Source organism: Brevibacterium pityocampae (assembly GCF_039541555.1).
Classification (GTDB): domain Bacteria; phylum Actinomycetota; class Actinomycetes; order Actinomycetales; family Brevibacteriaceae; genus Brevibacterium; species Brevibacterium pityocampae.
In genome coordinates this window covers 1-115,343 of record NZ_BAABGL010000018.1, presented here as the reverse complement: position 1 = coordinate 115,343, position 115,343 = coordinate 1, and the positions used below count along the sequence as shown (strand labels likewise).

Here is a 115,343-nt window from a genome sequence, read left to right as displayed (position 1 = left end):
CCGGCCAGTCTACATGCCGCGGTGCCCGAGCCGGGCGGTTCGGCGCCGAGGGTGAGGGAAGACACAGCCGCGCCCGGGGCCGCTGCGCGGCCGCGCACCGGGACGCGGGTCCGAACCGGGCGCGCATTCGATACGCTGGATCCGCATGCGGACGACAGCCAGCCGTTCGCCCCCGAACCGAGGAGACATCTGTGGCATCGACATTGGATTCCGTCATCACCCTGGCCAAGCGGCGCGGCTTCGTGTTCCAGGCGGGTGAGATCTACGGCGGATCCCGTTCGGCCTGGGACTACGGGCCGCTGGGCGTCGAGCTCAAGGAGAACATCAAGGCCCTGTGGTGGCAGAACTTCGTGCGCGGTCGCGAGGACATGGTCGGGCTCGACTCCTCGATCATCCTGCCGCGCGCGGTGTGGGAGGCCTCCGGGCACGTCGAGACCTTCGTCGACCCGCTCGTCGAATCCCTCCACACCCACAAGCGCTACCGCGCCGACCACCTCATCGAGGCCTACGTCGCCAAGCACGGGCGCGAGCCGGAGAACGGGCTCGCCGACATCCGCGATCCGGAGACCGGGCAGGAGGGCGCGTGGACCGAGCCCCAGCAGTTCTCCGGCCTCATGAAGACCTACCTCGGCGCCGTCGACAACGAGGAGGGCCTCCACTACCTCCGCCCGGAGACCGCGCAGGGCATCTTCGTCAACTTCGCCAACGTCGTCACCGCCAACCGGAAGAAGCCCCCGTTCGGCATCGGCCAGATCGGCAAGGCGTTCCGCAACGAGATCACCCCCGGCAACTTCATCTTCCGCACCCGCGAGTTCGAGCAGATGGAGATCGAGTACTTCACCCACCCCGACGACGCGGAGAAGTACTACCACGAGTGGGTCGAGGCCTGCTGGGACTGGTTCGTCGACCTCGGCATCGACCCGGACAACATGCGCCGCTTCGACGTGCCCGACGGTGAGCGCGCCCACTACTCGGCGGCGACCGTCGACATCGAGTACAAGTTCGGGTTCCAGGGCAGCACCTGGGGCGAGCTCATGGGCATCGCCAACCGCACCGATTTCGACCTCGGGAACCACACCGAGCACTCCGGGCACAAGATGCAGTACTTCGACCAGGCGGCGAACACCCGCTACACGCCCTACGTCATCGAGCCGTCCTTCGGACTCACCCGCTCGATGATGGCGTTCCTCGTCGACGCCTACACCGAGGACGAGGCGCCCAACACCAAGGGCGGCGTCGACAAGCGGATCGTGCTCAAGCTCGACCCGCGGCTCGCCCCGGTCAAGGCCGCGGTGCTGCCGCTGAGCCGCAACGAGAAGCTCTCGCCCAAGGCCAAGGAGCTCGCCGCGGACCTGCGGAAGCGCTGGAACGTCGACTTCGACGACGCCGGGGCGATCGGCCGCCGCTACCGCCGCCAGGACGAGATCGGCACCCCGTTCTGCATCACCGTCGACTTCGACACGCTCGACGACGACGCGGTGACCATCCGGCGCCGCGACGACATGTCGCAGGAGCGGATCCCGCTCGACGAGGTCGTCGCGTACCTCGCGACCGACCTCGCCGGCTGACCTGCCGCGCATGCACCTCATCGCCGGGAGCCGGGCTCCGCGGGCGTCGAGGCGCGCCTGGACCGTCATGCTGGGACTCCTCGTCCCGCTGGCGGTCCTCGCCGTCTCCGGGCTCGTGCTCCTGTGGCCGGCCGCGGGCGAGGACGGCGGCTGGGATCCGACGGCGCTCGGGGAGGGGACGACGTACGTGTCCGGGACGGTGACGATGGTCGACCTCCGGGAGTGCCCGGATGCGGAGTCCTCCGGGTGTGCGGCGATCACCGTCGAGGTCGACGGCGCCGAGGGCTCGCTGTTCGTCCCGCCCGAGGCGATGCGCGCCGGCCTCGCACCGGGAGACCGGGTCAAGGCGATCGGGATGGACGCCGAGGCGGCCTCCGATCCCGCCGCCGAGGCGATCACCGGCGGGCCAGGCGAGGCCCCGCCCGGCGGGGCGGCCCCGGACCCGGGGGATCCGGGAGCGGCGGACTACGTGTTCGTCGACTTCGACCGGAACGTGTCCCTGACCGTGCTCGCCGCCGTCTACGCGCTGCTCGTCGTCCTCGTCGCGGGGCTGCGCGGGCTGCGTGCGCTCCTCGGGCTCGTGTTCGCCTTCGGCGTCATGCTCGTGTTCATGCTGCCGGCGCTGCTCGCCGGCTCCCCGGCGGTGCTCGTCGGGGTCGTAGCCGCCGCCGTGATCATGCTCGTCGTGCTCTACCTCGCCCACGGGTTCTCCGCGCGCACGACGACCGCGCTGCTCGGCACCCTCGCCGGCATCGCCGTGACCGGGGTGCTCGGCGCGCTGTGGACGCGCTGGGCCAAGCTCGCCGGGATCTACTCCGAGGAGACCTACCTGCTGTCGTGGTCGGCGGAGCTGTCGACGGGCGACCTCGTGGTGTGCGGCATCCTCATCGCCGGCCTCGGCGTCCTCAACGACGTGACGATCACCCAGGCGGCGGCGGTGTGGGAGCTCGCCCTCGCCCGCCCGCACGCCCGGGCCCGGGAGCTGTTCGCCTCGGCGATGCGGATCGGCCGGGACCACATCGCCTCGACCGTCTACACCATCGCCTTCGCGTTCGCCGGCGGCGGTCTCACCGTGCTGCTCCTCGTCGCATCGTCCTCCCGGTCCTTCCTCGAATCGCTCACCCTCGGCGACCTCGCGATCGAGGTGGTGAGCCTGCTCGTGTGCTCGATCGGACTCGTGCTCGCGATCCCCGCGACCACCGCCATCGCCGCACTCGTCGTCCGCTCGGGTGAGGGCGTGCGCCCGCGGGAGCGGGACCGCGGGGCGGCCGTTCCCGGCCGGAACGGCTAGAGCAGCGCAGCGAGGACGGCGAGCGGCACGGTCGCGGCGAGCACGCAGAGGACGGTGGCCCGCTGCACCCGGACGACGGCGCGCTCGAGCTCGGCCCGCTGCGCCGCCGGGTCGGTCCGGCATCCGTCTGCCGTGTCCTCCCCGCCGTCGGCCGGCGCCTCGTCCCCGGCCCCGACCTGCACCGCGAGCGCGACCCGGGGCGGGGTCGCGATGTTCGCGAACGCCGCGGCGGCGTTGCCGACCGCCACAAGTCCGAGCACCGAAGCGCCCGTCGACTCCGCCATCGAGGCCACCGTGCCTGCGAACATCGCGTTCGCCCCCGTGTTCGAACCGGCGACGATGCCGCCGAGCGCGAGCAGCAGCGGACCCGGCGCGTTGCCGAGCACCGCGAGCGCGGCCCCGATCGCCGCGCTCATCCCGGTCGCCGTCATGAGCCAGCCGAGCATCATGAACAGACCCGTCGCCACGCCCACCGGCACCCAGGCGCGCGCCGCCCGGGCCACCACCGCGGGCCCGTCGACGGGCCCCGGAGCGGCGGGCACCGCGACGAGGCACGCGGCGAGCAGCCACACCGGGGGAGACGCGAGGACGTCGAGCCAGACGGCGTCGAGGAGACCGGCGAGGGCCTCGGCGGCGAGCAGGCCGCAGGTGAGGACCAGGTAGGGCACCGCGGCGAGCACGGTGCGCCGGGTGCCGCGCAGCCGGGCACCGCGCAGGCGTGCGCTCAGCAGGAGCACCAGGATGACCGAGAGCGAACCGAGCACACCGGCCGGGGGCGTGCCGACGAGGATGTTCGCACCGAGCACACCCGCCCACAGGACCGCGCCGGCGGCGAATACGGGGACGGCCGCCCGGGGATCCCGGCGCGCCCCGCACAGCACCGCCACGGCGACCACCGCGACCGCGACCGGGAGCGCGTTGACCCACGCGGTGGCGACGCCGAGCTCGTCGAGCCCGAGCCCCGTGAGCGAGGCGGCCACCGCGGTGCCGGGTCCGAGCGCGCCCCAGGGGACCGCGGTGAGCCCGAGCAGCCCGAGCAGCGCTGCCGGTGCCGGACGGTGGCCCAGGCGCCGCAGGATCGGGATGCCGACGGTGATCCCGATCCCGAACCCGGTGACGGACTCCGCGAAGGGCACCACCCCGAACACGACGAGCGCGGTGCCGGCCGGGACGGAGGTCGAGGCGTCCTGCAGCCAGCGGGAGAGCAGCGCCATCGCGCCGGTCGCCTCGAGGAGCCGGGCGAGGATCATCCCGAAGAGGAGGATGAGCAGCACCTCGGCGAGGAGCGGCGCGTAGTCCGCACCGCTCGCGGCCAGCACTCCGGCCGGGGTGCGGAAGGCGAGGAGGGCGGCAGCTGCCGCGGTGACGAGGGCGGCTGCGGCCGCCCAGGTCGCGGGCCTGCCGAGCACGAGCACGAGGACGGTGACGAGGATCGGCGTCGCAGCGAGCAGTGCGATCATGGTCCTCCTCGTGTGCACGGCGGTGCGGGCGATCCCGCATCCCGGTGCCAGGCTACGCCGCGGCGTGACAGACTGGGACGGACGAGATCCACCGCGTGTCGCGCGGCCCCGCGGGACACGGCGATCGCCGACGAAGGAGCACGCCATGGCCCACGGAACCGAGCGCACCATCGCCCAGAGCACCGCTGCAGAGCGCACCCGGGAACTCCGCACCCGGGCCGACCTCCTCGGCCTCGAGTCGCTGTTCAGCGCCGAGGAGCTCGCATTCCGCGACGAGGTGCGCGGCTTCGTCGACGAGGCGATCCGCCCGCATGTCGCCGATTGGTTCGAGCGCGCGGAGTTCCCCCGCGAGCTCGTGCGCGAGATGGGGGAACGGGGTTACCTCGGCATCCACCTCGACTCGCCGGGCTGCCCGGGACGCAGCGCCGTCGAGTACGGGCTCGCCTCCCTCGAGTTCGAGTCCGCCGACGCCGGCATCCGCACCTTCGTGTCCGTGCAGGGTTCGCTCGCGATGGGCGCGATCCACCACTGGGGGTCCGAGGAGCAGAAGGCCGAGCACCTGCCGGCGATGGCGCGCGGCGAGGTCATCGGCTGCTTCGGGCTCACGGAGCCGAACGCCGGCTCCGATCCCTCCTCGATGGAGACCGTGGCCCGCCGCGATGGCGGCGACTGGGTCATCAGCGGGCGCAAGCGGTGGATCGGGCTCGCCTCGATCGCGCAGCTCGCGGTGATCTGGGCCCGGACCGAGGACGGGGTGCGCGGCTTCGTCGTCCCCACCGACACCCCCGGCTTCACGGCGACGGTGATCGAGCCGAAGTTCGCGATGCGCGCCTCGATCCAGTGCGAGATCGAGCTCGCCGAGGTGCGGGTGCCCGACTCCGCCCGGCTGCCGGGCGCGGAGGGCCTGTCCGGTCCGTTCACCTGCCTCAACGACGCCCGCTACGGGATCATGTGGGGTGTGCTCGGCGCGGCCCGCGACTCGTACGAGACCGCGTGCTCCTACGCCCTGGACCGCGAGCAGTTCGGCGCGCCGATCGCGTCCTTCCAGCTCACCCAGCGCAAGCTCGTCGACATGGCGCTCGACATCCAGCGCGGGCTGCTCGTCGCCGAGCGCACCGGGCGCCTCAAGGACGCAGGAGAGCTCGACCCGGTGCAGATCTCCGTGGGCAAGCTGGCGAACACCCGGGACGCGATCGCGATCTGCCGTGAGGCGCGCACGATCCTCGGCGGCAACGGGGTGTCGGCGGAGTACTCGCCGCAGCGCCACGCGAACAACCTCGAGGCCGTGCGCACCTACGAGGGCACCGACGAGGTCCACACGCTCATCCTCGGCGCCCACCTCACCGGGATCCCCGCCTTCAACCCGCCGCGGGAGGGGTGAGTCCGGGCTCGCACCGGCGTGCGCGTCCCCGGTGCCGGGAGCTGTGGACACCGCACCCCGGTTTGACTCGTGGTGGGACAATGGTGCGGTGACTGCTGCATCCCTCCTCCACGCCCCTGCGCCCACCGCGAAGGAAGCCGCCCGGCCCGCCCTGCGGATCGGGCCGATCGAGCTGTCCTCGCCCGTCGTGCTCGCGCCGATGGCCGGGATCACGAACACCGCCTTCCGGCGGCTGTGCCGCGAGTACGGGGCCGGTCTCTACGTCACCGAGATGGTCACCAGCCGCGCTCTCGTCGAGCGCAGCCCCAAGAGCATGCGGATCATCCACCACGAGCCCTACGAGACCCCGCGCTCCGTGCAGCTCTACGGCGTCGACCCGGTGACGATCGGGCAGGCGGTGCGGATGCTCGTCGAGGAGGACCGCGCCGACCACATCGACCTCAACTTCGGCTGCCCGGTCCCCAAGGTCACCCGCAAGGGCGGGGGCTCCGCGCTGCCGTGGAAGACCGACCTGTTCACCGCGATCGTCACCACCGCGGTGCGCGAAGCCTCCCGCGGGGGCATCCCGCTGACCATCAAGATGCGCAAGGGCATCGACGCCGACCACCTCACCTACCTCGAGGCCGGCCGGATCGCCCGCGACGCCGGGGTCGCCGCGATCACCCTGCACGGCCGCACCACCGCGGACCTCTACTCCGGGCAGGCGGACTGGGACGCGATCGCCCGCCTCAAGGACCACCTCGGCGACACCGTCCCGGTGCTCGGCAACGGCGACATCTTCGCCGCCGAGGACGCCCTGGAGATGATGCGCACCACCGGCTGCGACGGGGTCGTGATCGGCCGCGGCTGCCAGGGTCGCCCGTGGCTGTTCGGGGACCTCGCGCACGCCTTCGCCGGCAGCGAGGAGCGGATCCGCCCGGATCTCGGCGCGGTGGCTGATGCCGTCCACACCCACGGGGTGTACCTCGCGGAGTACTACGGCGATGAGTTCTACGGCGTCCGCGACCTCCGCAAGCACATCGCCTGGTACTTCAAGGGCTATCCGGTCGGCGGCGAGGCGCGCCGCGCGCTCGCCATGGTGTCCTCGCTCGCCGAGCTCCGCGAGCACCTCGACGGGCTCGACCGCAGCGCGCCCTACCCCGGCCGCGACGCCGAGGGCTCCCGCGGGCGCACCACCCGGCCCAAGCGGCCCCACCTGCCCGAGGGCTGGCTCGACTCCCGCGTCATGGAGGAATCCCGGCGCGCCGACCTCGCGCTCGCTGAGCTCGACGTCTCGGGGGGCTGAGGATGACGGGGATCCCGGGCGGCCTCGCCGAGTACTCCGCCCACGACCAGGAGCGCTGGGTGCCCGAGGCCGCGAAGAACCCGCGCCGCTCGGCCTTCCAGCGCGACCGCGCCCGCGTGCTCCACTCCTCGGGCCTGCGCCGGCTCGGGGCGAAGACGCAGGTCGTGTCCCCGGGCAGCGACGACTTCGTGCGCACCCGGCTCACCCACTCCCTCGAGGTCGCCCAGGTGGGTCGTGAGCTCGCCCGCTACCTCGGCTGCGACCCCGACATCGTCGACACCGCGTGCCTGAGCCACGACCTCGGCCACCCGCCGTTCGGGCACAACGGGGAGACCGTGCTCGACGAGCTGTGCCGGGACATCGGCGGCTTCGAGGGCAATGCGCAGACACTGCGGATCCTCACCCGGCTCGAGCCCAAGGTCCTCACGGAGGACGGCGCCTCGGCCGGGCTCAACCTCACCCGCGCGACCCTCGACGCGTGCACGAAGTACCCCTGGTCGCGCGACGAGGCGCCGGTGAAGCCCACCACCGGGGCGCCGCTGCGGAAGTTCGGCGCCTACGCCGACGACCTGCCGGTGTTCGCGTTCTTCCGCGATGGGCGCACCGACACGCGTCGCTGCATCGAGGCGCAGCTCATGGACCTCGCCGACGACATCTCCTACTCCGTGCACGACGTCGAGGACGCGGTGTTCGCCGGCCACCTCGACCTCTTCGCCTACCACCACGACCACGCGCTCGGCGGGCTCATCGACATCACCCGCTCCTGGTACCTGCCGGAGGCGCGCGACGAGCAGATCATCTCCGCCCTCGACCGGCTCCAGTCGGCGGCCTACTGGCCGCGCGAGCGCTACGACGGCTCCCGTCGCTCGCAGGCCGGGCTCAAGCACATGACGAGCCAGCTCATCGGCCGCTTCGCCGGGGCCGCGGAGGCCGCGACGCGCGAGGAGTTCGGCTGGGAGCCGCTCGGCCGCTACGACGGCGACCTCGTCGTGCCGGAGGCCACCCGCCACGAGATCGCCGTCCTCAAGGGGCTGGCGACCGTCACCGTCATGGTCGCCGAGGACCGCCTGCGCCTGCAGCGCATCCAGGCCCGGGTGCTCACCACGCTCGGCGAGTACTTCAGCGAACGGCCCGAGGCGATGGACACGATGTTCCTCCTCGACCACCGGGAGGCTGCGTCAGATGCCGAACGGCTGCGCGTCGTCGTCGACCAGGTCGCCTCGCTCACCGACCACTCCGCCTGGGCGGCCTACCACCGGATGCAGGCCGACGAAGCGAGCCTGCTCTAGTGGCCGGCCTGATCCGCCGCGAGGACATCGACGAGGTCCGGTCACGCGCCCGGATCGACGAGGTGGTGGGCGAGCACGTCACCCTCAAGAGCGCCGGCGTCGGCTCGAAGAAGGGCCTGTGCCCCTTCCACGACGAGCGCACCCCGTCCTTCCACGTCCGACCCCAGGTGGGGATGTACCACTGCTTCGGGTGCGGGGAGAGCGGGGACGTGTTCGCGTTCCTCCAGAAGATCGACGGGATGACCTTCGTCGAGGCCGTCGAGCGGCTCGCGGAGAAGACCGGGGTCGCACTCCAGTACGAGGAGGGCCGCGGGCCGGATCGGGAGGCCGCAGGCACCCGGCAGCGCCTCGTCGAGATGCACCAGGTCGCCGCGGACTTCTACCGCGAGCAGCTGCGCTCCCCGGCCGCGGAGATCGGGCGGACCTACCTCGCCGAGCGCGGCTTCGACGAGGACGCGCAGCAGACCTTCGGGGTCGGCTTCGCCCCGCAGTCCTGGGACGCGCTGCTCGGCCACCTGCGCGGCCGCGGCTACGTCACCGAGGACATCATCGCCTCCGGGCTCGTCAGCCAGGGCCGGCGCGGCATCTACGACCGGTTCCGCGGGCGCCTCGTGTGGCCGATCCGCGACGTCACCGGCCGCACCATCGGGTTCGGCGCCCGGCGCCTGTTCGACGACGACCAGGGGCCCAAGTACCTCAACACCCCGGAGACCGTGCTCTACCGGAAGAACCAGGTGCTCTACGGCCTCGACCTCGCCAAGCGCGCGATCGCCCGCACCAAGCGGATCGTCATCGTCGAGGGGTACACCGACGTCATGGCCGCCCACCTCGCCGGGGTCGAGCAGGCGGTCGCGACCTGCGGCACCGCGTTCGGCGCCGAGCACATCAAGATCGCCCGGCGGCTGCTCGGCGACGACCAGACGCACGGCGGCGAGGTCGTCTTCACCTTCGACGGGGACGAGGCCGGTCGCAAGGCCGCGCTCAAGGCCTTCGAGGAGGACCAGCGCTTCGTCGCCCAGACCTACGTCGCCGTCGAGCGCTCCGGCATGGACCCCTGCGACCTGCGGCAGGCCCACGGGGACGCCGCGGTGCGCGAGCTCATCGACTCGCGCCGCCCGCTCTTCGAGTTCGCGCTGACCTCGAGCGTCGACCGCTTCGATCTCAGCACCGTCGAGGGCCGGGTGGGGGCGGTGCGCGCCGCCGCACCGGTCATCGCCCAGATCCGGGACGCCGCGATGCGTCCCGGCTACGAACGGTTCGTCGCCGGACACATCGGCATCGATCCCGCCGAGGTGGCCCAGGCCGTGCGTGCCGCGCAGCGCCGCGGCGACGGACGTCGCAATCCCGCTGCCGGGCGCAATCCGGCGGCCGGGCGCGGCCCGGGCGGTCCCGGACCGGCGGGACCTGGCGGACGGGACCAGCGCGGACGGGACCAGCGCGGCGGACTGCCTGCACCCACCGAATCCCCGGCGGAGACCGCTGCGGCCGTCGACGCCTACGCCCAGGAGCTCGGCGGGGGACCGGTCGACGTCACCGGGCTGCGCGTCGAGCGCGGCGCGCTCCAGGTCGCCCTCCAGCAGCCGACCTTCGTCAACGCGACCCTGTTCGACGGGCTCAACGGCAAGGTGTTCACCGATCCCGCCCACCGCGGGGTCCATGACGCGATGCGCGCCGCCGGTGGCATCCGGGCCGGGCTCGCCGACCCGGAGAGCTGGCCGGAGAAGGTGCTCGAGGCCGCGCCGGAGCAGCTGCGCGGGCTCGTCGGGCGCCTCGCCGTCGAACCGCTCCCGGCCCAGGACGCCGCGGGGGTCGAGCGCTATGCGCGCGGGATCATCGCGCGTCTCTTCGACAAGGACATGGTGCGGATCGCCGACGAGCTCCACTCGCGGCTCCAGCGCGCCGATCCCGCCGACGCGGCGACGAGCGGCCGCCTGCTCGAGCAGCTGCAGATCCTCGAGCGGCAGCGCGCCCGCCTCCGCTCCCTCATGTGAGAGCGCAGGCGGGCGCGGGATCGCAATTCTCGGCGGAATGGCTCACAGATTCCTCCTGAAATTGCCGTTTCGGGTCAGCCGATGACGTGCTGCGGGGTCTCGCCCTCGGCGAGCGTGAGGACGTTCGCGAGCGCCTTGGTGAACACCCGCTTGACGGTGTCGCGCGTCTGCGCACCGGCGTGCGGGGTCGCGACGACGTTGGGCGCGTCGAGGAGCGGGTTGCCGGCGATGTCGGGCTCGCCGGAGAACACGTCGAAGCCGGCGCCGGCGATCGTGCCGGCCCGCAGCGCCTCGGCGAGCGCGGACTCGTCGACGATCCCCGGTCGGGACATGTTGAGCACGATCGCGGTGTCGCTCATGAGCGCGAGCTGCTCGGCCCCGATCATCCCGCGCGTGTCCGCGGTGAGCGGGACGTGGATCGAGAGCACGTCGGCACCGGCCAGGAGCTCGGCGAGCTCCGTGTACTCGATCCCGATCTCGCGCTCGACCTCCTCCGGCTGCCGGAACACGTCGTAGTAGGCGAGCGTCATGTCGAAGGCCTTCATCCGCCGGGCGAGCAGCTGCCCGATGTGGCCGAGCCCGATGATCGCGGCCTTCCGGCCGGCGAGCTCGTAGCTCTGGTCGAGCCATTCGTTGGGGGTCCACTCGCCGCGGCGGGTGTTCGCGTCGAGGCCCGGCAGGTGCCGGGCGCAGGCGAGCAGCGAGGCCATCGCGAGCTCGGCGACGGCGACGGAGTTGGCGCCCGGGAGGTTCGCGACGAGGACGTCCCGTTCGGCGGCGGCTGCGAAGTCGATGCCGTCGGTGCCTGCGCCCACGCGCTGGATGATGCGCAGCTTCGGGGCGCGGTCCATGAGCTCGGCGGAGATCGTGCCGGCGCCGTTGAGGATCGCCTCGGCCTCGGCGAGCTCGGTATCGGTGGGGGAGTCCCCGGCCGGGATCACGAGGGTGGCGCGCGGCTCCGCGGCGAACGCCTCGTCGAGGATGTCGAGGACCTGCCGGTCCTTCTCGCCGATCCAGATGACTGTGCTCACTGCGTCCTCCTGGGATGCTCCGCGGGTGCGGCCGCTCGATCGGCGACCCATCTCGATTATGCACTGCGCCACGCAGCCCGCGGACGCGGAGTTCCGCTGCGCCACAGGTGGTTCAGATCACTGCACGACGTGCAAAGATGCACTTGAAGAAAACTTGCACACGGTGCAAACTTGTCGGGTGACCATCTCTCATGACACCGCTGCGCCCACCGCGCCGGCGGAGGAATCGCTCCGCGACCGCAAGGCCCGCCTCACCCGGCGGGCCATCCACGTCGCCACCGTTAATCAGGTGCATGCGCACGGACTCGATCAGGCCACGATCGCTCAGATCGCGGCCGAGGCCGGGGTCTCGACGCGCACCTTCTTCAACTACTTCGCCTCGAAGGAGGACGCGATCGTCGGGATCGCCGACCGGCTGCTCGACGACGAGCAGATCGGCGACTTCCTCGTCGGGCCCGTCGACGGCGCGGGCCTCGCCTCCGAGGTCGCCCGGCTCCTCCACACCGCGTTCCTCCTCACCTTCAACGACGACGAGGTGGCGAGCGCGCGGCGGCGCATCTTCGCCCAGCATCCCGAGCTGCTCGGGCGCCAGTTCGAGAAGAACCGGCAGCTCGAATCGCAGGTCGCCGAGGTCGTCGCCACCCGCATCCGGCAGCACGACATCGAGTTCGACACCGCCGAGTCCCCGGAGGCGATCGCCGACATGATCGTCCTCGTGTGCAGCGCCCCGCTGCGCGCCGCGGCGCGCAGACTCGCCGAGCGCGACGACTCCGGCGCCGACACCGGCGATGACCCCGAACTCTTCGACCGCTCCGTCCAGCTGTTCCTCGACGTCATGAAGGGCCCGACCGCATGAAGCGCATCACCCGCGCCGGCCGCGCCGGCGCCGCACCCGGATCACCGACCGCATCCCGCCCCGCCGCGCAGCCCGCGGCCGGCGAGCAGATGTCGACCGCCGCGATCCTCCTGCTCTTCATCGGTCTCATGGTCGCGATGTTCATGTTCTCCCTCAACCAGACGATCCTCGCCACCGCGCTGCCGACGATCGTCGGCGAGCTCGACGGCGTCGACCTCATGCTCTGGGTGTCGACGGCGTTCATGCTCGCCTCCACCGTGATGATGCCGATCTACGGCAAGATCGGCGACCTGTTCGGCCGCAAGCCGCTCTTCATCTTCGCGATCATCATGTTCATGGTCGGCTCGCTGCTCGCGATGATCGCCCAGGACATGACCCTGCTCATCCTCGGCCGCGTGTTCCAGGGGATCGGCGGCGGCGGCATGATGATCCTCGCGCAGTCGATCATCGCCGCCGTGGTCCCTGCCCGCCAGCGCGGCAAGTACATGGGCTTCATGGGCTCGGTGTTCGCCGTGTCCTCCGTGGCCGGCCCGCTCATCGGCGGGTGGCTCACCGAGGGGCCCGGCTGGCGCTGGGCGTTCGCGATGAATTTCCCGCTCGGGATCTTCGCGATCATCTCCGCGCTCGTCTTCCTCCGCATCCCGCGCACCCACAACGCCGTCCGGCCCAAGGTCGACGGCGCAGGCATGGCGCTCGTCGCCCTCTTCACCTCCGCGATCATCCTCGCCTCCGCATGGGGCGGCCACCAGTACGACTGGATCTCCCCGGAGATCATCGGGCTCGTCGGGATCGCCCTCGTCGCCGCGGTCGTGTTCGTGTTCGTCGAGCGCCGGGTGAACGAACCGGTGATCCCGATGTGGCTGTTCAAGGACCGCAACTTCGTGCTCTGCACGGTCGCCGGTCTGACGATCGGCGTCGCGATGTTCGGGGTGCTGAGCTACATGCCCACCTATCTGCAGATGGTCCACGGGATCGACGCCACGGTCGCCGGTTTCATGATGGTGCCGATGATGGCGACGATGCTGGTGTTCGGCACCGCGATCGGGTTCGTCGTCGAGAAGACCGGGCGCTACAAGATCTACCCGATCCTCGGCTTCCTCTGCGTCTTCGCCTCCCTCGTCCTCATGTCCTTCATGAAGGCCGACACACCGGCCTACTGGTCGGTCGTCCACCTCGCGATGCTCGGGCTGGGCCTGGGACTGACCATGCAGCTCCTCGTACTCATCGTGCAGAACTCGTTCCCGGTCACCGTCGTCGGCACCGCCACGGCCTCGAACAACTTCTTCCGCCAGATCGGGGCGACCCTCGGCATGGCCGTCATCGGCTCGATGTTCACCGAACGCCTCATGACCCAGCTCGCCACCTCGCTGCCGAGCACGGGCGCGGGCTCGGGGACCACGGCCAACCGGCTCACCCCGGAGGCCGTCTCCGGGCTGCCGGGACCGGTCCACGAGCTCGTCGTCACCGCCTACAACGACGCCCTCATGCCGCTCTTCCTGTGGGTCAGCCCGCTCGTCCTCATCGGCTTCGTCGCGGTGCTGTTCATCCAGGAGCGGCCGCTGGCGACGAAGATCGAGCGCGGCGACGACCGCAGCGTGGTCCCGCTCACCGAGCAGACCGACGGCGCCGAACAGATCGACGGCACCGAGCAGACCGAGGCCGCGGACCCGGAGCGCGCTACCGTAGAGGGAGCCGACGACCCCCAGGAGGCCGACGATGACCGCGCTGACGATCCTCACCGCAGCCCACAGGCCGCGCCCGCCGGCGCTCGATCGCCTGAATGACACCGCCGAGGTGCGCTGGACCGAGGCGTCCGGCCTCGCCGAGGCGCTGCCGGGCGCCGATGTCCTCCTCATGTGGGACTTCTTCTCCCCGGCACTCGTCGACGCCTTCACCGCCGCCGACCGGCTGCAGTGGATCCACGCCGCCTCCGCCGGGGTCGACTCCCTGATGTTCCCTGCACTGCGGGAATCCGGGGTGCGGGTGACGAACGCGCGCGGCGTGTTCGATCGGCCGATCGCGGAGTTCGTGCTCGCGTTCATGCTCGGCTTCGCCAAGGACGTCCCCGGCTCGCTCGAGCTCCAGGCCGAGCGCACCTGGCAGTGGCGGGAGACGGAGAACCTCGCCGGCTCCCGCGCGCTCGTCGTGGGCACCGGCTCGATCGGCCGGGAGACCGCCCGGCTCCTCACCGCGCTCGGCGTCGAGGTGCGCGGAGCCGGCTCGCACGCCCGGTCCGGGGACCCGGACTTCGGCGACGTGCTCGACTCCGCGGAGCTCCCGCGGCTCGTGGGCGACATCGACTGGCTCATCGACATCGCCCCGCTCACCCCGGCGACCACCGGGCTCATCGACGCCGAGGTGCTCGCCGCCCTGCCGCCGCACGCCCGGCTCATCAACGTGGGCCGGGGTGCGACCGTGGTGACCGACGACCTCGTCGCCGCGCTGCACAGCGGGGAGATCGCCGGGGCCGGGATCGATGTCGTCGACACCGAGCCGCTGCCGCCTGAGCACCCGCTGTGGTCGTGCCCGAACCTCATGATCACCGCGCACATGAGCGGTGACACGCACGGCTGGACCGACCGGCTGGCCGAGCAGTTCATGGCGAACTGGGACCGCTGGCTCGCAGGGGAGCCGCTGCTGAGCCCCGTCGATGTCGAGAAGGGCTACGCAGCCGGCTGAGGAGTCACTCGACCCAGCCGAGCGAGCGCTGCACCGCCTGGTCCCAGCGTGCGAGAACACGGGTGCGCTCGTCCGCGGAGATCTGCGGCGTCCACGACTCGCGGTGCACGGCGAATGCCGCGACCTCCGCGGTGCCCGAGTGCACCCCGGCGCCGATCCCGGCGGCGAAGGCGGCCCCGAGCGCGGTGGACTCGACGAGCTCGGGGCGGACGACCTCGCAGTCGGCGACATCGGCTTGGAACTGCATGAGGGCGTCGTTGACGCTCATCCCGCCGTCGGCGGCGATCCGGCGGATCGCGAACCCGGAGTCCTCCCGCATCGCGGTGAGCACCTCGGCGGTCTGGAAGGCGGTGGACTCGAGCGCAGCCCGGGCGATGTGCGCCTTCGTGGAGAAACGGGTGAGGCCGACGAGCGTGCCGCGGGCATCGGAGCGCCAGCGCGGGGCGAACAGGCCGGAGAACGCCGGCACGAAGTACACGTCCCCGCAGTCCTCGACGCTCGCCGCGAGCTCCTCGACCTCCTGCGAGGTGCGGATGATGCCGAGGGAGTCGCGCAGCCACTGGACGAGCGAGCCGGCGACGGCGATCGACCCCTCGAGCGCGTACACGGGATCCTCACCGGCGATCTCGTAGGCGACGGTGCTCACGAGCCCGTGCTCGGAGCGTCGGATGTCCCCGCCGGTGTTCGTCAGCAGGAAGCAGCCGGTGCCGTAGGTGTTCTTCGTGTCGCCGGGGGAGAAGGCGCACTGCCCGAACGCGGCGGCCTGCTGGTCGCCGAGCACCCCGGTGATCGGCACCCCGCCGAGCAGCTGCCGGTCCGCGACCCGCCCGAACTCGCCCACCGAGGGCCGGATCTCCGGGAGCAGCGCCGCCGGGATCCCGGTGAGCTCGAGCATCCGGTCCGACCAGGTGCGGGTGCGCAGGTCCATGAGCATGGTGCGCGAGGCGTTCGTCGGGTCGGTGACGTGGATCCCGCCGTCGGTGCCCCCGGTGAGGTTCCAGATCAGCCAGGTGTCGACGGTGCCGAAGAGGAGCTCCCCGGCCTCGGCGCGCTCGCGGATCCCGGGGTCGGAGTCGAGCAGCCAGAGCAGCTTGATCGCGGAGAAGTACGTGTTCACCGGCAGCCCGGTGATCTGCTGGATCTCCTCGGCGTGCTCGGCGAGTGCGGCGACGTGCTCACCGCCGCGGGTGTCCTGCCAGACGAGCGCCCGGTGGACGGGGCGGCCGGTGCTCCGGTCCCACAGGATCGTCGTCTCGCGCTGGTTGGTGATGCCGAGCGCGGTGATATCGCCCTGCGTGAGCTGGGCGGACCCCATGACGCGGCCGATCACCTCACGGCTCGTGCGCCAGATCTCCGTGGCATCGTGCTCGACGTGCCCGGTGGCCGGGAAGTGCTGGGTGAACTCCTGGGTGTGAGACGCCGCCGTGCGGCCATCCTCGGAGAAGATGACCGCACGGGTGGACGTCGTGCCCTCGTCCAGCGCCAGGACGAAGCCCATGGCTCAGGCGCGCGCGGGGTAGGACGGGGTGTCGACCCCGGCCATGTCGGCGATGCAGCGGACGACCTGGCAGGAGTACCCGAACTCGTTGTCGTACCAGACGTAGACGACGACCCGGTCGCCGTCGACGATCGTCGCCAGCCCGTCGACCACACCGGCGCGCTTGGAGCCGACGAAGTCGCTCGACACGACCTCGGGGGAGGCCATGTAGTCGACCTGGTTGCGCAGCGGGGAGTGGAGCGAGGTCTCGCGCAGGAAGGTGTTGAGCTCCTCGACCGTGGTCTCGCGCGCGAGGTTGAGGTTGAGGATCGCCATCGACACGTTCGGGGTGGGGACGCGGATCGCGTTGCCCGACAGCTTCCCGGCGAGCTCCGGCAGCGCCTTCGCGACGGCCTTCGCCGCGCCGGTCTCGGTAAGCACCATGTTGAGGCCGGCGGCCCGGCCGCGACGCTCACCCTTGTGGAAGTTGTCGATGAGGTTCTGGTCGTTGGTGAAGGAGTGGACGGTCTCGACGTGGCCGTTGCGCACGCCGAACTCGTCGTTGAGCGCCTTGAGCACCGGGGTGATCGCGTTCGTCGTGCACGAGGCCGCGGACACGACGGTGTCCTCGGGCAGGATGTCGGCGTTGTTGACGCCGTAGACGATGTTCTTCACGTCGCCCTTGCCCGGTGCGGTGAGCAGCACCTTGGAGGCGCCCGGGCACGCGAGGTGCTTGCGGAGGCCGGCCTCGTCGCGCCACTTGCCGGTGTTGTCGACGATGATCGCGTCGGTGATGCCGTACTGCGTGTAGTCGACGGAGGAGGGGTCGTCGGAGTAGATCACCTGGATGAGCACGCCGTTGGCGAGGATGGTGTTCTTCTCCTGGTCGACGACGATGGTGCCGTCGAACTTGCCGTGCACCGAGTCGCGGCGGAGCAGGGAGGCGCGCTTGACGATGTCGTTGTCGCCGCCGCGGCGCACCACCACCGCGCGCATGCGCATCCCGGTGCCGCCGGCGCGGTCGATGAGGATCCGGGCGAGCAGGCGGCCGATCCGGCCGAAGCCGTAGAGCACGACGTCGCGGGGAGCGGGCTCGTCCTCGGCCGCCCCGCCGATCGCATCGCCGAGCTGCTCACGGAGGAACGCGGTGAGGTCGGTGTCGCCGGCCTCGCGGTGGGCGGCGGCGAGCCGGCCGAGGTCGATCCCGCAGGAGCCGAGGTTGAGGCTCTCGAGGCCCTCGACGATCGCGAGCGTCTGCTCGACGTCGAGGTCGGTGCCGTCGAAGTGGCGGGCGTAGCGGTGGGCCTTGATGATGCCGTTGACCGACTTGTTGAGCAGACTGCGGCCGTACACCGTGAGGAGCACATCGTTGTTGCGATAGAGGCGGCCCACGACGGGGATCATCCTCTCTGCGGCGTCCTGCTTGGTCGCCCACTCCTGCATCTTCGCAGTGGTCTGGTCAGTCACCTGTCGGTCCCTTCAACGTCGAACAGAGGATACGCATCGATTTTACCCGGTGTGTCCAGGAATGCGGACCGCGCGGTCCGCCCGGGCCCGCGGTGCGGTCGGGTGCGGCGAGCGGTCGCGCCGGAGCGGTTCAGCCGCCGATGCTCAGCGCCGGCACGAACTCGAGGAGCTGGGAGCCGGTGGCGACGGGTGCCGGCCGGTCGCCGCCGGAGTCGTGGGAGCGGGAGAAGGCCCGCGAGGCCTTCCAGCCCTCGTAGGCCTCCTCGTCGGCCCATTCGGTGAGCACGAACCACTGCTCGGAGCCGTCGGTGGGCTTGAGGAGCTGGAACCGGACGAACCCCTCGAGGTCCGGCAGCCGGCCGATCGCCGGCTCGAACCGGGCGACGATCTCGTCGCCGGTGTCCGCGGGGATGGTGAGGGCGTTGATCTTGATGACTGTCATGTCTTCCATCCTTTCATCTCAGGCGTAGCGCTCGGCGAGCCGGGCGGTGGACTCCCGGTAGCCGCCGCCGAACAGCACCGCATGGGCGGCGAGCCCGAACAGCTGGTGGAGGCCCAGGCGCTCGCGCCAATCGGCCCCGAGCTCCGCCGTACCGTAGGCGTCCTCCCAGGCGGCGAGGATGTCCTGCAGATGCGGGGCGCCGAACAGGGAGAGCATGGCGAGGTCGACGAGCGGGTGGCCGGCGATCGCGGCCGGGTCGATGAGCGTGCCGCCGGCCTCGGTGAAGAGGAGGTTGCCCGCCCACAGGTCGCCGTGGAGGCGGGCCGGCGGGGCATCGTCGTCGAACTGCCCGGCGGCGAGCCGGTCGATCACCGCACCGAGTGCGGGGATGCCGGGGTCCAGGAGGCGGGCGAGGGATGCGAGCCGCACGGCGCTCGCCTCGCCCATCGACTCCGAGCTCGCGGTGTCGATGGGCAGCGGCTCGGACAGCGGGCCGAAGAAGTACTGCTCGACACCCGGCGGCAGGGTGCCGTGCGGCGGGCACGGCGCACGGTGGAGGGCGGCGAGCCCGGCACCGAAGGTGCGGGCGGCCTGAGGGGTGGGCGGCACCTCGGTCAGCCGTTCGAGGTCGAGCGCGTGGGCGTGGACCGCGCGCACCTCGACGACGGGCACGGTCCGGGTCTCGGCGAGCCAGCGGAGTCCGGCGGCCTCGGTGGCGAAGAACCCGTCGGGGACGTGGGAGGCGGACTTGCGGTACGTCATCGGCGGGCCTTCCTCCGGCCCGGGACGAACGCGGACACCGTGGGGTCGCCGGGGATCCGGAACCGCCAGGGGAACACCGCGGGATCGGCGCCGTCCCCGCTCACCCCCACGCGCGGGCCGGTGACATGCTCCACCGGCGCCGGCGGGGTCGCGAAGGTCCATTCGCCGCCGAACAGGTCCGCGCCATCGGTCTCCGGACCCGCCCCGAAGGCCTGGGCGACGCAGCCGGGCCCGCGCGCCAGGTCGCGGTCGCGCAGCGGGGTGCGGCGCCGCACGGAGCGGCGGGCGCGCACGAGCTCATGGCCGGCGGTGACCTCGCCGGCGCGCAGCAGCAGACCGGTCGGGGCGCCGGCGGCCTCGCACACCATGTTGAGCGAGTGGTGCATGCCGTAGATGAAGTAGCAGTAGAGGTGGCCGGGCGGGCCGAACATCGTGGCGTTGCGGCGGGTCCGACCGCGGTAGGCGTGGGAGGCGGGGTCGATCCGGCCGTCGTACGCCTCGACCTCGGTGATCCTGATCGACACCGGCTCGACACCGGGCTGCCGGCGGGTGAGGACCCCGCCGAGCACCTCCGGCGCGACCTCGAGGACCGGCCGGTCGAAGAAGGCCCGGTCGATCACGCGTCCTCGTCGTCGCTGATCCGCTTGAAGCCGAGGATGGTGAGCGCGATGAGGCCGGCGCCCGCGCCGAGCGCGAGGATCGAAGCACCGAGCTCGGATTCCTGCTTCTCCTCGTACTTCCGGGGCGCGGGCGGGATCTCGCCGAAGATCGGCTGGTCGTCGGCGGTGCCCATCCAGGCGGCGACGACGAGGATGATGCGGGCGAACACGTTCATCGACAGCATGATCGCGATGACGGGCCCGAACAGCGCGGCGGTGGGCGAGCCGGAGAACAGGTCGATGAGCAGGGTGGCGAGGTTGAGGAGAACGGTGAGGGCGACGGCGCCCATGAGGGAGCCGAGCATGCGGGTGCGCTTGGGGATCGGGGTGACCGGGATCATCGTGAACATGAACATGAAGATCAGCCACGACATCGCGAGCGTGATGAGGATCGGGGTGATGGTGAGGACCGGGATGACCCAGCCGGGCAGGCCGAGCCAGTCGACGATCGTCGTCTGCAGGCCGGTGCCGATCACGGTGAGTCCGATGGTGATCGCGGCGCCGACGAGGATGCCGAGCAGGGTGACGATGTTGTTCACCGTGCGGACGATGAAGTTCTCCTGCGGCTTGGCACCCATCTCGCTGCGCAGCTGGGCGCGGATCGCGTCCTTGAGGTTGCCGATGAATCCCTGCGCGGTGTAGAACGCCGACAGCACACCGACGAGGCCGACGGCCTGCCAGTTGTCGAGGAAGTTCTGGAGCATCTCGACGAGGGCGTCCTGCCCGGGTGCGGCGTCCTCGAGGAAATCGGTGATCGTGCCCACCCATTCGGGGCGCACGACGTCGAGCACGAAGCCGAGGGCGGCGAACGCGAACATCAGCGTGGGGATGAGGGCGAGGACGAGGAAGTACGTGATCGCCGCGCCGAACTGGTTGCCGAGCCGCAGGTTGAAGCGCTCGACCGTCGCCATGAGGTGGCGCACGGCAGGCTTGCGCATGAAGCCGCCGCCCGCCTTCGCGGCCGACTGCGAATTCGTCAGGAGGCGTTCGCTGGATTCCATGTCCTCAATATTCCTTGCTCGTCACTCGACATTCGGCATGCGGGGCTGCGGATCCGACTGTACTGCACCCACGATCGTACCCGGGGAGCCCCGTCGCCCTGGGCGTGGCCTGGAGGGGGAGCTGTCACCGGGTCGTTAGGCTGTCGTGCATGACTGCAGACGTGACGACGATCGCGGCCGCCGGGTCCGGACAGGCGCTCACCGGCTTCACCGGCTGGGTGGTCTCGGTGATGGAGAGCCTCGGTGCCGTGGGCGTGGGCCTCATGGTGGCGCTCGAGAACATCTTCCCGCCGATCCCCAGCGAGCTCATCCTGCCGCTCGCCGGATTCACCGCCTCCCAGGGGTCGATGAACCTCGTCGCGGCGATCGTGTGGGCGACCATCGGCTCGCTCGTCGGCGCCATCGCGCTGTACTACATCGGCTACGTGTTCGGCCTCGACCGGCTGCGCCGCTGGGCCTCGAAGATCCCGCTCGTCGACATCGACGACATCGACAAGACCGTCGCGTGGTTCGAGCGCCACGGTCAGGCCGCGGTGTTCTTCGGTCGGATGGTGCCGATCTTCCGCTCCTTCATCTCCATCCCCGCCGGTGTGGAGAAGATGAACCTGTGGCTGTTCATGGCGCTGACCACCGCCGGCAGCGCGATCTGGAACACGATCTTCGTCGTCGCCGGCTACCTGCTCGGCGAGAACTGGCACGTGGTGGAGAACTACGCGGGGATCTTCCAGAAGATCGTCATCGCGGTCATCGTCATCGCCGTCGTGTGGTGGGTGACCCGCCGCATCCGCCGCAACCGGAGGGAGAAGCACCTCACCGAGCAGATCGAGGCCGAGGGCCCCGAGGCGCGCTGAGCGGGATCGGACCACGGTCAGCGAGGATCGGGGACGGACGATGAGCACGCAGAGCTTCACAGCGATCGCGGGGTACGCCGCCCTGCTGGTCTCAGCGGTGGGCTACCTCGTGTGCAGAATCGTGCTGATCGGGTATATGGAGTCCGGAGTCGGCGTCGTGGAGACGGTACCGATCGGAATCGCTCTGGGAGTCCTCGCCGTGGCGGCGGGAGCCGTGGGAGCGTGGTTGCTCGTCCCGGAACGGCGAGTGGCGCTCGTTCTCGGATTCGTGTTCCTCCTCGTCGCGGGGCCCACTCTGCTCGGTGCGATCGTGAACCTCACCGATTTCCTGTCAGCGACCGGATACAACGCCTTCGGTGCGCTCATCATCATCATGATCGGCAACAGCGTCCTGCCGTTCGGAGCGGTCCTCGCGCTGCTGATCGCAGTGTGGTCCGCAGTCCGGCAGCTGCGTGCGCGACGCGCCGCTCGCACCCCGCCACCACCGAGCTGACGGGAACGGTACGACACACGTGGGGCCCGGCACCGGGAGTGCAGGGCCCCACGGTGAGTACGAGACCAAGGTGATGAGCGCGCGGCTCAGGTCCAGGCGGCCGCGGTGTGCGCCGGGTCCACGGTGTCGTGGGGGAGCGGCGCCTCGGGCGGGGTGCCGGTCCCGAACGGCGAGCCGCCGAACCGCTCGTCGCGGCCGTGCGGGCTGAGCCAATCGGAGAGGTCCGGGCCGATCGGCACGATCTGCGTGGGATTGATGTCGGTGTGGACGATGTAGTAGTGCTCCTTGATCTGCTCGAAGTCCACGGTGTCGCCGAAGCCCGGCGTCTGGTAGAGGTCCCGGGCGTAGCCCCAGAGGTTCTCGAAGTCGCTGAGCCGGTTGCGGTTGCACTTGAAGTGGGAGTAGTAGACCGGATCGAAGCGCACGAGCGTGGTGAACAGGCGGATGTCGACCTCGGTGATCGCATCCCCCATGAGGAAGCGCCGGTCGGCGAGCCGGTCCTCGAGCGTGTCGAGGGCGGTGAACAGTCGGTCGAAGGCCTTCTCGTAGGCCTCCTGCGAACCGGCGAAGCCGCACCGGTACACCCCGTTGTTGACCTCGGTGAAGATGAGCTTGATGAGCGGGTCCATCTCCGCACGCAGCGCCTCCGGGTAGAGGTCCGGTGCGCCCTCCCGCTGGAAGCCGCGCCACTGCGCGGAGAAGTCGAGCGTGATCTGGTTGTAGTCGTTCGTCACGACCTTGCCGCTCGGCACATCGACGATCGCCGGCACGGTGATGCCGCGCGGGTAGTCGGGGAACCGGGCGAAGTACGCCTGCTGGAGGCGTTCGATGCCGAGCACCGGGTCGCGCCCGTCCGGGTCGAGGTCGAAGGTCCACGAGCGCTTGTCGTGGGTGGGGCCGGGCATGCCGATCGAGATCGCGTCCTCGAGGCCGAGGAGTCGGCGGGCGATCATCGTGCGGTTCGCCCACGGGCAGGCGCGCGCGGCGATGAGCCGGTAGCGGCCGGCCTCGACCGGCCACTCGGCCTGCGGATCGTCGAGGATCCGGTCGGTGATGTAGTTCGTGTCCCGGTTGAACTCCTGGCCCTTGGTGACGTAGCTGCCCTTGGTGTCGTGCTCCGCGTCCACGGTGCCCTCCTGTCGCTGACTGGGGTGTTGGTGACTCCGGTGCCGCCTCGAGGGTGTCCCGGGCAGCGGTGCGCCGGTCTGCGTTCATCCTGTCATATGCACCCGGGGCCGCGGATGTGAGACGATCCGGTGCGGTGGGCGCCGGGCTGGATGTGGCCGAGGTCGCTCGGCCTCCTCGACGTCGAGGCCGGGCTGCGCGCCGGGATCTGCGTGCTCATGCCGCTGCTCGCCCTGCTGCTCGCCGGCGTCCCGCACCTGTCGGCCTATGTCGCCTTCGCCGCCTTCACCTCCCTCTACGGCCGCTCGGAGGCCTACCGCTCCCGCTGGGTCACGGTGAGCACCGCCGGCGCGACGTTCCTCCTCATCATCGCCGCGGCGATGCTCGTCGCGCTGCTCGGCGGCCCGCCGGTCGCGACGGTGATCGGGCTCATCATCGTCTCCGGGCTCGGCGTCGTGCTGTCCTCCGTCATGGGCTGGGTGCCGTTCGGCTCGGTGTTCTTCGTCTTCGCCTTCGCGGTGATCTCCTCGATCCCGCTCACCGCGGGAGAGTTCTGGCCCAGGTTCGCGCTGTCGGCGGGCACGGTGATCTTCTGCGTGCTCGTCGCGCTCCTCGGGTGGCTGCCGCGCAGAGTCCGGGGCGGGCACCGGCGGCACCTCCAGCAGCTGCGGAAGGTCACCCGCACACCGGCCGCGCTGCGCGATCCCGTCGTGTGGCTCCACGCGGGTGAGACCGCGCTCGGGGTGGTCACCGCACTCCTGCTCGCCGCGGGCCTCGGGCTCAGCCACTCCTACTGGGCTGCGGTCGCGGTCGCGGCGTGCATGCCCCGCCCGCACGCACCCCGGCAGGTCACCCGGATCGCGCACCGGGTCCTCGGCACCGCCGTCGGGGTGGTCGTCACCGGTCTGATCCTGCTCGCGGAGCCCTCGATCGCGGCCACCATCGTCGTCGCCGCGGTGTGCCAGGTGCTCGCGGAGCTCTTCGTCGGCCAGGTGTACTGGTTCGCGCTGCTGTTCATCACGCCGCTCGCGCTGCTCGTCGGGCAGCTCTCCGTCCCCGCGCCGGTGTCGCTCATCCTCACCCACCGGGTGCTCGACACGACGATCGGCGGTGCCGTGGCCCTCGTGCTCGTCCTCGCCGGCACCGGTGCGGCGGTGACCTGGCAGGAGCACCGACGGCGCAACGCCGACGGGGCGGCCGCGCGGACCTGACTCCGGACGGCCGCCCCGTGCGGGCGCAGATGGCTCCCGGCGTCAGGCGCCGGTGGTGCCGGGTCGCGTGTCGGTGGAGTAGATCGATTCGATGACCTCGGTGAAGTCGCGGTCGATGAGGTGGCGCTTGACCGACTGCTTGGCCGACAGGTAGCCGTTCTGCTCCGACAGCTCGGTCGGCACGATCCGGAACTCCTTGATCCCCTCGGCCTTGGACACCGTCTGATTGGCCCGCTCGATCGCGCGGGACACCGCCTGCTGCACGCGCTCGTGCCCGGCGGCCTCCTCGAGCGACATCGCCGGCAGGCCCTTGTTCTCGAGCCACGCCGGGAGCATCTCCGGGTCGAGGAACACCAGTGCGGAGATGAACTTCCGGTTGTCGCCGATGACCACCGGCTGAGCGATGATCGGGTGGCGGCGGAGCTGGTCCTCGAGCGGCGCCGGGGCGACGTTCTTGCCGCTCGAGGTGACGATGAGCTCCTTCTTGCGGCCGGTGATCCGGAGGTAGCCGTCGGCGTCGAGCTCGCCGATGTCACCGGTGGCGAACCAGCCGTCGACGAACGACTCCGCGGTGGCCTTCTCGTTCTTCCAGTACTCGCGGAACACGCTCACGCCCTTGGCGAGGATCTCGTTGTCCGGGGCGATCGCGATCGCGCAGCCCGGCAGCGGCACGCCGACGGTGCCGATCTTCGAGTTCGCGGTGATGTTCACGGTGATCGGCGCGGTGGTCTCGGTGAGCCCGTAGCCCTCGAGCACGGTGAGCCCGATGCCGCGGAAGAAGTGGCCGAGGTGCTCGCCGAGCGGCCCGCCCCCGGACACCGCGTGGGTGGCCTCGCCGCCCATGACCGCGCGGAGCTTCGAGTACACGAGGCGGTCGAACAGTGCGTGCTGGACCCGGATGCCGAGCGGCACGGAGCCGGTGCCGAGGGCGCGGGAGTAGGCGACGGCGACGGATTCGGCGCGGCGGAAGATCTTGCCCCTGCCGCCGGCCTCGGCCTTGGCGAGCGCGGAGTTGAAGACCTTCTCGAACACGCGCGGCACGCCGAGGATGAAGTTCGGCTTGAACGAGGCGAGCGAGTCGGTGAGCTTGGTGAGGTCCGCGCTGTGGGCGAGCACACCGCCGGTGCTGATGGTGAGCACCTGGATGAAGCGGGCGAACACGTGGGCGAGCGGGATGAAGAGCAGGCAGCGCGCACCGGGGCGGGCGACCTCGGGCAGCTGGTGGGCCGAGGCCTGCACGGTCTGCACGAAGTTGGCGTGGGTGAGGACGCAGCCCTTCGACTTGCCGGTGGTGCCCGAGGTGTAGATCAGAGTCGCGACGTCCTCGGAGGTGACGGAGGCGCGGCGCTCCTCGAGCTGCTGCTCGGACACCGAATCCCCGGCGGCGCGGAGCTCGGCGAGGCCGGCGCCGTCGTACACCCAGATCGTCGCCTCGCGGCCCTCGGTGGCCCGCACGATCCGCTGCGCGTGCTCCTGGGACTGGACGAAGCCGCAGGTGACCTCCGCGTCCTCGATCATCCACATGAGCTGGTCGTTCGACGAGGTCTCGTAGAACGGCACGGTGACGCCGCCGGCGTACCAGATCGCGTAGTCCGCCAACGTCCACTCGTAGGCGGTCTGCCCGAACAGGCCCACCCGCTGGCCGCGCTCCACGCCCTTGGCGATGAGCCCGCGCGCCACGGACCTGACGTCGTCGAGGAACTCCTGCGCGGTGACCTCGGTCCAGCCGTCGCCGGCGGGCTTGGCGAGGAGCGGCGCCTGCGGGTCGACGGCGACCCGGGCGAGCAGGGTGTCGGTGGTCGACGAGGTGGTGTCGAGGACGAATCCCTCGATCGGCGTGACCGACTGGACCATGGTGTTCGCTGTCATGTGCAAGTCTCCTTCGATTGCGACCGGTGCGGACGGCCACGGACTCGGCGTGCGGGCGTCCCCTCGATCCTAGGGCGGATCGCGGAGCCCGGTGGGAGTCCGGCGCGGAATCGTTGCCGTTTCTCCATACTTCCGCCCGGCTCGGGCCGGGGCCGCCGCCGAGACGCGCGGCTACTGACTGGTAGCCTACCGGCGATCGCCGCCGTGCCGTCGCCTCGCAGCCACGGGGGCCAGGGCGTACCATGGAGGGGCCCCTGATCCGCCTGTGAAAGGACACCCATGACCTCTGCCGCCGAGCAGCCCGATCCCGTTGATTTCCGCTACGACGCGGAGCTCGCCGGACGGATCGAGACGAAGTGGCAGCAGCGGTGGCAGGAGAACCGGACCTTCGCGGCGCCCAACCCCGTCGGCGATCTCACCGAGGTGCCCCGGGGCGTGCGCGCCGCCGACCTCGAGCCGGTGTACCTCATGGACATGTTCCCCTACCCCTCGGGCAAGGGGCTGCACGTCGGGCACCCGCTCGGCTACCTCGCCGTCGACGTCTATGCGCGATTCAACCGGATGCTCGGCAAGAACGTCATGCACTCGCTGGGCTACGACGCCTTCGGCCTGCCGGCGGAGCAGTACGCGGTGCAGACCGGCCAGCACCCGCGGGTCACCACCGAGGAGAACATCGCGAACATGCGCCGGCAGCTGCGGCGGCTCGGACTCGGGCACGACGACGCCCGCACCTTCGCGACGACCGACCCGGAGTTCGTCAAGTGGACGCAGTGGATCTTCCTGCAGATCTTCGACTCCTGGTACGACCCCGAGGCGCGCGACGGACAGGGCGGCGCGCGCCCGATCAGCGAGCTCGTCGCGCAGTTCGAGGCCGGCCGCGACACCGGCACCGGTTCACCCTGGTCGGAGCTCGACGCAGCGGCCCGTGAGGCCGTGCTCCAGCAGCACCGCCTCGCCTACATCTCCGAAGCCCCGGTCAACTGGTGCCCCGGCCTGGGCACCGTGCTCGCGAACGAGGAGGTCACCGCCGAGGGCCGCTCGGAGCGCGGCAACTTCCCCGTGTACACCCGCAGGCTCAAGCAGTGGAACATGCGGATCACCGCGTACGCCGACCGGCTGGCCGACGACCTCGACACCGTCGAGTGGCCGGCCGCGGTCAAGCACATGCAGCGCCACTGGATCGGCCGCTCGACCGGTGCCGTGCTCGCCTTCGACGGCCCCGACGGCGTTCCGCTCGAGGTCTACACGACGCGCCCGGACACCCTGTTCGGCGCGACCTCGCTCGTGCTCAGCCCCGAGCACCCGCTCGTCGACGCCGTGACCGCGGAGTCCTACGCCGCGGACGTGCCGGAATCCTGGCGCGGGGGAGCGGCCACCCCGGCCGAGGCGGTCGCCGCCTACCAGCAGCGGGCCGCCCGCCTCACCCCGGTCGAGCGGCAGGAGAGCCGTGAGAAGTCCGGCGTGTTCACCGGCACCTCGGTAACCAACCCCGCGACGGGGGAGTCCATGCCGGTGTTCGTCGCCGACTACGTCCTCATGGGATACGGCACCGGCGCGGTCATGGGCGTGCCGGCCGAGGACCAGCGCGACTGGGACTTCGCGCGCGCCTTCGGCCTGCCCTACATCCGCACCGTGCAGCCGGCCGAGGGCCACGACGAGGACTCCGCGTACACGGGCGAGGGTGCGAAGATCAACTCGCGGAACGCGGAGATCGACCTCGACGGCTTATCCGTCGACGAGGCCAAGGAGCGCATGCTCGCCTGGCTCGAGGGCAAGGGACTGGCCCGGGCGACCACGCAGTACCGCCTGCGCGACTGGCTGTTCTCCCGCCAGCGCTACTGGGGCGAGCCGTTCCCCATCGTCTACGACGAGGCCGGCACGCCGATCGCGCTGCCCGCCGACCAGCTGCCCGTCGACCTGCCCGAGGTGCCCGACTTCTCCCCGCGCACCTTCGACGCCGACGACCTCGACAGCGAGCCCGAGCCGCCGCTGGGACGCAATGCCGACTGGGTGAACGTCACCCTCGACCTCGGCGACGGCCCCAAGGTGTACCGCCGGGAGACGAACACCATGCCCAACTGGGCCGGCTCATCCTGGTACCAGCTGCGCTACGCGGACCCGCACAACGACGAGAAGCTCGTCGACCCGGCCAACGAGGCCTACTGGCTGGGACCGGACGCGCCGGGCGAGTCCGGCGGCGTCGACCTCTACGTCGGCGGCGTCGAGCATGCCGTGCTCCACCTGCTCTACGCCCGGTTCTGGCACAAGGTGCTGTTCGACCTCGGCCACGTGAGCTCCTTCGAGCCGTTCCACCGGCTCATCAACCAGGGCTACATCCAGGCCTACGCCTTCACCGACGAGCGCGGCGCCTACGTGCCCGCCGAGGAGGTCGAGGAGCGCGTCGAGGGCTCCGAGTCGACGTTCTGGTACGAGGGCAAGCAGGTCTCCCGCGAGTACGGGAAGATGGGCAAGTCGCTGAAGAACATGGTGACCCCGGACCAGATGTACGCCGAGTACGGCGCGGACACCTTCCGGGTGTACGAGATGTCGATGGGTCCGCTCGAGCAGTCCCGCGCCTGGGAGACCCGCGCGGTGAGCGGCGCGCAGCGCTTCCTGCAGCGCGTGTGGCGCCTCGTCGTCGACGAGGCGACCGGGGCCTCGCGCGTCACCGAGGAACCGGCCGACGACGCGACCCGGGCAGTCCTCCACCGCACGATCGCCGGGGTCCGCGAGGACATGGAGCACCTGCGATTCAACACCGCGATCGCCAAGCTCATCGTGCTCACCAACCACCTGACCAAGGTGGGCGTCGCCCCGCGCGAGGTGATCGAGCCCCTCACCGTCATGCTCGCCCCGCTCGCCCCGCACCTCGGCGAGGAGATCTGGGAGCTGCTCGGCCACAGCGGGACAATCACCTACGTGCCGTTCCCGGTGCACGACGAGCGCTACCTGGTGCCCGACACCGTGACCTGCGTCGTGCAGGTCAAGGGGAAGGTGCGCGAGCGGCTCGAGGTCGCCCCGGACATCGCCGCCGACGAGCTCGAGGCACTCGCGCTCGCCTCGAAGGGCGCGCAGCGCTCGCTCAACGGCGCGGGAGTCCGCAAGGTCATCGTGCGCGCCCCGAAGCTCGTCAACATCGTGCCCGACGCCTGACGCGGTAACACCGGTGTCACATCGAGTCGGTAGCCTGGGGGTATGAGCGCACTCTCCGACTCCATCCGACAGGCCCTGGGCGTCCAGCCCTCGATCGACCCCGCCGTGGAGGTCGAGCGACGCGTGCAGTTCCTCGTCGAGTACTGCCTCACCGCCGGCGCCTCCGGGTTCGTGCTCGGGATCTCCGGCGGTCAGGACTCGACGCTCGCCGGGCGGCTCGCCCAGCTCGCCGCCGAGGAGCTGCGCCGCCGCCGGCACGAGGCCCGACTCTGCGCCGTGCGCCTGCCCTACCGGGAGCAGCACGACGAGGCCGACGCCCGGACCGCGCTCGACTTCATCGGAGCCGACGAGGTGCTCACGGTGAACATCGCAGGCGGCACCGACGGCACGGCGGCGGATCTCGAGCAGGCGCTCGGCCACCCGATCAGCGACTTCAACAAGGGCAACGTCAAGGCCCGGATGCGCATGGTCGTGCAGTACGCGATCGGCGCGGAGAAGTCGCTGCTCGTCATCGGCACCGACCACGCCGCGGAAGCGGTCACCGGCTTCTACACCAAGCACGGGGACGGGGCGGCCGACATCGTGCCGCTGGCCGGTCTGACCAAGCGCCAGGGGAGGGCGCTGCTCGCCCACCTGGAGGCCCCGGAGAGCACCTATCTCAAGGCGCCCACCGCGGATCTCCTCGACGAGGCGCCGGGACAGACCGACGAGTCCTCGCTCGGGCTCACCTACGAGCAGATCGACGACTACCTCGAGGGCCGCGAGGTCGCAGCGGAGGTCGCTCAGCGGATCGAGGACCGCTACCGGTCGAGCGAGCACAAGCGGCAGATGCCGGTGGCCCCGAGCGACAGCTGGTGGATCCGGCACTGAGCTCGACGGCGTTGAGCGGGGTGGATCCGGCGCTGAGCTCGATGCCACCGACCAACCCGGCGTCGGGCCTGCCGGCAGCGGGGCACCTCGGCCACTTGCCCCTCACCACCCGCCGAGCGCGCACCCGGCCGCCGCGGCGGCGACGCTGAGCGCGAGGGTCGCCGCGCCGTAGAGCACCGCCGCGGCCCGGCGCCGCGCCAGGAGCAGACGGAGCACGTCGACGAAAGCGGTGGAGAAGGTCGTGAAGGCGCCGAGGAACCCTGCACCCGCGATGACCGGCACCGGCGCCGAATGCCCGGCGAGGACGCCGAGCAGACCGCTGCCGAGGACGTTGATGAGCAGGATCGACAGGGGCCGCCAGGCCTGCGGCAGGACCCGGGTGAGCACCGCATCGAGTTGCCAGCGGGTGAGCGCGCCCGCCGCCCCGGCGAGCCCCACGAGGACGATCATGGGCGCGGCCTGAGACGCCGGCCGGCCCACCAGCCCAGCCCCGCGCACAGCGTCCCGCCGACGGCGAACCCGGCGCCGGCGAGCAGCGCGGTCGCGGGATCCGTCCGGAGCAGTGCGATCCCGAGCGCGGAGCACGTGGTGAGCGAGCCGCACACGCCGGTCCCGGCGAACAGCCGCCAGCCGCTCGCGCGCGCCGAATCGATGCCGTGCAGGGCGCTGAGCAGGACGGCGAGGGCGAGGGTGCCGGCGCCGTTGACGAGGGCGAGCGCAGTGAGCTCGGAGACGGGGGACCCGGTGAGCGCGAACCGGCCGAGAGTGCCGAGGAGCCCGCCGGCGGCCACCGCTGCCGCGGCCGCACCGGGCGGCAGGCGCCGACTCATCCGAGGACGTCGTTCTCCAGGGCGGTGCGCTCGAAGGCCTGACGGGTGGAGAGGAAGGCATCGATCCGACGCTGCCCGGCCTCGCGCGCCTCGGCGAAGCCGCGCCAGCCGCCCTCACGCACGTCACCGGGCGCCATCTCGAGCTTCCCGGCGGTGTCCTGGGTCTGCGAGTCGAGCCACTCGGTGAGCGCGGTGCCGGCCCGGTAGAGGTCCATGAAGGCGAAATGCGAGGCGGGGTTCTCGAAGCTCGCGTGCGAGAACTCGTCGAGGAACTCCCGCAGCGGGGCCACGAGTGCGGTCGGCAGAGGGCTGAAGCCGGACTCCACCCGCAGCTCCTGGACGAGGCCCGAGCCCGTGGGGAAGAGCTCCCGGATGCGCTCGGCGCGCACGGTGTCCGCCGACGGCTCGTCCTCGGCGACCGGGCTCAGGCTGACCCCGCCGATCGCCGCGTGCGCCTTTGCCAGGCGGGCGTTGAGCTGGTCGATCCGGTCCTGGGTGCGCCGCCACTCGAGGAACCACAGCACGAGCACCCCGGCGAGCACGACGACGGCGAGCAGACCGATGATCCAGGCGATCGGGTGGAGGCCGGGGATGAGGAAGAGGACGAGCAGCACGACCGTCGTCCCCCCGAGCAGCAGTGCGGCGGGGGAGTTGACGAGGAAATCACCGAATCGCTTCACGCCCCCAGGGTACTCAATGCGCAGCCTGCCCACGCGCATCCGACCCGCCGGCCGGTGAGCGGTGCGGCGGCGGGTCGCTCTATGCTGGGAGGCGGCGGGCCCCGCCGCCGCGACAGCGAACACAAGGACAGGTGGAACATGAGCACGATCTCGGTCATCGGATGCGGGTACCTCGGCGCGGTCCACGCCGCGGCCATGGCGTCGCTCGGACACCGCGTGGTCGGCGTCGACGTCGACGAGGCGAAGATCGAGTCCCTCTCCGCCGCGCGTGCGCCGTTCTTCGAGCCCGGCCTCGAGGAGCTGCTCGCCTCCGCGCAGAGCGACGACGCCGACGCCCCGGCCGTCCTCACCTTCACCACCGACATCGCGGCGGCCGCCGAGGCGACCGTCCACTTCGTGTGCGTGGGCACCCCGCAGCGCCGCGGCGAGTTCGCCGCCGACCTCACCTATGTCGACGCCGCCGTCGAATCGCTGCTCCCGGTCCTCAAGGCCGGGGACCTCGTCGTCGGCAAGTCGACCGTGCCGGTCGGCACCGCCGCCCGCCTCGCCGAGCTCATCCGACCCACCGGCGCCGAGCTCGCGTGGAACCCCGAGTTCCTCCGTGAGGGCCATGCGGTGGAGGACACCGTGACCCCGGACCGGCTCGTCTACGGCGTGCCCGAGGGCGCGGCCGGCGAGCAGGCGACCGCTGCGCTCGACGAGGTGTACGCGGCGACGCTCGCCGCCGGCACCCCGCGCCTCGTCGCCGACTACGCGACCGCCGAGCTCGTCAAGACCGCGGCGAACTCCTTCCTCGCCACGAAGATCTCCTTCATCAACGCGATGGCCGAGCTGTGCGAGGCCGCCGGGGCGGACGTCACGCTGCTCGCCGACGCGATCGGGATGGACGACCGGATCGGCCGCAAGTTCCTCAACGCCGGCCTCGGCTTCGGCGGCGGCTGCCTGCCCAAGGACATCCGGGCGTTCATGGCCCGGGCCGGGGAGCTCGGCGCGGACCAGGCGGTCGCGTTCCTCCGCGAGATCGACTCGATCAACATGCGCCGCCGGGTGCGCATGGTCGACCTCGCCCGCGAAGTCGTCCACGGCTCGTTCATCGGCAAGCACATCACCATCCTCGGAGCCGCCTTCAAGCCCGACTCCGACGACGTCCGGGACTCGCCGGCGCTCGCGGTCGCCGGCCTCATCAGCCTCCAGGGCGGCACCGTCACCGTCACCGACCCGCAGGCGATCGACAACGCACGCCGGATGTTCCCCGACCTCGGCTACGAGCCCGACCTCGACACGGCGCTGCGCGATGCCGACGCGGTGCTCCTCCTCACCGAATGGCCGCAGTACCGGCAGCTCGAGCCCGAGCACGCGGCGGACCTGGTGCGCGGCCGGGCGATCGTCGACGGCCGCAACGTCCTCGACCCCGTGCAGTGGCGCGCAGCCGGCTGGACGTATCGGGCGCTGGGTCGGCCATGAGCACCGCCGTCGTCGTCGACTCCACCGCCCAGCTGTCCGCCGCCCGGCGTGCGGAGCTCGAGGCGGCGCTCGGCGGTCTCTTCCGCGTCGTCGACCTCAGCGTGGAGGTGGGCGAGGAGATGCGCGCCGACGGCGGATGGTCGCCCGACGAGCTGTGCGAGCACATGCGCTCCGGCGCCCGTGTGCAGACGTCGATGCCGAGCGCGCAGGCGTTCTCCGCCGCGCTCGGCGAGCTCGCGGAGCGCGGTGCGGCCGAGGTGCTCGTCCTGACCTTGCCCGCGGTGCTCTCCGGCACGCACGGCTCGGCGGTCGCCGCTGCGGCCGAGCACCCCGAGCTCACCGTGCACCTCATCGACTCCCGCACCACCTCGGCCGGCCTCGCCGGAGCGGTCGCGGTCGCCGTCGCCGGCATCGCCTCCGACCTGCCGCCGACGGCCGTCGCCGGGGAGGTCGCCGACTGGTGCGAGGCCGAGACCCGCACCTTCTTCGTCCCTGAGGATCTCGAGTACCTGCGGCGCGGCGGCCGGATCGGCCGAGCTGCCTCGCTGCTCGGGCGGGCGCTCGCGATCACCCCGGTGCTCGGGCTGCGCGAGGGCGCGGTGGTGCCGCTGGCCCGGGTGCGGACGATGGCGAAGGCTGAGGACCGGCTCGTCGCGCTCGTCGCGGAATCCTGCGCGGAGTACCGGGAGCGGGCGGCCGACGCCGCGCTCGAGGTCGTCCTCCTCCACCCCGAGTCGACCCCGGAGACCGCTGGGGCCGGGGTGCGGCGGATGCAGGAGAAGCTCGCCGCCGCGGATCTCCCCGCCGGCACCGTGGTGCGCACCGAGGTGCTCTCCACGGTGATCACCGCCCACGTGGGCCCTGGCGCGCTCGGCGTCGCCGTGCAGACGCGCCCCTGACACCGGCCCGCTGAGTCCCGGCCCGTCCTCGGGTCACAGCCCCGGCCACGCCTGCGGTCGGTTGCGGTGGACGGCCGCGGTGCCGTCCACAGGGCCGGGGTGACGGGTGATCCGCGGTGTCCCGAGACCTAATCTCGGGCGCATGGCACCCTCACCGGACGACCGCTTCGCCCTCCTCGTCGGACGGAGCAGCACCCACGGCTGGCTGCCCGAGGACGAGGAGCCCGAGGAGGATCCCGCTCCGCGCTCCCGACCGGTGCCGGCGAAGCTCGCCGTCCTCGCCGTGCTCGGCGTCGTGCTCGCCGGGATCGTCGCCTTCGTGGTGCTGGCCCCCACGGAGGAGCCCGCGGAACTGCCGGTCGGCGAGCCGGTGGCGGCGAGCAGCACTGCCGAGTCCGGCCCGGCTGCCGCGACGAGCGCGCCGGTGGAGATCACCGTCCACGTCGTCGGCGCCGTCGCGCGCCCCGCGGTCGTGCAGCTGCCGCACGGCAGCCGGGTCGCCGACGCCCTGACCGCCGTCGGAGGCCCTACCGACGACGCCGACACGAGTGCGATCAACCTCGCCCGCGTGCTCACCGACGGCGAGCAGATCATCGTGCCCGCCCACGGCGAGGACGCACCGGGAGCCGCACCCGCGGCACCTGCTGCACCGCCCGCGGTCCCACCGGCGCCCGGCGCACCGCCGGCCGGGCCGGGTCCCGGACCGCCCGGGCAGCCGCTCGTCAACATCAACACCGCCGATGCCGCCGGTCTCGACACGCTGCCCGGCGTGGGCCCGGCCACGGCGGAGGCGATCATCACCCACCGCACCGAGAACGGGCCCTTCGCCGCCGTCGACGACCTCATCGACGTGCCGGGGATCGGAGACGCGACCCTCGCACGCCTCCGTGACCTGGTGACGGTATGAGCGCCGTGAGGACCTGGCTCCTCGAACGGGCCGCGACCACCCGGCTCGTCCTCGCCGCGACGTGCGCCTGGGTGGCTGCCGTGGTCCCCGTGCACGGCTGGGCGCCCGTCGTCGCCGCGCTCCTGTGCACCCTGGCCGCCGCGCTGCTCCTGTTGAGGCGCGCGGTCCGCGCACGCGGCCTGCTGGCCTGGGTGCTGTCGGTGGGACTGCTCGCCGCCGCGGTGAGCGCCGGGGTGTGGACCGCGCGCACCGTCGTGCCCGATGCACCGGGGGAGTACGCCGGCGAGGCGACGGTCCTCACCGATCCCGTCACCGGGCCTTCGGGTGCGCACCGGGCCCAGCTGCGCACCGCCGCCGGTCCGGTCACCGTGATCTCCCGCGAGCCGCTCCCGCCCGCCGGCTCCCGGGTGCACGTGACCGGACGGATCGAGCCCGAGGGGGCCGCCGCGGCCCTGTTCGCCGACGCGCCGCTCACCGTCCTCGAGGAGCCGGGCCCGGCGTGGCGGCTGCGCGCAGAGGTGCGCGGCTTCCTCGCCCGCTGCGCGCTCGGTGAAGGGGCGGACGGCGGAGCGGCGGCACTCGGTGGAGCCCGGGACCATGACGGGGCGGGGCTGCTCCCCGGGCTCGTCGTCGGCGACGTCGAGGGGCTCGCTCCCGGCCTCGAGGAGGACATGCGCACGGTGTCGCTCGCCCACCTCACCGCGGTGTCCGGCTCGAACATCTCCATCGTGGCCCTCGGCGTCATGTGGACGGTGCGGCGCACCGGAGCGGGACGCGGCTGGGCGATCGGGGCCGCGGTGGTCGTCACCACCGGCTACGTGTTCGTCGTCGGACCCGAGCCGAGCGTCATCCGGGCCGCCGGGATGGGCCTCGTCGGTGCGATCGTGCTCCTGCGCGGCACCGGCACGCGGGGCCCGGCCGTCCTCGCGAGCGCCGTGATCGGGGTGATCGTGCTGCGGCCCGCTCTCGCCGGGGAACCGGGCTTCCACCTCTCCGTCGCCGCCACCGCGGCCCTCGTGCTCCTCGGCCCCGGGCTCACCGAGCTGCTGCAGGCCCGGCGGGTGCCCTATCCGGTCGCCGCCGCCCTCGCGGTGCCGATCACCGCACAGATCGGGGTGACCCCGGTTCTCCTCGGAATCGGCGGCACCCTGAGCGCCTGGGCGGTCCCGGCGAACGTGCTCGCCGCCCCGCTCGTCGCACCGGCGACCCTGCTCGGGATGCTCGTCCTGGCATTCGGACTGCTCGCCGCAGCGGCCGCCGGACCCGTGCTCGCAGCCATCGAGCTGTGCGGTTCACTGCTCGCACTGCCGGCGACGGGGTGCGCGTGGTGGATCGCCAGGCTCGCCCGGGTGGGCACAGAGCTGCCCGCCGCGGTGTGGCCGTGGCCCACCGGTGCCCTGGGGATCGTCCTGGCCGCCGTTGCCGCGCTCGGGCTCGCTCTCGCCGTCCTCCTCCGCCTCGGGGCCGGCCCCGCCATCGGCGCCGCGGTGCTCGTCCTCTGCCTGCTCGCCGGCACTCTCCTCCCGGTGGTGCACCGGCGGGTGCCGGCGGACTGGCAGGTCCTCGTCTGCGACGTCGGGCAGGGGAGCGCGACCCTCGTGCGGCTCGGAGCCGAGCAGGCCCTCCTCATCGACACCGGACCGGATTCCGCCACCGTCGATTCCTGCCTGTCGGCGGCGGAGATCCGCGAGGTGCAGCTGCTCGTCTCCCACTTCGACGCCGACCACGTCGCCGGGCACCCCGGCGTGGTGCGCGGCCGCAGCCTCACCGCGATCCAGTTCCCGGCCGGGGCCGGAGGACACCGGCGGGCCCGTGCGCTCCTCGGCGCGCACCCGGGCGTCCCCGTCACCGAGGTCGAGGCGGGAGCGCGGTTCTCCGCGGGCCGGGCGAGCTGGGAGATCCTCTGGCCACCGGCGGGGTCAGCAGGCACGGGATCAGCAGTCACGGGGACGGCGCCGGACGGTAGTGCGAGAGCCGGCGGCACGGCGGACGACGACGCAGCGGAGGACACGAACGCCTCCTCCGCGGTCGTCCTCGTCACTGTGCCCGGCCTCACCGTGCTCGTCCCCGGGGACATCGGGGAGGCCGAGCAGCGCCGGCTCGCCCGCACCGTGCCGCCCGTCGACGTGCTGCTCGCCCCGCACCACGGTTCGAGCGATCTCAGCCCGGAGTTCTACACCGCGGCCGCACCGCGCCTGGGCGTCGTGTCGGTGGGGGAGGACAACGGCTACGGCCACCCGAGTGCCGGCAGCCTCGCGGCGTTCGGCACCGCACCCGTACTGCGCACCGACGAGTGCGGCACGCTCGCGCTCACCCCGGGCCCGCGGGTCGCGGCCGCCGGGGGAGGTGCGCGATGCCCGGTGTGAGGGAGTCCCGTGTCCGCGCCCACCGGTAGGGTGGAGCACGTGGCAGCCAAGAAGACCCTCGTGCCGTGGACCCGCGCCAAGCCGGCGCCGGTCGTCGTGATCTCCGGCGGCGAATCCGTGCTCGTGCGCAAGGCGCAGGACCGCATCGTCGCGGCCTGCCGCAAGCACAAGGACCTCGAGACCACGCACCTCGACGCCGTGCGCTACGAGGCCGGCGACCTCGCGATGGCCGCCGCCCCGTCGCTGTTCGCCACCCGCAAGCTCGTCATCGTCGACTCCGTCGCCCAGTGCGGCGACGACTTCCTCCAGGACGCACTGGCCTACGTCGGCGAGGTCAACGAGGACGCCGTCGTCCTCCTCAAGCACTCCGGGGGGAACCGCGGCTCCAAGCTCCTCACCGCGATCGACAAGGCCGGCTACCCGCGTATCGACGCACAGGTGATGAAGAGCGAATCCGACCGCCAGGACTTCGCACTCGCGGAGTTCAAGCGCGCCGAGCGGACCATCGAGCCCCCGGCCCTCGCCGCGCTCATGAGCGCGCTCGGCGCGGACCTGTCCGAGCTCAACGCCGGGATCGAGCAGCTCCTCCAGGACACTACGGGGCCGATCACCGAGGCGATGGTCGATCGCTACTACGGCGGGCGGGTCGAGGCGACCGGCTTCAAGGTCGCCGACGCCGCGGTCGCCGGCCGCTCCGCGGAGGCCCTCACGCTGCTGCGTCACGCGCTCGCCACCGGCACCGACCCGGTGCCGCTCGTCGCCGCGCTCGCGCTCAAGCTGCGCACCATGGCCCGCGTCCAGGGGGTCTCCGGCAGTCCCGGCCAGCTCGCCTCGGAGCTCAAGATGGCCCCCTGGCAGGTCGACCGCGCCCGCCGCGACCTCCGCTCCTGGAACGACCTCGCACTCGGCCAGGCGCTCCTCGCGGTCGCCCGCGCGGACGAGGAGGTCAAAGGCGCCGGCCGGGACCCGGTCTACGCCGTCGAACGGCTCGTCACCCGGGTGAGCGCGCAGGCCCGCCGGCACTGAGCCCGTCTCCAGTCCCGGCACTGCGTCTGGCACTGCCCGCGGGCCCGGACATGACGAGAGCCGGCCCCCGCACTGCGGGAACCGGCTCTGCGCGTGGGAAGCGGCTCAGAGACCGTTGACGAGCTTCGCCAGCTTCGACTTGCGGTTGGCTGCCGTGTTCTTGTGCAGCACGCCCTTCGACACGGCCTTGTCGAGCTTGCGCGAGGCCGCCTGGAGAGCGGTCTTCGCCTCATCGGCGTTGCCGGCCTCGACCTGCTCGCGCACGACGCGGGTGACGGACTTGACCTCGGTGCGCACCTGCTTGTTGCGCAGACGGGCCTTCTCGTTCGTCAGGTTCCGCTTGATCTGGGACTTGATGTTTGCCAACTTCGACACTCTTTCGTGTTCGTGTTCATGGATGGTCGTGAGGGCTGCCCGCCCACCGGTGGACGACATCGCGGGGAAACACGAGCGTCACTCAATGCTGAGCAGGTGTACGTCCACCCGACCAAGGTGAGACACACACCGTGGTGAACATACAGCACACCAGACTACACGGTTCAGGTGCCGGCGCGCACCTCGGACACGACGCGGGAGAACAGCTCCATCGGCATGATCGCCCCTTCGCGCCGCACGGCGTGGTCGTCGATCCGGATGACCCGATCGAGTCGCACCTCCGAGGGCCGGCCCTGGGAGTCCCAGTCGCCGCTCCCGATGTTGATCCAGCGCGACCGCCCGTCGGAGCGGACCTCGCCGACCCCGCCGGGCACATTGTCCTTGCTCGTGAGCATGAGGCCGAGCAGCCAGCGGCCCTCGTGGCCGATGATGAGCACCGGCCGGTCCTTGCCCTGCGTGTGGTCCTCCTCGTAGGGGACCCACCCCCACACGACCTCCCCGGGATCGGCGTCGCCGTCGAGGTCGGGGGCGTAGACGGGCCGGATCGGGCCGGTGTGGTCGCCCGGGTAGCCGCCGGCGGGACGCTGCGGGAAGCGCTGCCTGGGCCGGGAGCGGGGCGCCGGCTTGGCGCGGTCGAAGCCGTCGCGCGGTCCGGCGGGTGCGGGCGGGTTCGCTGCGGAGCCGGAGCGCTTCGCTCCGGCGCGGGCGCCGCTGGCGCGCGTGCGGCCGTCCGGTCGGTCGCGGTACTCCTCGAGGACCTGGGCGGGTTCGCGCCCGCCGAGCAGACCACCGAGTGCATTGCGGGCGGCCGGGTCCCGGAGCTTGCGGGTCGCATAGCGCACACCGCTGCGCACCCCGGCGTTGACGGCGCGCCGAGCGAGATTCTTGAAGTTCATGCGTTCCACGATACCGGGCGGGCGCAGCTCACTCCCGGCTCAGGCGGGGACGAAGTCGGCTTCGATGGGGAAATGGTCCGAGGGGTACTGCTTCCCCCGGCCGAACAGGTTGACCGCGGTGCGCACCGGACGCAGCTCGCGGGAGTGGAGGATCCAGTCGATCCGATTCCCCTCCCGCTTCGGCCCTCGGTACGCGTGGAAGGTGTTGATGTCCGCGTCCGGCGAGGGGGCCCCGGTCACGGCGTCCGCGAGCCCGCCCTCGTCGAGCAGGCGGGCGTGGATCGCCGAATCCTGGGACACGTTGAAGTCCCCGGTGAGGATGCACGCCCGTCCGCCGGCGCCGGCGACCGCGGCGAGCAGGGCGTCGGCGGAGTGCTCGCGGGCGCGCTCGGAGCGGTGATCGAGGTGGGTGTTGAGGAAGCGCAGGTCGGTGCCGGTGAGCAGGTCGGTGCAGTCGACGACGGTGAGGGTGCGAGGAGTGCGCGCGCCCCAGGACACCGAGCCGGCGACCCGCGGCCGCTCGGACAGCCACTCGACGGAGACGTGGTCGATGCCGATCCGGCGGGAGTCGTAGATCACCGCGGTGAACTCACCGCGGTCCCCGCCCTCGCGCCCCTCGCCGAGCCATGCGTAGTGCTCCGGCAGGCCGTCGACGAGCTCGGTGAGCTGCCGGTGGACCCCCTCCTGGGAGCCGACGAGGTGCGGCGCGGACTCCCGGAGCATCGCCGCGGCGACCGGCCGGCGGCGGCGCCACGGATTCCGGTCGAGCGCCGGGTAGCGCAGGTTGTACGACATCACGGACAGCGGATCGGGTGCAGGCTCCTCGGTCGGCATGCCGCCAGTCTAGGACGGCGTCCCCGCGGCAGGCGCGGGCCCCGGTGCGAGTCGGCGCGGCGGTGCCGGTGTGGAACAATGAGTGTTCGGTCCAGAAGAAAGGGAACCCACGTCAATGGCACCTCAGGTGAGCGCGTCCGCAGTCCCCCAGATCGCGGTCGCCTCGACGCCGCCGGAGCTGATCCGCAACTTCTGCATCATCGCGCACATCGACCACGGCAAGTCGACGCTGGCCGACCGCATGCTGCAGATCACCGGCGTGGTGGAGCAGCGCGACATGCGCGCCCAGTACCTCGACCGGATGGACATCGAGCGGGAGCGCGGGATCACCATCAAGTCCCAGGCGGTGCGGATGCCCTGGGCGGTCGGCGGCACCCCGTACGCGCTCAACATGATCGACACCCCCGGCCACGTCGACTTCACCTACGAGGTGTCCCGCTCGCTCGCCGCCTGCGAGGGCGCGCTGCTGCTCGTCGACGCCGCGCAGGGGATCGAGGCGCAGACGCTGGCCAACCTCTACCTGGCGATGGAGAACGACCTCACGATCATCCCGGTGCTCAACAAGATCGACCTGCCGGCGGCGCAGCCGGAGAAGTACGCCGCGGAGCTCGCGAACCTCATCGGCTGCGAGCCGGAGGAGGTCCTGCTCGTCTCCGGGAAGACCGGTGAGGGCGTCGAGGAGGTCCTCGACCGCATCATCGAGGAGATCCCGCCGCCGCAGGGCGATGCCGACGCACCTGCCCGCGCGATGATCTTCGACTCCGTCTACGACACCTACCGCGGTGTCGTCACCTACGTCCGCGTCGTCGACGGGCAGCTCTCGCCGCGGGAGAAGATCGTGATGATGTCGACGCAGGCCACCCACGAGCTCCTCGAGATCGGCGCCTCCACCCCCGAGCCCGCCCCGAGCAAGGGCCTGGGCGTCGGCGAGGTGGGCTACCTCATCACCGGCGTCAAGGACGTCCGCCAGTCGCGCGTCGGCGACACCGTGACGGCCGCCCGGAAGCCCGCCGAGGAGGCCCTCGGCGGCTACCGGGACCCCAAGCCCATGGTGTTCTCCGGACTGTTCCCGATCGACGGCTCCGACTACCCCGTGCTGCGCGACGCGCTCGACAAGCTCAAGCTCAACGACGCCGCGCTCGTCTACGAGCCGGAGACGTCGGCCGCGCTCGGCTTCGGCTTCCGCTGCGGGTACCTCGGGCTGCTCCACCTCGAGATCGTCCGCGAGCGGCTCGAGCGCGAGTTCGACCTCGACCTCATCTCCACCGCCCCGAGCGTCGTCTACCACGTCACCATGGAGGACGGCACCGAGCACGAGGTGACCAACCCCTCGGAGTACCCCGACGGCAAGGTCCGCGAGGTGCGCGAGCCGATGGTGCGCGCCACCGTCCTCCTGCCGAGCGACTACGTCGGCGCGGTGATGGAGCTGTGCCAGTCGAAGCGCGGGCAGATGCAGGGCATGGACTACCTGTCCGAGGACCGCGTCGAGCTGCGCTACCGGATGCCGCTGGCGGAGATCGTGTTCGACTTCTTCGACCAGCTCAAGTCCCGCACCAAGGGCTACGCCTCCCTCGACTACGACATGGACGGCGAGCAGGTCGCCGACCTCGTGCGCGTCGACGTGCTCCTCCACGGGGATCCCGTCGACGCCTTCTCCTCGATCGTGCACCGCGACAAGGCGTACTCCTACGGGGTGCTCATGGCCGGCAAGCTCAAGGACCTCATCCCGCGCCAGCAGTTCGAGGTGCCGATCCAGGCCGCCGTGGGTTCGCGCATCATCGCCCGCGAGACGATCCGCGCGATCCGCAAGGACGTGCTCTCCAAGTGCTACGGCGGCGACATCAGCCGCAAGCGCAAGCTGCTCGAGAAGCAGAAGGAGGGCAAGAAGCGGATGAAGATGGTCGGCCGGGTCGAGGTGCCGCAGGAGGCCTTCATCGCCGCGCTCTCCACCGACGACTCGAAGTCCGCCAAGAAGTAGCCGTCGGCCCCGCGGCCGGTCTCAGATGCGCCCGGCGAGCTGCTGGGCGTAGGCCCAGCGGGAGTGGATCTCCGCGCGTGCCCGCGCCGAGGCGATCGGCACCGAGGATGTGTAACTCACCCCGGCGCCGGTCACCGTGACGTCGACATAGCCCGTCGTCCGCTCGTCCTTGGCGAGCAGGAACAGCAGGCTGAAGAACGTCACCACGAAGAATCCGCCGATCGCCAGCGCGATCGCCCAGCCCGGGGTGCTGCGAGTGGTCCACGTCCGGTCGGCGAGGAAGAAGCGCGCCTGGTCGAGGGGGATCGTGCCGGCCGGTGTGTGCACGCCGGTGCTCGTCACCTCGATCCCGGGGAAGTCGACGAACCGGATCTCGCGCTCGGGCGGATGCGTCGAGGAGACCGGAGCGGGTGCCGCCGCCGGCGGGTGCTCGGACAGGCCCGCGGTGCGCCAGGTGCGCGGGGCGGATATCCCGCGGTCGTCGGCCGGCATCGGCTCTCCGGCGGGGGAGCGGTGCGGTTCGGACGACGGCGAGCTGTACGGGGCGGACATGCATTCCCTCCGGGTAGCGACGTACCCCACATCATAGGCGGCTGACCGGCCTGTGCACATGTGCCACGATGGGTGGATGCCCGCACAGCCCGAAGGGGACACCCCGCCGCTCGACGGCGCACTCCCGCCCGCAGCCGCATCCGGTGCCCGGGAGCGCTCCCTGAGCCTCTACGTCCACGTGCCCTACTGCCGGGTCCGGTGCGGCTACTGCGACTTCAACACTTACACCGCCGAGGAGCTCGGTCCCGGCGCCTCGCGCGCGGACTTCCGCGACGGCATCCGCGCCGAGCTCGACCTCTCCCTCTCCGTGCTCGACCGGGCCGAGGTGCCGCGGCGTCCGGTGGAGACGGTGTTCTTCGGCGGGGGCACCCCGACCCTGCTGCCGGCCGCCGTGCTCGCCGGGGTGCTCGCCGACATCCGGGAGCGGTTCGAGCTCGCTCCGGGCGCGGAGATCACCACCGAGGCCAATCCGGACACACTGAGCCCGAAGTACCTCTCCGAGCTCGCCGCCGCCGGCTTCACCCGCGTCTCGCTGGGCATGCAGTCCGCGGTGCCCCACGTGCTCGCCACCCTCGACCGCACCCACGACGCCCGGCGGATCCCCGAGGTCGTCGACTGGGTGCGCGCTGCGGGCCTCGACGTCAGCCTCGACCTCATCTACGGCACGCCGGGAGAATCGCTCGCCGACTGGCGGACCTCGCTCGAGGCCGCGCTCGCCTGCACCCCCGACCACATCTCCGCCTATTCGCTCATCGTCGAACCGGGCACCCGGATGGGCATGCAGGTGCGCCGCGGGGAGCTGCCGATGCCCGACGAGGACGACCTCGCCGACAAATACGAACTCGCCGACTCACTGCTCGCCGCCGCCGGCTACGACTGGTACGAGGTGAGCAACTGGGCCCGCGGCGATGAGCACCGGTGCCGTCACAACCTCGCCTACTGGCACAACGCCGATTGGTGGGGCTACGGGGCCGGGGCGCATTCGCACATCGGCGGCACCCGGTTCTGGAACGCCAAGCATCCCCGGGCCTGGGCCGATCGCCTGCGCGCCGGGCAGTCCCCGGCGATCGGACGCGAGGTGCTCGATGGGCCCACGCGCGAGATCGAGCGGATCATGCTCGCCGCCCGGATCCGCGACGGGCTCCCGCCGGACTCGCTGCCGGCAGGTGCCCGGAGCGCGGTCGCGGAGTTCGAGGCGAGCGGGCTGCTCGAGCCCGGTGCAGCCGCGCGCGGGCAGTGGCGGCCCACCCTGACCGGCCGACTGCTCGCCGATCACCTCGTGCGCGTGCTCACCGACCACCTCGACTGAGGTGAGCCGGTGATCACTTGACGAGGTCGAGGGAGAACGGGATCCGGTAGCCCTCACCCTCGTTGGCCTTGATGCAGGCGATGATCTCGAACGCCAGGAGCGCGATGAGCGGCAGGAAGCCGGCGTACATGAGGAAGAGCCCGAGCCCGAATGTCACGAGCGCGAGGACGAACCCGACGACGCTGAACACCACCAGCGCGGCGACCGTCCAGATGACATAGCTGATCTGGGCGTTGAGGGAGTGGCGCGCCTGGTCGCGGATGAAGGGCGACTCGTCCTTCTTGAGGACGTAGATGATGAGCGGGGTGATGAAGCCGGTGAGCAGCCCGCCGAGGTGGGCGAACATCCCCATCTGCCGCTCGTCGGGATCGGCGTTCCAGTAGCGGGCCGAACCCGGTCCGTACGCGCCGACCGGATGCGGGCCGCGCAGCGGGACCCCGGCGCGGGCGGACCCCGGCGGCGGGCGCATGGGCTGCTGGTACGGGGGCTGCTGGGGATGCTGCTGATACGGGCCCTGCTGAGGCTGACCGTGCTGCGGGAACTGCGGCTGGGGCGGGACGTGTCCGTGCGGGGGCGGGTATGCCACGGGGATTCCTTTCGTCTGCTCCGAGACTACGCCGCCACGGTGGGCCGGTGCCATGGGTGCCGGTTGCAGGTCCGGAACATCGGGTACGGGGCGTTAGCCGGGTCCAGGACGCACGCGCGCCCCGCTCCGGTGATCCGGTGCGGGGCGCGTGCGGGGGCGCGACAGGTCACTTGACCATGTCGGCCTTCATCGGGATCTTGTAGCCCTCGCCCTTGTTCGCGGCGACGGCGGCGATGATCTCGAAGACGATGTAGATGATCGGCGGGATGAACGCGAGCCAGAACGTGATGAAGCCGATGAAAACGAGCATCAGCGGCAGGCTGATGAGCATGATGCCGTAGCACAGGATCGCGTTCATGATCTGTGCGTTGAGCGACTGGCGGGCGTGCTCGCGGACGAACGCGGACTCGTCCTTCTTCATGATGAACATGATGAGCGGCATGAGCCAGCCGATGAGCAGCGTGCCGAGGTGGGTCCACATCGCCGCCGAGCGCTCCGACTCGGTGGGCTGCCAGAAGTTCTGCGACCCGGGGCCGTAGGCCTGCGGGGGCAGCGGGTGGCGCAGGCCCGGGCCCGGCGGGCGGCTCTGCTGGAGCCCGCCCATGGCCGGCTGCCCGTAGGACTGCTGCTGGCCGTAGGCCTGCTGCTGACCGTAGGACTGGGGCTGGGAGCCGTAGGCCGCTCCGCCCTGCGGCTGGGAGCCGTAGGACTGCTGCGGCTGGGAGCCATAGGCGCCGCCGCCCTGGGGCTGGGACCCGTAGGCCCCACCCTGCGGCTGGGAGCCGTACGCCGGCTGCTGCGAGCCGTACGGCTGCTGGGGCTGTGATCCGTAGGCCGCTCCGCCCTGCGGCTGCGAGCCGTAGGGCTGCTGCTGGCCGGAGGTGTAGGTGGGGGGCATGGGACGGCCGGGATCCTGGCCGTAGGGCTGCTGCGACATGCTGGGGGACTTCCTTTCCGAAGCGGCGCGCACGGATGCGATACGTCCCTACGCTATGCCACCGGGCCGCCCGGCGCATTCTCCGGGTGTTCCGATTCGGCCACACCGCGGTCCGCGCACGGGTGTGGGAGCAGCCTGCGAGAACCCCTCAGTGCGCTCCGGGCTCGACCGTGACGAAGTCGATGAGCTCCTCGACCCGACCGGAGAGCGCGGGGTCGACGTCGGCGATCGTGCTCACCGAGCGCAGGATCCGCTGCCAGGCGCGCGCGACGTCCCGGTGGTCCGAGGCCGGCCAGCCGATGCGGCGGAGCACCCCGGTCTTCCAGTCCTCCCCGCGCGGCACCTCGGGCCACGCGGCGATCCCGACGACGGCCGGGCGGACGGCCTGCCAGATGTCGACGTAGGGGTGGCCGATGAAGTGCACGACACCGGCGTAGCGCGGATCCCGGGTCACCGCCTCGGCGATCCGCATCTCCTTCGAGCCGGCCACGAGGTGGTCGGCGAGGACGCCGACCCGGTGCGCGGCATCGGGACCGAACTCGACGAGCCGGTCGGCCACGTCGTCGAGCCCGCCGAGCGGTTCGACGACGACTCCCTCGACCCGCAGGTCGTCGCCCCAGATCTTCTCCACGAGCTCCGCGTCGTGCTTGCCCTCGACCCAGATCCGCGAGCCCCGGGCCACCCGGGCGCGCGCCTCGGGCACGGCCACCGAGCCCGAGGCGGTGCGGCCGGGAGCTCGGGTGCGCGGGACGGGGCGGACGAGGCGCACGGGGGAGCCGTCGATGAGGTAGCCCGGGCCGAGCGGGAACGGGCGCGTGCGTCCGCGCCGGTCCTCGAGGTGGACGACGTGGCCGGCGCTCGTCTTCTCGAAGCCGACGACCGCGCCCACCCAGCCGCTCCCTGCATCCTCGACGACGAGGCCCGGGGCGACGGGCACCTCGCGGGACTCCGGACGGCGCCGGGCGCGGGGGGAGGAGGCGGAGAGCACATCACGGCCGTAGGGGTCGGAATAGGTCATCAGGCCACTGTAGGTCGCCCGCACCCGGGTTTTGGGACTCACCCGCCCACAGGCGTAGGATTGGCACTCGAACATGTGGAGTGCCAGACAGTCGAAAGCCGAAGAATCGAGCAGTCGAACGGGAGCCGGACAGGGGGAGCGCGATGAATGACGGCCGCCGCGCCCGCGTGCTGCGGGCCATCGTCGAGGACTACGTCGCGACGAACGAGCCCGTCGGATCCAAGGCGCTCGTCGAGCGCCACGGCCTCGAGGTGTCCTCGGCGACGATCCGCAACGACATGGTCGCCCTCGAGCAGGAGGGGCTCATCGCGCAGCCGCACACCTCGGCCGGGCGCATCCCCACCGACAAGGGCTACCGGATGTTCGTCGACCGGCTCGACGAGGTCAAGCCGCTGTCCGCGGCGGAGAAGCGGGCGATCGCACGGATCATCGAGCGCCCCGTCGACATCGACGACATGCTCGACCGCACGGTCCGCCTCCTCGCCTCGCTCACGCACCAGGTCGCCGTCGTCCAGTACCCCATGGCCACGACCTCCCAGGTGCGCCACCTCGAGCTCGTCGACATCGCCCCGCACCGCCTGCTCGTCGTCCTCATCACCGACTCCGGACAGGTCGAGCAGCGGATCGTCGACTCCGGGATGCCGCTCGGCGAGACCGACATCGCCCTGCTGCGCGATGCGTTCAACGAGGTCCTCCACCGCACCCGGCTCGACCGGGTCGCGGCGGCCTGCGACACGGTGAGCGTGCCGCCGGGGCTGCGGGACGTCGCCGCCGCGATCAGCGAGGTCGTCACCGATCTCGCCCGCTCGACCCGGCAGGACCGGCTCGTCATGGCCGGCACCGCGAACCTGGCCCGCTCCGGGCGGGACCTCGGAGCGCACATCGGCCCCCTGCTCGAGGCCTTCGAGGAGCAGGTCGTGCTCCTCAAGCTGCTGACCTCGATGGTCGCGGAGACCGGGCGTGTGAGCGTGCGGATCGGCCGGGAGAACCCGGTCGAGTCCTTCGCGAGCACCTCGGTCGTGGCCACCGGCTACGGCACCGACGACTCCGAGGCGAAGCTCGCCGTCCTCGGCCCCACCCGCATGGACTACCCGACCACGATGGCCGCCGTGCGCGCCGTCGCCAAGTACGTCTCCGTCATCCTCTCGGAATAAGCAAAGGACTCTGAGTGAGCGATCATTACGCAACCCTGGGCGTCGACCGCGACGCCACCCCCGACGAGATCAAGAAGGCCTACCGGAGGCTCGCCCGGAAGCTCCACCCCGACGTCAACCCGGGGCACGAGGCCGAGTTCAAGGAGGTCGCCGTCGCCTACGAGATCCTCTCGGATCCGAACAAGCGGCAGAACTACGACCTCGGCGGCTCCGGCTCCGGGCAGGGATTCGGGGGCGGCGACTTCGGCGGCTTCTCCGACCTGTTCGAGACGTTCTTCGGCGGCGGCATGGGCGGGGCAGGGCGCACGCAGCCGGCCTCCCGGCAGCGGCGCGGCAAGGACGCGCTCATCGAGGTCGAGATCGACCTCGAGACGGCCGTCTTCGGCGACACCGAGACCGTCGAGATCGTCACCGCCGAGGTGTGCGGGACCTGCGACGGCGACGGTGCCCGGCCGGGCACCTCGGCGGAGACCTGCTCGCTGTGCCACGGCACCGGCAGCATTCAGCAGATGACCCGCACCCTGCTCGGCCAGATGGTCACCAATCAGACCTGCAACAACTGCGGCGGCTACGGCACCCGCATCACCGACCCGTGCACGAGCTGCGGCGGCGACGGCCGCGTCCGAGCGGAGCGCTCACTGCCCGTGCGGATCCCCGCCGGCGTGTCCGACGGCGTGCGCATCAAGCTCGCCGGGCAGGGCGAGGTGGGTCCGGGCGGGGGACCGCCCGGTGACCTCTACCTCGAGATCCGGGTGATCGACCACCCGGTCTTCACCCGCGACGGCGACCACCTGCGGTGCATGCTCACCGTCCCGATGACCGCTGCCGCCCTGGGCTCCGCGGTCCAGCTCGAGACCTTCGACGGCGTGCAGACGATCGAGATCGAGCCCGGTCTCCAGTCCGGCACCGTCAAGCGCCTGCCCGGTCTCGGGGCCACCCGCCTGCGGCACTCCTCGCGCGGGGACATGCTCGTCACCGTCGTCGTGCAGACGCCGAACAAGCTCGACGCCCGGCAGCGGGAGCTGCTCGAGCAGCTCGCCGAGGCGCGCGACGAGGTCGAGCCCGAGGCGATCGTCGGCGAGCAGTCGAAGAGCCGCTTCAGCCGGATCCGGGAGAGGTTCGCCGGCCGGTGAGCCTCCCTGTCTACCTCGCCGACGGGCTCGCCCCGACACCGGTGGGCGAGCGGGTGGCGTGCGGGCCCGACGTGGCCGGCCACGCAGTCCGCGTGCGCCGGATGCGCACCGGCGAACCCCTCCAGCTCGTCGACGGCCGCGGCCTGCGGATCACCGGCACGATCACGGCGGCCGCACCGGATGCGCTCACCGTCGAGGTCACCGCATGCACCCGGGACCCGGAGCCGGCACCCGGCCTTATGCTCGTCCAGGGGCTCGCCAAGCAGGACCGCGACCTCCAGGCGATCGAGGCCGCGACCGAGGTCGGCGTCGACGCCGTCGTCCCGTGGGCGGCGCAGCGCTCGATCGCCGACTGGCCGGCGAAGAAGCAGGCGAAGATGATCCAGAGATGGGAGAACACGCTGCGCGCGGCGACCCTCCAGGCCCGCCGCAGCCGCATTCCCGAGCTCGCCGGGCTCGCCCGCGGCACCGGGCTGACCACTGCGTTCGCCCCCGGTGACCACGTCCTCGTGCTCCATGAGGAGGCCGCGGTGCATCTGCCCACCGCACTCGCCCGGCGCCCGGCGGACACCGCACGGATCGTCCTCGTCGTCGGACCGGAGGGCGGGATCGCCCCGGAGGAGATCGCGGCGTGCACCGAGGCCGGCGCGGTGCCGGTGCGCCTCGGCGACACCGTGCTGCGGACCTCCTCGGCCGGCCCCGTCGGCCTCGCCCTGTGCCAGATGCTCCTCGGGCGCTGGGCCGATGCTCATGTCGGTTCCGAGCCCGCCGTCGATTCCGAGCCCGGTGCCGGGCCCGCGGCCCCTGCCGGTCCCGGCGCGACCCGATAGACTGTCGCCGGTGGACACCGCCGCAGCGAAAGGACACCCCCTGAACCCCGCATCCCTCCCGTCGAAGGTCCGGCTCTCCGTGCCCGAGGGCATCGATCTCGTCGCGCTCTTCGGCCCCGCCGAGGCGAACCTCCGGGTGCTCGAGGAGCTCGCACCCGACGTCGACATCCACTGCCGGGAGCGCGACCTCACGCTCGAGGGCCCGACTGACGACGTCGACGCGCTCGTCACGACGATCGGCGAGCTCAAGAAGCTCGTGGCCGCCGGCCACCGGATCGACGAGGAGACCGTCGGGCGGGTGCACCGGATGGAGGTGCCCGGCGCCTCGGCGTCCGAGGTGCTCGGCGAGAACATCCTGTCCTCCCGCGGGCGCACCGTGCGGCCCAAGACCTTCGGCCAGCACCAGTACGTCAACGCGATCCGCACCCACACCATCACCTTCGGCGTGGGACCGGCCGGCACCGGCAAGACGTACCTCGCGATGGCGATGGCGGTCAACGCGCTCCAGCACAAGGACGTGTCCCGGATCATCCTCACCCGCCCGGCGGTCGAGGCCGGCGAGAAGCTCGGCTTCCTCCCCGGCACCCTCAACGAGAAGATCGACCCCTACGTGCGGCCGCTCTACGATGCGCTCCACGACATGATCGAGCCCGACCGGATCCGGCTGCTCCTCGACTCCGGGACGATCGAGGTCGCGCCGCTGGCCTACATGCGCGGGCGCACCCTCAACGATGCGTTCGTCATCCTCGACGAGGCGCAGAACACGACGCCGGAGCAGATGAAGATGTTCCTCACCCGGCTCGGCTTCAACTCCCGGATGGTCGTCACCGGCGACGCCACGCAGATCGACCTGCCCGGCGGCACCCGGAGCGGCCTCAAGGTCGTCCGCGACATCCTCTCCGGGGTCGACGACATCGCCTTCTGCGAGCTCACGAGCAAGGACGTCGTGCGCCACAGCCTCGTGTCGGCGATCGTCGACGCCTACGACCTGTGGTCCGCCGCGGAGGAGTCCGCGCCCGGCCGGTCCCGGAAGGGCAGCAGGGGATGAGCGTCGAGATCGGCAACGAGACCGATTACGACATCGCGCTCCGCGAGGTCGAGGAGCTCACCGCGCACGTGCTCGAGCGGATGGGCATCCACCCCGCCGCCGAGGTGTACGTCCGGTTCGCCTCCGAGGAGGCGATGAGCGAGCTCCACGTCGAGTGGATGGACCTGCCCGGCCCCACCGACGTCATGTCCTTCCCGATGGACGAGCTGCGGCCCGGGGACACGGATGCCGAGGGCACGCTCGGCGACATCGTCATCTGCCCCGCCGTCGCCGCCGAGCAGGCGCAGCGCGCCGGGCACACCCTGCACGACGAGGTCCTCCTCCTCACCGTCCACGGCCTGCTCCACCTCATGGGCTACGACCACGGGGAGCCGGCGGAGAAGGAGGAGATGTTCGGTCTGCAGCGCCACCTCCTCCTCACCTGGTTCTCCGAGAGGGAGCCGGGCCGCACCTCGGTGCCCGAGCCGACGGAGGACTGAGCCGCCGTGATCCTGCTGTTCTTCGCCCTCGCGCTCGTCTGCCTCGCCGTGGCCGCGGTGCTTGCCGCCGCGGACGCCGCCCTCTGGGCGGTGTCCCATCACCAGATCGCCGACGCGGTCGAGGACGGTCGCCGCGGCGCCGCCAAGGTCGCCCGGATCCTCGCCGACCTGCCCACCCACATCAACGTCCTCACCTTCTCCCGTCAGGTGTTCGAGGCGATGGCCACGGTGTTCGTCGCGATGGCCTACAACGCGGTGTTCGATGCGAGCTGGCAGATGGTGCTGTGCACCGTGCTCACCGCCTCGATCGCGGTGTTCGTCGTCGCCGGGATCTCGCCGCGCACGATCGGCCGGCGGCGTTCGCTGTCGGTGTCGCTCGCCCTCGGCGGGCTCGTCGCCGGGCTGCGCACCGCGCTCGGCCCGTTCGCCCGCGTGCTCGTGTGGATGGGCAACATGCTCACCCCGGCCCAGGTGTACCGCGACGGCCCGTTCGTGTCCGAGGAGCAGCTGCGCGACCTCGTCGACCGCGCCGATGTCATCGAGGACGACGAGCGCGACATGATCAAGAGCGTGTTCGACCTCGGCGACACCCGCACCTACCGGGTCATGGTGCCGCGCACCGACCTCGTCACCGTGGACGCGGAGATCCCGCTCGCTAAGGCGATGAGCCTGTTCCTCCGCTCGGGCTTCTCCCGCATCCCGGTGATCGACGAGGACGTCGACGACATCATCGGCGTGCTCTACCTCAAGGACGTCGCCCGCCGGCTGCACGCGCACCCGGAGGAGCACGGCACGCCGGTCCGCGCGCTCGCCCGGTCCGTCGCCTTCGTGCCCGACACCAAGGCCGTCGACGACCTGCTGCGGCAGATGCAGCGCGAGAGCAACCACGTCGCCGTCGTCGTCGACGAGTACGGCGGCACCGCGGGGATCATCACCATCGAGGACATCGTCGAGGAGATCGTCGGCGAGATCGATGACGAGCACGACGTCGCCGACGCCGACATCGCCGAGATCACCCCGGGCGTCTTCCACGTGAGCACACGCACCCAGATCGAGGACTTCGCCGACCACTTCGACGTGCGGATCGAGGAGGACGACGTCACCACCGTCGGCGGGCTGCTGACCAAGGAGATCGGCCGCGTGCCGATCGAGGGCTCCGAGGCGGTCATCGCCGGCCTCAGCGTCCGCGCGCTGCCCGGCCAGGGCCGCCGCCACCGCATCACCCACGTCGTCGTCACCGAGACCCAGGAGGCGGTCACGCCATGACATCGCTCATCGATCCCGACGTCCCCGAGGGCCACCGCGCCGGCTTCGCTTGCTTCGTGGGGCGGCCGAACACCGGCAAGTCCACGCTGACGAACGCGCTCGTCGGGGCGAAGATCGCCATCACCTCGGCGAAGCCGCAGACCACCCGGCACACGATCCGCGGCATCGTCCACCGGCCGGACCACCAGCTCGTGCTCGTCGACACCCCGGGCCTGCACCGGCCGCGCACCCTGCTCGGCGCGCGCCTCAACGACCTCGTCGTGTCCACCCTGTCCGAGGTCGACGTCATCGGCTTCTGCCTGCCGGCGAACGAGAAGATCGGACCGGGTGACCGCTACATCGCCGAGCAGCTCCAGCAGGTTGCACGCCGCACCCCGGTCGTCGCGCTCGTGACGAAGACCGACCTCGTCGACCGGGAGCGGGTGGCGCAGGCGCTCATGGCGGTCGGCGAGCTCGGGGAGTTCGCCGACATCGTGCCGGTGTCCGCGCAGGACGACTTCCAGGTCGACACCGTCGACAGCGTGCTCGCCGGTCACCTCCCGCCCTCGCCCCGACTGTACCCGGACGGGGAGCTCACCGACGAGCCGGAATCCGTCATGGTCGCCGAGCTCGTCCGCGAGGCGCTGCTCGAGGGTGTGCGCGACGAGCTCCCGCACTCGCTCGCGGTGCAGGTGGAGGAGATGGGGCCGCGCGAAGGCCGCGACGAGGACCACCCGCTGTGGGATGTGCACGTGAACATCTACGTCGAGCGGCCCAGCCAGAAGGCGATCGTCATCGGCAAGCGGGGTGCGCGGCTCAAGGAGATCGGCACCCGGGCGCGGCAGGGGATCCAGGCGCTCCTCGGCACCCCGATCTACCTCGACCTCCACGTCAAGGTCGCGAAGGACTGGCAGCGCGACCCCAAGCAGCTCGGGCGCCTCGGCTTCGACTTCTCCTGAGGCGCGGGCGGGTCCGCCAGGGGCTCAGGGGCTCTCAGTTCTCGACGCGGACGCCGCGTCCCGGCTGCCAGACGAGGGTGCCGCCCTCGAAGGTCTGGCGCATCCCTCCGCCTGCGACGGGGGTCTCTTCGCTGGTGGGGTAGCCGAGCCGGCCGTTCTCCCAGCCTTGGGAGCGCCAGTGGCATTGGATGGCGCCGCGGGTGGCGTGGGCTCCGGTGTCGCGTGACCAGTGGATCTGGCCGCCTTCGAAGCGTTGGGAGGCGCCGCCGTTCTTGCGGAGTCGTCCTTCGTCTGCGAGGGGGAGGCCGAGCCAGCCGTCGGGTCCGCCGTGGGTGCGGTGGCGGGTGGCGATGGCGCCGCGGGTGGTGGTGACTCCGGTCTTCGCGGTCCAGTAGAGGGTGCCGCCCTGGAAGGTCTGGGTGGCTGCTCCTGCGTCGGTGCGGGTCTCTTCGCTGGTGGGGTAGCCGAGCCAGCCGTTCTCCCAGCCCTGGGAGCGCCAGTGGCGTTGGATGGCGCCGCGGGTGCCGTGGGCTCCGGTGTCGCGTGACCAGTGGATCTGGCCGCCCTCGAAGCGTTGGGAGGCACCGCCGTTCTTCGCCAGGGGGTTCTCTCCGGAGATCGGCAGTCCGAGGAATCCGTCGGGGCCGTCGAGGCGGTCGTACGCCTTGCGCACCTCGCCCTTGACCGGGTGGGCCCCGGTCGCCGAGGACCAGTACACGGTGCCGTGCTCGAATTCCTGCTTCCGGGCGCCGACCGGTCCTGCATCTTCCTCGGCGGACAGCGGAGCCCCGAGCCAGTCGGTGTTCTTCCAGGTGCGGCCGATCGCACCCCGGGGATGGATGTCGTCGATCGGCTTCATCCGCAGGTAGTCGACCCGGTCGACACGGACGGGGAAGGGCCTGTCGTGCTTCGCGGGCGGAATCCAGGTCACCGTATCGGGGAACACGATCGAGTCGATGATGACCTGGTACGGGTGGTCGTTCATCGCGCTGCGGAAGTCGTCCTGGTCCATGCCCGGGGTCTTCCCGGTGGTCTCGGGTGTCTGTCCGCGGTCCGACGGCACGAGCTGATCGTTGAAGTAGTAGCGCACCGCGTAGCCGTCCCAGGTCATCCGGTAGGTGTTCCACGCTCCCGCGATCTGCCCGGGCATGCTGTGCCCGTCCCGTCGGGTGCCGGTGGCGTTCTCGCGTTTCACGCACGTCACATGGGTGGTGTTCGTCGTCTTGGCGCGCGTCGACAGCACCTCTATGGTGTCGATCTCCGTCATCTGCGATTTCTCGACCCCGGGTGCCGTGCAGTACGGCTGATCATTGAGCAGCCACGCTGCGAAATACATGCCGTCGATCATGTCATCGGACATCCGTGCCCTGACTTCCATCTCGAACGGGGCGTCGTAGAGGAAATCGGTGTTGATCCGACCCGAGGTGTACATCGTGCGGGTACCCTCCGGGCACACCGCTCCGTCCGGGCTCTCGTTCTCCGCGGAGGCGATCTCGTCGCCGGTCAGGCAGTGCCGGGCAGTGCGGATCTCGAGGTTGCCGTCGCGGACTCGCACGGCATCTTTTGTATGGATCGTGTTGACATCGGAAGGGAGATTCGAGCGGGTCGTGTCGTAGACGGTCCAGCCGGTGCCCGGCAGCGGAGATTCGTCGTCGAACTCGTCGCCCGCGTCCAGTGGACGGTCCAGTCGCACCGGAAACTCGTGCGTCCATTCCGTGGTCCCGCCGATGACAGTCGGTGGGCCTGCCGACACCGCAGTGATGGTGATCGGCACTCCGGTCCGGATGCCATCGGCAGCGGTGTATCGGTCGGGCTTGGCCTAATCGAGGCCGTCCTTGGTGACTGCTGTCCCGTCGACGTCGATGTGATAGCGGACGCCGCGATCGGCCGGGATCCGCACCGAGGGTTCCCAGTCGTCGAAGGTCGGTCCCTGAGGGATGACCGGATCAGGGGTCGTCGAGGGAGCGGGCAGGGTGTGTGTCCATTCGGTGGTGCCGGTGAGTACGGTCGGGGGTCCTGCGGAGACAGCGGTGACGGTGATGGGGACGCCGCGCCGGATGCCGTCGGCTTCGCGGTGAACGTGTCGGGTCGGGCGTAGGGCAGGCCGTCCTTGGTGACTTCGGTCCCGTCGACGTCGATGTGGAAGCGCACTCCGTGCTGCTCGTTGATGTAGACGGTGCCGGGCCCGTCGTTGAACTTCGGGGGGATCGGAGTGACCGGTTCGTGCACCGTGAGGGTGTGCGTCCATTCGGTGGTGCCGGTGAGCACGGTCGGGGGTCCTGCAGAGACCGCGGTGACGGTGATCGGGACGCCGGCGCGGATCCCGTGCTCCGCGGTGAACGTGTCGGGTCGGGCGTAGGGCAGGCCATCCTTGGTGACTTCGGTCCCGTCGACGTCGATGTGGAAGCGCACTCCGTGCTGCTCGTTGATGTAGACGGTGCCGTTCGTGTCATTGAACTTCGGGGCGATGGGTGTGACCGCGCTCGCCGCCGCGGCCGCCGGCAGCGTGCTCACCAGCATCACCATGCAGACCACGGCAGCGAGAACCGAACGGAGAAGTGTGCGGAGCGAGATCGTCATCGTCGAGGACCTATCTGGTGTGTGCGCGACGGAGAGCCGTGTGCACCCGACCGAAACATTGGAATCTGCTGAGTGATGCATGTGTCGTCACTGACCAAGTTACCCGAGAGTCGCGACCGGCGATGGCAATCGCCCTCCGGCGGCGGGTCTGCGACCGAGCGGCCTGAGTAGACTTGTGCCTTGTGAATGCATCGCAGACCGTCGCGCTGACGGACCGGAACCCGCGGGTCGCCCCCGATGAGCTCATCGCCGGTCTCGTCCCGCCGCCGCACTTCGAGAACGTGTCCTTCGACAGCTACCGGCCGGATCCCGCCCAGCCCTCGCAGGCCGACGCCCGCGATACGCTGCGTGACTTCGTCACCGCGAAGCCCAAGCAGGGGATGCTCGCCAAACTGTTCGGCGGAGGCGAGAAGAAGGGTGCCACCAAGGGCGTCTACCTCGATGGCGGCTACGGCGTGGGCAAGACCCACCTCCTCGCCTCGGCCTGGCACGCCCACGACAAACCGGCGACCTTCGGCACCTTCGTCGAGTACACGAGCCTGATCGGAGCGCTCGGATTCCAGAAGGCTCGTGAGCAGCTCTCGCAGATGAAGCTCGTGTGCATCGACGAGTTCGAGCTCGACGACCCCGGCGACACGGTGATGATGTCCCGTCTCATGCGCGAGCTCACCGACGCCGGGGTGAAGATCGTCGCCACCTCGAACACCCTGCCCGGCGCGCTCGGCCAGGGACGCTTCGCCGCCCAGGACTTCCTGCGGGAGATCCAGGCGCTGGCCGATCAGTTCTCGGTGCAGCGGATCGACGGCGACGACTACCGCCACCGCGGAGCGCCCACCCCGCCCGAGGCGCTCACCTCCGCGGAGCTCGACGAGCTCGCGGCGAACGCCGAGGGCATCGTCGCCCGGGACCGGTTCGGGGAGCTCCTCGACCACCTCTCGACCGTCCACCCCTCGCGCTACGGCCGGATGCTCGGTGACGTCGACGCGGTTCTCTGGGACGACGTCGAGACGATCGAGAACGAGGGCGTCGCGCTGCGGTTCGTCGCCCTCGTCGACCGGATGTACGACCGCGGCGTCGACATCCACAACTCCGGCGCCCGTCTCGACGCGGTCTTCACCGACGACATGCTCGCCGGCGGCTACAAGAAGAAGTATCTCCGCTGCCTGTCGCGCCTCACCGCGCTGGCCGGCCGGGAGGAGAAGTGAGCGTGAAGATCCGACCCGCCGAGGTGCCGCCGCTCGCGGCCAACGTCCCGCAGGCCGCACCGAGCGAGGTCGCCGACCTCCTCCGGTTCGCTCCCGGCAACAGCTTCGCCGCCGTCGACCCCGAGGCCACACCCGGATTCTCGGGCAGCAAGGCCGATGGGAAGGTCGCGCAGTCGCTCGACAACGCGGTGCTCTCCGACCTCCAGGAGCGCCTGTTCGCCAACGCCGCCGTCAACGGCCTCCAGCACTCGGTGCTGCTCATCATCCAGGGTCGCGACAGCGCAGGGAAGGGCGGGCTCGTCAAACACGTCGTCAGCGCTCTGAGCCCGCACGGCGTCGAGGTCGCGGCGTTCGGCGTGCCCACCGCGGAGGAGGCGGCGCACTACTTCCTGTGGCGCGTCTACCGGCGGCTGCCGCGCTGGGGCAACATCGGCGTGTTCGACCGCTCCCACTACGAGGACATCCTCGCGGTGCGGATGCACGGCCTGGCCCCGCAGAAGGTGTGGGCGGAGCGCTACGACGTCATCAACGAGTTCGAGGAGGGCCTCCACGAGAGCGGCATCCGCGTGGTCAAGGTCATGCTCACGATCTCGCCCGAGGAGCAGGAGGAGCGGCTGCGCGACCGTCTCGTCCGGGCCGACAAGCAGTGGAAGCACTCCGCATCCGACATCTCCGATCGTGCTGCATGGGGGGACTACACGACGGCGTTCCAGGACGTCCTCGACCGGACCTCGCGTGTCGGTGCGCCGTGGTTCGTCGTGCCGGCGAACCGGAAATGGTACTCGCGCTGGGCTGTCACGCGGATCCTCATCAACGAGCTCCAGCAGCTCGGTCTCGAATGGCCCCAGGGCGATTTCGACCCGGCCGCGGAGCTCGCACGACTCGAGGCGAGCAGGCCGAAGAAGTCCTAGTGCTGCGAGGCGCTAGTCGAGGCCGAGCCAGCCGGGGACGAGCCATTCTGGCACCCAGGGCGGCAGGCCGATGAGGCGCAGCATCGTCCACACCACAGCGAGCACGAAGGCGCAGGTGGCGCCGGCGACGAGCAGGCGGACGCTCCAGTGGCGGCGGGTCAGCCACACCGTCCAGCGGTGGAGGAGTGCTCGGCCCCAGTGGAGGAGGTCGCGCGCCCATTCGAACTCGGAGGCGACGATCGCGACGCCGACGAAGACGATGACCCAGCCCGGGCCCGGCAGCGGTACGAGCATGAGCCCGCCGGCGATGATGAGCCCGCCGAGGGTGCCGACGCACCATTTGTAGACGAACGAGGCCTGAGGGTTGCGGTGGATCGTCGCGCGCCAGCGGAAGAAGCCCAGGCGGGCACGGCGCAGCCAGGAGGGGCCGTGCTTGTGCGAACGCGATAGCCAGCCCGCCGGTCTCGTGTCCCTCGCTCCCACGCGCTCCAGTGTATTGAGCGCGCGTGGGAGATCGCTGAACCGGGTGGGCCGGGGGAGGCGTCCTCGCAGGTGAGTGCGCCTCGTCCGGATCGGGTGTGAGGAGCGTCACGCGACCGGATGCCGATGGAGATTTGGCATCAGGGAGGTGAACGTATAGAGTGGTTTTTCGTTGCCGGGGAGATCCCGGAGACATGCGGACGTGGCTCAGCTGGTAGAGCATCACCTTGCCAAGGTGAGGGTCGCGGGTTCGAATCCCGTCGTCCGCTCGGAGACAGGCCTGGCCGTCTCACGGTGGAGTGGCCGAGAGGCGAGGCAGCGGCCTGCAAAGCCGTATACGGGGGTTCGAATCCCCTCTCCACCTCAGGTTCGGCCCGGTCAGACGGGCAGAGCGCGATTGGCGCAGCGGTAGCGCGCTTCCTTCACACGGAAGAGGTCACTGGTTCGATCCCAGTATCGCGCACGGCAGGCCCTCACGGGTCTCCAGTGCACAGCCCTTCGGCGCCATGCCGGAGCGGATGAGCGCGATTGGCGCAGCGGTAGCGCGCTTCCCTGACACGGAAGAGGTCACTGGTTCGATCCCAGTATCGCGCACAGCAGGACAAGTGCTGGGTGGACATCCACCCGGCACTTTCCGCATTCACCCCTCAATTTTCGAAGGTTCCTGAGAACGATTCCGCGATTCTTCGCAAAGTCGATGGGTGCGGGAGCTGCAGATCGAGTAGTTGTCGAGCAGTAGGGGCGCGGGCCGGCAGCGTCCTGAACCTGCCGCCGAGGTGCCCGCTCGCTCTTGGCATCCCCGTTGCCGAGGTGCCAGCACCGTCCGCCGAGGTCCGCCTCTCATTCCATCACGCCTGTGGCCTGCGCTTTCATTGGCGCACAAGGCCGTGTCCGTGGGTGCCGATAGCGTGGGTGGCATGAACGAGGAGCCCCGCTTCCGCACCGGTGACATCACCGGTCTGCACGGTGCGCTCACAAGCATGGTGGCTGTGGAGTCCGAGGCGGATGCGATCGAGCGGATCCGTGCTCTCGAGGAGCTCAAGGCCGCAGCCGCGGCCGCGCAGGCCCGCGCCGCGGCCACCCTGCACTCGCTGCGCTATGACGCGGAGGCCGAACGCGGGGTGCCGGCGGGGAAGCGGTGCCGGGGTCTGGGTGCGGAGGTCGGGTTGGCCCGCCGGGAGTCCCCGGCACGTGGTTCCCGGTTCCTCGCCCTGTCCCGCACGCTCATTGCTGACATGCCCCACACCCAGACGGCCCTGAGCGCCGGTGCTGTGTCGGAGGAGAAGGCCCACACCCTGCACCGCGAGACCTCCTGGCTGCCGGCGGACAAGCGCCGCCACGTCGACGAGCTCATGGCCGACCGGCTCGATCGGGTGGGTGTCCGCCGGCTCGCTGCCGAGGCCCGGGCGCATGCTCAGCGTCTCGATCAGGAGGCCGCGGTCGAGCATCTGGAGCGGTGTGAGAAGGAGCGTCGGGTGAGTGTCCGACCCGCGCCGGGCGGGATGGCGTATCTGACCGCGCTGCTCCCGCTGCGCCAGGCCGTCGCGGCGTACGCGAACCTCCAGAAGACTGCCGCCACCCTGGTGGGCACGGGAGAGGCGGGGGAACGGACGGCAGGGCAGGTCGCTGCGGATCTGCTCGTCGAGCGGGCCACCGGGCAGGAGACCGCGGATGCGGTGCCGGTCGAGGTGCACCTCGTGATGACGGATTCCACCCTTCTTGCTGATGGTGATGCTCCCGGGTGGGTGACCGGTCATGGTCCGGTGCCTGCTGGGGCCGCCCGGCGGATGCTCGCCGATCCGCAGGGCCAAGTCTTTCTCCGCAGGTTGTACACGGCTCCGGGGTCGGGTGGTCTGGTGGGGATGGATTCGCGCAGGCGGGAGTTCTCCGGTGTGCTGCGGCGGATGATCATGGTGCGGGATGACACGTGCCGGGTCCCGTTCTGCGATGCTCCGATCCGTCATATCGACCACGCCAGGCCACATCGGGATGGGGGCGTGACGGGTTTCGGGAATGCTTCGGGGTTGTGCGCTGGGTGCAATTATGCGAAGGAGAACCCGGGGTGGAGGCACGAAGCGGACCCGGGCCGGCTCACCGTCACCACCCCGACCGGAGCCAGGTATGAGTTGCCCACTCCACCGTTGATCGGGGGAGCGCACCGGCAGCCAGGTCACTCTCCCTGCCGTGGCGCACCCCCACCACACGACGACCCGTTGAGTTCCGATCAGGGTGGGCTGCTGCCCGATGGAGTGACCGGCAACGCCCGGGCCCCGGTGGTGCGGCTCATCCGGCCTCGGCCACCCGGCGCCGGACCGGGAGTCGGGCACCGGCGGGGAAGCGCGCAGGAGAAATGGTTCCGCGCGTACCTCAATGCGCGTTGCGCCGGATGAACGGGCCCCAACCTCGAGGAGCCGTCGCCCGGACACCTGTCGCTTCGGAACGGTCGCGTGTCGATACGGAATGCATGTTGTGCTCGAATTGGAACTGCCGATGACGTGGTTTCCGCAGTACTGCCGCTAACCTGGATCTGTCACGACCACGAATCATCCCTGCGAGCGCAGAAAGTGCAGGCGCAACGATGTCATCACCTCAGAACCCCTACGGCTCTGATCCGAACAATCCCTACGGCGGCCAGCCCGATCCCCAGAACGGCGGCGCGTACGGCTCCGATCAGGGATATCAGGCGCCCCAGTACGGCTCCCAGCCCGGTGGCTACGGAGACCAGTACGGCTCCCAGCCCGAGTACCAGGCCGCCGGCGGCTACGGCGACCAGCAGGGCTACGGACAGCAGGGGTACGACCAGCAGGGCTACGGCAGCGGACCCCAGGGCTACGGCAACGATCAGTTCAGCCCCGCCTACGACGGCAACGATCCCTACAACTCCGGGTACGGCTACGGCGGCGGCGACCCCAAGGCGCGCAACATCTGGGGCATCCTCGCCCTCGTCGCCGGCATCATCGCCCTGCTGAGCTCCTTCGGCGCGCTCATCCCGATCGTCGGCATCTTCATCGGCATCTTCGCCCTCGTCGTCGGCATCGTCGCCGTGATCTTCGGCTTCGTCGGCCTCAACGCCGCCAAGAAGGGCAAGGCCACGAACAAGGGCCTGAGCATCACCGGTCTCATCCTCGGTGCATTGGCCATCGTGCTCTCCATCGTCCTCGCGATCGCGAGCACCTTCTGGTTCGTCGACCAGGTGGAGCAGTCGAGCACCGGCGCCGCCAGCACTGCGCCGGCCGACCCGAACAGCGACCCCGCGCAGGAGCCCAGCGAACCCGTCGAGGAATCGACCGCAGCGGCTCCCGAGGAGACCGAGGACGCCGCACCCCCGGCATCGGGCGAGGGCGTCACCCTCACCGACGGTGTGACGATGAGTGCTTCCGTCGGCGCGGACAAGGTCGAGGAGTTCTCCGCCCCGGCGACCGGCGGTGAGATCGCCCGCGTCGAGTTCACCATCGACAACACCTCCGGCGAGGAGTTCGACCCCGGCTTCCCGCTGATCGAATGCACCTACTCGGGCGGCACCTGCGAGGACGTCTTCAACGGCGCCGAGTACGACGGCGGGCTGTCCTTCGCCCCCGTGCCGGCCGGCGAGTCGGAGACCTTCGTCATGGGCTTCATGGTGCCGGAGGCCGACATCGACTCGATCGAGCTCTCGGTCGCGATCAGCAACTCCGACCAGGGCATCGGCAACCCGTACATCTTCACCCGCGGCTGACCACCGCTGCGCCCGCCGGGGCCGTCCACTCCCTCCGGGGAGCGGGCGGCCCCGCGCCGTCCGCTCTCCCGCCGCCGATCACCCCGCAGCGGCCCCCGACCATCGCCGCATCACTCGGAATCCCCTCGGTGAGCCGTCCGATGTCCGGGGCACGATATAGACTGCACTACGCGTTCGCACGACACACCAGAAACCGCCAGACCGAGGAGCTCCGCAGTGTCAGACACCATTCATCTCGACGGATCCGACATCCCGTTCGAGGAGGGGATGACCGGGGCCGCGGTCTACGCGGACCGCCCGGAGGTCATCGCGATCCGGTTGAATGGTGCACCCGCCGACCTCCACCGCGAGCTCACGGCCGGCGATTCGATCGCTCCCATCACGCTCGCCGACCAGGACGGCCTCGACATCCTGCGCCACTCCGCGGCGCACGTCATCGCGCAGTCGGTGCAGGAGCTCTTCCCCGGCACCCGCCTGGGCATCGGCCCCTACATCACCGACGGCTTCTACTACGACTTCCAGGTCGGCGAGCCCTTCACCCCCGAGGATCTCAAGGCCATCGAGAAGCGCGCGCAGCGCATCGTCAAGGAGGGGCAGACCTTCCACCGCGTCGCCGTCAGCGACGAGGAGGCCCGCACCCGCCTCGCCGACGAACCCTTCAAGCTCGAGCTCGTCGCGGACAAGGGCAATGCCGGCCAGGACGCCGAGGCCTCCGTCGAGGTCGGTGCCGGCGAGCTCACGATCTACGAGAACCGCAATCGCAAGGGCGAGGTCGTGTGGGAGGACCTGTGCCGCGGGCCCCACCTGCCGAGCACCAAGCTCATCGGCAACGGCTTCGCCGTGACGAAGTCCTCGGCCGCCTACTGGCGCGGCGACCAGGCCAACGACACCCTGCAGCGCGTCTACGGCACCGCCTGGGCGTCGAAGGACGACCTCAAGGCCTACCAGCATCGCATCGCCGAGGCGGAGAAGCGCGACCACCGCAAGCTCGGTACCGAGCTCGACCTCTACTCCTTCCCCGACGAGATCGGCTCCGGCCTGCCCGTGTTCCACCCCAAGGGCGGCATCGTCAAGCGCGAGATGGAGGACTACGTCCGCCGCCGGCACGTCGAGGCCAGCTTCGAGTACGTCGGCACCCCGCACATCTCCAAGGAGGAGCTCTTCCACACCTCGGGCCACCTCCCGTACTACGCGGACACGATGTTCCCGCCGATGACCGTCGACGAGGTCGTCGACGCCGACGGCACCGTCGTCAAGCCGGGCATGGAGTACTACCTCAAGGCCATGAACTGCCCGATGCACAACCTGATCTTCCGCTCCCGCGGCCGGTCCTACCGCGAGCTGCCGATGCGCCTGTTCGAGTTCGGCCACGTCTACCGCTACGAGAAGTCCGGCGTCATCCACGGCCTCACCCGCGTGCGCGGCTTCGCCCAGGACGACTCCCACTCCTACGTCACCGAGGAGCAGGCACCTGACGAGATCCGTCACCTCCTCGACTTCATCCTCGATCTGCTCCGCGACTTCGGGCTCGACGACTTCTTCCTCGAGCTCTCGACGCGTGATCCGGAGAGCGACAAGTTCATCGGCTCCGACGAGCAGTGGGCGAAGGCCACCGCGGTGCTCGAGGAGGTGTGCTCGGAGACCGGGCTCGAACTCGTCCCGGATCCCGGCGGCGCGGCCTACTACGGCCCCAAGGTGTCCGTGCAGGCGCGCGACGCGATCGGCCGCACCTGGCAGATGTCGACGATCCAGTACGACTTCAACCAGCCCGAGCGGTTCGGCCTCGAGTACCAGGCCTCCGACGGCACCCGCAAGCAGCCGGTGATGATCCACTCCGCGAAGTTCGGCTCCATCGAGCGCTTCATGGGCGTGCTCGTCGAGCACTACGCCGGTGCGTTCCCGGTCTGGCTCGCCCCCGTCCAGGTCGTCTGCGTCCCCGTCGCCGAGCCCTTCGTGCCCTACCTCGAGGACATCGCCGCGCGCCTGCGGGCCGCAGGGGTGCGGGTCGAGGTCGACGACTCCGATGACCGGATGCCGAAGAAGATCCGCACCGCGACCAAGGAGAAGGTCCCCTACATCCTCATCGCCGGCGGTGAGGACCAGGAGGCCGGCGCCGTGTCGTTCCGGTACCGCGACGGCAGCCAGGAGAACGGGGTGCCGGTGGACCGGGCGGTCGAGATGATCACCGAGGCGATCGCGACGAAGGCGCAGGTCTGACGTGAGCGGCAGCAGCCCCAAACAGCCTGCCGCGGACCCCGCGGACCGGACTGCCGCATCCCCCGCATCCCCGGGGATCCCCGAGCCCGAGGCGGCCGCCGGCTTCCCCGGTGAGCCGGACGGCCTGCAGCGCCTGTGGACCCCGCACCGCATGGTCTACATCGGGGGGCAGGACAAGCCGGCCGACGCGACCGAACACGCCTGCCCCTTCTGCCTGGCCCCGGAGAAGTCCGACGAGGATGCGCTCATCGTCGCCCGCGGCACCACGGTGTATGCGATCCTCAATCTCTACCCGTACAACCCCGGCCACCTCCTCGTCTGCCCCTACCGCCACGTCGCGGACTACACCGACCTCACCCCGGAGGAAACCATCGAACTCGCAGAATTCACCCAGCAGGCGATGCGCGTCGTGCGCGCGGTGTCCGGCCCGGACGGCTTCAACATCGGGATGAATCAGGGCCAGCTCGCCGGCGCCGGGATCGCCGCGCACCTCCACCAGCACCTCGTGCCGCGCTGGATCGGCGATGCGAACTTCCTGCCGATCGTCGCGCAGACGAAGGCGCTTCCCCAGGTCCACTCCCAGGTGCAGCAGCTGTTCGCGGAGGCGTGGAACCGATGATGAAGCCCTCCGACGTCGCCCACCTCCACACCGTCACCCATCCGGTCCGCTCCCCGCACGACCCCGCGACGGTGCTCGTCGAGATCGCCCGCCCGCACCCGGACTCCGACACCACCCTGTCCCAGCTCTTCGCCGTCGATCTCGACCGGCCCGGGGCCGCCCCGGAGCGGGTCACCCACGGCTGGCACGACAGCGCACTGCGCTTCGCCGGGCGGACCGCGGGACTCCTCCGCGCCGCCCGGGACGCGCGCGCGCAGCTCCACATCGCCACCGGGACCGGGGAGGCCCGTCCCGTCACGGACGCACCTCTGGGCGTCAGCGCGTTCGCGCTGCGCCCCGACGGCGCGGCGGCCGCCTGGGTCGCTCGCGAGCCCGAACCCGGCCGCTACGGCACCGACCCGGACATCGGACCCGAGGCCGAGGCGCCGCGCCGCATCACGCGGGCGAAGTACCTCTCGAACGGGGTCGGCTACGTGCTCGACCGCCCGGCCCGGCTGTTCCTCACCCCCCTCACCGCACCTGCCGCCGGCCCGGCGCCTGCCGCAGCGGACGACGCCACGGACACCACCGGCCTGCTCGGGGCCGAGGACGTGCCGGAGCCGCAGCGCCTGCCCGCACCCGCCGGCGACGTCCGCGACCCGCAGTACTCGCCGTCCGGCAGCCTGCTCAGCGTCATCGCCGACGTGCCCTCCGGCGACGCCGACGTCGACACCCGCTCGACCGTCTGGCTCGTGGGCGAACAGGAGGCGACCCCGCTCGACCTCGGCGACGTCGCGGTGTCGCATCACCTCTGGCTCGACGACTCCACCCTCCTCTTCACCGCGAGCTCCCGAGCCGGCGGCGCGACCGACTTCGTCGCCCGGACCCTCGGCCTCCATCGCCACGACCGTGCCACCGGGACCACCGTGCGGCTCACCGACGAGGAGAGCGTCGAGCTCGCCGACATCGCCCCCGCCCTGTCCCGGCAGGGCTCCGTCCTCGCGGTCACCGTCTCCGACGGCGCGCAGCGCATCGTGCGCATCCCGATCGCCGGGACCAGCACTCCGTCGACGGCCGCGGACCTCGACCCGCTCACCCCGGCCGACCACGTGGTCGACGGCCTCGTCGAGCTGCCCGACGGCTCCCTCGTCTACACCGCCGGGACCCCGGCGAGCGCTGGGGAGGTCCACCGGCTCGGCAGTCGGGATGCGGCCCCGCAGGCGCTCACCGCGCTCAGCCGGATCGCCGACCCGGTGATCCCGACCCCGATCGCCGCCGCCAGCCCGCTCGGCGAGATCCACGGCTGGGTCGCGATGCCGCGCGGCGAGGGACCCTTCCCCGTGATCCTCAACATCCACGGCGGGCCCTTCGCCCAGTACTCGCACGCCCTGTTCGACGAGACGCAGGTGCTCGTCGAGGCCGGGTACGGCGTTGTGTGGAGCAACCCCCGCGGCTCCCACGGCCGCGGGCGCGCCTGGGGTGCGGCGGTCCAGGGCGACCTCGCCGACCCCGCTGCGGCGGACGTCCTCGCCGTGCTCGAGGCCGCTCTCGCGGCCCACCCGCAGCTCGACCCGGAACGCCTGGGGATCCAGGGCGGTTCCTACGGCGGCTACCTCACCGCGATGATCATCGGGTCCGACCAGCGGTTCGCCGGTGCGATCGTCGAGCGCGGCTACCTCGTCCCGCAGAGCTTCATCGGCACCTCCGACATCGGCCGCTTCTTCTCCGAGGGGTACACCGGCACGGACCCCGAGGATATCGCCCGGCAGTCGCCGCTCGGCCGAGTCCCCGCAGTCCGCACCCCGACCCTCGTCATGCACTCCGAGCTCGACCACCGCTGCCCGCTCGAGCAGGCCCAGCAGTACTTCGCAGCGCTCCAGCGCGCCGGGGTGCCCAGCGAGCTCCTCGTCTTCCCCGGGGAGAACCACGAGCTGTCCCGGTCCGGCCGCCCCCGGCACCGGATCCAGCGCTTCGAGGCCGTGCTCGACTGGTGGTCCCGCGTGTTCGCTCCCGGCTCGAGGGCCCCCGCTGCCGACGGGGCCCCCGGCACCGGAGAACAGGACTGAGCGGATGCTCAACAGCATCGCCCGCCGGGCGTTCACCGCGCTCTTCACCCCGGTGGCCCGGCTGCTCCTGCGGATCGGCCTGACCCCGGATGCGGTGACGGTCATCGGCACCCTCGGCGTGTGCGCCGGGGCGCTGCTCGGCTACCCCTTCGGGCACCTGTTCTGGGGCACCGTCGTCATCACCTTCTTCGTGTTCGGCGACATGCTCGACGGCATCATGGCCCGCCTCGCGGACCGCCGCTCGACCTGGGGCGCGTTCCTCGACTCGACCCTCGACCGGTTCGCCGACTCCGCGGTGTTCGTCGGCATCGCCCTGTGGTACTTCCTCGGTGCCGAGGACCCGCTCACCGCGCTGCTCGCACTCGGCGTGCTCGTCACCGGCTCGATCGTGTCCTACGTCCGAGCCAAGGCCGAAGGCCTGGGCGTGACGGCGGCCGGCGGGATCGCCGAGCGGGCCGACCGCCTCCTCGTCACCCTCGTCGTCACCGGCCTCGTCGGGCTCGGTCTCCCCGACGTCGTGCTCACCGTCGCCCTCGCCGTGCTCATGGTGCTGTGCTCGATCACCATCGGCCAGCGCATCGTCGCCGTCCACCGCCAGCTCGCCCATGAGGAGGACGACCGGTGAAGATCAGGACCGCAGCCCGCGTGGTGCTGCTCAACGCGGCCGGAGAGGTCTTCCTCCTCCACGCCCGCGACCTCCACGACGACTCCCGCCGCTGGTGGCTCACCTGCGGCGGGGGAGCGGAGATGGGGGAGACGCCCCAGCAGACCGCGGCCCGCGAGCTCGCCGAGGAGACCGGTCTCGTGTGCGAGCCCGCCGAGCTGCTCGGGCCGCTCGCCACCCGCCGGGCGGTGATGGAGTTCACCGAGCGCACCCTCCACCAGGACGAGGTGTTCTTCGGCCTCGTGAGCGAGGACGAGTTCGACCTCGCCGACGCCGTGTGGACCGAGGTCGAGAAGCGCTCGATCGTCGGCGGCCGCTGGTGGTCCCAGGACGAGCTGCGCCGGACCACGGCGACCGTCTACCCTTCGCGCCTCACCGAGCTCATGGACCTCGTGCGCTCGGGTACGGCACCGGCTGTGCCGCTCGTGCTCGACTGACCTGGCCGTCCGGCCCAGCGCATCCTGCCCGGCCACATGCGCCCGGCCCAACGCATCCGCCGCGCGTCCGACGGCCGTGTCGCGGTGCCGCGGCGCTACAATGAACCCCGGACCGGAAGCGCAGGCCGCGCACCCTGCGGCTCGCGCACATCGCTAACGATCGCAGGGAGACATCAGTGTCAGGTCACTCCAAATGGGCCACGACCAAGCACAAGAAGGCGGCCATCGATGCCAAGCGCGGGAAGCTGTTCGCCAAGCTCGTGAAGAACATCGAGGTCGCAGCCCGCAACGGCGGCCCGGACACCGACGGCAACCCGACGCTCTACGACGCGATCCAGAAGGCCAAGAAGTCCTCCGTCCCCAACGACAACATCGAGCGCGCGGTCAAGCGCGGCGGCGGGCTCGACGGCGGCGGGGTCGACTACCAGACGATCATGTACGAGGGCTACGGCGCCGGCGGCGTCGCCCTCCTCATCGAGTGCCTCACCGACAACCGCAACCGCGCGGCCTCCGACGTCCGTGTCGCGGTGACCCGCAACGGCGGGTCGATGGCCGACCCCGGCTCCGTGTCCTACAACTTCAACCGCAAGGGCGTCGTCACCGTGCCGACCGCGGGCACCGACGAGGACGCCGTCCTCGAGGCGACCCTCGACGCCGGCGCCGAGGAGGTCAAGGACCACGGCGAGACCTTCGACATCATCAGCGAGGCCACCGACCTCGTCGCGGTGCGCACCGCGCTGCAGGATGCGGGCATCGACTACGACAGCGCCGAGGCCGCGTTCGTCGCCAATGTCGAGGTGCCGCTCGACGCTGCGACGGCGCGCAAGGTGTTCTCCCTCATCGACGCCCTCGAGGACCTCGACGACGTGCAGAACGTGTACTCCAACGCGGACGTCTCCGACGAGGTCCTCGCCGAGCTCGACGCCGACTGATGCGCATCCTCGGCGTCGACCCCGGGCTCACCCGGTGCGGCCTCGGGGTCATCGACTCCCGACCCGCCCGCACCGCCGAGCTCGTCGCGGTCGACGTCGTGCGCACCCCGGCCGGCGACTCCGTGGACGTCCGGCTCGGGGCGCTCGCCGAGGCGTTCGACACCTGGCTCGACGAGCACCGGCCCGATGTCGTGAGCATCGAGCGGGTGTTCGCCCGCAACGACGTGTCGACGATCATGGGCACGGCCCAGGTGTCCGGCCTCACCATGGGGCTCGCCGCACGCCGCGGGATCCCCGTGGCGATGCACACGCCCTCCGAGGTCAAGGCCGCGATCACCGGCAGCGGCCGGGCGGACAAGAAACAGATGACCCGCATGGTCACCCGCATCCTCCGCCTCGACGCCCCGCCCACCCCGGCCGACGCCGCCGACGCGCTCGCGCTGGCGATCTGCCACCTGTGGCGCGGAGCGACCGCGGCGACCTCGACCCCGGGCCCCACGAAGGACCTCCTCGCCCGGCAGGCCGCCACCCGGCAGGGCGCCGGCCTCACGCGGGCCCAGGAGCAGTGGGCGGCCGCGCTGCGCAGCTCTCGCCGCTGAGGTGAGGCGTCGCGCCCCGGCGGGAGGCCCGCGACCGGCGTGACGCGCCGAACCGAGCCCGGCTGACCGGTGCGGCGGACCCGGTGCGGATACACTCGTATTCGTACATCCGTTCCCACAGGAGTTCGAGTGATCACCTTCATCTCCGGCCGCGTGCACTCCGTCCGCGCCGACAGCCTCACCATCGTCACCGCCGGCCTCGGACGCCGCGTCCATGTCACCCCGCAGCTCGCCGCCGACACCCGCCACGGCGCCGAGATCGACCTCCACACCGTGCTCGTCGTGCGCGAGGACTCGCTCACCCTCTACGGCTTCGCCGGTGAGGACGAGCGGGACCTGTTCGAGACCCTGCAGACGATCTCCGGGATCGGCCCCCGCCTGGCGCTCGCGGTGCTCAGCGTGCTGTCCCCGGACGAGCTGCGCGCCGCGATCGCGAGCGGCGACCAGGTGCCGCTGACCAAGGTGCCCGGGGTCGGCAAGAAGGTCGCCGCCCGGCTCATGCTCGAGCTCGCCGGGAAGATCGACACGAGCGTCGCCCGGCCCGCACCGGGTCGCGCCCCGGCCGCGCCCCCGGCGGTCGCCGCCCAGGTCGTCGACGCGCTCGTCGGACTCGGCTGGCGTCAGGCCCAGGCGGAGTCCGCGGTCGAGGACACCGCCGCCGGGCTGAATGACCCGACCGTGTCGGAGCTCCTCAAGGCTGCGCTGCGCGCGCTCGGGGCCCGCGCATGAGCGACCGCAGCTACGAGGTCGACTTCGGCGCCGAGGAGCCCACCGGGGCCGAGCTCGAACGGCTCACCCGGGCCGGTGCCGGGGAGGTCGAGCGCGCCGCCGAGGCCGCCCTGCGACCCAAGGGCCTCGGCGACTTCATCGGCCAGCCGCAGGTGCGCGAGCAGCTCTCCCTCGTCCTCGACGCCGCCGCCGCCCGCGGGAAGGCCCCCGACCACGTGCTCCTGTCCGGCCCGCCGGGCCTGGGCAAGACGACGCTGGCGATGATCATCGCCCACGAGATGCGCTCGCAGATCCGCATCACCTCCGGCCCGGCCGTGCAGCATGCCGGCGACCTCGCCGCGATCCTGTCCTCGCTCGAGGAGGGAGAGGTGCTCTTCATCGACGAGATCCACCGCATGGCCCGCGCCGCGGAGGAGATGCTCTACGTCGCGATGGAGGACTTCCGGGTCGACGTCATCGTCGGCAAGGGGCCCGGCGCGACCGCGATCCCGCTCGAGCTCCCGGCCTTCACCCTCGTCGGCGCCACCACCCGCTCCGGCCTGCTGCCCGCCCCGCTGCGCGACCGCTTCGGATTCACCGGCCACCTGGACTTCTACACCGTCGCGGACCTGCAGACCGTGCTCGTGCGCTCGGCCCGGATGCTCGGCATGGAGGCCTCGGAGACCGGTCTGCAGGAGATCGCCTCCCGCTCCCGCGGCACCCCGCGGATCGCCAACCGGCTGCTGCGCCGCGTCCGGGACTGGGCGCAGGTGCGCGGCACCGGGGTCGTCGACCTCCCCGCCGCACGCTCCGCGCTCGAGGTCTACGAGGTCGACGAGCGGGGCCTCGACCGGCTCGACCGCGCCGTGCTCTCCACCCTGTGCACGCGGTTCGCCGGCGGCCCGGTGGGACTGAGCACGCTGGCCGTGTCCGTCGCGGAGGAGCCGGAGACCGTCGAAGAGGTCGCCGAGCCGTTCCTCGTCCGCGAGGGCCTGATCTCGCGGACCCCGCGCGGCCGGGTCGCCACTGCGGACGGCTGGGCCCACCTCGGGCTCACCCCGCCCGACGGCACGCTCGGCTTCTGAGCCGTCGGCCGCCGACGCCCCTCGACGACGACCCTGAACAGGCGATTGGGACGGAGACACCCCGGCCACTACACTGGATCACTGGCTCCCAACAGCGGCGGCCGTGCGCGCACCGTGCGCCGGCCCCGCTCTCCTCAGCGAAAGGCTGGCCCTGACGTGGACATTCTCCTTCTGGTCGGACTCGGCGCCCTGCTCATCTTCTTCATGTTCAACTCGCGGAAGAAGCAGCAGGCGCGGATGCGGCAGATCTCGGACAACCTCGTCCCGGGCGTCGAGGTCATGACGACCTTCGGCGTCTACGGCACGGTCGTCGCCGTCGACACCGAGAAGATGGAGGTCACCCTGGAGAGCGGGCCGGGCACCGTGCTGCGAGTGCACCGCCAGGCGATCGGCCAGATCCAGACCCCCGTCGAGGCCGCACCGGCCGATCCCGCGCTCGGGGAGGACGCCGCGGCCCGCGAGGACGCCGGCCCGGTCGTCGATACCGCGCCTGATGCACCCGCCGGCGCGGACGCCGCCGATGCTCCCGTCGAGGACACGCCGACCGAGACCGCCGAGGAGGCCGAGCGCCGCCGCATCACCGACGCCGAGCTCGACGCGATCAACGAGGCCCGCCGCCGCGAGCAGTCGACCCCCGGCTCGGAGGCCTCCCCGGAGACCGCCGTGGACGCCGACGCAGACGCCGACGCAGACGCCGACACCCCTCGCACCGACATCGACGGCACGACCGGCGAGCCGCGCGGCGAGCGCTGATCCCGCACCGCTGCCCACCCCTCACGAACGGAAGACCGATCTGTGTCCGCACCTGTGAATAAGCCCCGTCCGGGACTGCGCTTCACCTGGCTGGGAATCCTCACAGCTGGCCTCATCGCCCTCATCGCCGGCGGCTCCATCTGGTCCACCGCCGTCTGGAGCCCCAACCTCGCGCTCGATCTCGAGGGCGGCACCTCGATCATCCTCGAGCCGCAGGTCGAGGACGCCTCGATCACCACCGAGCAGCTCGAGCAGGCCGTGTCGATCATCCGTCAGCGCGTCGACGCCACCGGCGTGTCCGAGGCGGAGATCACCACCCAGGGCGACCGCAACATCGTCGTCAACCTGCCGGGCAATCCCGACGAGGAGACACGCGACCTCGTCCGCTCCTCCGCGCAGCTCGCCTTCCGCCGCGTCGCCGTCGTCGCCGCCCCGGAGCCGCAGACCGATGAGGAGCCTGTCGAGGAGGAGGTCCCCGCCGGGCCCGAGCTCTCCGAGGAGGAGCAGCAGCGCCTCGACGAGCTCCTCGGCACCGGCGAGGAGGGCGCCGGAGAGGGTGCGCCCGAGGACGCCGAACAGCCCGAGAGCGGCGGAGCGGTCTTCGGACCGGCCGCTGCCAAGGACCCCGTTGCCGACGTCGACCCCGCTGCCGAGGACCCCGCGCAGGCCGGGGGAGCGGTGCCCGGCCCGGCCGGCTCGAACGAGCAGGCGCCCGCCGACGAGGCACCGGCCGAGGGCGGCGCCGAGGACCAGGCGGCCGAGACCTTCCCGCGCTTCGACCCGATCGGCGACACCTCGTGGATGAATGAGGAGATCCTCGCCCGGTTCGCCGAGCTCGACTGCACCGACCCGGAGAACCGCACCGGCGGCGACAGCGGCCCGGCCGAGGAGCCCATCGTCGCGTGCGCCCAGGACGGCTCCGCGAAGTTCGTGCTCGGCCCCGTCGAGCTCGACGGCTCCCACGTCACCGACGCGAGCTTCGGCTACGAGATGTCCTCGGCCGGCACGCAGACGAACAACCTCGCCGTGACCCTCGAGTTCGACGACTACGGCGCCGATGTGTTCGGTCAGATCACCGGTGCCATCACCGGCCAGCAGCCGCCGTACAACCAGTTCGCGATCGTCCTCGACGGACTCGTGCTGTCCGCCCCGGAGTCCCGCACCCCGGTCACCGACGGCCGCGCCCAGATCACCGGGAACTTCAGCCAGGAGGAGGCGGAGACGCTCGCCAACCAGCTGAAGAACGGCGCGCTGCCGATCAGCTTCCAGGTGCAGAGCGAGCAGCAGATCTCCCCGACGCTCGGTTCCGACTACCTCGCCAAGGGCGTGCTCGCCGGTGTGATCGGCCTGCTCCTCGTCGTCGTGTACTCCCTGTTCCAGTACCGCATGCTCGGCCTCGTCACGGTGTCGAGCCTCGCGGTGGCCGGAGTGCTGACCTACCTGCTCCTCCTGCTCGTGTCGTGGCGCTACGGCTACCGCCTGTCGCTCGCCGGCATGGCCGGCATCATCGTCGGCATCGGCATGACCGCGGACTCCTTCATCGTCTACTTCGAGCGCGTCCGCGACGAGATCCGCTCGGGACGCCGCCTCGTTTCCGCAGTCGAGATCGGCTGGGACCGCGCCAAGCGCACGATCTACGCGTCGAAGGCCGTGAACATGCTCGCCGCGGTCATCCTCTACATCCTCGCCGTCGGCAACGTCCGCGGCTTCGCATTCACGCTCGGCCTCACCGTCATCGTCGACGTGCTGCTCGTCGTGCTCTTCACCCACCCGATGCTCCAGGTGCTCGCCCGCACCCGGTTCTTCGGCGAGGGGCACCCGATGTCGGGCATGGACCCGCGGCAGCTCGGCGTCAAGCAGGCCGCCTACCGCGGCGCGATGGGACTCGACATGGAGAAGGCGAAGGAGAAGTCCTCCAAGCGCCGCTCCTTCGGGGAGGCGAAGCGACGGCAGGCGGCCGCCGAGCGCAAGCGGGCCGGCACCGCCGGCCGGTCGCTCGCCGAACGGAAGTCCGGGCGCAGTCTGGCCGACCGCTCGGGTTCGACCGCGCTGCTCGAATCGGATGACGCGGATCCGGACACCGAGGGCACCGCAGAGCTCTCGCTCGCCGAGCGCAAGGCGCGCGCCCGCCGGGCCGCCGCCGAGGATGCCGAGGCGAGCGCGCCGACCGAGGACATCGCCGAGACCGGGACGGACCCGGAGCCCGAGGGGGATGCACGATGAAGAAGTTCTTCGCCTGGGGCAACGACCTCCACAGCGGGCGCAGGTCGATCCCGTTCGTGCCGAAGACGAAGCTGTGGCTGTCGATCGCGGCCGTCGTGCTCGTCGCCTCCGTCATCGTGCCGCTCGTCAACGGCTTCAACTTCGGGATCGCCTTCACCGGCGGCAGCGAGTTCCACGTCGCGAACACCTCCGAGACCGACGAGACCATCGGCACCGAGGCGATCACCTCCGTGGTGCCCGGCGCGGAGCCGAACGTCGTGCCGACCTCGGACACCTCGCTGCGGATCACCACCGACCAGCTCACCGACGACGAGATGCAGCAGGTGCGCGAGTCGCTCGTGGCGGCCTACGAGGTCGACAACGAGGACGTCACCTCGACCTTCGTCGGGCCCACCTGGGGTCAGGACGTCACCGAGAAGATGATCCGCGCGCTCGTGATCTTCGTCGCGATCGCGATGGTCGTCATGGCCCTGTACTTCCGCACGTGGAAGATGTCGCTCGCCGCGATCGTCGGACTGTTCGTCGTCATGATCGTCACGATGGGGATCTACGCGACGCTCGGCTTCGAGGTCACCCCCGAGGCGATGATCGGCTTCCTCACCGTGCTGAGCTTCTCCCTCTACGACACCGTGGTGGTGTTCGACAAGATCAGGGAGAACACCGATGACTACGAGTCGAACCGGCGGATGAAGTTCTCCGAGCTCGTCAACCTCGGCGTCAACCAGACCACCGTGCGCTCGATCAACACCTCGGTGATCTCGGTGCTGCCGATCGGTGCGATCCTCTTCATCGGCGTCGCGCTGCTCGGCGCCGGCACGCTCACCGACATCTCGCTCTCGCTCTTCATCGGCACGATCGTCGCGGCCGCCTCGACCCTGTTCGTCGCCTCGCCGTTCTACGCCTGGCTGCGCAGCCGGGAGGACGCCGTGCAGGAGCAGGAGCAGCTCGTCGACGAGACCCGCGAACGGCTCGGCCTGCCCGATCGTGCGCCGGTGCTGTTCGAGGACGAGGAGCTCGCGAAGGCCGAGCGCGCGGAGTCCGCACGCGCCTGAGCCGCCGGAGTACGATGGACCGAGCAGGTTCGAGAGAAGGGGCGAGGCATGGCGCAGTCCGTCGATGACGCCGCCGGTGCGGCGAAGCGCTCCCGGGGGTTCTCGCGCCTGGCGTGGTGGACGGCGCGCAGCCAGCAGACGCCGCAGCACCCCAAGGCGCTCGCACCGCTGCTCCAGGCCGTCGCCCACAACCACCCCAAGGCCGACATCGACGTCGTGCTCCGCGCCTACCGGGTGGCGGAGAAGGCGCACGACGGGCAGATGCGCAAGAGCGGCGACCCCTACATCACCCACCCGGTGGCGGTCGCCACGATCCTCGCCGAGATCGGCCTGACCCCGACGACGCTCGCCGCCGCCCTCCTCCACGACACCGTCGAGGACACCGAGTACAGCCTCGATCGGCTGCGCGCGGACTTCGGCGAGGAGATCGCCGTGATGGTCGACGGGGTGACCAAGCTCGACAAGATCGAGTACGGCTCCGCCGCGCAGTCGGAGACGGTGCGGAAGATGATCGTCGCGATGTCGCGCGACATCCGCGTGCTCGTCATCAAGCTCGCCGACCGGCTCCACAACGCCCGCACCTGGAAGTACGTGCCCGCCGCCTCGAGCACGAAGAAGGCCACCGAGACCCTCGAGATCTTCGCCCCGCTCGCCCATCGGCTGGGCATGAACACGATCAAATGGGAGCTCGAGGACCTGTCGTTCCAGGTGCTCTACCCCAAGGTCTACTCCGAGATCGTCCGGCTCGTCGCCGAGCGCGCCCCGGAGCGGGAGAAGTACCTCGGCATCGTGTCCCGGGAGCTCGGCGCGGAGCTGAGCGAGTCGAAGATCGACTACACGATCTCCGGGCGGCCCAAGCACTACTACTCGATCTACCAGAAGATGGTGGTCCGCGGCCACGACTTCGCCGAGATCTACGACCTCGTCGGGGTGCGCGTGCTCGTCGAGACGGTGCGCGAGTGCTATGCGGTGCTCGGCCACGTCCACGCCAGCTGGTCGCCGGTGGCCGGGCGCTTCAAGGACTACATCGCGATGCCGAAGTTCAACATGTACCAGAGCCTCCACACCACGGTGATCGGGCCCTACGGCAAGCCGGTGGAGATCCAGATCCGCACCCGCGAGATGCACCGCCGTGCGGAGTTCGGCGTCGCCGCGCACTGGAAGTACAAGGACCGCCGCCGGGTCAACCCCGCCGCGCTCAGCGGCGCCGGGGACCGCACGGCGAAGGTCGGGGACTCCGGCGAGGTCGACCAGATCGCGTGGCTGCGCCAGCTGCTCGACTGGCAGCGCGAGACGAGCGACCCGGACGAGTTCCTCGACAACCTCCGCTTCGAGGTCAACTCGAAGGAGGTGTACGTCTTCACCCCCAAGGGCGACATCGTCTCCCTGCCGGCGGACTCGACCCCGGTCGACTTCGCATACGCCGTCCACACCGAGGTCGGGCACAAGACCATGGGCGCGCGCGTCAACGGCCGCCTCATCGCCCTCGACACCGCCCTCGCCAACGGCGACGTCGTCGAGGTGTTCACCTCGAAGGACGAGAACGCCGGGCCGAGCCGCGACTGGCTCGCATTCGTCAAGAGCCCGCGAGCGCGGAACAAGATCCGGCAGTGGTTCTCCAAGGAGCGGCGCGAGGAGGCGATCGAATCCGGGCGGGACCAGCTCGCCCGGGCGATGCGCCGCCACCGGCTCAGCGCGGAGAAGCTCATGAGCCAGGAGGCCCTCGTCGTCGTCGCCAATGAGCAGCGGCTCGGCGACGTGTCCGGCCTCTACGCCGCGATCGGCAACGGCACGATGTCCGCCGCCCACGTCGTCGACCTGCTCGCCAAGGAGGTCGCCGGGGACGAGCCCGAGGACTACCCCGCGCCGACGAATCCCACCGGCAAGTCCCGCGGCCACCACTCCTCGACGTCCGGGGTGCGCGTCAAGGGCGCCGACGACATCCTCGTCAAGCTCGCCCGCTGCTGCACCCCGGTGCCCGGCGACGAGATCGTCGGCTTCGTCACCCGCGGGGCCGGGGTGTCGGTGCACCGGGCGGACTGCTCGAACGTCGCCGGTCTGCGCCGCGAGCCCGACCGGATGGTCGACGTCGAGTGGTCCGAGCACAGCTCCGGGGTGTATCTCGTGCAGATCCAGGTCGAGGCCCTCGACCGCGCCGGCCTCCTGTCCGACATCACCAAGGTCCTCACCGAGAACCACGTGAACATCCTCTCCGCCTCCGTCGCGACCTCGAAGGCGCGCGTCGCGCAATCGCGGTTCGTGTTCGAGATGGGCGATGCCAATCACCTCGACACCGTGCTCTCCGCGGCGCGCCGCGTCGACGGGGTGTTCGACGTCTACCGCATCACCGGCGGTTGATCCCCCGATCCCCGCCGGTCCCGTCCGGGCCGAACACCTGCGCCGCGACCCGGCGCAGCGCGCGCACGTGCGGCCGCCGGTACTGGTCGTCGAGGTAGTCGAGGAACTCGGCCCGCTCCGCCGCCGGCACCTGGGCGGCCGACCGTCGCAGCCTCGCCGCCGCCTGCTCCTCGTCGCCGGAGTCCTCCCACGCCAGCAGCACGAGGTCGTAGAGCGTGCGGGCCGGAGCGGTGACCTCGATCCCGGCGACCCGGGCGAGGTCGCCGCCCTGCACCCAGCGCTCGTAGGTGATCCACGGATCGTCCGCCCGCCGCGCCCGGCGCCGGCTGCGCGTCGTGTACTCGCGGGTCGTCGGGCCGGTGCCCACGCCCCACCACACCCAGTGCGCCGAATGGTGGGAGAGCACGAGCCCGCGCGCCGCCGGCCGGCCGAGCGCCCGCGCCCGGAGCTCCGCATCGACGCGCGTGCCGACCGGCACCCAGCAGCTGTCGGTGAGCCGGAACACGAGCCCGTCGAGCGCGAGGTCCATGAGCTCGGTGTAGGTCAGCGGTTCGCCGATCCGCAGCACATCGTCCATGCGCTCCATGCTCCGGCGTCGGGCGGGCCGGGGCAACAGCGGCCGCGCAGCTGTGGACAGACCGACGACGGCCGCGCCATCCGCTGTGGACGGCGCGGCCGCGGAGCTCACCCGGCGGGGGAAGAGGGCCGACTCAGCCGAGCTCCTCGGCGGTCTTCGCGACCTGCTCGTACCAGGCGCGGCGCGCCTCGAGAGCAGTGCGCGCCTCCGCGATCCGCTTCTCGTCGCCGCTCGCCTCGGCCGCGGCGAGATCGGACTCGAGACCGGCGATCGCGGATTCGAGCTGCGCGAGCATGCCCGAGGTGCGGCTGCGGGTCTCCGGATCGGTGCGCTTCCACTCGGCCTCCTCGGCCGCGGCGAGCGCCCGCTCGACCTCGCGCAGTCCGCCCTCCATCCGGGACACGTCGGCGCGCGGCACCTTGCCGGCGTCCTCCCACGCCTCCTGGATCCGGCGCAGCTCGTCCTTCGCCTTCGCCGGGTCGGTGATCGGCAGCAGCGCCCGCGCGCGGGCGAGCAGCTCCTCCTTGACCACGAGGTTCTCCCCGTAGGCGGCGTCGATCGCCTCGTTCTCCTTCTCCCGGGCGGCGAAGAACACGTCCTGCGCGGCGCGGAAGCGTGCCCACAGGGCGTCGTCGTCCTTGCGTCCGGCCCGCGGGGCGGCCTTCCAGCGGTCCATCAGCGCCCGGTACTCCTGGGCGGTGCCGCGCCAGTCGGTCGACCCGGACAGCGCCTCGGCCTCCGCGACGAGCTTCGTCTTCACCCGCTTGCCCTCGGCGTTGCGCTTGTCGAGATCGGAGAAGAACTCCCGCCGGTGCCGGTCGAAGGTGTTGCGGGCCTTCGAGAACCGCCCCCACAGCTCCTGGTCCTGGGCGCGGGGGAGGCGCGGGGAGTTCGCCTGGATCGACTTCCACTCCTCGAACAGCCGGGCCATCCGGGCGCCGGAGGTCTTCCACTGCACGCGCGCCGGATCCGTCCCGGCGATCGACTCCGCCTCCTCGACGACCGCGGTGCGTGCGGCGAGCCCCTCGGCGCGGGCCGCCTCGCGCTCCTTCGACTGGGCCGCCGCGGTCTGCGCGGCGGACTCCTGGATCGCGGTGAGCCGGGCGGCGAGCGCGGCGAGGTCGCCGACGACCGCGGCCTCGGCGAGTGCGTCGTGCTGGGTGCGGGCGGAGGCGCGGATCGAGTCCCCGGAGGCCCCGGCGGCGAGCCGCTCCTCGAGCAGGGCGGCCGCGTCGACGAGATCGAGGTACTTGTGCGCGAAGTACGTCAGCGCCTGCTCCTCGTCGGCATCCGGGTACTGGCCGACCGCGCGCTCCCCGTCGGCGGTCCGGACGTACACGGTCGTGTCCTCATCCATCCGGCCGAACCCGATCGCCTCGGCGAGCGCGGCGCTGCGGTCCTGCCGGGGGGCGGCCGCGGCGGCCCTGCGCTGCCCGGCCGCGGGCGCCCGCGCGGCGAGCGCGGCCGGGCTGGGAGCGCCCGGGCGCGGGCCGGGCTTGGGGGCGGGTGCGGTCGGGCGCGGGGCTGAGTCGTCGGTCATGCTGGACACCTTGTCTTCGCGTCGGTCGAATCACGGATGATCACTCGACGATGGGCAGAACACACCCCAGCATATCCACCGCGGGCCGTGCGGGGCCCCGCGCTAGACTGGCGGGCATGGAGATCACCGCCGTCCGCGCCGAGCTGCTCGATGTCAACTGCTATGCCGTGGCCGCCGAGCCGGGCGCCGAGGCCGGCCCGGGCGACGACACCGCGGACCGGGAGTGCGTGATCGTCGATGCCGGCTTCGACTGCGCCCCCGACCTCGCGCGGGTCCTCGCCGAGCTCGGCTGGACCCCGGTCGCCGTCCTCCTCACCCACGGCCACCCCGACCACATCCTCGGGCTGCCCCGTCTGCTCGAGGCCTTCCCCGGCCTCGAGGTGCTCATCGGGGAGCCCGACCTCTACCGTCTGCAGGATCCCGCCTCGACGGTGTCGGCGCAGCTCGCCCACATCGTCGCCCCGCTCGTCGGGGAGTGGACCGCGCCGGAGGCCGCCGCGGTGTCCGGCACGGAGCCCTTCACGCGCGCCGGCCTCACCATCGCCCCGGACCCCGCGCCCGGGCACACCGAGGGCTCGACGCTGTGGCGGGTGAGCGATCCGCACGGGCAGGGCGACGCCGCCGAGGTGCTCTTCACCGGCGACGTGCTGTTCGCCGGGTCGATCGGTCGCACCGACCTCGCCGGCGGCGACGGGCAGGCGATGGAGCGCACGCTCGCCCACATCGCGAGCCTGCCCGACACCCCGGTGCTGCCCGGTCACGGGCCGGCCACCCGGCTCGCGCACGAGCTGCGCACCAACCCGTTCCTCTGATCAGGAGACCTGTTACCCATGGCCCAGGCCGCACGACTCTCGGGGTTCCCCGAATGGCTGCCCGCTGACCGCATCGTCGAGGAGCGGGTCATCGACCTGCTCAAGCACACCTTCGAGCTCAACGGCTTCGCCGCCCTCCACACCCGCGCCGTCGAGCCGATCTCCGCGCTCGCCAAGGACGGGGAGATCGACAAGGAGGTGTTCGCGGTGTCCCGGCTCCACGCCGAGCCCGGGGACGCGAAGAACCCGCTCGGTCTCCACTTCGACCTCACGGTGCCCTTCGCCCGCTACGTCGTGGAGAACGCCGGCCGGCTGCCGTTCCCCTTCAAGCGCTACCAGATCCAGCCGGTGTGGCGCGGCGAGCGGCCCCAGGACGGGCGCTACCGCGAGTTCATCCAGGCCGACATCGACATCGTCGCCGAGGACACGCTGGCCGAGCACTTCGAGGTCGAGGTGCCCCTCGTCATGGCCCAGGCGTTCGGCGAGCTCGCCGAGCTCGGAGTGCCCGGAGTGCGGATCCTGGCGAACAACCGCAAGCTCATCGAGGGCTTCACCCGCGGCATCGGCCTCACCGACATCACGGCGGTGCTCCGCTGCATCGACAAGCTCGACAAGATCGGGCCGGCGAAGGTCGGGGAGCTCCTCGCCGCGCAGGCCGGCGCCGACGAGTCCCAGCAGCGCCGGCTCCTCGAGTTCGCCCGGATCGAGAGCACGACGGGGGCGTTCGCCGAGGAGGTGCGTGCGCTCGGCGTGTCCGACCCGCTGCTCGACGAGGGCCTCGAATCGCTGAGCCGGCTGCTCGATGCCGCGAACCGGCAGCAGCCCGGTGTCGTCGTCGCGCAGCTCAAGATCGCCCGCGGCCTCGACTACTACACCGGCTCGGTCTACGAGACGCAGCTCATCGGGCACGAGGCGCTCGGATCCGTGGCCTCCGGCGGCCGCTACGACTCGCTCGCCTCGACGGGGAAGCGGACCTTCCCCGGCGTCGGCATGTCGCTCGGCGTGTCGCGTCTGATGTCGCGGCTCGTCGGGCGCGACCGGATGGTCGAGGCGAGCCGCGGTGTGCCGACGGCGGTGCTCGTGGCCGTCACCGACGACGCCGCCCGTGACGAGGCCGTCGACGTCGCCGCCCGCCTGCGGGCCCGCGGCATCCCCGTCGACGTCGCCCCGGCGGCGAGCCGGTTCGGCAAGCAGATCAAGTTCGCCGAGCGCCGCGGCATCCCCTTCGTGTGGTTCCTCGACGGGGAGACCGGTCACGAGGTCAAGGACATCCGCTCCGGCGAGCAGGTGAGCGCCGATCCGCAGCTGTGGACCCCGCCGGCCGAGGACCTCTGGCCGACCGTGCGCAGCGTGTCCCGGGACTGAGTCCCCGCGGCGGGGCGCTCCGGGCCCTCAGCTGCGCGCGCTGAGCGGTCCGGCGGCGCGCGGCTCCGGATCCGGGGCGAGGGAGCCGTCGGGGGCGATGTGGTCGAAGATCTCGCTCACCATCGTCACGACGTGCGGGTCGTCCACGAGGTAGACGATCCGGCGGCCCTCCCGGCGGGAGGACACGAGCCCGGCGAGCCGGAGCTTCGCGAGGTGCTGGGACACCGCCTGCACGCTCGCCCCGGACGCCTCGGCGAGCCCGGTGACATCGGACTCGCGGTGCACGAGGTGCCACATGATCAGCAGCCGGGTGGACGAGGACAGCATGCGGAAGGTCTCCGCGGCCACCTCGATCTGGGCGCTCGTCGGCGCCTCCCCGATTCCGTCCTCCACGGCTCCTCCTCCACGACCTGCGACTATCATGGGTGCCGGACGCACCACCGTCCCATCCTGCACCATCTCCCAACGCTTAAGGAGCAGACCCAGTGCTGAGAACCCACGAGGCGGGCACGCTGAGTGCCGCTGACGTCGATTCCACCGTCACCCTCGCCGGCTGGGTCGACCGCCGCCGCGACCATGGCGGCGTCGCCTTCATCGACCTCCGCGACGCCTCGGGCATCGTCCAGGTCGTCGTGCGCGAGCAGGACGCCGACCAGCTCCGCAACGAGACCGTGGTGAAGGCGAGGGGCACGGTGGCGGCGCGCCCCGCGGGCAACACCAACCCCGGCCTGCCGACGGGTGAGATCGAGGTCGTCGACACCGAGATCGAGGTGCTCGCGCCCGCCCGTGCGCTGCCCTTCCAGGTGTCCGACCACGCCGAGGACTCCGGCCAGGTCGGCGAGGAGACCCGGCTCAAGTACCGCTACCTCGACCTCCGCCGCTCCGGCCCGGCCGCCGCCATGCGCCTGCGCGCGCAGGCCAACCGGGCGGCCCGCGGCGTCCTCGAGGACCACCGCTTCATCGAGGTCGAGACCCCCACGCTCACCCGTTCGACCCCGGAGGGTGCACGCGACTTCCTCGTCCCGGCGCGCCTGCGCCCGGGCAGCTGGTACGCGCTCCCGCAGTCCCCGCAGCTCTTCAAGCAGCTCCTCCAGGTGGCCGGCCTCGAGCGCTACTACCAGATCGCGCGCTGCTATCGCGACGAGGACTTCCGCGCCGACCGGCAGCCGGAGTTCACGCAGCTCGACATCGAGGCCTCGTTCGTCGAGCAGGAGGACGTCATCGGGCTCGCCGAGGAGATCCTCGCCGCCCTGTGGAAGCTCATCGGCCACGAGATCAGCACCCCGATCCCGCGCATCACCTACCACGAGGCGATGGAGCGCTATGGCACCGACAAGCCCGACCTCCGCTTCGGCCTCGAGCTCACCGACCTCACCGCGTACTTCGCCGACACCCCGTTCCGCGTGTTCCAGGCGCCCTACGTCGGCGCCGTCGTCCACCCCGGCGGCGGCTCCCTGCCGCGCCGCCAGCTCGATGCCTGGCAGGAGTGGGCCAAGCAGCGCGGCGCGAAGGGCCTGGCCTACGTCCTCATCCAGGAGGACGGCTCGCTCACCGGCCCGGTCGCCAAGAACATCTCCGAACAGGAGAAGGCCGGGCTCGCCGCCGCCGTCGGCGCCGAGCCGGGCGACGCGGTGTTCTTCGCCGCCGACGCACCCGGTGCGGCACGTGCCCTGCTCGGCGCGGCGCGCCGCGAGATCGCCGCGCGCACCGGGCTCATCGACGAGGGCGCCTGGTCGTTCGTGTGGGTCGTCGACGCCCCGCTGTTCGAGCCGACCGCCGACGCCGAGGCCTCCGGCGACGTCGCGGTGGGCTCCGGGAGCTGGACCGCGGTGCACCACGCGTTCACCGCGCCCAAGCCGGAGTTCATGGACACCTTCGACACCGACCCGGGCTCGGCGCTCGCCTACGCCTACGACATCGTGTGCAACGGCAACGAGATCGGCGGCGGCTCGATCCGCATCCACCGCCCCGACGTGCAGGAGCGCGTGTTCGCCGTCATGGGCCTCGGCGAGGAGGAGGCGCGGGAGAAGTTCGGCTTCCTCCTCGACGCCTTCGGCTACGGCGCGCCGCCGCACGGCGGCATCGCGTTCGGCTGGGACCGGATCGTCAGCCTGCTCGCCGGTGCGGACTCGATCCGCGAGGTCATCGCGTTCCCCAAGTCCGGGGGCGGCTACGATCCGCTGACCGACGCGCCGGCCCCGATCACCGACGCGCAGCGCGCCGAGGCGGGGGTCGACTTCGACCCCGAGGCCGAGGACGGATGACCGATCTGTTCAGCCAGGCGGGTGTCCCGGATTCCTCCGGGGCGCCCGCCTCGTCCGTCCTCGACCCGCTCGCGGTGCGGATGCGCCCGCGCACGATCGCGGAGATCGTCGGCCAGGACCACCTGACCTTCCCCGGATCGCCGCTCCACCAGCTCGTCACCGCCCAGCCCGGGGACAAGGCCGGGGCGAGCTCTCTGCTGCTGTGGGGCCCTCCCGGCGTGGGGAAGACGACGATCGCCCACGTCGTGTCGCACGCCTCCGATCGCCGCTTCGTCGAGCTCTCCGCGATCACCGCCGGGGTCAAGGACGTGCGCCGGGTGATCGAGCAGGCACGTGCCGACCGGGAGCTCCACGGGCGCACCACCGTCCTCTTCCTCGACGAGATCCACCGCTTCTCCAAGGCTCAGCAGGACGCGCTGCTGCCCGCGGTGGAGAACCGGCTCGTCGTCCTCATCGCAGCGACCACGGAGAACCCGTCGTTCTCCGTCATCGCCCCGCTCGTCTCCCGCTCGCTCGTGCTCACCCTCCGCCCGCTGTCGGACGCGGACATCGGGGAGCTCGTCGACCGCGCACTCGCCCACGAGCGCGGCCTCGCCGGGACCTTCGCACTCGCCGCGGACGCACGGGAGGACATCATCGCGCTCGCCGCCGGCGACGGGCGGCGCTCGCTCACCATCCTCGAAGCCGCCGCCGCGATCGCCCGCGCCCACGCCGGTGCGGGGGAGAGCACCGGTGGGGGGACCGACACCGAGGACGGAACCGACACCGGGACCGACGCCGAGGGGAAGGCCGACGGCGCCGGAAAGACCGACGCCGAGGGGGAGGAGCGCGACCTCCCGCTCATCTCCGCCGCCCATGTCGCAGATGCCGCCGACCGCGCCGTCGTGCGCTACGACCGGGCCGGTGACCAGCACTACGACGTCGTCTCCGCGTTCATCAAATCGATCCGCGGCTCCGACCCCGACGCCGCGCTCCACTACCTCGCGCGGATGATCTCCGCCGGCGAGGACCCCCGTTTCATCTGCCGCCGCATGGTGATCGCCGCCGCCGAGGACATCGGCATGGCCGATCCGCAGGCGCTCGTGATCGCCGTCGCCGCACAGACTGCGGTCGAGCGCATCGGCATGCCCGAAGGGCGGATCCCGCTCGCCGAGGCCGTCGTCTACCTCGCCTGCGCCCCGAAGTCGAACGCGAGCTACCGCGGGATCGACAGGGCGCTCGCCGACATCCGGGAGGGGAGGGCCGGCGAGGTGCCGCTGCACCTCCGCGACGCGCACTATCCCGGGGCGAAGGCGCTCGGCCACGGCGAGGGCTACCGGTACTCCCACGACTATCCGCACGGCGTCGTCGCCCAGGAGTACCTGCCGGAGTCGCTGGCCGGGACCCGCTACTACGAGCCGACGGCCAACGGCGCCGAATCCCGGATGGGCGAGCGGCTCGCGGCCCTGCGAAGGATCCTCGGCCGCCCCGACTGAGCACGCCGACGGCTCTCATCCACGCCCCCGGCGACGAGTTCCGGCTCTCAGCGGTCGGTAGGGTGGAGCCATGAGCGATTCGGTCGAACCCAGCACAACCGAATCCACCGGCCTCGCCGTCGACGTCCTCGTCATCGGCTGGGGCAAGGGCGGCAAGACGCTCGCCCGCACCCTCGGCAGCTCCGGGACCCGGGTCGCGCTCGTCGAGCAGTCGGAGTCGATGATCGGCGGCACGTGCATCAACGTCGCGTGCGTGCCGACGAAGACGCTCATCCACCAGGCGGCGGTGAAGCCCGAGGCGACACCGCCGGCGGAGTGGTTCACCACCTCCGTGGAGGCGCGTGACGCGCTCATCGGCAAGCTCAACACCCGCAACCGGGAGCTCGTCGAGGAGGCCCCGGACGCCGTGATCGTCATGGGGAAGGCGGCATTCCTCGACCCGCACACCGTCGAGGTGACCCAGGGCGAGGACCGGCTGCGCATCACCGCGGACACCATCGTGATCAACACCGGCACGGTGCCCGCCGGGCCCCCGATCCCCGGCGCGGACTCTCCCCGCGTCCACGACTCGACGACGATCCAGCACGCCAGCCCCTTCCCCGAGCGCCTCGCGATCGTCGGGGGCGGCTACATCGGGCTCGAGTTCGCCGACATGTTCGCCGGTTTCGGCTCGGAGGTCACCGTCATCGATCCGGGGGAACGGATCCTGCCCAGGGAGGACGATGACATCGCCGCCGGTGTCACCGAGCACCTCGAAGCCGCCGGCGTGACCCTCGTCCGCACCGAGGACGGCCACGCAGTCGAGGCCGAGGCGGTGCTGCTCGCCGTCGGGCGCAGCGCCACGACGGCCGGGCTCGGCCTCGGGCGGGCCGGCGTCGAGGTCGACGAGCGCGGATTCGTCCGTGTCGACGACACGCTGCGCACCTCCGCCGAGCACATCTTCGCCGTCGGGGACATCAACGGAGGGCCCCAGTTCACCTACGTCTCCCTCGACGACCACCGGATCGTCGCCGGCCAGCTCACCGGCGACGGGACCCGCCGCCGCAGCGACCGGGCGGCCGTGCCGAACACGATGTTCCTCACCCCGCCCCTGTCCCGGGTCGGCATCAACGAGCAGCAGGCGCGTGCCGAGGGACGCGGCGTCCTCGTCGCCGCGAAACCGGTGGCGCAGATCGCGGCGATGCCGCGGCCCAAGATCCTCGGCAACCCCACCGGCATGATCAAGTTCGTCGCCGACCCCGATACCCGGGAGCTGCTCGGAGCGACCGTGTGGTGCGTCGACTCGCAGGAGGTCATCAATCTCCTCGCGCTCGCGATGCGCGCGCACGTCACCGTCGATGCGCTGCGCGACGGGATCTGGACCCACCCCTCGAGCACCGAGGCGCTCAACGAGGTGCTCGGCGAGCTCCGCCCGCTCACCGTCTGAGTCCTCGGGTGGCCCGGTGACGCCGCCGATTGGACGGCAGCGGCGCCACCGGACTAGTATGATCGATTGCTGTGCCTGCACCCTGAAGGCGGTCGGCTCCGGAGTGCTCGCTCCGGTCGCCCTCTTTCCCAGCCCGGGAAACAGCGGCTCCGGAACCGGTCGAGCCCCCGTGCGCATCGTGTGCGCAGGACCCGCCCGGAGCACACGATGCGAACCGAAAGGTCACCCACACATGTCCGCACCCGCACGCGATCGCCGTCAGGTCCGCCTGTCGCGCGCCCTCGGCCTCCCGCTCACCCCGAAGGCCGAGAAGTACTTCGAGCGCCGCCCTTACCCGCCGGGCGAGCACGGCCGTGCCCGTCGCCGCAACGACAGCGACTACTCGGTCCGCCTCAAGGAGAAGCAGCGCCTCCGCGCGCAGTACAACATCCGCGAGGCGCAGATGCTCAAGACCTACAAGGAGGCGCGCCGCCTCCCGGGTCTGACCGGTGAGAACTTCGTCGAGCTCCTCGAGATGCGACTCGACGCCCTCGTGCTGCGCGCCGGCTTCGCCCGGACCATCGCGCAGGCCCGCCAGTTCGTCGTCCACCGCCACATCTGCGTCGACGGCCAGCGCGTCGATCGTCCGTCCTTCCGTGTCAAGGAGGGCCAGATGATCCACGTCCACGAGAAGTCCGCGCAGATGGATCCGTTCCAGGTCTCCGCCGCCGGCGCGCACCGCGACGTGCTCCCGGCCGTGCCCGGCTACCTCAAGGTCGACCTCGAGGCGCTGCAGGCCACCCTCCTGCGTCGCCCCAAGCGCGACGAGGTTCCCGTGACCTGCGACGTGCAGCTCGTCGTCGAGCACTACTCGCGCTGATCGGCACGCACCAGCACCACCGGTGAGCGCACCCGCGCCCATCATTCGCACTGCCCGGCTCCCATTGCGGAGCCGGGCAGTCGCCATTCATCCGCCCGCCTCATCCACTAGACTTGCCCAGGATGCGCACCGCCCGCCGACACCTCCGGCGGTCACCCGATGAGCCCGCCGCGCGGGACGAAAGGTCAGGAATGAAGACGGCAGAGATCAGACGACGCTGGCTGGCATACTTCGAGGCCCAGGACCACGCCGTGGTGCCCTCGGCCTCCGTCATCAGCTCGGACCCGTCGATCCTGTTCAACATCGCCGGGATGGTGCAGTTCATCCCGTACCTGTCCGGTCGCGAACCCGCTCCCTTCGCGCGCGCCACGAGCGTGCAGAAGTGCGTGCGCACCCAGGACATCGAGGAGGTCGGCCAGACCACCCGGCACGGCACCTTCTTCCAGATGAACGGCAACTTCTCCTTCGGCGACTACTTCAAGGAGGGCGCCATCCGGTTCGCGTGGGAGCTCCTCACCAGGCCGGAGGCCGACGGCGGGCTCGGCTTCGACCCGGACCGCCTGTGGGCGACCGTCCACCGCGACGACACGGAGACCATCGACCTGTGGCTGGCGAACACCTCGATCCCGGCCGAGCGGATCCAGACCCGCGGCAACGAGGACAACTTCTGGCACACCGGACAGCCCGGCCCCGGCGGGTACTGCTCCGAGATCTACTACGACCGCGGGCCCGACTACGGCGTCGAGGGCGGGCCGGTCGCCGACGAGGACCGCTACATCGAGATCTGGAACCTCGTGTTCATGGAGTTCGCGCTGTCCGCGGTGCGCTCGAAGGTCGACTTCGACATCGCCGGCGAGCTGCCGGCGAAGAACATCGACACCGGCATGGGGCTCGAGCGCGTCGCGTTCCTCAAGCAGGGCGTGGAGAACATGTACGAGATCGACGAGGTGTTCCCCGTGATCGCCGCCGCGAGCGCCCTGTCGAACCGGGAGTACGGGGCCGACCACGCCGACGACGTGCGGATGCGCGTCGTCGCCGACCACGTGCGCTCCGCCCTCATCATCATCGGCGACGGCGTGCGCCCGGGCAACGAGGGGCGCGGCTACATCCTGCGCCGCCTGCTGCGCCGCGCCGTGCGCGCCATGCACCTGCTCGGCGTGAGCGAACCCGTGCTCCCGCACCTGCTGCCGGTGTCCAAGGACGCGATGGCGGAGTCGTACCCGGAGCTCGCCACCGACTTCGACCGGATCTCACGCATCGCCTACGCGGAGGAGACCGCGTTCCGCCGCACGCTCGACTCCGGCACCCAGCTGCTCACCACGGCGGTGGAGAAGGTCGGCTCCGGCGGCACGATCGGCGGCGACGTCGCCTTCGCGCTCCACGACACCCACGGCTTCCCCATCGACATGACGCTCGAGATGGCCGCCGAGCAGGGCGTGACCGTCGACGAGGAGGGCTTCACCGCCCTCATGGCCGAGCAGCGCCGCCGCGCCAAGGAGGACGCCAAGGCGAAGAAGGGCGGACTGCAGGCCGATCTCTCCGCCTACTCCGCGCTCCTCGAGTCCGGCCCCACCGAGTTCGTCGGCTACGACACGCTCACCACCGACTCCCGGATCCGCGGCCTCGTGGCCGATGGTGAGGCCGTCGACGTCGTGACTGCGGGGCAGACCGTCGACCTCGTCCTCGATGTCAGCCCGTTCTACGCCGAGTCCGGCGGGCAGAAGGCCGACACCGGGATCATCCGCGGCGACGGCTTCACCGCCCGCGTCCTCGACGTGCAGAACACGCTCAAGGGTCTGCCCGCGCACCGGATCGAGGTGCTCGACGGGGAGATCGCAGTGGGGCGCGACGTCCATGCCGAAGTCGACGGCGGCCACCGCTTCGCCGCCGCCCAGGCGCATTCGGCCACGCACCTCGTGCACGCAGCGCTGCGCGAGATCCTCGGCTCCAACGCCGTGCAGGCCGGATCCCTCAACCAGCCCGGCTACATGCGCTTCGACTACTCGTTCCCCGAGGCGCCGAGCACGGCTGCCCGCGCGGAGATCGAGGACGCGGCGAACATCGCGGTCCGCGACAACCTCGAGGTGAGCTACGAGCACCTGCCCTTCGAGGACGCGAAGGCCTCCGGAGCGCTCGCGCTGTTCGGCGAGAAGTACCCCTCCGTGGTCCGCGTCGTCGACATCGGCGGCCCGTTCTCGCGCGAGCTGTGCGGCGGCACCCACGTGGCCCGGACCACGGAGATCGGCCCGATCTCCGTGATCTCGGAGGCCTCGGTGGGCTCCGGCACCCGCCGGATCGAAGCCTCGGTGGGGCTCTCGGCGTTCCGGGAGCTCGCCAAGGAGCGCACGATCCTCCAGTCGCTGTCCGACCTCCTCAAGGTCCCCGGCGCGGACGTCCCCGAGCGCGTCGCGAACCTGCTCGCGCGGATCAAGGACGCCGAGCGCACGATCGCCGCCCTCAACCAGGAGAAGGTGCTCGGCGCGGCACAGGCCGCGCTCGACTCCGCCCGTCGGGTGGGAGCGGTGACCTTCTCCGGGACCGTGCTCGGCGACGTGTCCGGCGCCGGCGACGTCCGCTCCTTCGTCCTCGACGTCCGCAACCGGATGGGCTCGGAGGCCGGGGTCGTCGCGGCGATCGGCGTGGCGGGCGGGAAGCCCGCCGTCGTCGTCGCCGTCAACGACGCCGCCCAGGCCACCGGGCTGCGGGCCGGCGACCTCGTCAAGGCGGCCTGTGCCGAGCTCGGCGGGGGAGGCGGCGGCAAGCCCGACCTCGCGCAGGGCGGCGGCAGCGACGCGAGCCGCGCCGAGGCGGCGATGAGCGCGGTGGCGCGCGCCCTGGAGACGAGCTGATGGCATTCCGCCGCGGCCGCCGGCTCGGGATCGACGTCGGCAGCGTGCGCGTCGGAATCGCCCAGTGCGACCCCGACGGCATCCTCGCGACCCCGCTCGACACCGTGTACCGGCGCGACGGAGACGCCGCCGCGCTGCGGCGGATCGCCGCGCTCGTCGCCGAGGTCGAGCCGATCGAGCTCGTCGCCGGGCAGCCGCGCTCCCTCGACGGCACCGCACGCGCCTCGGCGGACGCCGCCCTGGCCTTCACCGAGCAGATCGCCGGTGTGACCGGACTGCCGGTGCGGCTCGTCGACGAGCGCTTCAGCACCACCGAGGCCCACACCGTGCTGCAGGCGGTGGGGCGGAGCGCCCGGAAGCGGCGCGAGATCGTCGACGCCGTCGCCGCGGTGGTCATCCTGCAGAGCGCAGTGGACCAGGAGAAGAGCACGGGCGTGCCGGCCGGCACGCTCCTGCACCCGGCACCGGAGGCCCCCGCATGACCGAGATGGATGAGATCACCAGCGACGACGGCCTGAGCCGGACCGAGCGCCGGGAGAAGGCCAGGCGGCGCATGCTGCGCCGTCGACGGACCACGATCTTCGCGCTCGTCGCCGTCCTCGTCATCGGCATCGGCGGATTCGCGGCCTTCACCACCGCCGGCTCGGTCGTGAGCGAGATCTTCGGAGACTCCGGCGACTACGAGGGCGAGGGCGGCGAGGCCGTCGTCGTCACCGTGCTGCCCGGCTCCTCGGCCACGCAGGTCGCCAACCAGCTCGTGCAGGAGGACGTCATCAAGTCCGCCCGCCCCTTCCTCGATGAGATCGAGCGCCGCGAGGTCACGATCCAGGCCGGCGACCTCAGCCTCCGCAAGCAGATGAGCGCCGCCGCCGCCGTCGAGGCGATCGTCAACCCGGAGGCGCTGCAGACGATCGCGGTCCCCGAGGGCTTCCGGCTCAGCCAGATCGAGGCACGGATGATCGAGTCCGGGATGAGCGAGGACGAGGTCGTCAAGTCGCTGAAGGACAAGACCCCCGGAGACTACGGGCTCGACGTCGACACCCCGAGCCTCGAGGGCTATCTCTATCCCGCCACCTACGACATCCGGCCCGGGATGACCCCGGAGGAGATGGTGCAGGAGATGGTCGATCGCACGAAGACCGAGATCGAGGAGCTCGACATCCCGCTCGAGGACGTCAACGAGGTGTTCACACTCGCCAGCCTCGTCGAGATCGAGGCGCCCGGCGACGAGGAGGTGCGTCGGCAGGTCGCCCGCGTGTTCCTCAACCGGATCAGCGACACCTCGCAGACGAACGGCCTGCTCCAGTCCGACGCCACCGTCCACTACATCTTCGGCACCCGGAACGACGCGAGCACCACCGCCGAGGAGCGGGAGAGCGACGACCCGTACAACACGTACAAGCACCCCGGCCTGCCCCCGGGCCCCATCAACTCGCCCAGCCGCAGTGCCGTCGGTGCCGCCCAGAACCCCGCCGACGGCGACTGGCAGTACTTCGTCGCGACGAACCCCGACACCGGGGAGACGGAGTTCGCCGAGACCTACTCCGAGCACCAGCGCAACGTCGAGAAGTACCGCGAATGGCTGCGCAATCGCGATGACGGCTGACGCGGCGGTCGCGCCGGGCTCGCGGCCGCGGATGCGGGCGGCCGTGCTCGGCTCGCCGATCGACCATTCGCTCTCCCCGGTGCTCCACCGGGCGGGCTACGCCGCGCTCGGCCTCAGCGGCTGCGTCTACGACCGCTGCGAGGTGGACGAGGCCGGCCTCGCCGACTTCCTCGACACCCACCCCGAGCACCGCGGGTTCTCCCTCACCATGCCGCTCAAGCACGCGCTGCTCGAGCTCGCGGCCGCACGCGGCTGGGAGATCGACTCCGTCGCCGCGCGCACCGGGGCCGGCAACACGCTCACCCGGCTCCCCGACGGCTCCGTGCGCGTGACGAACACCGACGTGGCCGGCATCGTGCGCGCACTCCGCGCGGCCGGCGTCGGCACTGCCGGCCCGCGCCCGCTGCGCGCCGCGGTGCTCGGCGGCGGGGCGACCGCCGCCTCGGCGACCGCCGCGCTGGCCGAGCTCGGCGCGGAGTCCATCGAGTTCTCCGTCCGCACCCCGGCCCGTGCCGCCGCCGTGCACGCCCTCGCCGAGGAGCTCGGCATCGAGGCATCCGTGGGCCTGCTCGCCGACTGGCGGCCCGGGGAGGCCGACATCACCGTGTCGACCCTGCCCGCCGGGGCGCTGGCCGGTGTCCGCCTCGCCTGGCCCGAGCGGTTCGCACAGCCCGCGGCGCTCCTCGACGTCGCCTATGCGCGCGCGGAACCCGACCTCCTGGCGGAGTTCACCGCACGCGGCGGGACCGCGGTGCCCGGCACCCGCATGCTCGTCCACCAGGCCGTCGAGCAGTTCCTCGGCTTCACCGCCGCCGCGGGCTGCGACCTCGACACGCCGGAGCACCGGGCACGGCTCGTCGCCGCCATGCTCGACACCCTGCCCCGTGCCGTCGGTGCCTGAGCGCCCGCCCGCCCGACCGCCCCGAACCGGAATGGAGGAAGCGTGCCCGAGCCGCTCTCACTCGTCGCCAGCCTGAGCCTCACCGTCCTCACCGCGCTCGCGGTGAGCACCTGGATCCGACTGCGCTTCGCTCGCCTCATCGACGACGAGGCCGGCCTGCGGCTGCTCCGCGGGGTGGATCGGGACTCCACGCCGAGCGGACTCGTCACCGCCGTCCTCACCTCGAGCGGCGCCGTCATCGCCTGGCTCGCGGCCTTCATCGTACCGGCCTACCTGTCCCGCACCGTCGCCGACGCCCCGATCCTGCTCGCCCTCGGCCTGTTCGCGGGCGCGACCGGCTGGCTGTTCTGGATCGACTCCTCGATCCGTCGCCTGCCCAACCGGATCGTCCTGCCGATCACCTTCGCCTCCCTCCTCCTCTACCTCGTCTCCATCGTCATCGGCGTCACCCGCGAGCCGACCGGGCTGCCGGGCACCTGGGCCGGCGCGGCGACCCCCGCGGTCGAGGGCCTCATCAGCGGGCTCGTCGTCCTCCTCTTCTTCCTCCTCCTGGCCGTGCTGGCCCTGCGGATGCGGCGGACGGGGATGGGCGGCGGCGACGTCAAGCTCGCCGTCGTCGTCGGCATGCTGCCCGGGGCGCTGAGCCCGGCCGGCCCGCTCGTCGCGCTCGTCGTGATGAACCTCTCCGCACTCGTCCACGTGCTGTGGCTCACCGGCACCCGCCGGAAGCGGTGGGGCGACGCGATCGCCTTCGGGCCGCACATGCTGATCGGCACGTGGACGGCCGTGATCCTCGGCCCGCTGCTTTTGTAGACTCGGGAGAATGTTGAGATGGCTTACAGCAGGCGAGTCCCACGGCGAGGCCCTCGTCGGCATCCTCGAGGGACTGCCCTCCCACGTCCCCGTCACCCGTGACGACATCGCCGCCGCTCTCGCGCGCCGCCGGCTCGGCTACGGCCGCGGTGCCCGGATGAAGTTCGAGGCCGACGAGGTGCGGCTGCTCGGCGGCGTGCGCCACGGTCAGTCGCTCGGCTCGCCCATCGCGATCGAGGTCGGCAACACCGAATGGCCCAAGTGGGAGACGGTGATGAGCGCGGACCCGGTGCCGCCGGAGGTGCTCGCCGAGCAGGCGCGCAACGCCCCGCTCACCCGCCCCCGGCCCGGCCACGCCGACCTCGTCGGGATGCAGAAGTACGACTGGGACGAGGCGCGGCCGATCCTCGAGCGCGCCTCCGCCCGGGAGACCGCGATGCGGGTCGCGCTCGGCGCCGTCGCCGCGAACTTCCTCCGCGAGCTCGGCATCGGGCTCGTGTCCCACACCGTCGCGATCGGCCCGGTCACCGGCACCGGCGAGGAGCCGCTGCCCACGGCCGCCGACGTCTCCGCGCTCGACGCCGACCCGCTGCGCTGCTTCGACCCGGAGCTGTCGGCCCGGATGGTCGCCGAGGTCGACGACGCGAAGAAGTCCGGGGACACCCTCGGCGGCGTCGTCGAGGTCCTCGTCGAGAACGTGCCGCCGGGCCTCGGCTCCCACGTCCACTGGGACCGTCGGCTCGACGGCCGCCTCGCCGCCGCGCTCATGGGCATCCAGGCGATCAAGGGCGTCGAGGTCGGCGACGGCTTCCGGACCGCGGCCCGCCGGGGCTCCGCGGCCCACGACGAGATCGTCCGCGCCGACGCCGCAGTGACCCGGGCGACGAACCGGGCCGGCGGCACTGAGGGCGGGATGTCCACCGGTGAGCCGCTGCGCGTGCGCGCGGCGATGAAGCCCATCGCCACCGTCCCGCGCGCGCTCGCGACGATCGACGTGAGCACCGGGGAGCCCGCCAAGGCCCACCACCAGCGCTCCGACGTGTGCGCGGTCCCGGCCGCCGGGGTCGTCGCCGAGGCGATGGTCGCGCTCGTCGTCGCTGAGGCCGCGATCGAGAAGTTCGGCGGCGACTCCGTGGCGGAGACGCGGCGCAATCTCCAGTCCTACCTCGAGGCGATCCCGGCGGCGCTGCGCTCCGGCCGATGACCGCCTCCGAGCAGCCGCTGCCGCGACCGGTCCCGCCCCTGCGCCCGGTCCCGGCCGCGGAGTCCCGGATCGCGCTCGTCGGACCCCCGGCGGCGGGGAAGTCGACGATCGGGCGGCTGCTCGGCGACCGCCTCGGGCTGCCGATGACGGACACCGACGCGGAGATCACCTCCCGCCACGGGCCGATCCCGGAGATCTTCGCCGAACGCGGCGAGGCGCGCTTCCGGGAGATCGAGCGCGAAGTCGTCCGCCGCTGCCTGCGCCGCCTCCTCGACCGCCCCGGGGTGGTGTCGCTCGGCGGCGGGGCGATCCTCAACCCCGGCACCCGTGCCCAGCTCCTCCACCCGGCCATCCGGGTGGTGAGCATCGAGATCGACACCGCGACCGCCGCCGCCCGCCTCCACGGCTCCCAGCGTCCGCTGCTCGCCGGCGACGAGGATCCCGTGCGACGCTGGGAGGCCCTGCTCGCCGAGCGCGCCCCGCTCTACCGCGGCGTCGCGACGCTCACCGTGTCGGCGACGAGCGGCCCCCCGTCGACCGTCGTCAACCGGATCGTCGACCTCCTCACCGGGCTCGAGCGCGCCGAGGAGTACGCCCGGTTCGCCGCCGCCCACCCCGAAGCCGACCCCCCGCCCTGTGCCGGGGACGGGCCCGCGCCCCCACCGAACGAAAGCAGGAGACCATGACCCCCACCACCCGCATCGACGTGAGCGCCGGAGGGGACTACCCGGTGCTCGTGGGCTCCGGCCTGCTCGGGCACCTCCCCGAGCTCATCGGCCCGCGCGCCGCGAAAGTGCTCGTCGTCCACCCGCGCGCGCTGCGCACCACCGGTGAGGCCGTGCGCGAGGACCTCGCCGCCGCCGGCTACGAGGCGGTGTCCGCGGAGATCCCCGACGCCGAGGAGGCAAAGCACGTCCAGGTCGCCGCATTCTGCTGGCAGATCCTCGGGCGCAGCGACTTCACCCGCTCCGATGCGATCGTCGGCGTGGGCGGGGGAGCGGTCACCGATCTCGCCGGCTTCGTCGCCGCGACCTGGCTGCGCGGCATCCGCTTCGTCACCATCCCCACCACGGTGCTCGGCATGGTCGATGCCGCGATCGGCGGCAAGACCGGGATCAACACCGCCGAGGGCAAGAACCTCGTCGGCGCCTTCCACGCCCCGGCCGGCGTCCTCGTCGACACCGACACGCTCGCCACGCTGCCGGACAACGAGCTGTTCACCGGCCTCGCGGAAGCCGTCAAATGCGGATTCATCGCCGACGAGCGGATCCTCGAGCTCATCGAGGGCACCGCGCGGGAGGCGCTGGCCGACCACTCCTCCCCGGTGCTGCGGGAGATCGTCGAGCGCTCGATCCGCGTCAAGGCCGAGGTGGTGAGCGAGGATTTCGGCGAGTCCGGGCGCCGCGAGATCCTCAACTACGGGCACACCCTCGGCCACGCGATCGAGCTCACCGAGCGCTACCAGTGGCGTCACGGCGCGGCCGTCGCCGCGGGCATGATGTTCGCCGCCGAACTCTCCGCGCTGACGAAGAACCTCCCGGAGGTCGTCGTCGACCGGCACCGCTCCGTGCTCGAGCACCTCGGGCTGCCGGTGGGCTACCGCGGCGACAAGTGGCCGCAGCTGCTCGACGCGATGCGGCGGGACAAGAAGGCGCGCGGCTCGCTCATGCGGTTCATCGTGCTCGAGGCGATCGGCCGCCCCACGGTCCTCGAAGGACCCGACACGAGTCTCCTCCACACCGCCTACCAGGAGATCGGTGTCGAGGCCCCGACCCGCACCCTGCTGTGAGGCACGGGCGCGGGCGCGCGGCCGGGATCCGGCGCACGCCGGCGGCCCGGCTTGCTAGAATCTGTCCCCGGTGCGTCGGACCGGCGCTCGCACACTCCCAACGGCGAAGGAAACCACGTGGCAACGACCAACGACCTCAAGAACGGCATGGTGCTGTCCATCGACAGCCAGCTGTGGCAGGTGCTCGAGTTCCAGCACGTCAAGCCGGGCAAGGGCCCCGCGTTCGTGCGGACGAAGATGAAGAACGTGCTCAGCGGCAAGATCATCGACAAGACCTTCAACGCCGGCACCAAGGTGGAGACCGCGACCGTCGACCGCCGCGACATGGAGTACCTCTACCACGACGGCACGGACTACGTGTTCATGGACGCCAAGGACTACGACCAGGTGTCGATCGGTCCCGAGCTCGTCGGCGACGCCGCGAACTTCATGCTCGAGAACCAGAAGCTGCAGATCGCCTTCCACGAGGGCACCCCGCTCTACGTCGAGCTGCCCGCGAGCGTCGAGCTCACCATCACCCACACCGAGCCCGGACTCCAGGGCGACCGCTCGACCGGCGGCTCGAAGCCCGCGACGCTCGAGACCGGCTACGAGATCCAGGTGCCGCTGTTCCTCGAGGAGGGCGTCAAGGTCAAGGTCGACACCCGGTCCGGCGACTACCTCGGTCGCGTCAAGGAGTGAGCGCCCGCACGCGCGCCCGGCGGCGTGCCCTCGAGCTGCTCTTCGAGGCCGAGCAGCGTGCGCTGCCCGAGGCCGAGGTGGTGCGCCTGCGCTCCGGCGACCCCGAGTACCCGATGAAGCCCTACGCCGTCGAGATCGTCGACGGCGTGGTGGCGCACCGGGAGCAGATCGACGAGCTCGTGCAGACCTATGCGCGCGGCTGGTCGCTCGAGCGGATGCCTGCCGTCGACCGGGCGCTGCTGCGGATCGCGGTGTGGGAGATGCTGTTCAACGACGAGGTCGACGACCCCGTGGCGATCTCCGAGGTCGTCGACCTCGCCCGGAAGTTCTCCACCGACGAGTCGCCGAAGTTCATCAACGGCGTGCTCGACCGGATCCGCTCGGTCAAGCCGACCCTCGACTGAGCCAGCCGCGCAGCGCGGCGACGAGCGCCTCCGGCTGCTCCTGCGCCACCCAGTGCCCGGCGTCGACGATCTCCTCGGTGAGGTCGTCGCACGCCGCGCGCATGGGATCGGCCGCCGTCGTCGTGAGCGTGGCGCACACCGCGTCCCAGCGCGCGTGGACGAAGAGCGCCGGCACGGCGATCCGCCCGCCGGTCACCGCGCGGGCAGCATAGGCGTCGTTCTCCCGGTTGTTGCGGTACCAGGAGTTTGCCGCGGCGAAGCCCGTGCGCTCGAGATCGGCGACGAGGGCCGCGAAGGCCGCGTCGTCGAGCACCCGCGGGTCCGGGTCGTGGCGCGGCGGTCCGTCGGGGAACCAGCCGCCGCGGGCGCGCACGCTCGCATTCGGCGCCGGCCGCTCGAGTGCCCGCGGGCTGCCCGCGCGCATGATCGAGGCGAGCAGCCCGGGGACGTCCGCGTCGAACTCCGCGGCGAGCCGCTCGGGCATCCGGGCGTGGGCCACGAGGTAGTCCCACTGGCCCAGCGGGTAGTCCTCGACCGGGTAGAGGCGGCGGTCGACGTGATCGGCGAGCGAGGTGCCCGGCGGCGTGTGCGGCACGCACACCCCGACCACACCGGCGAGCCGGTCCGGATGGTGGGTGGCGAGGTTCCACGCCACCGGTGCCCCGTAGTCGTGGCCGACGACGGTGGCCGTCCCCGGTGCCGCGCCCAGGTGATCGAGGAGCTCGATCATGTCCGCGACCCCCTCCTCGATCGAGTAGTCGCTCGGATCCGGGTGCACCGTCGAGGCCCCGTAGCCGCGCATGTCCGGGGCGATCACCCGGTAGCCGGCCGCGGCGAGCGGCTCCATCACGCCGGCCCAGCTGCGGGCGTGCTCGGGCCAGCCGTGGACGAGCAGGAGCACCGGGTCGTCCGGGTCGCCGGCGGCGAGGTACGCGCTCGAGTGCCGCTGCGTCGTGTGCCTGCCGGTGCTGATCCCGGGTGCGTCCATCGTGAGCTCCTTCGCCGTCGGATCTGCCCAGCCTACGTCACGTGACCTGCGTCGCACCGGGTCCGCGCGCAGTCGGCGGGGGCGAGCGAGTATGCTGGTGCGAGGACCGTACCGCTCCTTTAACCACCGTCCCGTGAGGCGGAGAAGGGGAACCTGTGAAGAACCGCACCGTCCTCGACGCAGCGGAGATCTCGCGGGCGATATCGCGCATCGCCCACGAGGTCCTCGAGAGCAACAAGGGTGCTGACGACCTCGTCGTCCTCGGCATCCCGTCCCGCGGCGTCCCGCTCGCCGTCCGGCTGGCGGAGAAGATCGCCGCGATCGAACCCGGCACCGATGCCGCCGCGATCACCGGCAGCCTCGACATCACGATGTACCGCGACGATCTGCGCACGCGCCGTCTCCGCTCGCCCGCCCCCACCCGCATCCCGGCCGCCGGGGTCGACGGCCGCACCGTCGTCCTCGTCGACGACGTGCTGTTCTCCGGGCGCACCATCCGGGCGGCGCTCGACGCGCTCGCCGACCTCGGTCGCCCGTCCGCGGTGCGGCTCGCGGTCCTCGTCGATCGCGGCCACCGGAGCCTCCCGATCCGTGCCGACCACGTCGGCAAGAACCTCCCGACCGCCGTCGACGAGCGCGTGTCGGTGAGCGTGGCGGAGATCGACGGCGAGGACGCGGTCACCATCTCCTCGGCAGAGGAGGAGTGATGCGCCACCTGCTGTCCACCGCCGACCTCGCCCACGACGACGCCGTCGACCTCCTCGACGTCGCCGAGGAGATGACCCAGGTCGCCGAGCGCGAGGTCAAGAAGATCCCCGTGCTGCGCGGCCGCACCGTCGTCAACCTCTTCTTCGAGGACTCGACCCGCACCCGGCTGTCCTTCGAGGCCGCCGCCAAGCGCCTGTCCGCCGACGTCATCAACTTCTCCGCCAAGGGCTCGAGCGTGTCCAAGGGCGAGAGCCTGCAGGACACCATCCAGACGCTGTCGGCGATGGGCGCCGATGCCGTCGTCGTGCGCCACGGCGGCTCCGGCACCCCGCAGCGGATGGCGACCTCCGGCTGGATCGACGTGCCGATCCTCAACGCGGGCGACGGCACCCACGAGCACCCCACCCAGGCGCTCCTCGACGCCTTCACCCTGCGCCGCGTGCTCGCCGGGGCCCCGGCCTCCGGGCCCGCCGAGGGCGCCCGCGGACGCGACCTGTCCGGGGCCACCGTCGCGATCGTCGGCGATGTCCTCCACTCCCGCGTCGCCCGCTCGAACGTCCACCTGCTCACCGCGCTCGGCGCCCGCGTCGTGCTCGTCGGCCCGCCCACCCTCATGCCGTGGGGCGTCGACGCGTGGCCGGCCGAGGTGTTCTACGACCTCGACGAGGCGCTCGCCGCCCACAGCTTCGACGCGGTGATGATGCTCCGTGTCCAGCTCGAGCGGATGCACCAGTCCTTCTTCCCCAACCCGCGGGAGTACACGCGCCTGTGGGGGCTCACCGAGCAGCGCTGGCGCGCCCTGCCCGAGCACACCGCGATCATGCACCCGGGACCGATGAACCGGGGGTTCGAGATCAGCGCCGCCGCCGCGGACTCCCCGCGCGCCGTCATCCTCGACCAGGTCGAGAACGGCGTCGCCGTGCGCATGGCGGCCCTCTACAGACTCCTCATCGGCACCGATTCGGAAGGACGACCGTGACCTCGTATCTCATCCAGGGGGCGTCGGTGCTCGGCGCCGGCCCGCGCGACCTCGCGATCTCCGGCGGCCGCTTCGTCGACGCGCTCAGCGACCCCGACGTCGTCATCGACGCCCGCGGCCTCGTCGCGCTGCCCGGCCTCGTCGACCTCCACACCCATCTGCGCGAGCCCGGCCGGGAGGACGCCGAGACCGTGCTCACCGGCTCTCAGTCCGCGGCCCGCGGCGGCTACACCGCCGTCCACGCGATGGCGAACACCGCCCCGGTCGCCGACACCGCCGGCGTCGTCGAACAGGTGTGGAACCTCGGCCGCGAGGCCGGCTGGACGGAGGTCGTGCCGATCGGCGCCGTCACCACCGGCCAGCAGGGCACCCAGCTCGCCGAGCTCGGAGCGATGGCCCGCAGCGCGGCCGGGGTGCGGATCTTCTCCGACGACGGCCTGTGCGTCGCCGACCCGCTGCTCATGCGCCGGGCGCTCGAGTACGTCAAGACCTTCGACGGGATCATCGCCCAGCACTCGCAGGAGCCCCGGCTCACTGAGGGCGCGCAGATGAATGAGGGCGCGGTGTCCGCCGAGCTCGGGCTGCCCGGCTGGCCGGCCGTCGCCGAGGAGGCGATCATCGCCCGCGACATCCTGCTGGCCGAGCACGTCGGCTCCCGCCTCCACGTGTGCCACCTGTCGACCGCCGGCAGCGTCGAGCTCGTGCGCTGGGCCAAGTCCCGCGGCGTGCGCGTCACCGCCGAGGTCACCCCGCACCACCTCATGCTCACCGACGAGCTCGTGCGCACCTACGACCCGCTCTACAAGGTCAACCCGCCGCTGCGCACGCAGGCCGACGTCGACGCCGTGCGGGCCGGGCTCGCCGACGGCACCATCGACGTCGTCGGCACCGACCACGCCCCCCACACCTCCGAGCACAAGTGCTGCGAGTGGACGGCGGCCGCGATGGGCATGGTGGGGATGGAGACCGCGCTCGCGATCGTCGTCGAGGCGATGCGCGACTTCGACTTCGACTTCGCCGACGTGGCCCGCGTGATGAGCACCCGCCCGGCGGAGATCTCCGGACTGCCCGAACAGGGCCGGATCGAGACCGGGCGCGGGGCGAACCTCGTGCTCGTCGACCCGGAGGCGGAGGTCCGCATCGACCCCGCCGAGCACGCCACGATGGGCCGCAACAACCCGTTCACCGGCTTCACCGTCTCGACCCGGATCGTCGACACCTTCCTCTACGGGCACCGAGTCGTGGCCGGCTCCGCGCTCGCCGACCCGCACCCGATCGCACGAGGTGGAACATGGATCGCCTGATCCCCGCCCTCATCGTCGTCGCCGTCGTCATCGTCCTGTTCGCCCTCGTGTGGTGGGGCTGGCGCTCCCGGCAGCGCTTCCAGTCGGCACAGTTCCCCGCCCCGCCGCGACCGGTCGAGGGGATGCCGGTGCGCACCGAACCGGTCGCCGGGATGTACGTCGCGACCACCCTGTCCGAGCAGCCGCTCGAACGGGTCGCCGCCCACGACCTCGGCCTGCGCACCTCGGCGTTCCTGTCCGTGGCCGACGACGGGGTCATCATCGACCGCGACGGCGTGGACGACCTCCTCATCCCCGCCGCCGCGATCACCGGCATCACCACCGCGAGCGGGATGATCGGGAAGTTCGTCGAGAAGGACGGGCTCATCGTCATCACCTGGCGCCTCGGCGACACACCGGTGGACACCGGGTTCCGCACCCGCACCGCCGCCGACCGCACCCCCACCATCGACCACATCCGCCAGCTCATCGGGGAGAATTCGTGAACCTGCTGTCCACCACACCCGCCGTCCTCGTGCTCGAGGACGGCCGCACCCTGACCGGCCGGGCCTACGGCGCGGAGGGTGAGACGATCGGCGAGGCGGTGTTCGTCACCGGCATGACCGGGTACCAGGAGACGCTCACGGACCCGTCCTACCACCGGCAGATCGTCGTGCAGACGGCACCGCACATCGGCAACACCGGCGTCAACGATGCCGACGACGAGTCGCTGCGCTGCTGGGTCGCCGGGTACGTCGTGCGCGATGCCTCGCGGATCTCCTCGAACTGGCGTGCCACCGAGGACCTCGAGGCGCGGCTGGCCCGGCTCGGGATCGTCGGCATCTCCGGCGTCGACACCCGTGCGCTCACTCTCCACCTGCGCGAGCGCGGCGCGATGCGGATGGGCATCTTCTCCGGGGAGGCCGCCTCCCGCCCGGTGTCCGAGCTGCTCGCCGCCGTGACCGACGCCCCTCGCATGAGCGGCTCCGAGCTCGCCTCCGAGGTGTCCCGGGACGACGAGCTCGTCGTCCCGGCGGAGGGGGAGAAGCGGTTCACCGTCGTCGCCTACGACCTCGGCATCAAGTCCGAGACCCCTGCGCAGCTCGCCGCCCGCGGCATCGAGGTGCACGTCGTGCCCGCGACCACCCCGTACGAGCGGATCGCGGAGCTCGGCGCCGACGGCGTGTTCTTCTCCAACGGGCCCGGGGACCCGGCGACCGCCGACCACCAGGTCGCGGTGCTGCGCCGGCTGCTCGCCGAGCGCGTCCCGGTGTTCGGGATCTGCTTCGGCAACCAGCTGCTCGGCCGCGCGCTCGGCTTCGACACCTACAAGCTCAAGTTCGGCCACCGCGGCATGAACCAGCCGGTCCTCGACCGCGCCTCCGGCCGGGTGGAGATCACCGCCCAGAACCACGGCTTCGCCGTCGACGCCCCGCTCGACGGCCCCGTCGACGCCCCGGCGGACGCCGCCTTCGGCCGGGTCGAGGTCAGCCACGTGTGCCTCAACGACGACGTCGTCGAGGGCCTGCGCTGCCTCGACGCCCCGGCGTTCTCGGTGCAGTTCCACCCGGAGTCCGCCGCCGGCCCCCACGACTCCCGCGGCCTGTTCGACCGCTTCGTCGACCTCATGACCGAGTCCCGCGCAGCCGCGCTCTAAGGAGAACCCGAAGTGCCCATCAGAGAAGACCTGTCGTCCGTTCTCGTCATCGGCTCCGGCCCCATCGTCATCGGCCAGGCCTGCGAGTTCGACTACTCCGGCACCCAGGCCTGCCGTGTGCTCAAGCAGGAGGGCCTGCGAGTCATCCTCGTCAACTCCAACCCGGCGACGATCATGACCGACCCGGAGATCGCGGACGCCACCTACGTCGAGCCGATCGATCCCGGCGTCATCGAGACGATCATCGCCAAGGAGAAGCCGGACGCGATCCTCCCCACCCTCGGCGGGCAGACCGCGCTCAACGCCGCGATCAATCTCCACGAGGCCGGGATCCTCGAGAAGTACGACGTCGAGCTCATCGGCGCCGACGTCGCCGCGATCCAGCGCGGCGAGGACCGGCAGCAGTTCAAGGAGGTCGTCGAGCGCTGCGGCGCGGAGGTCGCGCGCTCGATCATCGCCCACTCGATGGACGACTGCCTCGCCGCCGCCGAGCAGCTCGGCTACCCGATGGTCGTGCGCCCGTCCTTCACCATGGGCGGGCTCGGCTCCGGCATGGCCTACGACGAGACCGACCTGCGCCGCATCGCCGGCGACGGGCTGAGCGACTCGCTCACCCACGAAGTGCTCCTCGAGGAGAGCATCCTCGGCTGGAAGGAGTACGAGCTCGAGCTCATGCGCGACCGCAACGACAACGTCGTGGTCATCTGCTCGATCGAGAACGTCGACCCCGTCGGCGTGCACACCGGCGACTCGATCACCGTGGCGCCGGCGATGACGCTCACCGACGTCGAGTACCAGAAGATGCGCGACATCGGCATCGACGTCATCCGCGAGGTCGGAGTCGACACCGGCGGCTGCAATATCCAGTACGCCGTCGACCCCGACACCGGACGCATCGTCGTCATCGAGATGAACCCGCGCGTGTCGCGCTCCTCCGCGCTCGCCTCGAAGGCCACCGGCTTCCCGATCGCCAAGATCGCCGCGAAGCTCGCGGTGGGCTACACGCTCGACGAGATCCCCAACGACATCACCGAGGTCACCCCGGCGTGCTTCGAGCCGGCCCTCGACTACGTCGTCGTCAAGATCCCGCGCTTCGCGTTCGAGAAGTTCCCCGCCGCGGACCCCACGCTCACCACGACGATGAAGTCCGTCGGGGAGGCGATGGCGCTCGGCCGGAACTTCACCACCGCGCTGCAGAAGGCGATGCGCTCCCTCGAGCAGAAGGGCTCCGCCTTCGAGTTCGCGGAGCGGTTCGACCTCGCGGATCCGGACGTCCGCACCGAGGTCCGCGCCGCGCTCGGCCACCCCACCGCGGATCGCCTCGCGACGGTGCAGCGGGCGCTCAACTCCGGGATGAGCGTCGCCGAGGTGCACGAGGCGTGCGACATCGACCCGTGGTTCCTCGACCAGATCGCCCTCATCAACGAGGTCGCGGCCGCCGTCGCCGGTGCCCCCGAGCTCACCGCGGAGGTGCTCCGGCTCGCCAAGGACCACGGCTTCTCCGACGTCCAGATCGGCCTCCTGCGCCACCTCGACGAGCAGGTCGTCACCGGTCTGCGGCACGCGCTCGGCCTGCGCCCGGTGTTCAAGACCGTCGACACCTGCGCCGGCGAGTTCGCCGCCCGCACCCCGTACCACTACTCGAGCTACGACCTCGAGACCGAGGTGTCCTCCCGCGAGCGCGAGGCCGTGATCATCCTCGGCTCCGGGCCGAACAGGATCGGGCAGGGCATCGAGTTCGACTACTCGTGCGTCCACGCCACGATGGCGCTGTCCGAGGCCGGCTACGAGACGATCATGGTCAACTGCAACCCGGAGACCGTGTCGACCGACTACGACACCGCCGACCGCCTCTACTTCGAGCCGCTGACCTTCGAGGACGTCATGGAGGTCTACCACGCCGAGCTCGCCGCCGGGCCCGTCGCCGGCGTCGTGTGCACGCTCGGCGGGCAGACCCCGCTCGGCCTCGCCGACCGCCTCAAGGAGGCCGGGGTGCCGGTGCTCGGCACCCAGCCCGAGGCGATCGACCTCGCCGAGGACCGCGGCGAGTTCGGCCGGGTGCTCGCCGCCGCCGGGCTCACCGCGCCCAAGCACGGGACCGCGACGACGAACGAGGAGGCGCAGCGGATCGCCACGGAGATCGGCTACCCCGTGCTCGTCCGCCCCTCCTACGTGCTTGGCGGGCGCGGCATGCAGATCGTCTACGACACCGACCAGCTGTTCGACTACATGGCCACCGCGACCGAGGTGTCCGCCGACCGCCCGGTGCTCGTCGACCGCTTCCTCGAGGACGCCGTGGAGATCGACGTCGACGCGCTGTTCGACGGCGAGGAGGTCTACGTCGGCGGGATCATGGAGCACATCGAGGAGGCCGGGATCCACTCCGGTGATTCCGCCTGTGTGCTGCCCTCGATCACGCTCGGCGAGAACGTCCTCGAGCGGGTCCGTGAGGCGACCGCCGCGATCGCCCGCGGCACCGGGGTGCGCGGACTGCTCAACATCCAGTTCGCGATCGCCGCCGACGTCCTCTACGTCATCGAGGCCAACCCGCGCGCCTCGCGCACGGTGCCCTTCGTGTCGAAGGCGACGGGCCACCCGCTCGCCAAGGCGGCCGCGCTCATCGCGGTCGGCCGGAGCATCGAGAGCCTGCGCGGCGGGGTGCTCGCCGCTGCCGGCGACGGCTCCCGGCTCGACCTCGATCACCCGATCGCGGTCAAGGAGGCGGTGCTCCCGTTCCGCCGCTTCCGTACCGTCGACGGCGCGATCGTCGACTCGATCCTCGGCCCCGAGATGCGCTCGACCGGCGAGGTCATGGGCATCGACCGCACCTTCCCCGTCGCCTTCGCCAAGGCGGAGCTCGCCGCCGACGCCGGCCTGCCCACCTCGGGCACGGTGTTCGTGTCCGTGGCCGACCGGGAGAAGCGCTCGATCGTGCTGCCGGTCAAGCAGCTCGTCGACCTCGGCTTCACCGTCGTGGCGACCGGCGGGACCGCCGCGGTTCTCGCCCGCTACGGCATCACCGCGACCCGGCTGCCGAAGTTCTTCGAGGCCGCAGACGGGGAGCGGACGATCCTCGATGACATCGCCGACCGGCGGATCGACCTCGTCGTCAACGTCCCCTCCGGCCGGCAGGAGCGCGCCGACGGCTACGAGATCCGCGCCGCGGCCGTATCCGCCTCGATCCCGCTCATCACGACGATCGCGGAGTTCACCGCCGCGGTCACCGCGATCGAGTCGGTGCAGCAGCAGAAGTTCGACGTCCGCTCCCTGCAGGACTGGGCATGAACGAGCGGAAGCCGGGGGAGCCGGTCACCGCGGAGCCGGGCACGCGGGACTTCGGGCGCGCGTGGCCTGCGGCCGTGCGCACCTCGGCCCTGTGCGTGGGCATCGACCCGCACGCCGGGCTGCTCGCCGACTGGGGTCTGCCGGACACCGCGGACGGCGCCCGCACCTTCTCGCTCGCCGTCATCGAGGCCGCCGCCGGTCGAGTGGGCCTCGTCAAGCCGCAGTCGGCGTTCTACGAGCGCTTCGGCTCCGCCGGTGTGGCCGTCCTCGAGGAGGTGCTCGCCGCCGCGCGCGCCGCGGACCTCCTCAGCGTGCTCGACATCAAGCGCGGGGACATCGGCTCGACGATGGCCGGCTACGCCCAGGCGTACATGGACCCGGCCTCGCCGCTGTGCGCGGACGCCGTGACGCTCTCGCCCTACCTCGGCTTCGGCTCGCTCGCCCCCGCGCTCGACGCGGCCCGGGAGTGCGGGACCGGGGTGTTCGTCCTCGCGCTCACCTCGAACCCCGACGGGCCGCAGGTCCAGCACGCTCTCACCCCGGCCGGTCGGCCGGTCGCTGCGGAGGTCATCGCCGGCGTGGAGGAGTTCAACGCCGAGGTCGGATCACCGCGGGCCGGCGTGGTCATCGGCGCCACGATCGGGGGCGCGATGCCGGCCCTTGGGATCGACCCCGCACAGCTCACCTGCCCGGTGCTCGCGCCCGGCTTCGGGGCGCAGGGCGGGACACCGGACGATCTTGCGGCGGTGTTCGGCGACTCCTTCACCGCCGGCCGGGTGCTCGTCAGCGCCTCGCGCTCGGTGCTCGCCGCCGGACCGGACCGGGCGGGCCTGTCTGGAGCGATGGACGAGATCACCCATGTGCTCCGGCAGCGGATGCGTCTAGACTGAGGAGACCTTCCCCTGCAAGGAACATTCTCTTGACGAGGAGTAGACGTGGCACTCGAACCATTGACGCCGGAGCAGCGGGCGGCCGCCCTGGACAAGGCGTTCAAGGCGCGGCAGGCGCGCGCGGAGGTCAAGACCGAGCTCAAGGCGGGGCGGACGACGCTGTCCGCCGTGCTCGACCGGGCCGGATCCGATGAGGCGCTGAGCAAGATGAAGGTCCACGACCTGCTCCGCTCGCTGCCCGGCGTCGGCGACCGGCGCGCGAGCGCCCTGATGGAGGAGATCGGCATCGCCGCCTCCCGCCGTCTCAAGGGCCTCGGGGTCCACCAGCGCGCCGCGCTGCTCGCGAAGTTCGGAGCTTCGTGAACACTCTCACCGTTCTCGCCGGGCCGACCGCGGTCGGCAAGGGCACCGTCAGCGCGTACATCCGCGAGCACTTCCCACAGGTCTGGTTCTCCGTCTCGGCGACCACCCGGCCCGCCCGTCCGGGCGAGGTCGACGGGGTGCACTACCTCTTCCGGACGGAGGAGGAGTTCGACGCGATGATCGCTGCCGGGGAGCTCCTCGAGTACGCGACCGTGCACGGCCGCTACCGCTACGGCACACCGGCCGGGCCGGTCCGGGAAGCACTCGAGAGCGGGCACGCCCCGCTGCTCGAGATCGACCTGCAGGGGGCCCGCCAGGTCAAGGAGGCGCTGCCCGAGGCGCGGTTCGTGTTCCTCGCCCCGCCGAGCTGGTCGGAGCTCGTGCGCCGGCTCATCGGCCGCGGCACCGAGACCCCGGAGGAGCAGGCGCGTCGGCTCGAGACCGCGAAGGCCGAGCTCGCCGCCGAATCGGAGTTCGACCACACGGTGGTCAACCACGATGTTCGTGCTGCCGCGCAGGACCTAGTAGGATTGATGGGGCTGTCGGTCGACAGCCCCGCCGACGGTTCCGCCGAACCGGTCGGCAGCCCCGAGTCAAATGGAGTCTGAGTGTCCGGAGAACCCGAAGGTATCACCAACCCGCCGATCGACGATCTGCTGGCGGTGACCGATTCGAAGTACGAACTCGTCATCGAGGCCTCGCGCCGCGCCCGGCAGATCAACGCGTACTACGCGCAGCTCCAGGAGGGCCTGCTCGAGAACGTCGGCCCGCTGGTGACCCCCGAGCCCAACGAGAAGCCCCTGTCGATCGCGCTGCGTGAGATCAACGAGGGCAAGATCCTCATCCGTGAGCCCCGCGAGTCCGACTTCGCCCCGCCGGTCGTCGAGGACTTCAGCATGCCGGTCGAGGAGCTCCCCGAGCAGTGAGGATCGTCCTCGGCGTCGCCGGCGGCATCGCGGCCTACAAGGCCTGCCATGTCGTGCGCGAGCTCAGGGAGCGCGGTCATACGGTGCGGGTCGTCCCCACCCGGGCCGCGCTCGAGTTCGTCGGCGCCGCCACCTGGGAGGCCCTGAGCGGGCAGCCCGTGGCGACAGACGTGTTCACCCGCGTCGACGAGGTCGAGCACGTGCGCATCGGCCAGGACGCCGAGCTCGTCGTCATCGCCCCGGCGACCGCGGACCTGCTCGCCCGGCTGCGGGCCGGAATCGCCGACGACCTCCTCACCGCCACCGTCCTCACCACCACCGCGCCCGTCGTCGCGGCCCCGGCGATGCACACCGAGATGTGGCAGAACCCGGCGACCGTCGACAACGTCTCCACCCTGCGTTCCCGCGGGATGCACGTCATCGACCCCGCGAGCGGCCGCCTCACCGGCGCCGACTCCGGCCCCGGGCGCCTGCCCGAGCCCGGCGACATCGTCGCCGCTGCGCTGGCGATCCATGCTGAGAGCACCTCGGTCAAGGAGAGCACCGCGGTAGAGGGCGCCTCGGGCGAGGAGTCCGGCACCCCGCTCGCCGGCCGGAGCGTGCTCGTCACCGCCGGTGGCACCCGGGAACCGCTCGACCCCGTCCGCTTCCTCGGCAACCGGTCCTCGGGCAAGCAGGGCGCGGCGCTCGCCGCCGCCGCGGCCCGGTCCGGCGCCCGCGTGCGCCTCATCGCGGCCAACGTCGCCGCCGAGGTGATCGCCGAGCTTCCCGGAACCGTGACCGTCGAGCACGTCGAGACCACCGCGGAGCTCCAGGCCGCGGCCGAGGCCGCCCAGCCGGACTCCGACGTCGTCATCATGTGCGCCGCCGTGTCCGACTACCGGCCGGCCGAGGTCGCCGCGCACAAGATGAAGAAGGAAGGCGACGCCGGCCTGCGGCTCGAGCTCGTGCAGAACCCCGACATCCTCGCCGGCCTCGTGCGGACCCGCGCCCCCGGCCAGCTCATCGTCGGCTTCGCCGCGGAGACCGGGTCCCCGGACGCCGGGATCGAGCAGCTCGCCCGCGCCAAGCTGCTCCGCAAGGGCTGCGACCTGCTCGTCCTCAACGACGTGTCCGCCGGGCAGGCCTTCGGCACCGAGTCGAACTCGGTGATCCTCTACGCCCGCAGCGGCGACACGGTCACCGAGGTGGCCCGCGCCTCGGGCACCAAGGCCGAGGTGTCGCAGAAGGTCATCTCCGGACTCGTGTCCGTCCTCGATCGCTAGGATGGGGGCGTGACTTCTTCAGCGCTGCGCCAATTCACGTCCGAATCCGTGACCGAGGGCCATCCCGACAAGATCTGCGACCAGATCAGCGATGCCGTCCTCGACTCCCTCCTGTCCCAGGACCCGCACGCCCGGGTGGCCGTCGAGACCCTCGTCACCACGGGCCTCGTCCACGTCGCCGGCGAGGTGACGACGAGCGGCTACGCCGACGTCGCGAACCTCGTGCGCGAGGTCATCACCGGGATCGGCTACGACTCCTCGGACAAGGGCTTCGACGGGCACTCGTGCGGTGTGTCGGTGTCGATCGGCTCGCAGTCGGCCGACATCAGCTCCGGAGTGACGACCTCGCTCGAGCACCGCAGCGGCACCCACGACCTCGAGGACGAGGGCTCGGCGCTCGGCGCGGGCGACCAGGGACTGATGTTCGGCTATGCCGACAACTCCACCGACGTCCTCATGCCGCTGCCCATCCACCTCGCCCACCGGCTCTCGGAGCGCCTCACCACGGTCCGGAAGTCCGGTGAGCTCGACTACCTGCGCCCCGACGGCAAGACGCAGGTGACGATCGGCTACGACGGCGACACGCCGGTGAGCATCGAGGCGATCGTCGTCTCCACCCAGCACGATGCCGCCGTGGGCGCCCACCAGCTCGAAACCGACATCCGCCGCACGGTCGTCGACCCGGTGCTCGCCGAGCGCGGTCTCGACACCTCCGGCACCGAATACTTCATCAACCCCGCCGGACCCTTCGTCGTGGGCGGGCCGATGGGCGACGCCGGTCTCACCGGACGCAAGATCATCGTCGACACCTACGGCGGCTTCTCCCGCCACGGCGGCGGCGCCTTCTCCGGCAAGGACCCCTCGAAGGTCGACCGCTCGGGCGCCTACGCGATGCGCTGGGTGGCGAAGAACGTCGTCGCGGCCGGCCTCGCCGACCGCGCCGAGGTCCAGGTCGCCTACGCGATCGGCTCCTCCCGGCCGGTGGGCCTCTACGTCGAGACCTTCGGCACGGAGACCGTGGACCCGGAGAAGATCGCCGCAGCGATCCGCAGCGTGTTCGACCTCCGTCCCGCGAAGATCATCGAGGCGCTCGACCTGCGGCGCCCGATCTACTCCGCGACCTCGACCTACGGCCACTTCGGCCGGACCGAGGACACCTTCACGTGGGAGAGGACCGACCGCGCCGAGGCGCTGCGCCGCGAGGTGAGCTGATCCCCCGATGAGCGGCGATCCGCGCGACGCGGCCCCGGGACTCTTCGAGGCGCCGACCGGCTCAGCCCTCGCACCGGTGCCCGAGGGCGACGGGCTCGGGGGAGTCCTGCGGGTGCGCGGCGGCATCACCCCGGCCGACGGCCTGCCCGTCGCCGCCGTCCTCGTCGAGACCCAGCTGCCGCACCTCGCCCGGCCCTTCGACTACGCGGTGCCCGCGAAGCTCGACGCGACCGCGCAGCCCGGCGTGCGGGTGCGGGTGCGCTTCGCCGGGCGGCTGACCTCGGGCTTCATCCTCGAACGGCGTGAGGTCACCGAGCACGTCGGCGAGCTCGCCGCGCTCGAACGCGTGACCTCCCCGCTGCCCGTCCTCACCCCGTCTCTGCTGACGCTGTGCCGGGCGATCGCGGACCGGTACGCCGGGACGCTGCCCGATGTGCTGCGGCTCGCGATCCCGCCGCGCCACGCCCGTGCAGAGAAGCGCGCGCTCGGCCGGCCCGAGCGCCTGCTCTCGGAGCCCGCGCTCGTCCAGGTGGCCGGGGAGGTCACCCCGCGCGCCGACGAGCCGCCGGCCTTCCACGACTACCTCGCCGCGCTCGAATCCTGGGCCGCGGAGCCGGGCCCGGAGGATGACGCGGGTACGGATGGTGATGCGGGTGCGGATAGTGGCCCGGGTACTGATGGTGACGCGGATCCTGGTGCCGGGGTCGATCGAGGTGCCGGTTCCGGGGTTGACCGAGGTGCCGGTGCGGGATCTGTGCGCGGGCCGCGCGCCGCCTGCGCCGTGCTGCCCGGCAACGATCCCGGCACCGGATGGATCCACCTCGGCCTGCGGGCCGCCGCTCCCGTCCTCGCCGCAGGGCGCAGCGTGCTGTGGCTCGTGCCCGACCACCGGGAGCTCGCCGCGCTCGAGGCGCGCCTCGGCGACCTCGCCCCGGTCACGGTCCGGCTCTCGGCGGACCAGGGTCAGGAGGAGCGCTGGGACGCGTGGGTGTCCGCACTCACCGGGCGCGCGCGCCTCGTCATCGGCACCCGGGCCGCGGCCTTCGCGCCGCTGCCGGACCCGGGACTCGTCATCTGCTTCGACGACGCCGACGGCTCCTACCTCGAGCAGCGCGCGCCCTACCCGCACGCCCGTGAGGTGCTCCTCACCCGGGTGCAGCTCGAGGGGTCCGCGCTGCTGCTCCTCGACTACGGGCGGAGCGTGGAGACACAGCACCTCGTCGACTCCGGCTGGGTGGGGGACATCGTGGCCCCGCGCGAGCTCCGTCGGCAGGCGGCTCCGCTCGTGTTCGTGCCCGACCCCGACGGCGACCCGGGCTCCGCCGGCCGCCTCCCGCCTCGTGCCTTCGAGCTCGTCCGCGATGCGCTCGGCCGCTCGCGCCGGGCGCCGTCGGCGCCGGGTGCGGTGCTCGTCCAGGTGCCGCGTGCGGGATATCTGCCGGTCATCGCGTGCGCCCGCTGTCGGACGGTGACCCGCTGTCCGCAGTGCGAGTCGAAGCTCACCGCCGCCTCGATCCTGGGCCCCTTCGCGTGCCGGCGATGCGGGTACCGGGCCGATTCGGTGACGTGCCGGGAGTGCTCCGCGACCGCCGTGCGCTCGGTGGTGAGCGGGCTCGACAAGGTGTACGAGGAGCTCGGAAGGGCGTTCCCGGGCGCACTCATCGTCCGGTCCGGCGGTGACCGGGTGCTCGGCGCGGTGGATCCGGAGCCGAGCATCGTCGTCGCGACGACCGGTGCGGAGCCCTATGTCGAAGGCGGGTACGCCTCGGCGCTGCTGCTCGACACGCTGTGGCCGGGGCCGGGGCTCCGTTCGACGGAGCAGGCGATCGCGCGTCGCCTGCGCGGTGCCTCGCTCGTGCGATCGCACTCCGCGGGTGGCCGGGTGCTGCTGCTCGACGAGGACGAGGCGGTGCAGCGTGTGGTGAGCCGGTTCGAGCCCATCCCGTGGGCGGCGGAGCAGTCCGCGGACCGGGCCGCGCTCGGGCTGCCGCCGGCGGCGCGGACGGTGACGATCAGCGGCGGGCGCGAGGCCGTGGGAGAGGTCATCGCGGTGCTGCGGGAGACCGCCGAGGTGCGCGAGCTCATCGCGGAGGACGAGCCGTACTCGGTCGTCGTGGGCTTCACGATCGCCGACGGCCGCGCAGTGACGACGCGCCTCGCCGCAGAGGTCGCATCGCGGTCGATGCGCGGAGCCGACATCGTCGCGGTCCGCGTCGACGACCCCGACGCGCTGTAGGCGCGGGGCGGGCGCGCTGGGTCCGAGGCGCGGCGGCTTGAGGCGCGGCGGCTCGAGTCGCCGGTTCGAGCTGCCAGTTCGAACTGCCACCTTGAGGCGCCCGCTCGAGTCGCCATCTTCGAGCGTCACCGTGAGGCGCTGTCTTGAGTCACCGGGTGGGGAGACTGACTGAATGCGCCTGCCGGTGCCTGTGCCGCTCGGCGGTCTCGGCCGGGTGACGAGTCGGGGAACCGTGAGGCCCGGGAACCATGCGCCGGACCGAGGTGTCCTCAGGTCGGGGGAGTCGTCCGGGGCTGTGTCATGGAGCCGACCGGAGATATTGCCCGCAGTTGCTCGCGGTTTCGGGAAGCCGGGGAGTCGCGTACGTTCTCTGGATATCTCCAGTCATGGGGCTCGCGCGCTGGGTCGGGCTGTCGTGGTGCCGGGGGCGCCGTGAACCGGGCAGAGCTGTCCTCGTATCGGGGGAGTCGTCCGGGGCTGTGTCATGGAGCCGATCCGTGCGGTCGGATCCGGCAGGGTCCATCTGTGGCTGTCGGATTGCTCGCCTCGCAATCTGACCCTTCATTTCTAGCGGCGTCCCTGCGCAGAGTGGAATGGGTTTCCACAATCGATGGTGCAGACGAAAGAATATTCAGATCAATATCGAACACCCTGTGGATAACACGGTTTTTCGGTGCTTTACGCGCA

The 115,343-nt window shown here is 71.5% G+C and carries 101 protein-coding genes and 4 tRNA genes; 79 read left to right on the top strand and 26 right to left on the bottom strand.

Annotation, left to right across the window (positions count from 1 at the left end; translation table 11 throughout):
* The first annotated feature begins 191 nt into the window (after positions 1–191).
* Both ABD883_RS11800 and ABD883_RS11795 read left to right on the top strand, forming a co-directional pair.
* On the top strand, positions 192–1,568 hold the full coding sequence (locus tag ABD883_RS11800) for a glycine--tRNA ligase (protein ID WP_137319897.1): 1,377 nt from the start codon (positions 192–194) through the stop codon (positions 1,566–1,568).
* 67 nt (positions 1,569–1,635) lie between these two features.
* Positions 1,636–2,859, top strand: a complete 1,224-nt coding sequence (locus tag ABD883_RS11795) for a YibE/F family protein (RefSeq protein WP_345032298.1) — start codon at positions 1,636–1,638, stop codon at positions 2,857–2,859.
* On the opposite strand, the gene ABD883_RS11790 is transcribed toward ABD883_RS11795, so the two are convergent.
* Complete coding sequence (locus ABD883_RS11790; RefSeq protein ID WP_345032296.1) at positions 2,856–4,319, bottom strand: L-lactate permease; 1,464 nt, start codon at positions 4,317–4,319, stop codon at positions 2,856–2,858. The genes ABD883_RS11795 and ABD883_RS11790 overlap by 4 nt on opposite strands.
* Positions 4,320–4,464: 145 nt before the next feature.
* On the opposite strand from ABD883_RS11790, the gene ABD883_RS11785 reads away from it, so the two are divergent.
* The 4 genes from ABD883_RS11785 (at position 4,465) to dnaG (ending at position 10,265) form a co-directional block, all read left to right on the top strand.
* Positions 4,465–5,700 carry an acyl-CoA dehydrogenase family protein gene (locus tag ABD883_RS11785; protein ID WP_345032294.1) on the top strand — a complete coding sequence of 412 codons (1,236 nt, stop codon included), beginning with the start codon at positions 4,465–4,467 and terminating at the stop codon, positions 5,698–5,700.
* Positions 5,701–5,788: 88 nt separating this feature from the next.
* The gene (gene dusB, locus ABD883_RS11780) at positions 5,789–6,985 is read left to right on the top strand and encodes a tRNA dihydrouridine synthase DusB (protein WP_425548442.1); all 1,197 of its coding nucleotides are present in this window, start codon (positions 5,789–5,791) and stop codon (positions 6,983–6,985) included.
* A gap of 2 nt (positions 6,986–6,987) precedes the next feature.
* The gene (locus ABD883_RS11775; RefSeq protein ID WP_295687707.1) at positions 6,988–8,274 is read left to right on the top strand and encodes a deoxyguanosinetriphosphate triphosphohydrolase; all 1,287 of its coding nucleotides are present in this window, start codon (positions 6,988–6,990) and stop codon (positions 8,272–8,274) included.
* Positions 8,274–10,265 (top strand): DNA primase, encoded by a 1,992-nt coding sequence (gene dnaG, locus ABD883_RS11770; protein WP_295687709.1) that lies wholly within the window; start codon positions 8,274–8,276, stop codon positions 10,263–10,265. Before ABD883_RS11775 ends, dnaG begins: the two co-directional genes overlap by 1 nt.
* 74 nt (positions 10,266–10,339) lie before the next feature.
* Here the strand turns inward: dnaG and ABD883_RS11765 are convergent, their stop codons facing one another.
* On the bottom strand, positions 10,340–11,296 hold the full coding sequence (locus ABD883_RS11765) for a 2-hydroxyacid dehydrogenase (RefSeq protein ID WP_345032291.1): 957 nt from the start codon (positions 11,294–11,296) through the stop codon (positions 10,340–10,342).
* A 178-nt stretch (positions 11,297–11,474) separates the two neighbouring features.
* On the opposite strand from ABD883_RS11765, the gene ABD883_RS11760 reads away from it, so the two are divergent.
* Genes ABD883_RS11760 through ABD883_RS11750 form a run of 3 tightly spaced genes read left to right on the top strand, consistent with a single transcriptional unit; the run spans position 11,475 to position 14,831 of the window.
* Positions 11,475–12,152: a TetR/AcrR family transcriptional regulator gene (locus ABD883_RS11760; RefSeq protein WP_175406965.1), complete on the top strand. Its 678-nt coding sequence runs from the start codon at positions 11,475–11,477 to the stop codon at positions 12,150–12,152.
* Positions 12,149–13,936, top strand: a complete 1,788-nt coding sequence (locus ABD883_RS11755; protein WP_345032289.1) for an MDR family MFS transporter — start codon at positions 12,149–12,151, stop codon at positions 13,934–13,936. Before ABD883_RS11760 ends, ABD883_RS11755 begins: the two co-directional genes overlap by 4 nt.
* Entirely contained in the window at positions 13,869–14,831 is a 963-nt protein-coding gene (locus tag ABD883_RS11750; RefSeq protein ID WP_345032287.1) for a D-2-hydroxyacid dehydrogenase, read from the top strand. The genes ABD883_RS11755 and ABD883_RS11750 overlap by 68 nt, the downstream gene beginning before the upstream one ends.
* A 4-nt stretch (positions 14,832–14,835) precedes the next feature.
* Here ABD883_RS11750 and glpK read toward each other — a convergent pair whose 3' ends face one another.
* From glpK to ABD883_RS11720, 6 genes are all read right to left on the bottom strand, one after another.
* Positions 14,836–16,329, bottom strand: a complete 1,494-nt coding sequence (glpK, locus tag ABD883_RS11745; protein WP_345032284.1) for a glycerol kinase GlpK — start codon at positions 16,327–16,329, stop codon at positions 14,836–14,838.
* A gap of 3 nt (positions 16,330–16,332) precedes the next feature.
* Entirely contained in the window at positions 16,333–17,775 is a 1,443-nt protein-coding gene (locus ABD883_RS11740; RefSeq protein ID WP_345032282.1) for a glyceraldehyde-3-phosphate dehydrogenase, read from the bottom strand.
* A 130-nt stretch (positions 17,776–17,905) separates the two neighbouring features.
* Positions 17,906–18,217 (bottom strand): antibiotic biosynthesis monooxygenase family protein, encoded by a 312-nt coding sequence (locus ABD883_RS11735; RefSeq protein ID WP_137319884.1) that lies wholly within the window; start codon positions 18,215–18,217, stop codon positions 17,906–17,908.
* Positions 18,218–18,235: 18 nt separating this feature from the next.
* A complete protein-coding gene (locus tag ABD883_RS11730; RefSeq protein WP_345032280.1) occupies positions 18,236–18,979 on the bottom strand; it encodes a fructosamine kinase family protein in 744 nt (247 codons plus the stop codon).
* Positions 18,976–19,599, bottom strand: coding sequence for a DNA-3-methyladenine glycosylase (locus tag ABD883_RS11725; protein WP_295687734.1), 624 nt, complete (start codon positions 19,597–19,599; stop codon positions 18,976–18,978). The genes ABD883_RS11730 and ABD883_RS11725 overlap by 4 nt, the downstream gene beginning before the upstream one ends.
* The gene (locus tag ABD883_RS11720) at positions 19,596–20,639 is read right to left on the bottom strand and encodes a YhjD/YihY/BrkB family envelope integrity protein (protein WP_345032277.1); all 1,044 of its coding nucleotides are present in this window, start codon (positions 20,637–20,639) and stop codon (positions 19,596–19,598) included. The genes ABD883_RS11725 and ABD883_RS11720 overlap by 4 nt, the downstream gene beginning before the upstream one ends.
* A 149-nt stretch (positions 20,640–20,788) precedes the next feature.
* Here ABD883_RS11720 and ABD883_RS11715 point away from each other — a divergent pair, with 149 nt between their 5' ends.
* Together ABD883_RS11715 and ABD883_RS11710 are read left to right on the top strand one after the other, a co-directional pair.
* Positions 20,789–21,490, top strand: coding sequence for a DedA family protein (locus tag ABD883_RS11715; RefSeq protein WP_247618756.1), 702 nt, complete (start codon positions 20,789–20,791; stop codon positions 21,488–21,490).
* 40 nt (positions 21,491–21,530) lie between these two features.
* Positions 21,531–21,983 (top strand): hypothetical protein, encoded by a 453-nt coding sequence (locus ABD883_RS11710; RefSeq protein ID WP_345032275.1) that lies wholly within the window; start codon positions 21,531–21,533, stop codon positions 21,981–21,983.
* Positions 21,984–22,069: 86 nt separating this feature from the next.
* Here ABD883_RS11710 and ABD883_RS11705 read toward each other — a convergent pair whose 3' ends face one another.
* On the bottom strand, positions 22,070–23,110 hold the full coding sequence (locus ABD883_RS11705) for a glutathione S-transferase family protein (RefSeq protein WP_345032273.1): 1,041 nt from the start codon (positions 23,108–23,110) through the stop codon (positions 22,070–22,072).
* 129 nt (positions 23,111–23,239) lie between these two features.
* Here ABD883_RS11705 and ABD883_RS11700 point away from each other — a divergent pair, with 129 nt between their 5' ends.
* Complete coding sequence (locus ABD883_RS11700) at positions 23,240–24,319, top strand: FUSC family protein (RefSeq protein WP_345032271.1); 1,080 nt, start codon at positions 23,240–23,242, stop codon at positions 24,317–24,319.
* Positions 24,320–24,361: 42 nt separating this feature from the next.
* Here the strand turns inward: ABD883_RS11700 and ABD883_RS11695 are convergent, their stop codons facing one another.
* On the bottom strand, positions 24,362–26,188 hold the full coding sequence (locus tag ABD883_RS11695; RefSeq protein WP_345032269.1) for an AMP-dependent synthetase/ligase: 1,827 nt from the start codon (positions 26,186–26,188) through the stop codon (positions 24,362–24,364).
* Between the two features lie 279 nt (positions 26,189–26,467).
* Between ABD883_RS11695 and leuS the strand changes: the two genes are divergently transcribed.
* Entirely contained in the window at positions 26,468–29,341 is a 2,874-nt protein-coding gene (gene leuS, locus ABD883_RS11690) for a leucine--tRNA ligase (protein ID WP_345032267.1), read from the top strand.
* Positions 29,342–29,383: 42 nt separating this feature from the next.
* Complete coding sequence (gene nadE, locus ABD883_RS11685) at positions 29,384–30,211, top strand: ammonia-dependent NAD(+) synthetase (RefSeq protein ID WP_345032265.1); 828 nt, start codon at positions 29,384–29,386, stop codon at positions 30,209–30,211.
* 102 nt (positions 30,212–30,313) lie between these two features.
* On the opposite strand, the gene ABD883_RS11680 is transcribed toward nadE, so the two are convergent.
* The 3 genes from ABD883_RS11680 to ABD883_RS11670 are packed head-to-tail and all read right to left on the bottom strand — an operon-like array spanning position 30,314 to position 31,721.
* The gene (locus tag ABD883_RS11680) at positions 30,314–30,661 is read right to left on the bottom strand and encodes a fluoride efflux transporter FluC (protein WP_247618763.1); all 348 of its coding nucleotides are present in this window, start codon (positions 30,659–30,661) and stop codon (positions 30,314–30,316) included.
* Entirely contained in the window at positions 30,658–31,041 is a 384-nt protein-coding gene (locus ABD883_RS11675; RefSeq protein ID WP_295687758.1) for a CrcB family protein, read from the bottom strand. The genes ABD883_RS11680 and ABD883_RS11675 overlap by 4 nt, the downstream gene beginning before the upstream one ends.
* Positions 31,038–31,721 carry a hypothetical protein gene (locus ABD883_RS11670; RefSeq protein WP_345032262.1) on the bottom strand — a complete coding sequence of 228 codons (684 nt, stop codon included), beginning with the start codon at positions 31,719–31,721 and terminating at the stop codon, positions 31,038–31,040. The genes ABD883_RS11675 and ABD883_RS11670 overlap by 4 nt, the downstream gene beginning before the upstream one ends.
* A gap of 138 nt (positions 31,722–31,859) precedes the next feature.
* On the opposite strand from ABD883_RS11670, the gene ABD883_RS11665 reads away from it, so the two are divergent.
* From ABD883_RS11665 to holA, 5 genes are all read left to right on the top strand, one after another.
* Entirely contained in the window at positions 31,860–33,185 is a 1,326-nt protein-coding gene (locus tag ABD883_RS11665) for a UDP-glucose dehydrogenase family protein (protein WP_137319871.1), read from the top strand.
* A complete protein-coding gene (locus tag ABD883_RS11660) occupies positions 33,182–34,084 on the top strand; it encodes a DegV family protein (protein WP_345032259.1) in 903 nt (300 codons plus the stop codon). Before ABD883_RS11665 ends, ABD883_RS11660 begins: the two co-directional genes overlap by 4 nt.
* Positions 34,085–34,226: 142 nt before the next feature.
* Positions 34,227–34,991 carry a ComEA family DNA-binding protein gene (locus ABD883_RS11655; protein WP_247618766.1) on the top strand — a complete coding sequence of 255 codons (765 nt, stop codon included), beginning with the start codon at positions 34,227–34,229 and terminating at the stop codon, positions 34,989–34,991.
* Positions 34,988–37,357, top strand: a complete 2,370-nt coding sequence (locus tag ABD883_RS11650; protein ID WP_345032257.1) for a ComEC/Rec2 family competence protein — start codon at positions 34,988–34,990, stop codon at positions 37,355–37,357. The genes ABD883_RS11655 and ABD883_RS11650 overlap by 4 nt, the downstream gene beginning before the upstream one ends.
* 39 nt (positions 37,358–37,396) lie before the next feature.
* Positions 37,397–38,383, top strand: a complete 987-nt coding sequence (gene holA / locus ABD883_RS11645; protein ID WP_137319867.1) for a DNA polymerase III subunit delta — start codon at positions 37,397–37,399, stop codon at positions 38,381–38,383.
* Between the two features lie 105 nt (positions 38,384–38,488).
* Here the strand turns inward: holA and rpsT are convergent, their stop codons facing one another.
* From rpsT to ABD883_RS11630, 3 genes are all read right to left on the bottom strand, one after another.
* Positions 38,489–38,749, bottom strand: a complete 261-nt coding sequence (gene rpsT, locus ABD883_RS11640; RefSeq protein ID WP_247618769.1) for a 30S ribosomal protein S20 — start codon at positions 38,747–38,749, stop codon at positions 38,489–38,491.
* 173 nt (positions 38,750–38,922) lie between these two features.
* Positions 38,923–39,654: a type II toxin-antitoxin system PemK/MazF family toxin gene (locus ABD883_RS11635; protein WP_345032253.1), complete on the bottom strand. Its 732-nt coding sequence runs from the start codon at positions 39,652–39,654 to the stop codon at positions 38,923–38,925.
* A 39-nt stretch (positions 39,655–39,693) separates the two neighbouring features.
* Positions 39,694–40,488 (bottom strand): endonuclease/exonuclease/phosphatase family protein, encoded by a 795-nt coding sequence (locus ABD883_RS11630; RefSeq protein WP_345032251.1) that lies wholly within the window; start codon positions 40,486–40,488, stop codon positions 39,694–39,696.
* Positions 40,489–40,603: 115 nt separating this feature from the next.
* Here ABD883_RS11630 and lepA point away from each other — a divergent pair, with 115 nt between their 5' ends.
* A complete protein-coding gene (gene lepA / locus ABD883_RS11625; RefSeq protein WP_345032249.1) occupies positions 40,604–42,466 on the top strand; it encodes a translation elongation factor 4 in 1,863 nt (620 codons plus the stop codon).
* A gap of 21 nt (positions 42,467–42,487) precedes the next feature.
* On the opposite strand, the gene ABD883_RS11620 is transcribed toward lepA, so the two are convergent.
* Complete coding sequence (locus ABD883_RS11620) at positions 42,488–43,018, bottom strand: hypothetical protein (protein ID WP_137319862.1); 531 nt, start codon at positions 43,016–43,018, stop codon at positions 42,488–42,490.
* A gap of 76 nt (positions 43,019–43,094) precedes the next feature.
* Between ABD883_RS11620 and hemW the strand changes: the two genes are divergently transcribed.
* Positions 43,095–44,327: a radical SAM family heme chaperone HemW gene (gene hemW / locus ABD883_RS11615; RefSeq protein WP_265808798.1), complete on the top strand. Its 1,233-nt coding sequence runs from the start codon at positions 43,095–43,097 to the stop codon at positions 44,325–44,327.
* A 13-nt stretch (positions 44,328–44,340) separates the two neighbouring features.
* Here hemW and ABD883_RS11610 read toward each other — a convergent pair whose 3' ends face one another.
* The 3 genes from ABD883_RS11610 to ABD883_RS11600 all read right to left on the bottom strand — a co-directional run bounded on the left by ABD883_RS11610 (position 44,341) and on the right by ABD883_RS11600 (position 46,868).
* Positions 44,341–44,913, bottom strand: coding sequence for a DUF4870 domain-containing protein (locus tag ABD883_RS11610; RefSeq protein ID WP_137319860.1), 573 nt, complete (start codon positions 44,911–44,913; stop codon positions 44,341–44,343).
* Positions 44,914–45,079: 166 nt separating this feature from the next.
* A complete protein-coding gene (locus ABD883_RS11605) occupies positions 45,080–45,850 on the bottom strand; it encodes a DUF4870 domain-containing protein (RefSeq protein ID WP_247618773.1) in 771 nt (256 codons plus the stop codon).
* A 148-nt stretch (positions 45,851–45,998) separates the two neighbouring features.
* Entirely contained in the window at positions 45,999–46,868 is an 870-nt protein-coding gene (locus ABD883_RS11600; protein WP_345032243.1) for a DUF3097 domain-containing protein, read from the bottom strand.
* Between the two features lie 143 nt (positions 46,869–47,011).
* Here ABD883_RS11600 and hrcA point away from each other — a divergent pair, with 143 nt between their 5' ends.
* From hrcA to era, 7 genes are read left to right on the top strand one after another with little or no spacing between them, the layout of a single operon-like run.
* A complete protein-coding gene (gene hrcA, locus ABD883_RS11595) occupies positions 47,012–48,022 on the top strand; it encodes a heat-inducible transcriptional repressor HrcA (protein ID WP_137319858.1) in 1,011 nt (336 codons plus the stop codon).
* Positions 48,023–48,036: 14 nt separating this feature from the next.
* The gene (gene dnaJ / locus ABD883_RS11590) at positions 48,037–49,155 is read left to right on the top strand and encodes a molecular chaperone DnaJ (protein ID WP_247618775.1); all 1,119 of its coding nucleotides are present in this window, start codon (positions 48,037–48,039) and stop codon (positions 49,153–49,155) included.
* Positions 49,152–49,985, top strand: a complete 834-nt coding sequence (locus ABD883_RS11585) for a 16S rRNA (uracil(1498)-N(3))-methyltransferase (RefSeq protein ID WP_345032240.1) — start codon at positions 49,152–49,154, stop codon at positions 49,983–49,985. The genes dnaJ and ABD883_RS11585 overlap by 4 nt, the downstream gene beginning before the upstream one ends.
* Before the next feature lie 10 nt (positions 49,986–49,995).
* Complete coding sequence (locus ABD883_RS11580; RefSeq protein ID WP_247618777.1) at positions 49,996–51,033, top strand: PhoH family protein; 1,038 nt, start codon at positions 49,996–49,998, stop codon at positions 51,031–51,033.
* Positions 51,030–51,512 carry an rRNA maturation RNase YbeY gene (gene ybeY / locus ABD883_RS11575; protein ID WP_265808803.1) on the top strand — a complete coding sequence of 161 codons (483 nt, stop codon included), beginning with the start codon at positions 51,030–51,032 and terminating at the stop codon, positions 51,510–51,512. The genes ABD883_RS11580 and ybeY overlap by 4 nt, the downstream gene beginning before the upstream one ends.
* A gap of 6 nt (positions 51,513–51,518) precedes the next feature.
* On the top strand, positions 51,519–52,778 hold the full coding sequence (locus tag ABD883_RS11570; protein ID WP_345032237.1) for a hemolysin family protein: 1,260 nt from the start codon (positions 51,519–51,521) through the stop codon (positions 52,776–52,778).
* On the top strand, positions 52,775–53,716 hold the full coding sequence (gene era, locus ABD883_RS11565) for a GTPase Era (RefSeq protein WP_137319853.1): 942 nt from the start codon (positions 52,775–52,777) through the stop codon (positions 53,714–53,716). Before ABD883_RS11570 ends, era begins: the two co-directional genes overlap by 4 nt.
* Positions 53,717–53,750: 34 nt before the next feature.
* Here era and ABD883_RS11560 read toward each other — a convergent pair whose 3' ends face one another.
* Positions 53,751–55,409 (bottom strand): family 16 glycosylhydrolase, encoded by a 1,659-nt coding sequence (locus tag ABD883_RS11560; RefSeq protein ID WP_345032233.1) that lies wholly within the window; start codon positions 55,407–55,409, stop codon positions 53,751–53,753.
* A gap of 744 nt (positions 55,410–56,153) precedes the next feature.
* On the opposite strand from ABD883_RS11560, the gene ABD883_RS11555 reads away from it, so the two are divergent.
* From ABD883_RS11555 to ABD883_RS11545, 3 genes are all read left to right on the top strand, one after another.
* Positions 56,154–56,372, top strand: coding sequence for a hypothetical protein (locus tag ABD883_RS11555; RefSeq protein WP_345032231.1), 219 nt, complete (start codon positions 56,154–56,156; stop codon positions 56,370–56,372).
* Between the two features lie 106 nt (positions 56,373–56,478).
* Positions 56,479–57,501, top strand: coding sequence for a cell division protein ZapE (gene zapE, locus ABD883_RS11550; RefSeq protein ID WP_345032229.1), 1,023 nt, complete (start codon positions 56,479–56,481; stop codon positions 57,499–57,501).
* A gap of 2 nt (positions 57,502–57,503) precedes the next feature.
* The gene (locus tag ABD883_RS11545; RefSeq protein WP_345032225.1) at positions 57,504–58,412 is read left to right on the top strand and encodes a PPK2 family polyphosphate kinase; all 909 of its coding nucleotides are present in this window, start codon (positions 57,504–57,506) and stop codon (positions 58,410–58,412) included.
* Positions 58,413–58,424: 12 nt separating this feature from the next.
* On the opposite strand, the gene ABD883_RS11540 is transcribed toward ABD883_RS11545, so the two are convergent.
* Positions 58,425–58,895 carry a TIGR02611 family protein gene (locus ABD883_RS11540; RefSeq protein WP_345032223.1) on the bottom strand — a complete coding sequence of 157 codons (471 nt, stop codon included), beginning with the start codon at positions 58,893–58,895 and terminating at the stop codon, positions 58,425–58,427.
* 193 nt (positions 58,896–59,088) lie between these two features.
* Here ABD883_RS11540 and ABD883_RS11535 point away from each other — a divergent pair.
* From ABD883_RS11535 to ABD883_RS11445, 19 genes are all read left to right on the top strand, one after another.
* Positions 59,089–59,161, top strand: a tRNA-Gly gene (locus ABD883_RS11535).
* 24 nt (positions 59,162–59,185) lie between these two features.
* Positions 59,186–59,256: transfer RNA gene (locus ABD883_RS11530), tRNA-Cys, on the top strand.
* Between the two features lie 27 nt (positions 59,257–59,283).
* Positions 59,284–59,355 (top strand) — tRNA-Val (locus ABD883_RS11525).
* Positions 59,356–59,414: 59 nt separating this feature from the next.
* Positions 59,415–59,486: transfer RNA gene (locus ABD883_RS11520), tRNA-Val, on the top strand.
* Between the two features lie 323 nt (positions 59,487–59,809).
* Positions 59,810–61,282, top strand: a complete 1,473-nt coding sequence (locus ABD883_RS11515) for an HNH endonuclease signature motif containing protein (protein WP_345032222.1) — start codon at positions 59,810–59,812, stop codon at positions 61,280–61,282.
* 188 nt (positions 61,283–61,470) lie between these two features.
* Positions 61,471–62,607: a DUF308 domain-containing protein gene (locus tag ABD883_RS11510; protein WP_345032220.1), complete on the top strand. Its 1,137-nt coding sequence runs from the start codon at positions 61,471–61,473 to the stop codon at positions 62,605–62,607.
* 267 nt (positions 62,608–62,874) lie between these two features.
* Complete coding sequence (thrS, locus tag ABD883_RS11505; RefSeq protein WP_425548445.1) at positions 62,875–64,824, top strand: threonine--tRNA ligase; 1,950 nt, start codon at positions 62,875–62,877, stop codon at positions 64,822–64,824.
* Between the two features lie 76 nt (positions 64,825–64,900).
* On the top strand, positions 64,901–65,443 hold the full coding sequence (locus ABD883_RS11500) for an HIT family protein (RefSeq protein WP_345032357.1): 543 nt from the start codon (positions 64,901–64,903) through the stop codon (positions 65,441–65,443).
* On the top strand, positions 65,440–67,488 hold the full coding sequence (locus tag ABD883_RS11495) for a S9 family peptidase (RefSeq protein ID WP_345032215.1): 2,049 nt from the start codon (positions 65,440–65,442) through the stop codon (positions 67,486–67,488). The genes ABD883_RS11500 and ABD883_RS11495 overlap by 4 nt, the downstream gene beginning before the upstream one ends.
* A gap of 4 nt (positions 67,489–67,492) precedes the next feature.
* Positions 67,493–68,113: a phosphatidylinositol phosphate synthase gene (pgsA, locus tag ABD883_RS11490; RefSeq protein ID WP_137319845.1), complete on the top strand. Its 621-nt coding sequence runs from the start codon at positions 67,493–67,495 to the stop codon at positions 68,111–68,113.
* Complete coding sequence (locus tag ABD883_RS11485) at positions 68,110–68,589, top strand: NUDIX hydrolase (RefSeq protein ID WP_295688955.1); 480 nt, start codon at positions 68,110–68,112, stop codon at positions 68,587–68,589. The genes pgsA and ABD883_RS11485 overlap by 4 nt, the downstream gene beginning before the upstream one ends.
* A 176-nt stretch (positions 68,590–68,765) precedes the next feature.
* Positions 68,766–69,521, top strand: a complete 756-nt coding sequence (locus tag ABD883_RS11480; RefSeq protein WP_137319843.1) for a YebC/PmpR family DNA-binding transcriptional regulator — start codon at positions 68,766–68,768, stop codon at positions 69,519–69,521.
* Positions 69,521–70,120, top strand: coding sequence for a crossover junction endodeoxyribonuclease RuvC (gene ruvC, locus ABD883_RS11475; protein ID WP_265808813.1), 600 nt, complete (start codon positions 69,521–69,523; stop codon positions 70,118–70,120). Before ABD883_RS11480 ends, ruvC begins: the two co-directional genes overlap by 1 nt.
* 129 nt (positions 70,121–70,249) lie before the next feature.
* Complete coding sequence (gene ruvA, locus ABD883_RS11470; RefSeq protein ID WP_345032210.1) at positions 70,250–70,849, top strand: Holliday junction branch migration protein RuvA; 600 nt, start codon at positions 70,250–70,252, stop codon at positions 70,847–70,849.
* On the top strand, positions 70,846–71,913 hold the full coding sequence (ruvB, locus tag ABD883_RS11465) for a Holliday junction branch migration DNA helicase RuvB (protein WP_137319840.1): 1,068 nt from the start codon (positions 70,846–70,848) through the stop codon (positions 71,911–71,913). Before ruvA ends, ruvB begins: the two co-directional genes overlap by 4 nt.
* Positions 71,914–72,069: 156 nt before the next feature.
* Positions 72,070–72,666, top strand: a complete 597-nt coding sequence (locus ABD883_RS11460) for a preprotein translocase subunit YajC (RefSeq protein WP_345032207.1) — start codon at positions 72,070–72,072, stop codon at positions 72,664–72,666.
* 54 nt (positions 72,667–72,720) lie between these two features.
* Positions 72,721–74,889 carry a protein translocase subunit SecD gene (gene secD, locus ABD883_RS11455; protein ID WP_345032204.1) on the top strand — a complete coding sequence of 723 codons (2,169 nt, stop codon included), beginning with the start codon at positions 72,721–72,723 and terminating at the stop codon, positions 74,887–74,889.
* Positions 74,886–75,941: a protein translocase subunit SecF gene (gene secF, locus ABD883_RS11450; protein WP_137319838.1), complete on the top strand. Its 1,056-nt coding sequence runs from the start codon at positions 74,886–74,888 to the stop codon at positions 75,939–75,941. Before secD ends, secF begins: the two co-directional genes overlap by 4 nt.
* A 48-nt stretch (positions 75,942–75,989) precedes the next feature.
* Complete coding sequence (locus tag ABD883_RS11445) at positions 75,990–78,299, top strand: RelA/SpoT family protein (protein WP_345032201.1); 2,310 nt, start codon at positions 75,990–75,992, stop codon at positions 78,297–78,299.
* Here ABD883_RS11445 and ABD883_RS11440 read toward each other — a convergent pair.
* Both ABD883_RS11440 and ABD883_RS11435 read right to left on the bottom strand, forming a co-directional pair.
* Positions 78,286–78,876, bottom strand: a complete 591-nt coding sequence (locus ABD883_RS11440) for a hypothetical protein (protein ID WP_265808818.1) — start codon at positions 78,874–78,876, stop codon at positions 78,286–78,288. The two genes, ABD883_RS11445 and ABD883_RS11440, sit on opposite strands and share 14 nt — an antisense overlap.
* 133 nt (positions 78,877–79,009) lie before the next feature.
* Entirely contained in the window at positions 79,010–80,416 is a 1,407-nt protein-coding gene (locus ABD883_RS11435) for a DUF349 domain-containing protein (protein WP_247424953.1), read from the bottom strand.
* Positions 80,417–80,532: 116 nt separating this feature from the next.
* On the opposite strand from ABD883_RS11435, the gene ABD883_RS11430 reads away from it, so the two are divergent.
* Both ABD883_RS11430 and hisS read left to right on the top strand, forming a co-directional pair.
* Positions 80,533–81,228 carry an MBL fold metallo-hydrolase gene (locus ABD883_RS11430; RefSeq protein ID WP_345032194.1) on the top strand — a complete coding sequence of 232 codons (696 nt, stop codon included), beginning with the start codon at positions 80,533–80,535 and terminating at the stop codon, positions 81,226–81,228.
* An 18-nt stretch (positions 81,229–81,246) separates the two neighbouring features.
* Positions 81,247–82,593, top strand: coding sequence for a histidine--tRNA ligase (hisS, locus tag ABD883_RS11425; protein WP_345032192.1), 1,347 nt, complete (start codon positions 81,247–81,249; stop codon positions 82,591–82,593).
* A gap of 27 nt (positions 82,594–82,620) precedes the next feature.
* On the opposite strand, the gene ABD883_RS11420 is transcribed toward hisS, so the two are convergent.
* The gene (locus ABD883_RS11420) at positions 82,621–83,016 is read right to left on the bottom strand and encodes an ArsR/SmtB family transcription factor (protein ID WP_295688972.1); all 396 of its coding nucleotides are present in this window, start codon (positions 83,014–83,016) and stop codon (positions 82,621–82,623) included.
* 62 nt (positions 83,017–83,078) lie between these two features.
* On the opposite strand from ABD883_RS11420, the gene aspS reads away from it, so the two are divergent.
* From aspS to nusB, 14 genes are all read left to right on the top strand, one after another.
* Positions 83,079–84,857: an aspartate--tRNA ligase gene (gene aspS / locus ABD883_RS11415; RefSeq protein WP_247424947.1), complete on the top strand. Its 1,779-nt coding sequence runs from the start codon at positions 83,079–83,081 to the stop codon at positions 84,855–84,857.
* Complete coding sequence (locus ABD883_RS11410) at positions 84,854–86,332, top strand: replication-associated recombination protein A (protein WP_137319830.1); 1,479 nt, start codon at positions 84,854–84,856, stop codon at positions 86,330–86,332. Before aspS ends, ABD883_RS11410 begins: the two co-directional genes overlap by 4 nt.
* A 70-nt stretch (positions 86,333–86,402) precedes the next feature.
* On the top strand, positions 86,403–87,758 hold the full coding sequence (locus ABD883_RS11405) for a dihydrolipoyl dehydrogenase family protein (protein ID WP_345032189.1): 1,356 nt from the start codon (positions 86,403–86,405) through the stop codon (positions 87,756–87,758).
* Between the two features lie 232 nt (positions 87,759–87,990).
* On the top strand, positions 87,991–88,617 hold the full coding sequence (rpsD, locus tag ABD883_RS11400; protein WP_137319828.1) for a 30S ribosomal protein S4: 627 nt from the start codon (positions 87,991–87,993) through the stop codon (positions 88,615–88,617).
* A 191-nt stretch (positions 88,618–88,808) separates the two neighbouring features.
* Entirely contained in the window at positions 88,809–91,466 is a 2,658-nt protein-coding gene (alaS, locus tag ABD883_RS11395) for an alanine--tRNA ligase (protein WP_137319827.1), read from the top strand.
* Positions 91,466–91,948 (top strand): Holliday junction resolvase RuvX, encoded by a 483-nt coding sequence (gene ruvX, locus ABD883_RS11390; protein WP_345032186.1) that lies wholly within the window; start codon positions 91,466–91,468, stop codon positions 91,946–91,948. The genes alaS and ruvX overlap by 1 nt, the downstream gene beginning before the upstream one ends.
* Positions 91,945–93,072, top strand: coding sequence for an endolytic transglycosylase MltG (gene mltG / locus ABD883_RS11385; RefSeq protein WP_345032184.1), 1,128 nt, complete (start codon positions 91,945–91,947; stop codon positions 93,070–93,072). Before ruvX ends, mltG begins: the two co-directional genes overlap by 4 nt.
* Positions 93,062–93,973: a shikimate dehydrogenase family protein gene (locus ABD883_RS11380; RefSeq protein ID WP_217494858.1), complete on the top strand. Its 912-nt coding sequence runs from the start codon at positions 93,062–93,064 to the stop codon at positions 93,971–93,973. Before mltG ends, ABD883_RS11380 begins: the two co-directional genes overlap by 11 nt.
* 42 nt (positions 93,974–94,015) lie before the next feature.
* Positions 94,016–94,786 (top strand): prepilin peptidase, encoded by a 771-nt coding sequence (locus tag ABD883_RS11375; protein ID WP_345032181.1) that lies wholly within the window; start codon positions 94,016–94,018, stop codon positions 94,784–94,786.
* Between the two features lie 10 nt (positions 94,787–94,796).
* Positions 94,797–95,990: a chorismate synthase gene (gene aroC / locus ABD883_RS11370; RefSeq protein WP_345032179.1), complete on the top strand. Its 1,194-nt coding sequence runs from the start codon at positions 94,797–94,799 to the stop codon at positions 95,988–95,990.
* Positions 95,987–96,676, top strand: a complete 690-nt coding sequence (locus ABD883_RS11365; RefSeq protein ID WP_247424924.1) for a shikimate kinase — start codon at positions 95,987–95,989, stop codon at positions 96,674–96,676. The genes aroC and ABD883_RS11365 overlap by 4 nt, the downstream gene beginning before the upstream one ends.
* Positions 96,673–97,779: a 3-dehydroquinate synthase gene (gene aroB / locus ABD883_RS11360; RefSeq protein ID WP_137319823.1), complete on the top strand. Its 1,107-nt coding sequence runs from the start codon at positions 96,673–96,675 to the stop codon at positions 97,777–97,779. The genes ABD883_RS11365 and aroB overlap by 4 nt, the downstream gene beginning before the upstream one ends.
* Positions 97,780–97,896: 117 nt before the next feature.
* Positions 97,897–98,460: an elongation factor P gene (gene efp / locus ABD883_RS11355; protein ID WP_137319822.1), complete on the top strand. Its 564-nt coding sequence runs from the start codon at positions 97,897–97,899 to the stop codon at positions 98,458–98,460.
* Positions 98,457–98,864, top strand: coding sequence for a transcription antitermination factor NusB (nusB, locus tag ABD883_RS11350; protein ID WP_137319821.1), 408 nt, complete (start codon positions 98,457–98,459; stop codon positions 98,862–98,864). Before efp ends, nusB begins: the two co-directional genes overlap by 4 nt.
* On the opposite strand, the gene ABD883_RS11345 is transcribed toward nusB, so the two are convergent.
* Complete coding sequence (locus tag ABD883_RS11345) at positions 98,845–99,852, bottom strand: alpha/beta fold hydrolase (protein WP_345032173.1); 1,008 nt, start codon at positions 99,850–99,852, stop codon at positions 98,845–98,847. The genes nusB and ABD883_RS11345 overlap by 20 nt on opposite strands.
* A 155-nt stretch (positions 99,853–100,007) precedes the next feature.
* On the opposite strand from ABD883_RS11345, the gene pyrR reads away from it, so the two are divergent.
* From pyrR to ABD883_RS11280, 13 genes are read left to right on the top strand one after another with little or no spacing between them, the layout of a single operon-like run.
* Entirely contained in the window at positions 100,008–100,559 is a 552-nt protein-coding gene (gene pyrR / locus ABD883_RS11340) for a bifunctional pyr operon transcriptional regulator/uracil phosphoribosyltransferase PyrR (RefSeq protein WP_137319819.1), read from the top strand.
* On the top strand, positions 100,559–101,539 hold the full coding sequence (locus tag ABD883_RS11335; protein WP_247424916.1) for an aspartate carbamoyltransferase catalytic subunit: 981 nt from the start codon (positions 100,559–100,561) through the stop codon (positions 101,537–101,539). Before pyrR ends, ABD883_RS11335 begins: the two co-directional genes overlap by 1 nt.
* Positions 101,536–102,843 (top strand): dihydroorotase, encoded by a 1,308-nt coding sequence (locus ABD883_RS11330; RefSeq protein ID WP_265809704.1) that lies wholly within the window; start codon positions 101,536–101,538, stop codon positions 102,841–102,843. Before ABD883_RS11335 ends, ABD883_RS11330 begins: the two co-directional genes overlap by 4 nt.
* On the top strand, positions 102,831–103,328 hold the full coding sequence (locus ABD883_RS11325) for a PH-like domain-containing protein (protein ID WP_247424912.1): 498 nt from the start codon (positions 102,831–102,833) through the stop codon (positions 103,326–103,328). Before ABD883_RS11330 ends, ABD883_RS11325 begins: the two co-directional genes overlap by 13 nt.
* Complete coding sequence (gene carA / locus ABD883_RS11320; protein ID WP_137319815.1) at positions 103,325–104,479, top strand: glutamine-hydrolyzing carbamoyl-phosphate synthase small subunit; 1,155 nt, start codon at positions 103,325–103,327, stop codon at positions 104,477–104,479. Before ABD883_RS11325 ends, carA begins: the two co-directional genes overlap by 4 nt.
* Positions 104,480–104,491: 12 nt before the next feature.
* Positions 104,492–107,764, top strand: a complete 3,273-nt coding sequence (gene carB / locus ABD883_RS11315) for a carbamoyl-phosphate synthase large subunit (protein WP_345032168.1) — start codon at positions 104,492–104,494, stop codon at positions 107,762–107,764.
* Positions 107,761–108,654: an orotidine-5'-phosphate decarboxylase gene (gene pyrF / locus ABD883_RS11310; RefSeq protein WP_137319813.1), complete on the top strand. Its 894-nt coding sequence runs from the start codon at positions 107,761–107,763 to the stop codon at positions 108,652–108,654. Before carB ends, pyrF begins: the two co-directional genes overlap by 4 nt.
* A 45-nt stretch (positions 108,655–108,699) precedes the next feature.
* Positions 108,700–109,017: an integration host factor, actinobacterial type gene (mihF, locus tag ABD883_RS11305; protein WP_137319812.1), complete on the top strand. Its 318-nt coding sequence runs from the start codon at positions 108,700–108,702 to the stop codon at positions 109,015–109,017.
* Positions 109,014–109,625 carry a guanylate kinase gene (gene gmk, locus ABD883_RS11300; protein WP_137319811.1) on the top strand — a complete coding sequence of 204 codons (612 nt, stop codon included), beginning with the start codon at positions 109,014–109,016 and terminating at the stop codon, positions 109,623–109,625. The genes mihF and gmk overlap by 4 nt, the downstream gene beginning before the upstream one ends.
* A complete protein-coding gene (rpoZ, locus tag ABD883_RS11295) occupies positions 109,626–109,943 on the top strand; it encodes a DNA-directed RNA polymerase subunit omega (protein ID WP_247424901.1) in 318 nt (105 codons plus the stop codon).
* Positions 109,940–111,208: a bifunctional phosphopantothenoylcysteine decarboxylase/phosphopantothenate--cysteine ligase CoaBC gene (gene coaBC, locus ABD883_RS11290; protein WP_345032162.1), complete on the top strand. Its 1,269-nt coding sequence runs from the start codon at positions 109,940–109,942 to the stop codon at positions 111,206–111,208. Before rpoZ ends, coaBC begins: the two co-directional genes overlap by 4 nt.
* A gap of 9 nt (positions 111,209–111,217) precedes the next feature.
* The gene (gene metK, locus ABD883_RS11285) at positions 111,218–112,420 is read left to right on the top strand and encodes a methionine adenosyltransferase (protein WP_137319808.1); all 1,203 of its coding nucleotides are present in this window, start codon (positions 111,218–111,220) and stop codon (positions 112,418–112,420) included.
* Positions 112,421–112,427: 7 nt separating this feature from the next.
* Positions 112,428–114,656, top strand: a complete 2,229-nt coding sequence (locus tag ABD883_RS11280; protein WP_345032159.1) for a primosomal protein N' family DNA-binding protein — start codon at positions 112,428–112,430, stop codon at positions 114,654–114,656.
* Positions 114,657–115,343 lie beyond the last annotated feature (687 nt).

Coding starts and splice junctions, on each gene's coding strand:
- ABD883_RS11795 (WP_345032298.1), top strand. CDS start 1,636: ATGCTGGGACTCCTCGTCCCGCTGGCGGTCCTCGCCGTCTCCGGGCTC.
- ABD883_RS11790 (WP_345032296.1), bottom strand. CDS start 4,319: ATGATCGCACTGCTCGCTGCGACGCCGATCCTCGTCACCGTCCTCGTG.
- ABD883_RS11785 (WP_345032294.1), top strand. CDS start 4,465: ATGGCCCACGGAACCGAGCGCACCATCGCCCAGAGCACCGCTGCAGAG.
- ABD883_RS11775 (WP_295687707.1), top strand. CDS start 6,988: ATGACGGGGATCCCGGGCGGCCTCGCCGAGTACTCCGCCCACGACCAG.
- ABD883_RS11755 (WP_345032289.1), top strand. CDS start 12,149: ATGAAGCGCATCACCCGCGCCGGCCGCGCCGGCGCCGCACCCGGATCA.
- ABD883_RS11750 (WP_345032287.1), top strand. CDS start 13,869: ATGACCGCGCTGACGATCCTCACCGCAGCCCACAGGCCGCGCCCGCCG.
- glpK (WP_345032284.1), bottom strand. CDS start 16,329: ATGGGCTTCGTCCTGGCGCTGGACGAGGGCACGACGTCCACCCGTGCG.
- ABD883_RS11735 (WP_137319884.1), bottom strand. CDS start 18,217: ATGACAGTCATCAAGATCAACGCCCTCACCATCCCCGCGGACACCGGC.
- ABD883_RS11730 (WP_345032280.1), bottom strand. CDS start 18,979: ATGACGTACCGCAAGTCCGCCTCCCACGTCCCCGACGGGTTCTTCGCC.
- ABD883_RS11720 (WP_345032277.1), bottom strand. CDS start 20,639: ATGGAATCCAGCGAACGCCTCCTGACGAATTCGCAGTCGGCCGCGAAG.
- ABD883_RS11715 (WP_247618756.1), top strand. CDS start 20,789: ATGACTGCAGACGTGACGACGATCGCGGCCGCCGGGTCCGGACAGGCG.
- ABD883_RS11710 (WP_345032275.1), top strand. CDS start 21,531: ATGAGCACGCAGAGCTTCACAGCGATCGCGGGGTACGCCGCCCTGCTG.
- ABD883_RS11695 (WP_345032269.1), bottom strand. CDS start 26,188: ATGACAGCGAACACCATGGTCCAGTCGGTCACGCCGATCGAGGGATTC.
- leuS (WP_345032267.1), top strand. CDS start 26,468: ATGACCTCTGCCGCCGAGCAGCCCGATCCCGTTGATTTCCGCTACGAC.
- nadE (WP_345032265.1), top strand. CDS start 29,384: ATGAGCGCACTCTCCGACTCCATCCGACAGGCCCTGGGCGTCCAGCCC.
- ABD883_RS11680 (WP_247618763.1), bottom strand. CDS start 30,661: ATGATCGTCCTCGTGGGGCTCGCCGGGGCGGCGGGCGCGCTCACCCGC.
- ABD883_RS11675 (WP_295687758.1), bottom strand. CDS start 31,041: ATGAGTCGGCGCCTGCCGCCCGGTGCGGCCGCGGCAGCGGTGGCCGCC.
- ABD883_RS11665 (WP_137319871.1), top strand. CDS start 31,860: ATGAGCACGATCTCGGTCATCGGATGCGGGTACCTCGGCGCGGTCCAC.
- ABD883_RS11660 (WP_345032259.1), top strand. CDS start 33,182: ATGAGCACCGCCGTCGTCGTCGACTCCACCGCCCAGCTGTCCGCCGCC.
- ABD883_RS11655 (WP_247618766.1), top strand. CDS start 34,227: ATGGCACCCTCACCGGACGACCGCTTCGCCCTCCTCGTCGGACGGAGC.
- ABD883_RS11650 (WP_345032257.1), top strand. CDS start 34,988: ATGAGCGCCGTGAGGACCTGGCTCCTCGAACGGGCCGCGACCACCCGG.
- ABD883_RS11635 (WP_345032253.1), bottom strand. CDS start 39,654: ATGAACTTCAAGAATCTCGCTCGGCGCGCCGTCAACGCCGGGGTGCGC.
- ABD883_RS11630 (WP_345032251.1), bottom strand. CDS start 40,488: ATGCCGACCGAGGAGCCTGCACCCGATCCGCTGTCCGTGATGTCGTAC.
- lepA (WP_345032249.1), top strand. CDS start 40,604: ATGGCACCTCAGGTGAGCGCGTCCGCAGTCCCCCAGATCGCGGTCGCC.
- ABD883_RS11620 (WP_137319862.1), bottom strand. CDS start 43,018: ATGTCCGCCCCGTACAGCTCGCCGTCGTCCGAACCGCACCGCTCCCCC.
- hemW (WP_265808798.1), top strand. CDS start 43,095: ATGCCCGCACAGCCCGAAGGGGACACCCCGCCGCTCGACGGCGCACTC.
- ABD883_RS11605 (WP_247618773.1), bottom strand. CDS start 45,850: ATGTCGCAGCAGCCCTACGGCCAGGATCCCGGCCGTCCCATGCCCCCC.
- ABD883_RS11600 (WP_345032243.1), bottom strand. CDS start 46,868: ATGACCTATTCCGACCCCTACGGCCGTGATGTGCTCTCCGCCTCCTCC.
- hrcA (WP_137319858.1), top strand. CDS start 47,012: ATGAATGACGGCCGCCGCGCCCGCGTGCTGCGGGCCATCGTCGAGGAC.
- ybeY (WP_265808803.1), top strand. CDS start 51,030: ATGAGCGTCGAGATCGGCAACGAGACCGATTACGACATCGCGCTCCGC.
- era (WP_137319853.1), top strand. CDS start 52,775: ATGACATCGCTCATCGATCCCGACGTCCCCGAGGGCCACCGCGCCGGC.
- ABD883_RS11515 (WP_345032222.1), top strand. CDS start 59,810: ATGAACGAGGAGCCCCGCTTCCGCACCGGTGACATCACCGGTCTGCAC.
- ABD883_RS11510 (WP_345032220.1), top strand. CDS start 61,471: ATGTCATCACCTCAGAACCCCTACGGCTCTGATCCGAACAATCCCTAC.
- thrS (WP_425548445.1), top strand. CDS start 62,875: ATGACCGGGGCCGCGGTCTACGCGGACCGCCCGGAGGTCATCGCGATC.
- ABD883_RS11495 (WP_345032215.1), top strand. CDS start 65,440: ATGATGAAGCCCTCCGACGTCGCCCACCTCCACACCGTCACCCATCCG.
- pgsA (WP_137319845.1), top strand. CDS start 67,493: ATGCTCAACAGCATCGCCCGCCGGGCGTTCACCGCGCTCTTCACCCCG.
- ruvC (WP_265808813.1), top strand. CDS start 69,521: ATGCGCATCCTCGGCGTCGACCCCGGGCTCACCCGGTGCGGCCTCGGG.
- ruvB (WP_137319840.1), top strand. CDS start 70,846: ATGAGCGACCGCAGCTACGAGGTCGACTTCGGCGCCGAGGAGCCCACC.
- secF (WP_137319838.1), top strand. CDS start 74,886: ATGAAGAAGTTCTTCGCCTGGGGCAACGACCTCCACAGCGGGCGCAGG.
- ABD883_RS11445 (WP_345032201.1), top strand. CDS start 75,990: ATGGCGCAGTCCGTCGATGACGCCGCCGGTGCGGCGAAGCGCTCCCGG.
- ABD883_RS11440 (WP_265808818.1), bottom strand. CDS start 78,876: ATGGACGATGTGCTGCGGATCGGCGAACCGCTGACCTACACCGAGCTC.
- ABD883_RS11435 (WP_247424953.1), bottom strand. CDS start 80,416: ATGACCGACGACTCAGCCCCGCGCCCGACCGCACCCGCCCCCAAGCCC.
- ABD883_RS11430 (WP_345032194.1), top strand. CDS start 80,533: ATGGAGATCACCGCCGTCCGCGCCGAGCTGCTCGATGTCAACTGCTAT.
- hisS (WP_345032192.1), top strand. CDS start 81,247: ATGGCCCAGGCCGCACGACTCTCGGGGTTCCCCGAATGGCTGCCCGCT.
- ABD883_RS11420 (WP_295688972.1), bottom strand. CDS start 83,016: ATGATAGTCGCAGGTCGTGGAGGAGGAGCCGTGGAGGACGGAATCGGG.
- ABD883_RS11410 (WP_137319830.1), top strand. CDS start 84,854: ATGACCGATCTGTTCAGCCAGGCGGGTGTCCCGGATTCCTCCGGGGCG.
- ABD883_RS11405 (WP_345032189.1), top strand. CDS start 86,403: ATGAGCGATTCGGTCGAACCCAGCACAACCGAATCCACCGGCCTCGCC.
- rpsD (WP_137319828.1), top strand. CDS start 87,991: ATGTCCGCACCCGCACGCGATCGCCGTCAGGTCCGCCTGTCGCGCGCC.
- alaS (WP_137319827.1), top strand. CDS start 88,809: ATGAAGACGGCAGAGATCAGACGACGCTGGCTGGCATACTTCGAGGCC.
- ruvX (WP_345032186.1), top strand. CDS start 91,466: ATGGCATTCCGCCGCGGCCGCCGGCTCGGGATCGACGTCGGCAGCGTG.
- mltG (WP_345032184.1), top strand. CDS start 91,945: ATGACCGAGATGGATGAGATCACCAGCGACGACGGCCTGAGCCGGACC.
- ABD883_RS11380 (WP_217494858.1), top strand. CDS start 93,062: ATGACGGCTGACGCGGCGGTCGCGCCGGGCTCGCGGCCGCGGATGCGG.
- aroC (WP_345032179.1), top strand. CDS start 94,797: ATGTTGAGATGGCTTACAGCAGGCGAGTCCCACGGCGAGGCCCTCGTC.
- ABD883_RS11365 (WP_247424924.1), top strand. CDS start 95,987: ATGACCGCCTCCGAGCAGCCGCTGCCGCGACCGGTCCCGCCCCTGCGC.
- aroB (WP_137319823.1), top strand. CDS start 96,673: ATGACCCCCACCACCCGCATCGACGTGAGCGCCGGAGGGGACTACCCG.
- ABD883_RS11345 (WP_345032173.1), bottom strand. CDS start 99,852: ATGGACGCACCCGGGATCAGCACCGGCAGGCACACGACGCAGCGGCAC.
- ABD883_RS11335 (WP_247424916.1), top strand. CDS start 100,559: ATGCGCCACCTGCTGTCCACCGCCGACCTCGCCCACGACGACGCCGTC.
- ABD883_RS11325 (WP_247424912.1), top strand. CDS start 102,831: ATGGATCGCCTGATCCCCGCCCTCATCGTCGTCGCCGTCGTCATCGTC.
- pyrF (WP_137319813.1), top strand. CDS start 107,761: ATGAACGAGCGGAAGCCGGGGGAGCCGGTCACCGCGGAGCCGGGCACG.
- ABD883_RS11280 (WP_345032159.1), top strand. CDS start 112,428: ATGAGCGGCGATCCGCGCGACGCGGCCCCGGGACTCTTCGAGGCGCCG.